Below are 115343 nucleotides of genomic sequence, written 5' to 3'. Positions count from 1 at the left end.
CCTCCTCGTCCACGGCTTCGCCGAATCCCAAAACCCCTTCCGAGATCGTATCGACTTCCTCTCCGCGGCCGGCTGGAACGTCGCACGCCTCGACATGCGCGGCTACGGACTCAGCGGCGGGACGCGAGCCTCGTTCGGAGGCCGAGAAGCGGCCGACCTCCGGGCCTGGATCGACGCACTCGCCGACCGGACCGGACCCTCGCCGACCTTCGCCGTCTGGGGCCGATCGATGGGCGCCGCCATCGCCGCCCGAACCGCCTCCGAGGACCCTCGCGTCGCCGCATTGGTCCTCGAGTCGCCTTTCACCGACCTTGAAGTCATCGTCTCCGGTCGGCTGACGAAGCTCCGTCTCCCCCTGCCCCACCTCCTCGCTCGGCTCATCGCCTTCCGGGCCCGTTCCCTGGCCGGCGTCTCGCTCTCCAGGCCTCGACCGATCGATCTTGCCCCCCGCATCGCCGCCCCGACCCTGATCCTCCACGGGGCCAGCGACACGCTCGTCCCCACCGACGACGCCCGACGACTGGCCGACGCCTTCCCGGTCCCTGCCCCGCGGATCGAAGTCACAGGCGCCGGCCACGGCGACGTCGTCGAGGTCGGAGGCCCCGAACTCTTCGCTCGCATCGCCGCATTCCTGAACGAAGTCCCACCTCACCGCGACTCATGAGACCCAGGCATGCGTCGCCAAGGTGACCATGATCTCGGGCCGCCCTCTTCCCCGGCCGCTCGATCGCGGCCGTGTCGATCGAATTAGCTCACGTCGGAATGGATTGCGTCGACGTCAATCGCCCGATGACAGCTCCCCGGACAACCCGTCAGCAATGACAGAGGCCTCGTTGTTTCTATTCAAGAGCGAGCCGGCCGGCCGGATTGAGCAGCGAGGCGATCTTCCCGGTAAAGCCGCGGATCCGTGACTCCGGAATGAGGACCGGGGACAACCGAGGTGACGCGGGCCTACCGGTACGAGACGTCTGGCTGTGACGCCGCGACGAGGAAACCCCGTTGCGTGGGATCGCGATCCGCCTCGGCCTGTCCCGACCCGGTCGTGTTTTCCACGCTCACGCGACGCGTCTATACGCTTTTGGTCCGGGACCCGACCCTGGCTTGCCGAGGTGGCGGACCTCTCATCCCACGCCTCGCCAATGACCCGTTCGTCGATCAATCAATTGTTTCTCAATTCAATATACAATAATCACAATAAGCGTTACGCAGTTGGGATTCCGGGGGCTTTACGGGTGGACAATCCCGCCGACTACGAACGACTCACGTCCAGTCTAAACCGCCCAAAACATCAACTGCGTCACTCCTATTTAATTTAAATTTGATTGTTTTCGCAACTGTTCGCTTCATTTTCCAATTTCTGCTCCCTCCCAGCCTCCGCTCCGCCTCGCGGGCGGCCCCGTCGCAGGCCGGGCACTCGCCGAGTTCGCCCTCGAGGCGATCCTCGGCATGACCCGGGCCCTGTATCCCGATCATGAGCCGGGCGACCTCGTCACCCGAGGCGCCGGCGGTCGCCTCTAACTCCGAGCGCTTGGTCCCACGCTGCAGGTCGTCGGAATAGACCTCTCGCCCCGATTCCCGAATCATCTGCCCCAACGGCGTCTGGAGTTCGTCCCGAATCGCCGTGACATCCTTCATCCATCTCCTTGAGCCTCATCGGGTTGTGCATCACACGGAGGGAAAGCCACGGGCCTTCGACGCAAGTCGAACAACAAACACCTCGGCCATGCAAGCCCTTTCGTGCGCCACGCGACCCTCGGCTTATTTATTTTAATTTGACATTTTTTAAAACGTTCCATACAATAATTTCAACACTTCAAATCATTTATTTGCCATCTTAGGAGACTCTTTGGATGTCTCTAATCCGTCGGAACCGGGGTCGAATTCGCCAGGTGGCGAGGGCGTTGGAGCAGTGTGAAGTTCGAATCCTGATGGCCACCATACCCCCGTTGGGTACGGCGGAAAATTTCACGGTTCTCGCCGGCACGACGGTCACCAACACCGGCGCGACCGCCATCGTCGGAAGTATCGGTGTCAGTCCGGGTAACGCGATTACCGGCTTCCCCCCGGGGGTCGTTACGGGGGGGACGGTCCATGCCGGGGATGCGGTCGCGGCCCAGGCTGAGAATGATCTCACCACGGCGTACAACGTCCTCGTGGGAGAGGCAGCCGATCAAGAATTGACGGGTCAAGACCTCGGCGGAAAAACCCTCACGCCGGGCGTCTATCACTTCGCATCGTCAGCTCAGTTGACGGGGCCTTTGACGCTCGACGCTCAAGGAAACCCCGACGCGGTTTTCGTTTTCCAGATCGGGAGCAGCCTGACGACAGCGACGGACTCGTCCGTTCTCCTGGTCAATGGCGCCGACGCTTGCAACCTATTCTGGCAGGTTGGTAGCTCTGCGACACTCGGAACACGCACCGCCTTCCAGGGGAGTATCCTAGCGAGCACCAGCATTACCCTCGATACCGGGGCCACGATCGCCTCGGGCAGAATCTTGGCGGAAACCGGTGCGGTCACTATGGATACCAACGCCCTCTCCAACGTGTGCTTGACTCCGACGCCCACTCCGACTCCCACTCCGACTCCGACTCCGACTCCGACTCCGACTCCGACTCCGACGCCCACTCCGACTCCGACTCCGACGCCCACTCCGACTCCGACTCCGACGCCCACTCCGACTCCGACTCCGACTCCGACTCCGACTCCGACGCCCACTCCGACTCCGACTCCGACTCCGACTCCGACTCCGACTCCGACTCCGACTCCGACTCCGACTCCGACTCCGACGCCCACGCCGACTCCGACGCCGACGCCGACGCCGACGCCGACTCCGACGCCCACGCCGACTCCGACGCCGACGCCGACTCCGACGCCCACTCCGACGCCGACGCCCACTCCGACGCCGACGCCCACTCCGACGCCCACTCCGACGCCGACGCCGACGCCCACTCCGACGCCGACGCCCACTCCGACGCCGACGCCCACTCCGACGCCCACTCCGACGCCGACGCCCACTCCGACGCCGACGCCGACGCCCACTCCGACGCCCACTCCGACGCCCACTCCGACGCCGACGCCCACTCCGACGCCCACTCCGACGCCCACTCCGACGCCGACGCCCACTCCGACTCCGACTCCAACTCCAACTCCAACTCCAACTCCAACTCCGACACCAGCTCCCGTGGTGCAGCGGTTCGGCTACCATGCCCAGCCCACGGTTCTCGTACTCTCCTTTCGTTCTCAACTCGGCCAGGCACAAGCCGAGAACGTGAAGAACTATCGGATCACAACGCTTGGAGGGCTAGGACGGGGTGGATTGCTCCACAACCATTCGATTGCCATTAGTGCAGCGAAATATGACCCGTCTACGAACACGGTTACGCTCCATACATCCCATCGGCTCAACTTTCACTACCGATACATCTTGACCGTCAACATGGCCGGCTTAGGCAGCCAGACCGTTGTAGCAGGCGAGACTCTCGGTGGAAGTTTCTCGGCGGTGATTTCGCCAAATTCGTTGGCCGGATCGGCATCGAATACGTTCAACATCCGCCCCTTCCAACGGGCGAACCTTCACCGATAGCGTCCTGATCTCGCCGCACGTCGTCGGGAAAAACACGGGTGGACTTCCGAATCTTATCACCTATAGGCATTCAAAAATCCTCCTCTGTTTTCTCCCTTCGGCCTCGCACTTTCCCCGCCCCTGTCCGCTTCGCTCCTCGCCCTCGCGACGAGGGGACGCGGACACCACCGGAGGCACGACCACCGTGCGGCCTCGCAAGAGGCCGGTGAGGCTCGAGGCCCTCCGCAACGCCACCCAGCCGACGGCCACCGGCCGACCGTCGCGAGCGACGAATCCGGATCGCCTGCGCGTCGGACACGAAGGATTAGGGCCTTCGCGACCCTTCTTCATCTTGACGTCGAAGCCGGTGATCGTCGACCGCCGGGTCATCTTCGGCGTGAAGGCCTCGGCCTCCTGATACCCTGGCGCCTGCAGGCCCAGGTGATATTCGGCGGGCGTGTCATACGCGAAACGGAATCGGCCCGGTTCGAGCTGCTCAAGCCTCGGGATCTGATCACCCTTGAACTTCACCGCCGGGGATACGGTCGACTTGGCACAGTACGACCCGATCCGGACGAATCGGCTCGCCTGTATCGTCGACGACGGAGTGACCATCAATCCAGGTCGATGGCTCCATGACGACGAGTTCCTTCCCGGCCTCGAAGCCCGATCGGTCACGTCCGCGATAATCATTCCAGCGAAAACCACCGACGACCCGTTGCCCGTGCGAATAGAGGCCCACGTAACAACACGCGACGCATCGAGGAAGGCATAGAGGTCGGGCCCTTGGCCGTAGAGCGTGAACCTGCCCGCGATATCCGGGGACTCGGCATATCGGGAATTGGGCCTCGGCGTAACCCCGGAAATCGGCCGGCCCTGCTCGTCGCGGACGACCCCAGGGATGGGCACCTCGTGCTCGAGGCGGAGCGTCTTCACCGCCCGTACGACTCCCGGCTCGACGGGTTGCTGCCAGGATCCTTCGCGTCGACCGGGGCGTGGACGAAGACGTCGCCATCGGCGACCGGCAGTGGCGGAGTCCGGAACTGTCCCGCCGCGTCCGTTGACAGCGAGAGGAAAGCCGGGCCGTCTCAGGAGACAGGTTCTCCTCGGATGTTCCGCGAGAGCTCGCGGGTGATCGGCGAGTGGTGAGAAGGGGTAGCGTCCGCGTCCAGGAGGCGGTCCAGGAGGATCCCGCCCCGCTCGACCTGGATGCTGCCGAGGTCGCTATCGATCCCCGAATAGACCGAGTAACTCCCCTTCGCGCCATACCGGCGAGCGAATCCCGGGGCGTCGACGAGCAGATCGAAAGGGTTGCGATAGACCGGCCGGAGAGGCTCCAGCCGGAATGGCCCTGCCCGGTCCGTATGAGCCTCCGCCATCGCGTCCCGGTCGGTCGTGTTCACCCAGACCCGGGCCCCTTGGATCGGCGCACGATCGGGGGGAAGGACCGTCCCCCAGAGCAATCCCCTCGCGGGCGGCCGGGCGATCACGGCCGGCACGGCGATGAGGAAGCGTGCCGACCGAGAAAGGCCTGCTCTCATCCAAAAAGCAAGATCGCTAAACGTGTTCCGAGCCATGGCCCTGGCTCCGATCGCACCAGCGAAGGAGAGAACGATGCGAAAGCAATGGACGAAATCGGCGTCAATCGGCACATTCTCGGCCGAAGAATCGGAGCTGCGACATCGATACGCGGAGATCCTTGGCACGCAATGTCAATGACCATTGGCATGGATTCTCGGTCAGAACCTTGACCCGAAGTCCAAATCGCGGTCATCCCGTCCCCGAGATTACCGGGATACGAGGATCGTCGACCTCCCCGATCGGACGGCCATGGATCTTAACGACCCCGAAGGCTCGCCCTCCTTGAGGGATTGATCGCATTTCTTCCCGATCCCTACTTGACCACCACGGACACTTCTATTTTAATCTCGGTTGTAGATACTCGCCGAAGGCCGTGCCGGGTTAACGGGGCGCCCAGCCCTAATCCCAGCGTTTTTGAAACGAAGCGCCAAGAGTTCGTACGCAGAATCGTTCGCGAAGGCGAACGCCCGCCCCCATTCCGACCGTGGTTCACGGGCATTCCGAGGCTCCCGCCGATCCGCGTGGCCGACCCACGGGAAGACGAGGCTTCGATGCCGGTCGGGAGTGGAAGCCGTCGACGTTGCGCATGCAGCGAATAGCCATAACCGATTTTCATCAAATAATTTGACACAATAACCGTGCGCCTCGGTTCATGATTTCGGCCGCGTGCGTCGCCTGTGACGATGCCAATCGCTCCGTGACGTGATTGGTCTCCCGACATTCCTCCGACCTGGGCGAAGGCGCCCTTCCCGCATCGCCCGGACAGAGTCCCTACCCCCAGCGCCGCGAAGTACAGGTTCGCGGCCGACGGCTCCCCAATGGAGACCCCCCCCTTGACTCGTCACTGTTCGAATCGACCGATGCAACCGGCTCGCGGCTTCACGCTCATCGAGCTGCTGGTCGTGATCGCGATCATCGCCGTCCTGATCGCCCTGCTGCTCCCCGCCGTGCAGGCGGCCCGCGAGGCGGCGCGACGCGTCCAGTGCGTCAACAACATGAAGCAGCTCGGGCTGGCGTTGCACAACTACCAGGACGCCAACAACCAGTTCCCGATCGGGGTCTACCGAGACCCAGCAACGGGGCTCAACCCCCTCGCCAAGAGTTACCGCCAGCCGTTCGTGGTGGGGATCTTGCCCTTCGTCGAACAGGGCAACGTGTTCAACAGCTATAATATGAGTCTCATTTTCAACACGGCGGACAACGCGACGACGCGGCTCGTCAAGATCACGGTCTTCCAGTGCCCGTCGGACGAGTCGCAGATCTTCAACCAGCTCACGGCGGGCGTGTACGTGCCGATGGACACGAAGGGGAGCTACGGCCTGAATTGGGGCTCGAACACCTACTGGGACCAGGGGGCGGGGAACGGCCGGGTGTATGCCCCTTTCTACATGGGCTCGGGTGCGAAGTTCGCGGCGATCACGGACGGCACGAGCAACACCCTCGCGATGATGGAGCTCCGCCAGGCCCCGTCGCCCAACGGGACCCCGCAGGCGGTCGACCGTCGCGCCCGGCTTTGGAACGACGATAGCGCCACCTATCAGGTGTCGACGCACCTCGCCCCGAATAGCCGGCTCCCCGACTACGGCCTCTGCGTCAACGACCCGGCGAAGGGCCTGCCTTGCCTCAACGACACCAATTCGGGCAATGGCCGCGACTTCTCGATCGGCGCCCGCGGTCGGCACCCCGGCGGCGTCAACGGCCTCTTCTGCGACGGCTCGGTCCACTTCTTCAAGGACAGCATCGGCCTGCCCGTCTGGCAGGCCCTGAGCACGATGAGCGGCGGCGAGGTGATCTCCAGTGACCAGTACTGAGTCTCCCTGGGCTCCCGTCCGAGGGCTGGCATTCGCCCTCGGACTGCTCGCATTCGCAGGGTGCGGCGGCCCGACCGACGGCTTCGAACGGTTCCCGGTCAAAGGGACCATCACGCTCGACGGCAAGCCCCTGAAGTCCGGGACCGTGATGTTCATCGCCCAGCAGCAAGGGGCCTCGGGATCCGTCGACGTCGCGGACGGTGCCTTCCTGCTCGCCGGGGCCGACGGCCTCAGCCCTGGCTCATACCGTGTCGAGGTCTACAGTATCCAGCCGACGGGCAAGAAGGTCCCCAGCTCGGACGACCCCGCCACCCTCATCGACGAGACCGCCAACCTCGTCCCGAAGCAGTACAACACCCAGTCGACCCTCAAGGCTGTAGTCCCCCCGGGAGGTCCGAAGGAGCCCTTGTCCTTCGCGTTGGCAAGCGTCGTCGCGAAGCCCACGAGGCGATAGGTGAGGGAACCCGAGCCCTTCTCCCCGACCTCCACCGAGTGCTCACCGCCATCCCACTCGCGATGGTCATGGCCGACGGTCGCGTCCTACTTGATCGGGTTACCTGATCCCTGAAAGATACGGCCTGGAGACATCACCGACGAGGGAGACGGAAAGAGTATGGATTCGTATCTCCAGATCTCGGGCTCTGCCTGACCCACCGATCGGCTTGGGAGAGAAGGGTTACGTGAAGGCGATGAATGCCTGATTTCCAGCTCAGGTAGGGCTTCTTTGAGTCGGCTCACGCCTTCGTCGCTCACCTTGGTATCGGTCAGGTCGAGCCGCTTCAGGCGGGTGTAACGCTCAAGCGAGATCGTCCCGACGTCGCTTACGTTCGTGTGAGATAGGTCCAGGGCTTCGAGCGACGGTAGGGGCGGTAGGCAGGAGAGGCCATCATCGTCGATCTGCGCAGTTGCCAGGTTCAGGTCCTTCAGTCGTCCCATGGCCTTGAGGTGGATCAACCCCGAGCCATTGATGCGCCGACTCATGAGCGTCAATTCTTTGACAGCGACGAGATTCTCCAGATGGAGCAACCCGGCATCGGTCACCTGGTCGGACCAGATCGAGACCGTTTCGAGGTTGATCAAACGCCGCAGATGAGCCATCCCGACATCATCGAACGTTTTGTCGACGGCGTTGAAGCATGTCTTGTCGAAAAGCTCTCCGACATTCGAATCGGGAAAGCGAAACTCCAAACCATTAAGATATTCTAAATCCGCTTCAGTCGGCATCATGTCCGGATTGGCCATCACCTCGGCGGATCGAAGGGCTTGACCTGGCAGGTCGTCGTAACGCTCAAGAGCCTCCTTCGTGCCAGGCTTGTTCGCATCCTCAACTCCCTTCTGGATCTCCACCGCGCGTTTCAGGAGTGGCTCCGCCTCTCGATACTTTCGCTCCTCCATGGAGGACATTGCGATGAGAACCAGCATCTCGGCCACATCAGCATGGTCGGGGCCGAGCGTCTTCTCCCGAAGACTCAGCGCACGCCTTAATAGAGGACTGGCGTTGGCGATGTCGCCCTCCAAGAGATAGCAACTCGCCAGTTCGGTCAGGGCCTCGAGCGTCGCCTTATCCTCGGCACCCAAAGCCGTTTCTCGAATCGCCAATGCCCGAACGAGCCGGAATTCGGCCTCATGAAAGCAAACCTTCGCACGCTTCTCGCCCGAAGTCACCGTGCTCGAAGGTTTCGAGGAAGTCTCGAGCAGGGAGAATTGGCCTCGAATCATGTCGAGTAGGGCGAGTTCGCAAAGATTCGTCGCCACGTCGAGATGATCGGCCCCAAGGGCTTTCTCGCGTATCGACAGGGCACGCGTCAGCAACGTCTCGGCCTTGGAATACTCTTTGGTAGTGAGGCAGACCCGCCCCAGGACGCTTAATCCCTCGGCCACATTCGGATGCTCGGCACCTGATCGTTTCTCTCGAATCTCCAAGGCTCGACTCGCGAGGGAATAGGCCTCCGTGCCCTGGTCGCGACTTGCCAGGAAGGTCGAGAGACCGCCGAGTGCTTCCGCCAGGTCCAGCGTCTCGGGGCCGAGTCGCTGGGCTTCGGCCACGGCTTGCCTCAGGAACACCTCCGCTTCGGGGAGACGGCCTTCGGCCCAAGCCGTCCCACCGTTGATGGAAGCGACGCGCCAATTCTTGCTCGCCGAGGCTGCGCCAACGCCATTGACACTCGCGTCCTTGGTCGCGTCGGCTGCAGAAGCCGACAAGGGCGACCATGCGAGAGCCACGACCGCAAGCACCCAATAACGAGCCGGGATGGACTTCAACATCGGAGTTCCTTCTCGTTGAACAGGGAGATCCTTCCCATCCGATTTGAGACAAGCCCCGTCCTATTAATTAACCCTCGCGGAAGAGCGATCGCCATCAGGAATCAAGTGGTAGCCCCTCACAACATCATCTCGACGTCCCTGCGTCGAAGTGCGGAATTTCGCGGCAAATTACACTCTTCGGATCGACTGAGCAAGAACGTTTTCATCAAAACCAAAATACAAATCACGAACATAATGTTTCACATCTAATCGTCAGAGCAATTCGAAAGCCTTACGATCAGGCAAGGATTTTTTCGACCACACGCCCCTGGACGTCGGTGAGGCGGAAGTCTCGACCTTGGTAGCGATAAGTCAGCCGTTTGTGGTCGACGCCGAGTTGGTGGAGGATCGTGGCGTGGAGGTCGTTGACGTGGACGGGGTTCTCGACGGCGTGGTAGCCGAGCTCATCGGTGGCGCCCCAGGTGATCCCCCCCTTGATGCCGCCGCCGGCCATCCACATCGAGAAGGCGCGCATGTGGTGGTCGCGGCCGGGGTCCTTGCCCTTGCCCTGGAACATCGGGGTGCGGCCGAACTCGCCGCTCCAGACGACCAGGGTCTCGTCGAGCATCCCGCGACGCTTCAGGTCGGTCAGCAGGGCGCTCGAGGCGCGGTCGGTCTGGCCGCAGCAGAGCTCCATGTAGTGCGCGAGGTCGCCGTGGTGGTCCCAGTCGCGGTGGTAGAGCTGGATGAACCGGACGCCCCGCTCGGCCAGTCGACGTGCGAGCAGGCAGTTCGCGGCGAACGAACCGTCGGCGTGCTCGACCCCGTACAGGGCCCGCGTCTCGGCCGACTCGCCCGAGATGTCCATCAACTCGGGGACGCTCGACTGCATCCGGAACGCGAGCTCGTATTGCCGGATCCTCGCCTCGATCTCGGGGTGGTGGACCGAGCGGTCGCGGAGCCGGTTGAGCGCGACGACCGAGTCGAGCACGTCGCGTTGGCGTCCCTCGCTGACGCCCGGCGGGCGCGTGAGGTAGGAGACGGGGTCTCCCCCCGCGCGGAACTCGATGCCCTGGTACTGCCCGGGGAGGAACCCGCTGTGCCACTGCCGCGTCGAGATCGGCTGAGGACTGCGGCCTCCGGGCGTGTCCGAGGTCATGACCACGAACCCGGGGAGGTCGGCACACTCGCTGCCCAGGCCATAGGTCAGCCACGAGCCCATGCTCGGACGCCCCTGGATGGCCGTCCCGGTGTTCATGACCGTGTGCGCGGGGTCGTGGTTGATCTGGTCGGTGTGCATCGAACGGATGATGCACAGGTCGTCGGCATGCCGCGCGATGTGCGGCAGGAAATCGCTGATCTCCTGCCCCGACTCCCCGTGCTTGCGGAACGCGGCGAGCGGCCGCAAAGCCTTGAGCTCCTGCCCCTGGAGCTGCGCGATCGGCTGGCCCTTCGTGAACGACTCGGGCATCGCCTTCCCGTCGAGCTCGGCGAGCTTCGGCTTGTAGTCGAAGGTTTCGAACTGCGAAGGGCCCCCCGCCATATACAAGAAGATCACCCGCTTCGCCCGAGCCGGGATCCGAAACTCCTCCGGCGACGCCGCCATCACATCACGATCCAGCAACGCACCAAGCGCCATCGAACCGAGCCCGACCGACGCCCGCCCCAGGAACGTGCGGCGGTGAATCGTCCGAATTCCTGGCTCGGGATGGCTCATCGATAGGCCTCGATCTGCATTTCGAATCAGTCACGGATGGAACGCGGATCAGAGAGAGAAGGCAGGAGAAACAATCAACAGATGACACAAATTAACACAGATTAAATTTAATTTTCAAATTCTCAATCTGCGTTAATCTGCGTCATCTGTTGATTGTCTCGCTTTTTATCCGTATTTCATCCGTGTTCAATCCGTGGCTAAAGGATTTTCAGTCTCTCGTGATCGTCTCGTCGAGGTTCAAGACCGTCCGCGCCACCGAGGTCCACGCCGCGAGCAATGCGGTGTCGAGATCGTTGGCCATGGGGAGTTCGCCAACGCCAAGGAGTTTGCGGGCGGCCTGGCGATCGGCGACGAACTCGGCCTGGTGCTTGGACAGGAGCGCCGAGAGGACTGCTCGTTCGTCCGGAGAAGGCGCCCGGGAGAGGACACAACACCAGATCCAGGCGAGGCGGTGGGCGTCGTCGGGTCCACCTTCCACGAGAGTGCGCGTCGCCAGGGCACGGGCGGCCTCGACGTCGGTCGGGTCGTTCAGGAGGGCGAGGGCGGCCTGGGGCGTGTTGGAGACCGGCCGGCTGGCCGTGCACATTTCTCGGCTCGGGGCGTCGAAGGCGAGGAGACCGGGGTGGAGCAGCGTGCGCTGCCAGTGGGTGTACAGGCCCCGGCGATATTGATCGGGGCCCCGGCTGGCGACGTAGTCACGCTTCGGGAAGTTGAGGAACCGCCAGTAGCCGTCGGGTTGATACGGGCGGACGCTCTCTCCGCCGACGCGCTGGACGAGCAGGCCCGAGGCGGCCAGGGCTCCGTCGCGGATGAACTCGGCCGCGAGCCGGGACGAGGTTTGCCGCGCGTAGAGTCGGTTCAATGGGTCGACGTTGGCGAGGTCCTCACGTGACGTCGAGGACTGGCGATAGGCCGTGCTCGTGACCATCTGGCGGACCATCGCCTTGATCGACCAGCCTCCTTCACGGAACTCTACGGCCAGCCAGTCGAGGAGCTCGAGGTTCGTGGGCCACTCCCCTTGGGAGCCGAAATCCTCGAGCGACTCTGAGAGCCCCGTGCCGAAACATTGCTTCCAGAGCCGGTTCACGACGACGCGCGCGGTCTGAGGGTGCTCGCGCGAGACCAGCCAACGGGCGAGGTCGAGCCGAGTCCGACGTCGCCCTTCGGAGACGTCCGCAGTCTTCATGGCGTGCGGCACGGCGGGCTCGACGACCTCGCCCGACTCGTCCATCCAGTCGCCCCGGTGGAGGACGCGGGTGACCCGAGGCGGCCCCGAGACGGCGATGATGGTCTGGCGGATCATCCGGTCGAAACGAGTACGGGCGTCCTTGGCCGCCTTCAACTCCTTGGAGAGCGAGGCCTTCGCCTCTTTCTCAGCGGTCGACGAGACCGCTCGCTCGAGCTCCGCGACCTTCGCGTCGAGGCGGGCCTGTTCGGCGGCCTGGCTTGGGGTCGGCATGGCGAGGGTCGGCTTGGGGGTGCCGACGCCGGGCTGCTGGAGGTCGGCAAAGAAGGCGGCGAAGGCGTAGAAATCGCGGGTCGAGTACGGGTCGTATTTGTGGTCGTGGCACTCGGCGCAGGCGAGGGTCGCCCCCATCCAGACCGACCCCGCATTCCGGACCCGGTCGGCCGCGTGCCTGGCGATGTACTCCTTCGCCTGCGCCCCCCCTTCCTCGGTCGTCATCCCCAGCATGTTGTACGCCGACGCGACCCGCTGCCAGTCGGTCGGGTCCGGGAGCAGGTCCCCGGCCAGTTGCTCGGTCGTGAACCGGTCGAACGGGAGGTCGTCATTGAACGACCGGATCACATAATCACGGTAGAGCGCAATCGAGCGATTCACGTCACTGTGGTAACCGACCGTGTCGGCGAACCTCACGAGGTCGAGCCAGCCCACGGCCATCCGCTCGCCGTAATGGGGAGAGGCCAGCAGGCGGTCGACCAGACGTTCGTAGGAGTCGGGCCGGGCGTCGTTCAGGAACGCGTCGACCTCGGCCGCGGTCGGGGGCAAGCCGAGGAGGTCGAGCGAGAGCCGGCGGATCAGGGTCGTCTTGTCGGCCTCGGGCGACGGGGCGATTCCTTTGGTTTCCAGCCGGGCGAGCAGGAATCGGTCGATCTCGTTCCTTGCCCGACCGGAGTTGCGGACATCGGGGACCGCGGGCCGCCTCGGCGGGATCAACGACCAGTGTTCGTCCCAAGGAGCCCCCTGCGCAATCCAGGTCCGGAGGACTTCACGTTGGGCTTTGGTAAGAGCCTGGCCCGTCTCGGGCGGGGGCATCGTCTCCCCGGGGTCGTCCGAGGTGACGCGGGCGTAGAGCTCGCTCCCGTCCAAATCACCCGGGACGACGGCGGCGGACCCACTCTCGAGGACGGCAACCACCCCATCCTTGCGGTCCACCCGCAGCCCCGCCTTGCGGGCGTTGGCGTCGGGCCCGTGGCACCGGAAGCAATGCTCGGAGAGGATGGGCCGAACATCACGGTTGAACGAGACCCCGGCTCCCCCTTCTCCTCCACAGGCCTGGGAACCGCCGAGGGCCATCCCAAAGACGGCTGGGAGCCACGTCATAGCCGGAGTTCGGATCATTCGACCGACGTTCATCCGCTCGTCCTCAACCCATGGACGTTCCCGAAACCCTCGGTGCCACATGCCAGCATAATCCGACCGCGATCGGAGGGGAACCAAGCCTGTTCCCTCGAAGCTTTCACCGCGCGATTAGCGAAGGTTCTCGTGAAATCGCGAAACCCGAAAACGACCTTTCCGGTCACGCAAGGTCCACGGGTTAGATCCGGGACGAGGACGCAGGGAACCTGGGCGAACTCGCCTTGCAGCGACCAGGCAATTTGCGCATAACTATCCGACCTCACATCCACGACTTCTCGCGCAGACTTCACCTGACCCCTCTCTTCCGGACGATACGGAAACACGGAGTTTCCGCGCGCCTTTGGCGGCGAGCCCGGCGTCTCGCGTTGCCGCGACGGAAAGATTCGTTCGACGGCATTCGCCCATCCTCCTCAAGGACGAGAGGACGACCTCATGCTTCGCGCGTCATGGCAACGAATCGTCGAGCGCATGACGCGGACGTTCGCACAGAGCGGCCCGAAGGCCCGTCGTACGGCCCGGTCGAAGGCCCTCCGCATCGTCATGGAAGGGCTCGAGGATCGGCTCACCCCGTCGACCTTGTTGGTGACGAACAGCGTCGACAACCGAGGGGTTCCGGCGCCAGGTTCGTTGCGTGCCGCGATCCTTGATGCGAATCGGCCGGGGAATCAGAACGCGACGATCGTGATCTCCCCTTCGGTGACGAGCTCGGTCATCAACCTGACGGCCGGCGAGCTCCCGATCAAGGCGAGCATGACGGTCGAGAACGCCTCAGGACACCCGCTGACGATCCAGCAGACGACGGGAGGGGCGGGCGGGTCGGGCAACGGGCGGATCTTCCACGTCCCTTCGGTCTCGCGGGCGCCCGTCGTGAACATCGTCGGGGCCGACGCGGCGAACACCCTGACGCTCTCCGGGGGCTCGGTGCGAGGGAGCGGCGGCGCGATCCTCGTGAACAACTCGGGGACGAAGCTGACCCTCTCGCACGTCAACATCACGGGCAACTCCGCGCTCGCGAGCACGGCCTCGGGCAGCACCGGGGCCGGGGCCAACGGCGGCGGGATCTACTCGCTCGGGAGCGTGCGGCTCGCGGACAGTGTGGTGACCTCGAACCGGGCCTCGGGGGTCGGCGGTGGGATCCTGGCGATGGGGGGCGTGACCCTCGACAACACGGCCGTTGGGGGCAACCGGGCCCAGATCGGTGCCGGAGTCGTCTCGTCGTTCGGGAACGTCACGCTCGACGGCGGGAGTTCGGTGAGCGGGAACCAGGCCCTCAGCGGGTCGGTCGGCGGCATCGGCGTGAGCTCGGGGTCGGTCGTCGTCCAGAACGGCAGTCATGTCGACGCGAACACGGCCGGGACGATCGGCGGTATCCTCGTCGACAACGGCGCCGTGACCGTGACCGGCGGCAGCACGGTGAACGGGAACGTCGCCACCGGCGGGAAGGCCGCGAACCGGCGATCCTTCGGCGGCGGCGGGATCGTCAACGGCTTCGGCGACGTCACGGTGTCGGGTAGCCAGGTCAACAGCAACCGCGTCGCCGGCGTCAAGAGCGGCGGGATCACCGCGGTCCTCGGCAACGTGACGGTCAACAACGGCAGCCAGGTCAACAGCAACACCAGCGACGGCCCGGGCGGAGGCATCGCCGTCGACTACGGCGGGGCCGTCTCCGTGACCGGCGGGAGCCAGGTCAACGGGAACGTCGGTGCGGCGATCGGCGGGGGCGTCGTCAACTTCTCCAACGCGGGGAGCGTGACGATCGGGGGCGCCAGTCAGGTCGACAGCAACACACTGACGAACCGGCAGTCGCTCCAACAGGCGTTGGTCACCTACTCGCAAGTCAACGCCGCGAGCCGACCGCTCGTGAGGTTCGCCGCCGCGGTCGGGGGCCAGGGACGCACGTCGACCATCGGGGCACTCCGCCAGGTCTCCCGGACGGCCCAGCAGTCGATCCGGCTCGTCCCGAAGGCCACGAGGCAGCTCCCGAGGGCCATCAGCATCCTCCAAGCCGGCGGCGGCGTCGCGACGCTCCTGGGGTCGCCCACGACGATCAGCGGCGGCAGCCAGGTCGTCGGCAACCGTTCCGGCAAGATCGCGCCGAAAAGCCCTGCGAGTGCGATCGGGATCGCCGGCGGCATCTTCTCTCCCAACGGCCAGCTCACCGTCGACGGGAGCTTCGTCAACAACAACCGCAGCTCTGGGGCCGGTGGCGGGATCTGGAACGGCGGCGGGCTCTCGCTCGTCAACACCATGGTGAGCAGCAACGCCGTCGCCCCCAGCACGTCCGCCGGATTGTCGAACTCCACCAACGGCGGCGGGCTCTTCAACGCCCCCAAGGCCGGCGCCACCGTCGTGGGCAGCACCTTCCTCGCCAACCAGGCCTCCTACGGCGGCGGCATCGCCAACCAGGGGACCCTCTCCATCTCCAACAGCACCGTCGCCCAGAACAAGGCCGGGGTCCAGGGCGGCGGCATCGACAGCCGAGGCACGTTCTCTCAGAACAACGTCGTTTATCTGAATAACACACCCAACGACATCTACCCGACGCAGTAAACATCCCCAGCAGGGCCCTTCTCCATGGCTCGGGCCGGGGATCATCGCTCGAGTCGACGGCAGTCGCGACCAACTCCGCGAGGTCGAGGAGGCCGTCGTTCCGACCGACGGCCTCGCTCCGCGATTCCTTGTCGAGCCCAGGGGCTGGCATCGCGCCGGGACCATCGGAGGTCGCGGCGCGTTCGCTTGAGGCTTGCCTTCCTCCGATCAGTTCAGGAAGTCCGTCGACTTCCTGTTCGTGGTCGTCTTCGCATAATTATAGAAGAACCAGTTTCTCCCAGTGCCCGACTGCAGCGTGCTGGGATAGCTGGTATTGTACGTCACCTTGATCCGCTGCTTGACGGCGGTCGCGGCGTTGGTGCTCCAGTCGTGGAGCACCTGACGGAGCGAGTCGCCCGGCTGTGTCAGGGTGACCGATCCGTCGATCAGGATGTTATTGCCGTTGCCGAGCCTGACCGTGCGGTTGCCCAATCCGCCCACGACCAGATTGTTGCCGTTTCCGGCCTGGACCGTGTCGTTTCCATTGCCCGAGTCGACGACGTTCTCCCCGTTTCCAAGTCGGATGGTGTCGTTCCCATCCCCGGTGGTGACGGTATTGTTGCCGTCGCCGGCCTGGACGACGTCATTCCCGTTGCCGGTGGTGATGGTATTCGTACCAGTGCCGAGCTGGATGGTATTGTTGCCGTTCCCGCCATTGACGACATAGTCTCCGTTGCCGGCCTGGATGGTGTCGTTCCCACTGCCGGCCGTAACGCTGCCCGAGCCATTCCCGAGCTGGACCGTGTTATTGCCGTCCCCCGCGTCGATCACATCGTTACCGTTGCCGGCCTGGATGGTGTCGTTCCCGCTGCCGGTCGTCACACGGCTCGAGCCATTCCCGAGCTGGATGGTGTTGCTACCGTCACCTCCGTTGATCACCTGGTTACCATTGCCGACCCGCACGGTATCGTTACCGTTGCCAACGGTCACACTGCTGGAGCCATCGCCGAGTTGGACGGTGTTGCTACCGGCTCCGCCGTTGATCACGAAATTGCCGTTTCCGGCCTGGATGGTGTCGTTCCCGCTGCCGGCCGTCACGCCGCTCGAGCCATTGCCGAGCTGAACGACATTGTTGCCGTCCCCGGCGTTGATCGTCTGGTTACCGTTGCCGGCCCGCACGGTGTCGTTTCCGCTGCCGACCGTCACGCTGCTGGAACCATCGCCGAGTTGGACGGTGTTGTTGCCGCCCCCGCCGTTGATGGTGTCATCCCCGTTTCCGGCCTGGATGGTGTCGTTCCCGCTGCCGGTCGTCACGCTGCTGGAGCCGCTGCCGAGCTGAACGACATTGTTACCGTCACCGGTGTCGATCAGGTAATTGCCGTTTCCGGCCCGGATGGTGTCGTTCCCGCTGCCGGTCGTCACGCCGCTGGAGCCGCTGCCGAGCTGGACTGTGTTGTTGCCGTTGCCGAGGCTGACGGAATGGTTGCCGTCGCCGAGTTGGATGGTGTCGTTGCCGTTGCCCAAGACCACCGTCGTCGGCAGGCCCACCCCCGAACCGACCGTGAGCCTGTCGTTACCCTGATAGCCGTAGAAGACGATCGAGGCGAGCGTCTGGGTGAACGTCTTGGTGGTGTGGACTCCGTTCAAGGTTGCATCGACGCTCAGGCTGGAGCTCGAGCCCTGGCCAGTGCGCGAGACGGTCACGGTGTCCGACGTATTGGCCCCGACCAGGTAGAGCGTGCTCCCGTCGACGAAGACTCCCGCCCCCAGGACCGTCAGATTCAGCGAGGCGGTGCTGGCCTTGTGATTGCCGTCGGAACTGGCGTAGCTCGCCGAGATGGCGAGGTTGCTTGCGGTCGAGAACACGGTCGTCAGGCTCGCCACGAGCTGATTTCCCACGACCACGAGGGGCGCGGTGCCCAGCAAGGTGGAACCGTTCTTGAACGTCACGCTACCGCTCGGAGTGCCGCCACCGGGCGACACCGGCGCGACGATCGCCGTGAACGTCACGGACTGGCCGGGGACCGCCGAACTGGCCGAGGACGAGAGGATCGTCGTCGTGTCCGCGGGGTTAATCGCGACCTGCACGGCCCCCTCGCCCGCCTGGAAGTTACCCGTCGGCGTGTAGACCGCCCGGATCGAGTGGGTTCCCACCGCCAAACTGGCGGTGGTGAAGGTGTAGGTGGCTGTGCTCCCGCTCCCGGTGAGCAGGGAGCCGGTCCCGAGATCGGTCGAGCCATCGAAGAACTCGACCGTCCCGGTGGGCACACCGACTGCGGCGGACGTGTTCGTCACGGTCGCCGTGAAGGTCACCGACTGGCCGAACGCGGGGATCGAGACCGGGCCGGCCACCGCGACCGTGGTGGACGCGAGGACGGTCTGCGTCACCGTGTCGGAGCTCGGCGAGAACGCCCCGGTGGTCGGCAGGTAGGTGGCGACGATCGTGTGGCCCGCGATCGCCGTACTCATGGTGAACGGCAGGGCCGCCGTAAGATCGGTCCCCAGCGGGACGGTCCCGAGTAGCGTGCCAGCGGTCGAGTCGATGAACTCGACCGAGCCCTCGCCCGCGGGCGCCCCGGTCACGGTGGCCGTGTAGGTGACCGTCTGGCCGATCGACGCCGATGGCGCCGAGGATGTGATCTGGGTGACGGTCGCCCCGACCAACTGGGCCGACGTCCCGTCGCTGTTGTATTGAAGGTAGGTCGTCCCCCCCTCGTCGATCACCTTCCCGGTGCCCGTGACGTGGATGAAGGGCTGGTTCCCGAAGGTCCCCAGCACGTTCGACCCTCCCGGGGCAGGAGCGGCCAGGATCAACGTCCCTCCGCTGACCTCGATCACCGGGCGGGTCCCAAGTGGGCTGCCGATGATCATGTCGTGCTTGAGGATCAGCGTCCCCCCTTTGACGACGATCAAGGGCGAGTCGGTCGCCGTGACGAAGGCTGTGTCGGACCAGGTCACCGTCCCCTGCTCGACAACCAGCCCGGGCGACCACGAGGGGAGGGGCACCCCCGATGGGATGTAAGCCGCACCCACCTCGGCGCCGACGACGCCGCCGACCAGGACGGCGGCGACGATGACGGAAATGGTCGCAATCACCTGTGCGGACTCACCCCCATTGGGATTGGAGACGTCCAGGGCCGCGCCAATCCCCAAGGCCGAGAACCTCGGTGAGCTGGGCGCCGAGACGTTGACCTTGGCGTTCGGGCTGGTGGTGTGGATGACCTGGTCCGAGATGACTCCCGCCGACACGATGATGTTGACCGGGTTCGCCTGCTGCCACGTCGTGAGCGGGATGCCGTTGACGGCATCGATGGCGGCCTGAGTCTGAATTTGGCTCGTCACCTGGAGCGAGACGCTCTGGATCGTCGAGATCGCTTGGTTGAGGCTCGCGGTCGTGAGCGCGGCGACGACGACCGGCTGCGCCGAGGCCGAGGGGCCGCCGCTCCGGTGATGCTGGTCGACCACGGTCACGACCGGCGTGTACGAGCCCGCAACGGCATAGGCGTGCGTGACCTGCATCGAGGCCGGGCCCGTGAAGATCTGAACGTCAGTACCGTCGCCGTTCCAGTCGACGGTGTAGGTGAACGTGACGTCCTGGTCGCCGGGTGTGGAATCCGTGGCGGTGAGTGTGTAATTGCCGAGGACCTGGGCAATCCCCGTGGCCGGTGCGGAAATCGTCACGGTCGGCGGGGTGCCCTGGAACTGGAAGGCGCCGAGGTCGGGGGACAGGTCGAGCGAGAAACCACGCTGGTCGGTCGCAACTCCGAGCCCGACCCCCACGCCGATCGCCGGGCTGCCGGCGAGCAGGGCCATGGTCTGGGTCGGGCCGCCGTTCCATGCGAGCGGCCCGAGCTTCGGATCGCCCGCGATCGTGCCCGGGAGGACTCCGCTGCCGTCCCCGATCAGGTTGTGGCCGCCGGAGACCGGGCCGAACAGGTCACCCTTCGACCCGTTCAGGGCCACGATCGTGTTGGTCAGCGCCACCGAGCCGCTATTGTTGAGGATCCCGCCGGCGTTGAGGCCGGCCGAATTGCCCGCGATCGTGCTGCTGGAGATCGTCACCGTACCGCCGGCATTGAAGAGGCCGCCGCCAAAGGTAGCGAGGTTGCCCGCCAGGGTACTATTGACCAGCGTGAGCGTCCCGTGATTGGCGATGCCACCGCCGAAGCCACTGCCGTTGCCCGACACGGTGCTTCGGGTCAACGTCAGGATGGCACCCGTGTTGTTGTAGATAGCTCCGCCGGTGCTACCGGCCGAACTGCCCGTGATGCTGCAATCGGTCAGGTCCAGACTGCCCTGGTTGAGAACCGCCCCGCCGGTCGATGCACTACCTCGGGTGAGGGTCAGGCCGGAGAGAGTAACGTGACTGCCTTGGGCGATGGTGAGAATACGGGAGTCGGCGGCCAACTGTTCGTCGATCGTCAGCATGCGGGCCCCGGGGCCGACAATCGTCATGTCCGCCACGATCGTCGGCAGGGCGCCACCGGCCAGGGCAATCGTGCCCGTCAAGTCGGGAGCGAAAGTGATCGTGTCCCCGCCCGCCGGGTCGGAGTTGGCGAAGGCGATCGCCTCGCGGAGCGACGTGCCGGAACCGAGCGTGGGATCGACCCCGCCGTTGTCCTCATCGGCGAGGGTGGTGACGACGAGGGTGTTCAACCCGCTCTCGAACGCACCGATGTCGACCTGGCCGTTGGTCCTACGCGCGATGCCTCGCTGGTCTGTGGAGACTCCCGCGGGCAAGAGCGTCTTGTCGCCCGCGTTCAAGGCCGGATTCACGCCGCCTGAAGCGAGAGGCATGACCGTCTGGGTCGGCCCCCCGAAATTGCCCAGCGGTGAGACGAGGATGGATGTCCCAACCTTGTTTCCATTGACGCCATCGGCCAGTCCGCCGGCGGTGGCCGCGTCGTCGACCAGGTTGTTCCGCCCCGTGACCGTACCGTAGATGTCCTTGTTGGCGTTCTGGGCGACGAGGGTGTTGTTGAGGGTGACGGGTCCACCCCGGTTATAGATGCCGGCCCCGCTGCCGGAGGGGGCCGTGTTGAGCACCACGGTGGAGTTGGTCAGAGTCAGCGTACCGCCGTCGTTGTAGATCGCGCCGCCGCCGTCGGGAAAGGTGCCCGTGTTGCCGGCGAAGGTGGTGTTGGTGAGGGTTGCTGTCCCGACGTTGTACAGACCACCGCCGCCGAACGCGGTGTTGCCGGAGAACGTCGAGGCGGAGACGGTGAGCGTCGCCCCCGCGTCGTTGTAGATGCCGCCGCCGGCGAGGGCGAAACTGCCGACGATGGCGGAGCGTAAGACGGCCAGATTCCCCCGGTTGTTGATGGCCCCGCCGTCCTGCGCGCCGCCGCCGGAGAGCGTCACGTCGCTGATCGAGACGGTCGCGCCGGACGCGATGGAGAAGATCCCCTCGGCGGATCCGGCCGTCGCCGAGCCGTCGATCGTCAGCGCCCGGGCGCCCGGGCCGCCGATCGTCACGGATCCAGAGATGGTCGGGAGCGCACCGCTCAGGATTATCGTGCCGGCCAGGCCCGTCGCGAAGACGATCGTGTCGTGGCCGAATGGGTCGATGTTGTTGACGTAGTCGATCGCCGAGCGCAGGGAGAGGCCGGCCCCGGCTGTGTCCGCCAGCGTGGTGACGACGAGGGTCTGGTCGCCGCTCTCGAAGGCGCCGATGTCCGGCGTGCCATGCTTGGTCCTCGGGGCGCCCCGCTGGTCGGTGACCGTCCCCGAGGCGACATGTGTCGGGTCACCCGCGTCGATGGCCGAGCTGCCGGCGAGCAGGGCCATGGTCTGGGTCGGGCCACCGTTCCAGGTGAGCGGTCCGAGCTTCGGGGCCCCCTTGATCGTGTCCGGGAGGCTCCCACTTCCGTCGCCGATCAGGTTGTGGCCCCCGGCGATCGTCCCAGTGACGTCCCTGCCCGTGAGATTCGACGCCACGATGGTGTTCCACAAGATGACCGGCGCGGAGCCGAAGCTGCCGATGCCGGCCCCCATGTCGGCGGAGTTGCCGGCGACCGTGCAGTTCGTCAGCGTCATCGAGCGACCAGCGTTCAGGAGCCCACCACCGCCACCGCCATTGCCGCCGTAGCTCGCAACCGTATTGCCGGCGACTGTGGAGTTGGTCAGGGTCATCGCCCCGATGCCGTAATTCATGATTCCCGCGGCCCTGAGGTCGGCCGAGTTGCCCGAGACCGTGCAGCCGGTCAGCGACATGTTGCCGTAATTGGCGATACCGCCGCCGGTGAAGGCCGAGTTGCCCGAAACCGTGGAGTCGATCAGGCCCAGCGAGCCACCGACCTCGTTGCGAATGCCACCGCCGCCGAAATCGAAGTCGGTGGCGGTGTTCCCCGCGATGGTGGAGCGAGTCAGGGTCAGGCTGCCGCGATTGCGAATGCCGCCGCCGCTGGCTGCACGGCCGTGGGCCACCGTCAACCCGGAGATGGCGACATTGGCCCCCGCCGCGATCGAGAGAATTCCCGAGTTCCCGGCCCCCTGGCCATCAATGGTGAGCACGCCGGCGCCGGGACCGGCGATCGTCACGGTCGCGGTGATCGTCGGCAGTGCGAGGCCGGCCAGGGCGATCGTGCCGGTCAGGCCGGGCGCGAAGGTGATCGTGTCCCCGCCCGCCGGGTCGGAGTTGGCGAAGGCGATCGCCTCGCGGAGCGACGTGCCTGCACCGACGGCCGGGTTGGGTCCCCCGTTGTCCTCGTCGACGAGCGTCGTGACCACGATGGTGCTCGGCCCACGCTCGTAGGCGCCGATATCCACGGTACCGCCGCTGATCCGCGGAGCGCCCCGCTGGTCCGTGGCACCGGCCGGGATCACCACATTGGTGCCCGCATTGACGGCGGGGCTGGTGCTGAGAAGGGCCATGGTCTGGGTTGGCCCCCCGTAGTTCCCGAGCGCAGCGATCTGCGGCACGACGCCCACGAGGTTGCCATTCACCTGGTTCGTCAGACCGCCGGCGGTCGCGGCATCGTCAATCAGGTTGTTGTTGCCGGAGACCAAACCCGAGATGTCACCGCCCTGGCTGTAGGCCACGATGGAGTTGTCCATCGTCAACGAGGTAAACGGACTGTAGATACCGCCGGCGGTGGGTGCCCTGTTGCCCGTGATGGTGCAGTTGATCAGGAGGCTTCCCGCAACGTTCGAGTTCGCGAGATTGGCGATGCCGCCGCCGTTGAGACCGCTCGAGTTGTTGGTCAAAGTGCAGTTCGTCAGCGTCATGGCGCCGAGACTGGCGATGCCACCGCCGCGTGATAAAGAAGAGGTCGCCGAGTTGCCCGCGATGGTGACGCGGGTCATCGTCAGTATGCCGGTGTAGACGTTGAAGATGCCGGCGCCGCCGTCCGTGGCCGAGTTGTTGGATACGGTGCAGTCGGTCAGCGACATCGTGCCGCCGTTGAGAATGCCCCCACCGTGTTGATTAGCCGAGGTGACCGAGTTCCCCGTGATGGTGCATCCGATCAGGTCCAACGTTGCCGAATTGGAGATGCCGCCACCGCCCTGGGTGGTACTCATCCCCTTGGTGATCGTCAGGCCGGACAGGGTGGATGCGGTTGATCCGAACACGAAGAAGACCTGCGAGGCCGAGTTGCCGCTGACCGTCAGCTCCCCGGCTCCAGGCCCCTGGATGTTCACGCCGTCTGAAATCTGCAAGGGACCGGACGTCAGCGTGATCGTCCGAGGGCCGCCGTTGAACAGCGTGGCGTCGAATGCGATCGAGTCTCCGCCGGGATTGGAATTCGCCTGGACGATGGCGTCGCGGAGCGACCCGCTCCCGCTGTCTTGGAGGTTGGTCACGACGAACGACGTGAGGAGCGTACGGTCCTCCAGCACCGTCAGGGTCGGCCGGAGTCGGCGGCGGGCGAGTGCTCGTGAGCGTGCGATCCTCGAGGGCTGTTTCGTGCGGACGGCCATGGGTGGGAGGGCTCCGGATGGGGGATGAGAGAGTCGTACCTTGATGACAACCTCGAGCGTCGGCTCAGGCCGGCCTCGCCCGCACCGATTCCGCGACGTCGGGCAACGACCGCGTCGGGACGACGAACGAACTGGCCAGGACGGCCTCGTCGTCGTTGATGAGCTCGGGGAAGCGGCGAGGGAGGACCGTCACGGCGAAGATCTCCTGGACCGCATCCTCGAATCGGAGCAGGGCGACGACCTGTCCGGTGGAGACGTCGACGACGGCGACCCCGCAGGTCCGCTCATGCTCCGCCAGCCGCTCGGTGATCGGGATGCCGCTGAAGACGGCACTCTCGCGCACCTGCGAGAGGCCCACGAAGGCGAAGCGGCCGGCGAAGTCGAGCCCCCGGGTGAACCCGGGCACCGAGGCGACGGCGTCGTACCTCCCGGCGGCGAGGTCGACGACGCCGAGCGTCCCGGCGCCCGACTCGCAGGCCCAGGTCCGCCCGGCATGGAGCCGGGGCGAGTGCGGCATCGACAGTCCCCGCACGACGACCTCTCCGGACGGGACGTCGATCATGACGCCGCCGCGGGCCTTGTTCGCCCGCCAGCCGGCCTGCTCGTCCGAGTGGCCCAGGGCCGTGACGAACCGGGGTGTTCCCTCCTCCATCGCCAGGCCGTTCAAATGGCAGCGATCCGACGGCTCAAGCTCCGAGACGAACGGCGGCCGCCACCTCGGTGTGAAGCTGGCATCGGGGTCGATCGTCGACAGGCAGGAGAAGCGGGTGTTCACGAACCAGAGCCCATTCCCCAGCCCGTAGGCCATCTCATGAATCGCGACGTCGCCGGTGACGTGGCTGGAGCGGGGCAGGAAGCAAGCGTCGTGGGTGCCCGCGGGTTCAACCCCGGCGGCAACCTCGGGCACGTCGCGGAATTCCCAGACCTGGAGCTTCGTGCCGACGGCCAGGCGGTCGGCCCACGGGCTCAGGGCCAGGCCCATCGGCGCCGGGAAGTTCCGGAAGTGGGTGTTCAGCCGCCCGTCCTGCTCGCGAACGACGACGAGCTTGCCGGCCTGATAGGTCGTGACCAGGAGCGAAACTCCGAGGGCTCGGAGTAGCTCGGGGAAGCCATCGGTGTGGCCGGCCCGCAGCGGTTCGAGATCTGCGGGCGCAGGCTGGCCGAGGCCCGGCGCAATGCCGGGGCTACAGGGTAGCGACGTCATGTTGCTGTCTCACAGAGCCTCATCGCCCGTAAACGCGGAGGAGCGGCCTCATCCGGTTCCCTGGGCCATCGGACGCCACTCGACAGTGCGTGGAAAACGATCGCCCCCCCTCACGGGTCCGGCGGATTTTCGTCATCGGGTGTTGATGTCGTCCCGATGACCCGGCGATAAGCCTGCCGGTGCGCAAGAAACGGACGGTCCCCCAGGGGGTCGGCCGCGAATATCGACGGTCTCCGCGTGTCTCCGCCGAGAACGGTCGTCCTCATCGCCAGGCTCGAGATGGAAACGCGCGACCCGCCGTCCGTAGCCTCGCGCAAGCCGACCCCTCCCCCGCTACCGGGAGCCGGACGACTCGCCGGCGACCGATTTCCAGAACTCGGCGGCCGGCTTGTCGTTGATGATTTCCAGCCCCGGGAACGAACGCACCAGCGACTCGCGATCGGGCCGGTACGTGAGCCGAAATCCCTTCAGCGGCATCTTCCGGATCGGGGTCAGGTCGAGGGCGCGGGTTCTCTCGATGCTGAGATTGTTCAAGCTCAGCCCCTGGATCGGCGTCAGGTCGGAGAATGGCATGTCGTCCAAGATCAACTGCTGGAGCGTTGTTCGAGCGGAGAGTGGGGCGAGGTCCGAAATCGGCAACATTCCTAAGTTCAAATACTTGAGCGGCATCCCGTCGAGCGGGCCCAGGTCCGTGATTCCGTTCGAGCCGAACAGATCCAGCCACTGGAGGGGCATCCCGCGCAGCGGGTTCAGGTCCGTGACCCGGGTGCACTGCAGCATAAGCGTATGCAGCTTCATGCCCTTGAGGGAGGACAGGTCGGTGATCCGAGTCTCTCCGCAAATCAGGGCCGTCAGAGGCATGCCCCGGAGGGGTTCGAGGTCGGACACCGGGTTGCCGGAACACCTCAGGTACTCCAGTCGCAGCCCCCGCAGCGGTGTCAGGTCGCTGAGCTTTCCCTTAAGAGGAAAGGTGCCCTCGAGCTCGAGGTTGCGGATCACCCGGAGTGCCCGCACCGGCGAGATGTCGTCCACCTCGTCCGTCGACAATTGCAGCCCATCCACCTTGCCATAGGCAAGAGTGGTGCGGACTTTGCCGTCGAAGCGGGGATTTAACTCCTGGAGCCGTCGCACCACGGCCTCGGCTTGCTCCGTGGGCGGCAGGGAGGCGACGGTCTGTTCCCAGTTTCCGGGGTCGATCGATGAACCGGACTCCTTGGTGATTCGAACGACCCTCCGCCCGTCGCGGGCCACCGTGACCAGCTCTCGCTGCACGACCTTCCCACCCTTGCTGGCCCGGACGTGGTACGCGCCCGGCTTCAAGCGGATTTCCCGAGGGCCCGTCCCGGTGATGATCAGGTCGGTGCCGTCGATCGCGACGCTGACGGCGGGGTCGTCGACTTCCACGACCAGCGTGCCGTCGGGAAAGAACAAGCGAACGACCGTGCTACGGACGTTGGTGACCCCGATGGCCTCGCTCGCCCCCAACCCCGCGGCCAGCAGCACGGCCGCGGCGATCGCGGCGATGGCACGCAGCCGGTGAAGTGACTTCGCCGGCTCCCGCACTTCGCTCGCCAGTTCCGAGGGAGGTCCGAGTTGGGGCTGCGGCCACTCGGCGAGGCACCGGTTCAACTGCTCGGCCGCCTCGGCCGCCGACTGGACTCGACCGGCCGGGTCCTTGGCGTGCAATCCGGCGATAAGGGATTCCAGTCGGACCGGTAAGGTGGGATCGACCTCGCGGAGCGGACGGGGATGGTCGTCGCAAACCCGTTTGAGGACCGCGATCGTGCTGGTCGCCCGGAACGGGGCATATCCCGTGCAGAGGGCATAGAGCACGCTCGCGAGGCTGAACAGGTCGCTGCGGTGGTCGACGTGTTCGCCGTTGGCCTGCTCGGGTGACATGTACAACGGCGTACCGGCGATGAATCCCGACAGCGTCAAGCTGGGGTCATTCACGGTCTGGGCCAGGCCAAAGTCGGAGATCTTGACCCGATCGACACCGTTCTCCAGCAGGATGTTTGAGGGCTTGATGTCGCGGTGGACCAGCCCTTGACGATGGGCAGCGACCAGCCCTTCGGCGACCTGCACGCCGATACGAAGGACATCCCGCACCGGCAGGGCCCCCTCACGATCGAGCCTTTGCTGGAGCGTGCAGCCGTCGACGAACGGCATCACCAGGTAGGGGAGCAGGCCGTCGTCCTCGACGGTGTGGATGGCGATCACGTTATCATGGTTGATGGCGGCTGCGGCTCGGGCCTCGCGCACGAAGCGCAGGCGGGACGAGTTGTGGACCGCCAGGGCCGGGGCCAGCGCCTTGATCGCAACGTGGCGGTGCAGCTTCTCGTCGAAGGCCCGCAGCACGATCCCCATGCCTCCCCGGCCGACGACTTCCAGGACCTCGTAATGCCCTAGCCGGCCGAGGGAATCGGGCCTCGACGAGGGGGTTAGAAAGCCGAGCGAAAGGTCGTCTCCCGGCGTCGATTCCTGGCCGAGCGGCTCGGCCGACGGGGCGAACGCGGCCATGTCCGCCGCCGCGATCGGCCGTTCGAGGAAACGTCCGGCACGCAGGTGGGCGGCGAGGAGGCGTTCGCAGCGGCGACGTAGTGCCTCGTCTTCCCCGCAAACATCGACCAAGTACGCGGCGCGTTCCTCGGGCGTGGGTTTCGCCAGGGCGGCCTGAAAGATCTGGTCCTTGGAAGGTCGCTCGGTCATACCTGGGCTCCGGGGCAGAGTCTCCGCCGGAATACAGTGCGCGGGAGACGGCCAAGTCCCCTCACGGGTCGGTCGAGATTCCCTCGCTTCCCTCGAGCTCGCTGTACAGCCAGGCTTTTGCGTAGCTCCACCAGCGTTCGGCCGTGGCCACCGAAATCTCGAGGATCGCGGCGGCCTCGCGGGTCGACAGTCCGGCGAAGAATCGGAGTTGGACCAGCTCCGCCTTGGCCGGCTCCTCGGCCGCGAGCCGGGTCAGGGCGTCGTCCAGGTCGAGCATGTCCTGCGGCGACTCCTCAAGGCGGTGGAATTCCTCGAGCGGTATCCGGTGCTTCCCGTCGCCGCGCTTCGAGGCCTGCTTTCGCCGTGCGTTCTCGACCAGGATGCGCCGCATGGCCAGCGCGGCCGCGCCGAAGAAATGCCCCCGGCCGTTCCACTGCATCTCCCCTTCCTCACCGGTCAGCCGCAGGTACGCCTCGTGGACCAGGGCCGTCGGTTGGAGTGTCTGGCCGGCGCGTTCACGCGTCAACTGCCGAGACGCGAGCTTGCGGAGCTCGTCGTAGACCAGGGGCAAGAGCTCCTCCGCCGACATCGGAGTATCGTTCTGGACGGCCCTGAGGATGCGCGTGACGTCGTTCATCGACCCGGTCCAGATCGCTCTGAGCCTGCGACTTCGCGGAATCCGCGATCGTTCCGGCGTGCGTTTCCTGCAGCGTTCACTCGATTATTTCCGGAGTCCCGCAAACACAATCGAGTCGAGGGGGACGTCGGTGTTCGTCTGTGTTGTTTTGTGTCATCTGCAATCACAGTCTTTGTCTTCCAATGCGATCTGCGAATCCCGCTCGCTCGTGGAAGACACACCGTAGTATCCATGCTCAATCGTCGCCGTGCCACCTCCCGATCGGGAATTCCCCAACGCGATTGCCGGAACTTTTAGTTGACTGTCCACTCACTCTTTGTATGATTCTGGCATGGCCAGGCCAAGGGACGAGGACAAGCGGAACGCCATCATGGCGGCGGCGACTCGCGTGATCGTGACGCGAGGGCTGAGCGCACCGACGGCGGTGATCGCCCAGGAGGCCGGCGTCGCGAACGGATCGCTGTTCACCTACTTCGAGACCAAGGCCGACCTGTTCAACCAGCTCTATCTCGAGCTGAAGGCCGGGATGGCCTCGGCCGCCCTCGAGGGGTTGCCGGCGAAGGCCGGGCTTCGCGAGCAGCTTTTCCACATCTGGTCGAATTGGATGCGGTGGGCAACGGCTCATCCCGAGAAGCGACGAGCCCTCGCGCAGCTCGCCGTCTCCGACGAGATCTCGCCCGAAAGCCGCGCCGAGGGGCACCAGTCCATGGCAGCCATCGGCGCGTTGCTGGAACGGATCCGCGCCAAGGGCTCGATGCAGAACACCCCGATGGCCTTCGTCGTCGCGATCATGAACTCCGTCGCCGACGCCACGATGGACTTCATGATCCAGGATCCCGCCCACGCCGACGAGCACACCAAGGTCGGGTTCGACGCCCTCTGGCGCATGTTGGCATGAGGCTCCGATTGCGCGATCGGCGGTGAGTGGAAACTCGGTGCCAGGCGCTCCGTTCCATGACCAGATTCCCAGCAGGGGCCACGAGTCTTCAACGTTCCAAACACAAAATGACTGGCCAGTCAGTCATTAAAGGAGGTCGATCATGTCGAAGATTCGTTCCGCGAGCAATGCCACGGATCGCAAGGCCTACATCATCACCGGCCCGACTTCCGGTATTGGTCGCTGCGCGGCATTCGAGTTGGCCAAGCACGGCACGGTCGTCCTGGTGGGCCGCGACCGCGGAAGGCTCGACGAGGTGCAAAAGACCATCGAGCGAAAGGGCGGACATGCGGCATCGGTCGTGTGCGACCTGTCCGATCTCTCGAGCGTGCGCCGTGCGGCCGCGGAGATCGTCGCGCTCGATCTTCCGATCGCCGGGCTGCTCAACAACGCGGGTATCATGGCGATGCGCGCCTCGAGGAACGCACAAGGCTGGGACATGACGTTCGCCACGAACCACCTCGGCCCGTTCGCGCTGACCGAGGCGCTCGTGCCGCATCTCCCCGACGGGGCGAACGTCGTCTTCGTCGCGTCTGCCGTGGAAGATCCCGAGCGCAAGCCCGCCAAGGCCGTGGGCTTTCGCGGTTCTCGCTATCTATCCGCGGAGGCGAGCGCACATGGCGAGTGGAAACCCGGCGGCTCCAAAATCCCGGGCGCGGACGCTTACGCCACCTCGAAGCAGTGCAACCTCGCCACGGCGCTGGCGTTCGCCCGAGAGACGCCTCGGCTGCACTTCAACGCGGTCGAGCCGGGCGTCACTCCGGCCACGAGCCTCGGACGCGATGCCAACGCCCTCGTACGTCTCCTCTCGAAAACGCTCGTTCCGGTGCTTGTACCGCTGCTCATGCCTTTCATGACGTATTTGAGCACCCCGAAGCGAGCCGGAAGGGTGATCTCCAAGGTCCTGCTCAATCCCTCGGGTGAGACCGGCATCTACTACGACGAAGGCGGCCGGCCGATGCTCGGCTCCACGCTCGTGCGTGACCCGAAGTTTGCCGAGCGTGTCGTTGCCGAAACTCGCGCCCTGCTGGCGAATGCCCGGTGATCGATCCTGTCCTTGCGGCCAGCGACCTCGGTCCTCTTTCCGAGGAGCACTTGGGCAGCACGGATCGATGGGGGTCGAGGCCGTTTTCGTCGGGCGGAAGCGGCGATTGCGAAAGGATGCCACGCTTGACGCCAGGGGGTCGAGCCTTGAGAATCGAGTCCGATTCCGGCGTCTCTTGGCGAGGGGCGAGTGCCCCGTTGGTCCCGCCTCGATGCGACGTCGGGGGGCGTGATGTCCCAGACAACCGGGTGGGCCACACGATCGCCTCGCGCCGGCGAGCCCTCGAGGATCGGACGGGCAGGCGTTGAGGTATCCGGGTTTCCCCTTCTGAGGATTGATTCAACATGGATTCACGCGTTCGACTTCGAGGGCTGTTCGCGGCCCTGGCGGGTTCGGGGCTGGTGCTGGCCGGGATCGGACGCGTGGGGCTCGGGGAGGAGCACGTCGCGAACCCGGCGGAGCTCCGGATCAAGGCCGACCTCTCCTACCTGGCGGACGACGCGAGGGAAGGGCGAGCCCCAGGCACGGCGGGAATCGAGGCGGCGGCCGACTACATCGCGTCGGCGTTCAAAGACGCGGGGCTGAAGCACGCGCAAGGGGCGGACAGTTATTTTCAATCGTTCGGCCTGGGCGGAAACCCGACCTTGGGCCAGTCGCCGGAGCTCTCGTTGACCGGGCCGGGGGACAAGGTCCTGAGCGCCGACCCCAAGGCCGACTTCATGCCGATGGCGATCGGCACGGGGGGGACGCTCGACGGGCTGCCGCTGGTGTTCGCCGGGTACGGGATCACGGCCAAGGACCCGGCGAAGTCGCTCGACTACGACGACTACGCGGGGATCGACGTCAAGGGGAAGGTCGTGCTGATCCTGCGCCGGGAACCCCGGCAGGACCAGGACGACAGCCCGTTCGACGGGAAGCGGAACTCCGACTTCGCGACCTTCCGGCACAAGGCAACGAACGCGTTCCAGCACGGCGCGGCCGCGGTCCTGTTCGCCAACGACCACTTCGGGCTCAAGGGGGTGAACGACCAACTGCTCAAGTTCGGCGACGCCGGGGTCGAGCTGAACTCGACGCTCCCGTTCATCGCCGTGACGCGAGCCTTTGCCGACAAACTCCTCGCCGACGCCGGGCAACCGACGCTCGAGGCCCTCGAAACCCAAATCGATTCCGACCTCAAGCCGAGGTCCCGTGAGCTGTCGGGCTGGAAGGCGAAGCTCAAGGTCGAGATCGACCGGAAGGCGATCACGACCAAGAATGTCGTCGGGGTCCTGGAAGGGTCGGGCCCGCTCGCCGACGAGACGATCGTGGTCGGGGCCCACTACGACCACCTCGGCCACGGCGGGCTCTTCTCGGGCTCGCTCGCGATCCTGTCGAAGGACATCCACAACGGGGCCGACGACAACGCCTCGGGCACGTCGATGCTCCTCGAGATGGCCCGGAGGCTCGCCAGGAGGCCCGACCCCCTGCCCCGTCGCGTCGTCTTCATCGCCTTCTCGGGCGAGGAGCGCGGACTGCTAGGGTCGAAGCACTACGTCGACCACCCGCTCTACCCGCTGGCGTCGACGGTCATGATGATCAACTTCGACATGGTCGGCCGGCTCAGCGACAAGAGCGAGCTGACCCTCTACGGCACGGGGACCACCCCGGGGGCCGAGGAGTTGGTCGATGCGCTCGGGAAGTCGTCGGGCTTCACGATCAAGAAGATCGCCGACGGGATGGGCCCGAGCGACCAGCAGTCATTCTACATCAAAGGCATCCCCGTCTTGTTCGCCTTCACGGGCACGCACCGCGACTACCACCGGCCGAGCGACGACTCCGAGCGGATCAACTTCGCGGGGATGTCCCGGATCGCCGACTTCGCCGAGATCCTCCTGCTCGACCTGGCGCGTCGACCCCAGCGGCCCGAGTTCACCAAGGTCGTCCGCAAGGGGGGGAACCACGGCGGCGGCGACCCCGGCCGCGTCTCGATCTCGGCCTACCTCGGCTCGATCCCCGACTATGACGAGGGGACCCAGGGGGTCAAGCTCTCCGGCGTCCGCGAGGGGAGCCCCGCCGAAAAGGGGGGCCTCAAGGGGGGCGACATCATCGTCGGCTTCGGCGGCAAGCCGGTCGCGACCATCTACGACTACACCGAGAGCCTCGGGCGTTATAAGCCCGGCGACACCGTGGACGTCGTCGTCAAGCGGGACGGCAAGGAAACGACCCTGAAGGTCACGCTCGGCTCGAGGCCTTCGGAGTGAGAGCCCGACCTGAATCTCGGTTATCGATTTGTCCCGAAGCCCGTTTTCTCGGAAGAGGACGGGTTTCGGGATTGATTCCAAGAGGTTTGTTCATCCTCTTACCCGTGCTCTCCGGCTGCATCCCGTTCACAAGCGGAGGCGAGCCCCTGACGATCGCCACACCCTGGACGGAGCCGGAGCGCAAGGCGATCGAGACGGAGTTTGGGCAATGGCGGGCAAAGTCCGAGGGCCGCAAGCATCCCCTCGCATCGGACAGGATCGAGTGGGTCCCCCTGGCACCCGGCGACCTGGCCCGCGCGGCCCGGCAAAAGGCGAGCCCCAGGCTACTCCGGGGGAAGGTCGACGTCGTCCTCGGCGGCCCGGCCTCGTCCTACGCTCGGATGGCCCAAGAGGGCCTGCTCCAATCAATTTCCGAGCCCGAGATCCCGGCCTGGCGCATCGCCCGACGCTCGCCGATCGGGAAGGCCCTGGCTGCAAACCCAACGACGTCCGCCCCCAAGGCGTCCCCAATAGCACCCGCCCCTTTGACGTTCGACGACCCGAGGCATGACCCGATCGCGCTGGCCTGGGCGAAGGGCCGGCTCCACGAGAGGTCTTGGGCGGAGGGCTACGCGAAGCTCGTCCGCGAGGCCGGCGGCCCTCGGAGGATCGGCCGGCAAACGGGATCGGCGCTGGCGGCCGTGGAACGAGGAGAGGCCACCGCGACCCCGGTGCCCGCCGCGAGCGTCGAAGGGCGGCCCAAGGCGTTGTCGTTCGTCTCGGTCGCCGATTCTCCCGAGTGGGTCGAGGGGGTCGCCATCCTCCGGTCAGGGCCTCGCATCGACCTGTCAGGGGCGTTCCTCCGGTTCCTCGCCGAGCGAGGCCAGGCGGAGATCCCGTCGGCCAAGGAGTCGGGAGAAACCAACGCCGACGCCCTGCTGGCCGACCTGCTGGGGGCGACGCTGGTCGACGCCCAGGACGAGCTCTGGGAGGCGTGGACGGCCCTCGACCGGTCCGGACCTCGCGTGCGATTGGAGATGTGGATGACCGAAGCGCCTCCCTGGCCCCCCGCGTCGATCGCCAAGCTCATGGATCGCGACGAGTCGGGGGATCTGGTCCGGACGCTGGCGGACGAGCTCGCCCCCGATGCGGACGTGAGGAACTGGCTATTGCGGGGGTGGCTCGGGCCGGCGCGGATCATCGACGGTGCGTGGCTCGAAGACGCTTCGAAGGCCGCCGAGGGACGCCTGCTGCGCGAGCCCCGGTTCCGGGCCTGGCTCAAGGCCGAGTGGACGGCGTGGGCCCGTCAGCGTTATCGGCGGGTCGCGAGGCAGGCGAAGGGTTTGGCATCATGATCCGCGTGACCCTGGATGGGTTGGTGAAGCGACACGACCGGGTCGCGGTCGTCGACGGGGCCTCGCTCGAGCTCATGCCCCGCGAGCTCGTCTACGTGCTCGGCCCGTCGGGGTCGGGCAAGACGACGCTCGCACGCCTGGTCGCCGGCCTCGAGCCGCTCGACGCGGGCGAGATCTACTTCGATCAGCGGGTCGTCCACAACCTCGCCCCCCCGGCGCGTCGGGTGGGCCTGGTCTTCCAGGACGACGCCCTCTGGCCCCTCCTGACCGTCGCCGAGAACGTGGGATACGCGCTTCGAGTCCAGGGGCTGCCCCGAGCCGAACGTCGGGAACGGGTCTCCGAGGCGCTGGGGACTCTCCGGATCGACAGCCTGGCCGACAAACACCCCGACCAGCTCTCCGGCGTCCAGCGCCAGCGCGTCGCCCTGGCGAGGGCCCTGGTGGCCAAGCCGGATCTGCTGATCCTCGACGAGCCCCTGGGCCGGCTCGAGGCCCGCGTCCGCGACGAGTTCCGCGAGGAGATCCGTCGGGTCCATACCGAGGCCGAGGTCACGACCCTGGTCCTGAGCAACAACGCCTCCGAGGCGCTCGCGATGGCCGACCGCCTCGCGGTGATGGACCTCGGCCGGATCGTCCAGGTCGGGACGCCCCAGGAGGTCTACAACCGCCCCGTCGACGCCTTCGCCGCGCGATTCCTCGGCCCGACGAACCTATTCCAGGGGCACGTCGAGGCCGCCGACCCGCGCGGCGAGGTCGTGGTCCGCACCGCATTCGGCCGGATGATCGGCCAGTTCGCCGGGACGGCCGTCGCCCCGGGGACCCCGGTGACGGTCTCGATCCGTCCCGAGGCCATCTCGCTCGGCCCGACCGTCCCGCCGGACTCGAATCGATTCCCGGCGACCATCGAGCGACTGGTCTTCCTCGGCACCTGCCGGCAGGTCCACCTCCGAGGTCCTGGCGACTGGCCCGTCATCGCCCTGGCGCTCCAGAGCCAGTCCCAGGGGCTCCGCGAGGGGCAAAGCCTGACGATCTCGGTCGCCCCCGAGTTCGTCGTCGTGCTCGTCGGCAAGTACGCCGTCCCGAAGCCATGACAATGGGGCCGCCGGCTTGCCGACGGCCCCCCACGTCAAATCCTCGAGACGACGGACAGGCCAGGGCCTCACGCGGTCGTGGCCGTGATCGCCGACGAGATCGACATGATCTGCGACTGCGCCGTCACCTTGATCAGGTAGGCCACCCCCGGCTTGTTCAGGGTGAGGTTCGTAAAGATCGCCACGCCTTTGACGGCCTTCACGCTCAACGTCCCACTCAGCATCCCGTGGCCGGGATTCTCCGCAAGACCAATCGTCACGATCCCCGAATAGTTCGGGTCGATGAATCCGCCCGCATCCTTGGCCGACACGGTCAGCGAGAAGGCCACCCCGATCTTGACCGTGCTCGGCGGCTGAGTCGTGAAGGCCAACCGGTCCGAGGGCAGCACCATATCGATCGCCGTCGACGTCGCCGACGTCAGGCCCGGCGCCGTCGCCTTGATCAGATAGCTGTCCCCCAGCTTGTTCAGGGAGAGGTTGCCAAAGTTCGCCACGCCGTGCACCGCTTGAACGGTCAAAGTCCCGCCCAGCATCCCGTTGCCGGGGTTCGCCGCAAGGCTTAGCGTGACGGGGCCCGAGTAGGTCAAGTCCACCTTCCCATTCGCATCCAGCGCCGTCACAGCCAGCCCGAAGCCCCCATAGACGACATTCGGCTGGTACGTGAACACGAGTTGCGTCGCGACCGACGTCACCGTGATGGCCGACGACATCGCCGACGCCAGGCCCGACGCCGTCGCCTGGATCAAATATCCCCCCGCCACCTTGTTCAACGACAACCCCGTGAACGTCGCCACGCCGTTCACGGCCTGCACCGTCAACGTCCCGCTCAGCGTCCCGTTGCCAGGGTTCGTCGCCAGGGCCAACGTCACCAGTCCCGAATAGTTCGGGACCAGATTCCCATTGGCGTCCTTCACGGTGACGGTCATCGAGAAGCCCGTCGTCGCCACCACGCTGCTCGGCGGCTGCGTGGTGATCGCCAGGTAGGGCGCGGCGGGGGTCACCGTGATCACCGCCGACGTCGCCGGGAACACGGGGTCGGTCGTATCCACGCGGATCGTGTAGCCGGATCCCGGCTTGTTCAACGTCAGGCCCGTGAACGTCGCGATCCCGTTCACCGCCTGGACCGTCAACGTCCCGCCGAGCACACCTCCGCCGGGGTTCTCCAGGAGGCTCACCCTCACGAGGCCCGAATAGTTCGGGTCGAAGGCCCCGTTCGCGTCATACGCCTTCGCCGTCAGCGAGAAGTCCACGCCCGGCTTCACGCTGCTCGGCGGTTGCGCGGTGATCGCCAACTGGGGCGCGGCCGTCAACGCGTTGATTGCCGACGATGTCGCCGACGTCAGGCCGGGTACCGAGGCCGTGATCAAGTAACCCGACGCTGGCTTGTTCAACGTCAAGTCCCCGAACGCCGCCACGCCATTCACGGCCCGGGACGTCAGCGTCCCGCCCAGCATCCCGTTTCCGGGATTCGCGGCGAGGCTGATGGTCACCAGGCCCACGTAGTTCGGATCCGGATTTCCATGGACGTCCTTCGCCGTGACCGTCAGTGAGAAACTCGTCCCCGTCTTCACATAAGTCGGCGGCTGGGCCGTGATCGCCAACTGGGTCGAGGTCGTCAGCACCGTGAACGGCGTCGAAGACACCGTGGGGAGGCCGCCCCCGAACACCATGATCGTCAAACCGACCCCGGGCCTGGTCACCGCCAATCCCGTGAATGTCGCAACTCCATTCACCGCCATAACCCTCACCGTCCCATCGAACGTAAGACCCACCGCCGGCTGGTACAACTGCGCATTGCCGGGGTTTGCCGACAGCCTCGCCGCCACCAGACCGGAGAAGTTCGGGTCGATGTTCCCATTCGCGTCCAACGCCATCGCGACCAGCGTGAAGAGGTCCTCCTTCTGCGTCAGGCTGCTCGGCGGCTGCGTCGTGATCGCGAGATGCGTCGCGGCGGTGAGCACAGAGATGACCACGTCCTTCGGGGGCAGGCCCGTCGTCATCGCCTGGATCGAGTATTTTCCCGCCTTATTCAACGTCAGGCCCGTGAACGTCGCCACGCCGTTCACCAACTGGGCCGTCAACGTCCCGCCCAAAGTCCCATTGCTCGGATTCTTGGACAGGCTTAACGTCACCGTGCCCGAGTAGTTCGGGTCGAGGTTCCCATTCGCGTCCAACGCCTTCACCGTCACCGAGAAGGGGACCATCGTCCTCAAACTCGTCCCGGTGTTAGAACCATCCCACGAGGCCGTTGCAGCCAACTGGATCGCGGCGGGTTTCACCGTCAACGCCGACGACGTGGCGGCCGTCAACCCCGACGCCGTGGCCTTCAGCTGGTAGCCGGAGGCCGCCTTGTCCAGGGTTACGTAGAACGTCGCCACACCATTCACCGCCTGCACCGTCAACGTCCCGCCCAAGGTCGCGTTACCGGGGTTCGCCGCCAGGCTCAGCGTGACGGAGCCGGAGTAGTTCGAGTCCAGATTTCCCTTGGCATCCGTCGCCTTGACGGTGACCAGGAACCGCTGCAACGCCCTCGGACTGGTCGATGGGACCGTGATCGCCAACTGCGTCGCGGGGGCAGGGATCACCGCGATCGCCGACGACGTCGCGACCGTCAGGCCCGACGCCGACGCTTTGATCAAGTATCCCGACGCCGGCTTGTTCAACGTCAAGCCCGTGAACGTCGCCACGCCGTGGACGGCCTGGGCCGTCAGCGTCCCACCCAGCATCCCATTACCGGGATTCGCCGCAAGGCTCAGGGTCACCAGGCCCGCGTAGTTCGGGTCCAGGTTTCCATTGGCGTCCTTGGCCGTGACCGTCAGCGAGAAGCCCACCGCCGTCGTCACACTCGTCGGCTGAGACGTGATCGCCAACTGGGTCGCGGCGGGGGTCACCGTAATCGCCGTCGACGTCGCCGACGACAGTCCCGACGCTGTCGCCTTGATCAAATATCCCGACGCCGACTTGTTCAACGAAAGACCTGTGAACGTCGCCACGCCGTGGACGGCCTGGGCCGTCAGCGTCCCGCCCAGCATCCCATTGCCGGGATTCGCCGCCAGGCTGAGCGTGATGTGGCCGGAGTAGTTGGTGTCGACGCTCCCGTTCGCGCCCTTGGCGGTGACGGTCAACGAGAACCCGGTCGCCGACTTCACGCTGCTCGGCGGTTGCGTCGTGATCGCCAACTGCGTCGCGGCCGTGGTGGCCAGCGACTTGGAGTGGACCGTCGTGACGGCCGCGGAGGTGTTCCCCGCTCCGAAATTGGTCGAGATCGCCGCCTGCTCCACACTCGTCAGCGCGGCCATCCCTGACGCGAGGGGCCCCGTGTGGTCATTGGTAGCGCCGATCGGGATTGCGCCCGACAGCACGACCCGAGATTCGAGTGTTTCGAATTCACCCGAAAACGACCGGGGGCGGCGGGACGATCCTCGCGAATTCTGTTGCGGGCGCATGGCTCGGGTCTCTCGCATCGAGGGGGCAATCTCTATGGGCTCACGACTCGGAAGGGAGCGAGCTTCGAGCCACCGCTCCTCCGAATTCGATCGGATATTCTACCGAGCCACTACATTTTCTCACCACAAGAATTGTGACAAAAATCAAAACTTTCCGATCCAACTCCTTCGATTTGTGTGCTTACCCCTTCATTTCCACTACAATATTTATCTCTTCGATCACACTTCGCAGTACTCCACGTGTGAGCTTGAGAACAAAATCAAGCATCGGCAGTTTTCATGTCCTTTCCTCGTCCCCGCTTTTCTCCTATCCGACGAAGTGCAACCATTTCTCCCGGTTTCCCATAGAATTCTTATCTCCACGAATCGGACCAACGCCGTGGAATGCCGCTTTATCATAGACGATTCAGAATACGTACCTTGCGAGAGCCTGTTCGACCCACCCGACTCGAAGTCGCTTCGCCGCCACCATCGAGCGCCTCGTCCACCTCGGCGCCTGCCGGCAAGTTTAGCTCCGAGGACCGACGACTGGCCCGTCGTCGCGTTGGCGCTCCGGAGCCAGTCCCACGGGCTCCGTGAGTGTAGAACCTGACGATCTCGGTCTCCCCCGAATTCGTCGTCGTGCTCGTCGGCAAGTACGCCGTCCCGAAGCCATGACAAAGGGGCCGCCGGCAAACCGGCGGCCCCCCTTGTCAAATCCTCGAGACACCGGCCCTACCAGGCCGTCACGAAGTCGTGGCCGTGATCGACGACGACGTCGCCATCGTCAAGCCCGACGCCGTCGCCTTGATCAGATACCCGACCGCCGGCTTGTTGAGGACGAGGTTGGTGAAGGTCGCCACCCCGTGTACGGCCTGGACGCTCAACGTCCCGCTCACCATCCCGTTGCCGGGGTTCGCCGCAAGGCCCACCGTGATGAGCCCGTTGTAATTCGGGTCGAGATTCCCGTTGGCATCCTTCGCCGACACCGTCAGCGAGAAGGCCACCCCGATCTTCACCGAGCTCGGCGGTTGCGTCGTGAAGGCCAACTGGGTCGCGGCGGGCGTCACCGTGATTGCCGACGACGTCGCCGTGGTCAGGCTCGACGACGACGCCTTGATCAGATAACCAGACGCAGACCGGTTCAATGTCAGGTTCGTGAAGGTCGCGACCCCGTGCACGGCGTTGACCGTCAGCGTGCCGCTCAACATCCCGTTGCCGGGGTTCGTCGCAAGGCTCAGGGTGATCGGTCCGTTGTAGTTCGGGTCGAGGTTCCCGTTCGCGTCCTTCGCCGACACCGTCAACGAGAAGCCCTGGGCCGTCATCACGCTGCTCGGCGGCTGCGTCGTGAAGGCCAACTGGGTCGCGGCGGGCGTCACGGTGATCGCCGTCGACGTCGCCGTCGCCAGGCTCGACGACGAGGCCTTGATCAAGTAACCCGACGCCGACCGGTTCAATGTCAGGTTCGTGAAGGTCGCGACCCCGTGAACCGCGTTGACCGTGAGAGTCCCACCCAGCATCCCGTTGCCGGGGTTGGTCGCCAAACTCAGGGTGATCGGTCCGTTGTAATTGGGGTCGAGATTCCCGTTCGCGTCCTTCGCCGACACCGTCAACGAGAAGGTGACCGCCGTCTTCACGCTGCTCGGCGGCTGCGTCGTGAAGGCCAACTGGGTCGCCGCGGGCGTCACCGTGATTGCCGTCGATGTCGACGTCGTCAGGCTCGACGACGAGGCCTTGATCAAGTAGCCCGACGCCGACCGGTTCAATGTCAGGTTGGTGAAAGTCGCCACCCCGTGCACGGCGTTGACCGTGAGCGTCCCGCCCAGCATCCCGTTGCCGGGGTTGGTCGCCAAACTCAGGGTGATCGGTCCGTTGTAGTTCGGGTCGAGATTCCCGTTCGCGTCCTTCGCCGACACCGTCAGCGAGAAGGTGACCGCCGTCTTCACGCTGCTCGGCGGCTGGGTCGTGATCGCCAACTGGGTCGCCGCGGGGGTCACCGTGATCGCCGACGACGTCGCGGCCGTCAGGCCGGTCGCCGAGGCCTTGATCAGATAGCCGGAGGCGGCCCTGTTCAAGGTCAGGCCCGCAAACGTCGCCACGCCGTTCACGGCGTTGACCGTGAGCGTCCCGCCCAGGGCACCGTTACCGGGGTTCGTCGCCAGGCTCAGAGTGATGGGGCCGGAGTAGTTGGTGGCGTCATTTCCGTTCGAATCCTTGGCGGTGACGGTGAGCGAGAAGGTGACCGCCGTCTTCACGCTGCTGGGCGGCTGGGTTGTGATCGCCAACTGGGTCGCGGCCGTGGTGGTTGCCGACGACGTGAAGGGGACCGTGGTGACGACCGCGGAGAGGAGCGAGCTCGTGGCGAGGAGTGTCACGCCGGTGCCGCTCTTGTTCAGGGTCAGGCCGGAGAAGGTCGCGACCCCGCCCACGGCGTTGACCGTGAGGGTCCCGCCCAGCGTCGCGCCGTTCGGGTTCGCCCCGAGGCTCAGGGTGACGGGGCCGTTGAACGAGGAATCCTTGTTCCCGTTGGGGTCGATCACCGTGACGGCCGTGCCGAAGGGGGTGCCGACGGTCACGTTCGCCGGGGGCTGGGTCGTGACCGCGAACGAGTCGGTCATCCAACCGATGTCGGCGAGGCCAGCCCAGTCGAGCGAGCTCATCCCGCGACGCTGGCCGGCGGCGAAGCCGCCGTCCATCAACGGCTCCTGGCCGTTCGAGGTGAGGCCCGAAGCCCACAAGCCGTTGTTGTTCGTCGCCAAGGGGACGGGGCCCCCGTTGCTCGCCGAGGCGTGGGGGCCCACGAAGGTGTGGTTCGCCGTGTTGACGTCGTTATTCCAGGGCGTCGACCACCCGAACCCGAGCATGCTCACGAGCAACTGTTCGGCGACCGAGAGGAAGTCGAACTGGCTCGCCCCGGGCGTCCCGCCCGTCCCCGCGAAGCTCCAATTCGAGTTCGCGCTGAAGGCGAGCATCCCACCCCAGGGGGCGATGTCCGTCGGGTTCGCCCCTTGGGCCCCCGCCTGGCCTCGCGTGTTGATGTTCGTGATCCAGTCGCTCGAGCCGCTATACGAATACCCGGCGCCGCTGTAATACGAGTAGCCGCCGGTCGACGAGGCGAAACCGCCCACATACACGAGGAGCGTGTTGGCGGCCACCGTCGGGTTGTTGACCGTGACCAACGTGCCCGAGCTCGGGTTCCCCGGGCTGGCGAAGGAGACCGACCAGTTGTTCCCTCCCGCCGAGTTCGGCACGATCGCCGACAGGGAGTCGTGCAGGCCGTTGCCGATGATCGCCGCGGCCTGCTCGAGCGCCGCCTTCGCCGCGGGGTTGTTCGCGAAGAAGCCCGTGGTGTCGTACGTGTAGTCGAACTGGATCTTGATCGTCGGGGCCTGGCCGTACGAGGTGGTGATCGGGGCGCTCGCCACCGTGCCCAGGCCCGAGGCCGAGGCGCTGATGACCGTGCCCGAGGCGGGCCGGTCGATCGTCAGGTACGAGAACGTCGCGACCCCGTTCACGGCGTTGACGGAGAGGGTGCCGCCGAGCACCGCGAGCCCGGGGTTCGACGAGAGCGCCAGCGTGACGACCCCCGAGAAGCCCGTGGCGACGTTGCCGAACGCATCCCGGGCGGTGACGGTCATCGAGAACGGGTTGCCGGCCAACAGGCTCGTCGGCGGGGCCGTCGCGATCGAGAGGCTGGTCGCGGCCGCCGCGGAGACGTTGAAGGCGTTGGTCGTCGCCGTGCTCAGGCCCGACGCCGTCGCCGAGAGGGTGTATCCGTTCCCGGACTTGTTCAGCGAAAGGTTCGAGAAGACGGCGACGCCGTTCACGGCGTTGACCGTGAGCGTCCCGCCCAGCGTCGCCCCGCCGGGGTTACTCGAGAAGCCCAGCGTGATCGGGCCGTTGTAGCTGGTGACCACGGAACCGAGGCCGTCCTTGGCCGACACCGAGAGGCTGAACGTGGAACCCGCGGCCACGTTCGCCGGGGGCTGGGCAGAGACGGCGAGCACCGTGGCCTGCCCGGCGGGGTTCACGTTCACCCCCGAGGTGACGACCGAAGGCGCGTCGGTCGCCGAGGCGCGGATCGTGTAGCCCGTCCCGACCTGGCTCAGCGTGAGCCCCGAGAACGTCGCGACGCCCTGCACGGCCTGCGCGGTGACGGTCCCGCCGAGGGTCGCGCCCCCGGGGTTGTTCGCGAGGCTCAGGGTGATCGTGCCGTTATAGGCCTTGTCGACGCGCCCGTTCGGGTCGACGGCCGAGACCGAGAGCCCGAAGCCCGCGCCAACCGTGATGTTCGACGGCGGCGCCGTGCTGATCGAGAGTGCGTCCGTCTCCCAACCGGTGTCCTCGAGAGCGGCCCAATCCAGCGAGGTGTACGTGGCCCCCTGCGGATAGGTGCTCACCGAGGGGTCCATGATCGCGTCGGAGCCGAACGACTGGGTGCCGGGGGCCCAGTGGGCGTCGGAGGAGTCGAGCGGCACGGGGCCGCCGTACGAGGCCACGGAGTGGGCCCCGAGGAACGTGTTCGTCGCGGTATCCACGAGGCCGTAGTCGGACGTGCCCGGGACCAGTCCCAGGACGTGCCCCAGCTCATGAAACGCGACGGCGAGGAAGTCGACCCCGCTGCCCGACGGCGTCCCCATCGGGGTGAAGCTGAACTGCGACAGGGTCGAGAACGTGACCGCCCCGCCCCAGGTCCCTGTGTCGGTCCGCGGGGTCGTCAGCGCACCGGCCTCGCCCCTCGAGATGACCAGTTGGTTCCAGGACGTGGAGCCCGAAACCGATAACCCCGAGCCGCCGAATCCCGCCACGCCCGTCGGCAAGGCCGACGCCCCGGCGTACACGATGATCGTGTCGGTCGGGACCGCGAGGTTCGTGAGGTTCAGCGTCGAGTTGATGTTCCGAGGGTCGAACGGCCGGGCCGACCAGGTGTTCCCCGCGCCGGGGTTGGCCGGGATCGCCGAGAGGTGGTCGTTCAGGTGGCTACCGACATAGCTCCCCACCTGCTCCAGGATCGTCCGCGCGGCCGTCCCGGGCGCGAAGAACCCCGTGTTGTCATAGGTGTAGTCGAACTGGATCGTGACCGACAGGACGACCCGAGGTTCGAGTGTTTCCAGCCCGCCCAAAAACGGCCGGGCGCGGCGGGACGATCCTCGCGGATTCTTTTGCGGACTCATGACTCGGGTCCCCAGCATCGAGGGTGCAAGCTCAATCGGCGCACGACACGGAGGGGGCACACGCTTCGGGCCACCACTCCTTCGAGATTTGGTGGGTTATCTTACGGAGTCCCTGACCGTCCTGACCATATAAAAATTGTGACAAAATCTAGATTTTCCGATCCATTTCCTTCGATTTGCGTGCTTTCCCCTTCGTTCGCAACACAATCTTCATCCTTTTAACGACATTTTCAATACACCATGCATGAGAGGTTGCCAACAACATCAGGCGATGCCATATGAATCCGTCTGCTCCTCGCCCTCCGTTACTGCCGACAACCGCACTCTAGCCATTCTCCCCAGATCCTCAGGAGTCTCGGATCCGGAGAAAGCAGGCGAACGAGGCGACCTGGGCAATCTGGCAGAATTTCTGTTTGCCTCGGAAACCTCACGAGCGGCATCGGGAGAGGGACCGAAGGCGAGGCTCGCCGGCCGTGGCGGGTCGGTGACACAGGGCCGGCTATTGCTATGATACGATGCGTTTCGGCCGTGTGACATCGCTTTACGAGGACGATTCGGCATGGGGATCTTCCGAGGGGTCGGACGACTGGCGGGCCTCCTGCTCTGGCTGATCACGCTCGCCCCGGTGCTGGCGATCTGGCCGGCGACCGTGCTCGACCGCGGCCCTCGGGGTGACGTGAGGCTGACCGGCTTTCCCTTCGCGCTGACGACCCTCGACCCGTTCCTCTGGGCCTGTGCCAGAAACAGCCTGGCGATGGCGGCGGGCGTGGCGGCCGGGTCGCTCGTGCTCGGGGTGGGCCTGGCCCGGGTCTTCGTCGGGCGACGGTTCTGGGGTCGCCGGCCCCTGACGGCGCTGGCGATCGCGCCCCTCGTGATCCCCCCGATGGTCGGGGCCCTCGGGCTGAGGATGCTCCTGGGGAGCCGGCTCGACGCGGGCGGCCCCAACGCCTGGATGGGTTGGGCGTGCTGGGCCTGGGCCGAGCTGATGGGAGGGGTCCCGCTCGTCGCGCTCGCGACGGCCTCGGCCCTGTCCCGGGTCGAGCCGGGTTGGGTCGACGCCGCGAGACTCGCGGGCATCGGCCGGCTCCGAACCTGGAGGCGTCTGGTCTGGCCGGTGATCCGCCCGGACGCGGCCAGGGCCGTTGCCGCCGTGTTCACGATCACGCTCGCCGAGCCGGGCGCCCCGCTCGTGCTCGGGATGCGCCGGAGCTTGCCGTTCCAGATCGTCGAGGCGGCCCTGGCGCCGGCGCCTTTCCCGCGCGCGGCCCTGCTCGGGCTCGTGGCCTTCGGGCTCGCGACGGTCGGACGCGTGCTGATCCGATGGTGGGGCGGCCCTCCCCTCGGGATCCTGGCGGAGGCCCCGGACGCGCGGCCCGCCACCGTCCCCGCTCCACGCGCCTCGGCCCTCGTCCTGGCCCTGGCGATCTCGGCCGCAGTCCTCTGGCTGCCGGCGGCGGCCGTGATCGCCTCGGTCTTGCCCGCAACCCCCATGGCTCGAGGGTCCACGGCCCTGCCCCTGGCCCGTTGGTTCGACGGTGCGGAGATGGGCCGCCTGATCGCGAATTCGTTCGTCCTCGGCGTGGTCGTTGTGGCGATCGACCTCCTGATCGCGCGGTCGCTCGCCTCGGGTTCCGGGCGTCGCCAGCGCCTATCCCGGGCGTTGGGACAAGGCGCCGAGGCCTTCCCGTCGTTGGCGATCGGCGTGGGGGCAATGGCCATCCCCTGGCTCTTGCTGTCGGCGGCCGCCACCTTCGAGTCGACCGGGCGGCCCCCCGCCCTGGCGCGGGCCTTCCGGGCCGTCGCCTCCGTCCTCGACCCGGACACGGCACCCGGCCTCCTCCTGATCGTGGCGGTGGCCGCGGTCGGACAATCCTCTCTGATCCGGATCGCGGCGGGGGGAATCGACGACCGCTCGCGACATCGGCTCTTCGAAGCGGCGATCGGCCTGGGTGCGACGGCCGCCCAGGCGAGGCGACGGTCGACGTCGGACTGGTTCGGTACCTCGCCGAGCGTACTCCTGCTGTTACTTGTCCTCGCGGCGACGAACCTCTCCCCGAGCCTCTTGCTCGCCCCCACGATCACCAGCCGCCCCGCGGCCCCCGGACTCCTGATCCTCGCGGATGAGCCCGTTGACGGCCCATCGAAGGCTGCCAGGCTCGCGACCTGCATCATCGCCGCGAACGTCCTCGCCCTGGCCCTCGCCGCTCGAGGACGCCCTCGCGCCATCGGTGATTGGTTCCGAGGAGGGACGTAACTCCCATGAGGGAGATCTCTTCACCACAAAGGCACAAAGACACCAAGGAAAGGATCCCAAGAGGACGAGTTCCCAACGGGCTTCCTCCCAGATCTCTTTGGGTCCTTGTGGTGAGTCTCCCCTTTTCTGCAAAGCCGACTTTCGGGGCGATGTCGTCGAGGATTTCGAGGGAAAAATGATCGTCGTCTCTCCGCCGGGCCCTCTTTAGTGGTCAAGTCGAGAGCCTGCCCTCTCGAGCATGTCCCCAGCCTCAAACCATCGGAGGGTCGGCGAGATGGCCAGCAGCGTTTCCCTCGGTGCCGCGTTGCGGCAGATCCACAGGCTGTTTCTCGACGGGAACCTCTCGGCGGTCCACGACTCCCAGCTCCTCGAGCGATTCTTCAACCGGGGCGAAGCCGAGGCCTTCGAGGCCATCGTCGCGCGACACGGCCCGATGGTGATGGCCGTCTGCCGGGCCCTCCTCGACGACCCGGGCGACGTCGAAGACGCCTTCCAGGCCACGTTCCTCGTCCTGGTCCGGAAGGCCCGGACGATCCGGGGCCACGACGCCCTCGGCGCCTGGCTCCATCGGGTCTCCCACCGAGTCGCCGCCCAGGCCAACGCCGACGGATACCGACGCCAAGCGTTGCGACTCTCCCTCCCGGGCCGGGCGACGTCCGAGCCCCCCGAAACCCGCGACGACGGCTCGATCGCGGCGCTCCACGAGGAGGTCGGCCGACTGGCGGACCGATACCGGATCCCGATCGTCCTCTGCCACCTCGAGGGGCTCTCCCACCTCCAGGCCGCGGCCCGGCTCCGCTGCGGCGAGGCGACGCTCCGGCGGAGGCTCGCGCGAGGCCGCGACCTCCTCAAGACCCGCCTGACCCGGCGTGGGATCGCACCTATTGGAACCTTGCTGGTAGCCCTCGAAGCGACCCAGGCCGAGGCCGTCGTCTCGGAAGCCTCGGCCCGCGCGACCGCCTCGGCCGCGGTGCTCCTGGCCTCCGGAAGTCCGGTCGGCCGCACGGCCGCCGTCACCCTCGCGACCCGAGTCTCGCGGGCGATGTTCGCGGCGAAGGTCACCCGCGCGGCGATCGCCCTGGCCTCGCTCGCGATCGCCTCGGCCGCCTGCGCCTCTGTCGGGATCGAAGAGGACCATGGCGAACAACCACGTCCTGCGGGAGCGATGGCCTCCCCCGAACACAAGCCGAAATCCCAGACGAAGCCGGTCGAGAACGCCGAGGCAGAGATGATCGAGGTCCACGGCCGAGTCGTCGGGCCGGATGGGACGCCAAGGGCTGGGGCGCGGCTCTACCTCGTGGTGTCGGTCCACAGCGTCGACGAGCAGTACTTCCCCCCTCCCCTGCCGGTCCGGGCCACGACCGGACCTGACGGTCGGTTCCGGTTCCGCGCCTCCCGCAACGAGTTGGACGAGGACGGGTCGTACGCCTTCGGCGTCTGCCTCGGAGCCCTCGCCGAAGGTTTCGCGCCGGGCTGGCAGCACATCGACCCCGAGGTCGGCAAGAAGGAGCTCGAGTTGCGGCTCAAGGTCGACGAGGTCCCGGTCGTCGGCCGAATCCTCGACCTCGAAGGCCGTCCCGTCGTCGACGCCAAGGTGGCGGTCATCAGCCTCATCGCGGTGCCGAACGGGGACGTCAAAGCCTGGCTAGAGCTCATCCGGGCCAATCAAGGCCGGGAGAACCCAGACCTCTGGCAACCCCTGTTCCGGCGGTTCGCCCCGGGCGACACGGGGGTCCTCCCGAAAACCCGAACCGACGCCAACGGCCAATTCCGACTCTCGGGGATCGGCCGCGACCGGATTGCGGTCATCGACGTGGGGGCCTCGAACATCCTGGAGGAGTCTCATATGATCCTCACCACTTCCGATCCGGGCTTCTCAAAGATCCTCTTGCCCGACGACGGCTCGGGGACGGGACGAGTGATCCCACTGCTCGGGCCGCGCCCGGCCATCGTCGCCACCCCGGGACGGGCGGTCTCGGGAATCGTCCGCGACCGCGACTCGGGGAAGCCGCTGTCGAAGTTGAGGGTCCAGTCGTTCTCCTACCCCTACAACTCGGCCTTGACCGACGAACGAGGGCGCTATCGCCTGATCGGAGCAGTCACCGATGAGGCCGTCTCTCTCTCGGTCATGCCCGAGGGTGAGCCCTACCCGAGGACCTCGCGGAAGCTCGACACACCCGGCCATCCCGCGTCGATCACCGCCGACCTCACGCTGACGCGAGGTGTCGAAGTGAACGGCAAGGTCACCGACGGCCTGTCCGGCCGACCCGTCTCCTCCTGGGTCCGTTACCACCCGTTCCGCGAGGCTCCTGACGGGGCAATCGGCTCAGAAACGCCCGAGCAAAGCGACGTCCTGACCGACGCGAACGGTCGGTTCCGCCTGGTGGTGACGCATGCCGGAGGCGTATTGTCGGTCGATGCGAGGGATTCGGGATATCTCACGGCCCCGAAGCCGTCCCCCGATATCGATGCCAAGATCCTCGAGCCCTTCCGCCTCATGTCCGCATCCGAAGGTCATAAATACATCGTGATCAACCCACCAGCGGACACGAGGCCCATCGCTCTCGACGTCTCCCTCGATCGAGGCCGAGAGCAGAAGGGGAGCCTCGTCGGACCGGACGGACAACCCGTCGCCGGCTCGCTCGAAGTCGGCGTCGATGGCTGCTGCGGGTTCGAGGAGAAGAACGTTCTGAAAACCTCGGAGTTCACCTATCGGAGCCCGAAGCCGGGCATGCACGAAACCCTGTTCTTCATCCACGAGGCCAAGCACCTCGGGGGATCCCTTGAGGTGACAGGCCTCGAGCCCGGCCCTCTCCGCGTCGAGCTCCGGCCGACCGGCGCCGTCGTCGCCCGCCTCGTCGACGCCAACGGCCACCCCCGCCCCAACGTCGGCCTCCACGTCCATTACGATCGCAAGTCGAACGGCGAGGAGTCGTCGGAAGAACACCTGAATGGCCGGATCATCACCGGCCGCGACGGCCGATTCCGCATCGAGTGGTTGGTGCCCGGAATGCCATACTACATCGAGGTCATCCCCAGTAACGGACAGCATGCGGACAGCCTGATCACCCCCGCGCCCGAGCCCACAGAATTCCACTGGACGATCGGCCCCGGAGAGACCAAAGACTGGGGCGACGTGGTGGAGACGAAGGTGCCGTCCGAATAGAATCCTGGATCACTTACAAGAGCGCATTCCACCTTGGCTATTGCGCACTTCAGAAAGTCGCACAAACCGTGCGACAACCCATTGCCTCGTCGAAAACGCATCACGAACGCGACAACGCACAAAGAAAGCTCAAATAGGGGCTCGAAAAGGATTCGTACCCTTAGTATCCTCCCTTCGTGCCTTTGTGGTGAAGAGTTCTCCCCGCACACCACCCGTGGAGATCAACGAGGGGCATCCACTTTTTCCAAAAATCCCGCGCCAGAGCCATCCTCAGCCCCCCTCAGTACAATCGGGATCACGAACTCGGAGGAGGCGAGGTCATGGCGATGGCGCAGCTCGGGGCGGCACTTCAGCAGATCGAACGGCTCTTTCACGAGGGGACGCGCGTCGGCCTGTCCGACGCCCAGCTCCTCGACCGGTTCCTCACGAACCGCGACGAGGACGCGTTTGCCTCGCTCGTCGAGCGGCACGGGGCGATGGTCCTGGGGACGTGTCGCGCGATCCTCAAGGATCCGCACGACACCGACGACGCCTTCCAGGCCACGTTCCTCGTCCTCCTCAAGAAGGCGCACTCGATCCAGGGGCAGCACGCCCTCGGGGGGTGGCTCCATCGCGTCGCGTACCGCATCGCCCTCCATGCCAACGACGTCGCCAAACGGCGCCGGGGGCGAGAGCGGGAGGTCGGAGAGCTCGACACGGCCGTCCCGGATGCCGATCGAGGGCACGAGGATCTCCGCCCCCTGCTCCACGCCGAGATCGACCGGCTCCCCGAGAAATACCGCCTGCCGATGGTGCTCTGCGACCTCGAGGGGATGACCCGGCAGCAGGCCGCCCAACGACTGAGCTGGACCGAGTGGATGGTCCGAGGCCGGCTCGACCGGGCCCGGGAACTGCTCCGCTCGCGGTTGACCCGGCGCGGGGTCACGCTGTCGGCCGGCGTGCTCGCGACGATGCTCACGGGCGAAGCCTCGGCGGCGGTTCCCAAGGCCTGCGCCTCCGCCACGGTCAGGGCAGCGGCCGCGGTCGTCCTCGGGACGTCCGTGTCGGGAGCTGTCTCGGCCCCGACGCTCCTCCTGGTCCGGGGGACGCTCCGGGCGATGACCCTCGCGAGGTTGTCGGGGCTGACGGCGGTCGTCCTGGCCCTCGCCCTGGGCGGTGGTGCCGTCGTCGTGGGGGCCGACGCCCGGGATGACGCACCTCCGCCGCACCAGGCTTCGACGCCGGGAACCGCGAAGACGGATGCGGCCCCGGCCAAGGCGGAGGCGACCGACGAGGTGGTCTTCGAAGGCCAGGTCCTCGCCCCGGACGGGACTCCGTTTTCGGGAGCGGCCTTGAGATACTTCGGCCGGGAACCGGACCCGGGTGTGGTGCCGAAGCCGAACGCGGTCAGCGACCGCGAGGGACGGTTCCGTTTCACCGTCGCCAAGGCCGAGGCGGGCAACCTCTGGCGGCACCACACGGTCGTCGCGTCGGCCGAGGGGTACGGCCCCGACTGGGGCACCCTATCCGATCCCGGCCAGGGCCCCAAGCTGACCTTGCGACTCGCCCCCGACGAGGTCCCGATCGTCGGTCGAGTGCTCGACCTCCAGGGAAAGCCCGTCGCCGGCGCGGTCGTCCGCCTCGAACGGATCGAAACCAGCCGCGAAGGGACCCTGGACGCCTATCTCGACGCCTGGAAACGCGGCGATATCAACGCCGAGACCAGCTTGCGGAAGGTCCTGTTCACCCCCTCGCTGGCCGGCCTGCCGAACTCGTTGAAAGCCGGCCAGGACGGTCGATTCCGACTCGTCGGCGTCGGCCGAGAGCGGGCCGTCCGCCTGGCCATCTCGGGCCCGGGGATCGAACAGACGATGATCCGCGTCCTGACCCGACCCGGCCTGGATCCCAAGACGCTCAACGCCTCCGCCAAGACCGCGATGCTCGGCAAGGTGAACCGACAAGGCCAACCGCCGTACGGGCCCACGCTCGACCTCCTCGCCGGCCCAGCCCGCTCCCTCTCCGGGACGATCCGCGACAAGGCGACCGGCAAGCCCCTGGCCGGGATCCAGGTCCGAGGCTTCGGCGTGGGTGAAGGCCACAACCAGAACGTCGAGACGACCACCGACGACCAGGGCCGATACCACCTCGACGGCCTCGCCGTCGCCTCCGAGGTCCGCCTCCACGCCTTCGCCGGCGAGAAAAGCATCTACCTGCCCGCGGCCAAGTCCGCCCCCCGCGACAGCGGCCTGCGTACCCCCGACGTCGACTTCGAACTCGAGCGAGGGGTGAAGGTCCGAGGGCGGGTCTCCGAAATGGGGACGGGACGGCTCGCGGAGGAGCCCAGGCCGGGCCTCGTCTATCGCCCCCTCACCGGCAACACATTCTTCCGCGACACCCCCTCCGGCGAGATGTTCCGGCAAAGTATCAGCGGCCACTCGATCAATGAGGACGGCACCTTCGAGCTCGTCGTCGGCCCGGGGCCTGGGGTCATCCTCGTCTATCTCCACGATCGCTCCGGCGAGCTCTCCACGCGATATCTCCCCGCGCGGAAGCCCCGGGAGAACGGAGGCGCAGGATCGGAAAATAACGACATGCTGACGGACATGAACGGCCACGCCATCTTCTTGCCGATGTATTTTGCTTACGCCTTGATCAACCCCAAGGCCGACGACCCAGGCCCTCCTTCGGACCTTCGGCTCGAACCGGCCCTGTCCCGGTCCGGGTCGATCGTCGGGCCGGACGGAAAAACCCTGTCGGGGGCGACCATCGCGGGACTTCTGGGCCGGTTCGACACCCCCAAGGTCCTGCCGACGGCCGAATTTACGGTCGCCGGACTCGACCGGACCCAGCGACGTCCCCTGGTGGCCTTGCATCCGGGCCGCAAGCTCGCGGGCACCTGCGTCGTCTCGGGGGCCGACCAGGCGCCGGTGGCCCTCGCGCTCGAGCCCTGGAGCACGGCCTCGGGCCGGCTGCTTGACGCCGACGGCCAGCCGATTGAGGACGTCCCGATCCACGTCGGCCTCTGGGCGGGCCCGGACGACGCCGAGCGGCCCACCATGGAGCTTCCCGGTTTGTCTCGAGTCATGACCGGCCCCGATGGCCGCTTCCGGGTCGAAGGGCTGGTCCCGGGCCTGGCTGCGGGCTTGTTCCCCACCGCCAAGAATGGCGCTCCGCTCAAGCAGAACGACCGACTCAAGCGCCTGACCCTCCAGCCGGGAGAGTCGCGCGACCTGGGCGACATCACGATCCCACGTTGATGGGATCGGTGTCGCGGCCACTCGCCTCGGCCCCCACGATCTGAGAAAATTGATCGGAATGCCCGCGCCGAGCCCTCTTTAAGCGGTCGAGTCGAGAGGATCTTCATCGACTCGGGGCATTCGCACGATCAAACGAAGGAGGGCCGGCGAGATGGCCAGCGGAACCCTCGGCGCCGCGTTGCGGCAGATCCACACGCTCTTCGACCTCGGGAATCTCGCCGCCCTCACCGATCCCCAACTCCTTGAGCGTTTCCTCGCCCGAGGCGACGCCGACGCTTTCGAGGCCCTCGTCATTCGACACGGACCGATGGTCCAGGCGGTCTGCCGGGCCTCGTTGATCGACCCCGACGACGCCGAGGATGCGTTCCAGGCCACCTTCCTCGTCCTCGTCCAGAAGGCCCATTCGATCCGCAAGTGCGAGGTCCTCGGCGGCTGGCTCCATCGGATCGCCCGACGCGTGACCGCCCAGGCCAACGCGGACGCCGCCCGGCGACGCGAGCTCCAACGGATCGCCGCGTCCCGGGCCGAGCTCGAGACTCGCCCGCAGGTCGGCGAGGATCCCCAAACCGCCTTGCATGACGAGATCGACCGGCTCCCCGAGAAGCTCCGGCTACCCGTCGTCCTCTGCGAGCTCGAGGGCCTGACCCAACCCCAGGCCGCCACACGACTCCACTGCGGCGAGGCGACCGTCCGCAGGAGGTTGACCGACGCGAGGCATGTCTTGAAGCGACGGCTGACGCGGCGAGGCGTCGCTCCCCCTCTCGGACTTTTGGGAGGCCTCGCGGCCGGGGACGCCAAGGCGGTGACCGAGGCCTTGGTCCGCGAGACAAGCCGGGTCGCGCGGAGCGCCTCGTTGAACTCGTCGGTAGTCTCCGCGTCGGTCGCCTCGTTGGCAAAGGGGGCTCTCCGGAGCATGTGGTTGGCCCGGATCGTCGGCGTCGGAGCGTCGACCCTGTCACTCGCCGGAGTGCTCGCGATCCTGGGCGGACTGGCCTTGAGTGACGAGGCGAAAGACGTCACCCAGGGGGCATCACCCGTAACGGTGAAGCCTCGGGCCGGTCAAGAGGCCCCAAAGACGGCCGTCCCGGCGTCGGCCCCGTCGAGCGAAGTCAGCCTCGTCGGCCGGGTGCTCGACCCCGAGGGGAAACCCTTCGTTGGGGCGGCGATCACCGTCCTCCCCGACTTCTATTTTGGGAACGCCCCCGAGCCGGTCCCGGCCGCCAGGGCCGTGAGCGACGCCGAGGGCCGATTCAAAGTCACGTTCGTCAAGTCGAGCATCGATTCGATCACGCACAGCCCCGAGCCTTGGCGATCGGCCCAGATCATCGCGACGGCCGAGGGGTACGGGCCCGACTGGGAGCAGGTTGGATCCGTCGTACCCGGTGGTGAGTTGATCTTGAGGCTGGCCAAGGACGACGTCCCGATCCTTGGGCGAGTCGTCGACCTGGAAGGTCATCCGATCGCAGGCGTGGCCGTGAAGGCCACGACGGTCACGGGACCGAATCACCTGGAGCGCTGGATCAAGGAGTCCTTCGCGAACATCGCCGAGATGCCGAAGGACGTCACGGCGAAGCGCCTGATCCTCGTCCACTCGACGCTCACGCGGGCCGCAACGACCGGCGTCGACGGACGATTCCAACTCAAGGGATTCGGCAAGGACCGAGTCGTCGAGCTGGGTTTCCAGGGCCCATCGATCGAGAGGGGGGGCGTGAAGGTCGCGACCCGCCCGGGGCCAGCGACCGAGACGGGGCCCGAACTCAAGTTTCGGATCCATGGACCCTCATTCGATTATGCCGCCGCACCGGGGCGTCTGGTGGTCGGCACCGTCCGAGACAGGGTCACGCGCCGCCCCCTGCCGGGCATCCGAGTCTCTGCCACGTGTGATGAGCCACCGGGCCGCCATGGATCCGCCGGTACGGTGACGACCGACGACCAAGGCGCCTATCGCATCGAAGGAATGCCGCTGGGCAAGGCCTATCGCCTGAGCGCCGGGCCGGGCCCCGGCATGCCTTACCTCAACACGAACGAGTCGCCGATTGAGCTGCCCGGCTCGGCCCCCATCATCTCGGACATCGAGCTCGAGCATGGGGTCGCGATCCGGGGTCGCCTCATCGACAAGGCGACCGGCAAGCCCGTGCGAGGTACGGTTTCTTATATGCCCACCGGCGACAACCCAAGGCTTGCCGAACTCAACTACAACAGCTCGAGGTTCCTCCGACAACGACCGGCGACCGGAACCGACGGCGAATTCGAGGTTGTCGGCCTGCCAGGACGAGGCCTCCTCATCGCCTCGGCGTCGGATGCCGGCCGCTTCACGACGGCCGAGCCCGAGGCATTCGCCGAATCGGCCGAATCGCTCAAGTCTGCATTTGCGAATGCCGTCGCGACTCTCGACATCCCGGGAGGGATCGACTCGTTCTCTCGCGACGTCACGCTCGACCCCGGCCGGACGCTCTCGGGGACGGTGCTCGATCCCGACGGCCGCCCCCTCGCCGGGACGATCGCCTTCGGGCTGGGATCGATGATCGATAACAACTCAAGTCGTACCCTCGACACCGCCTCCTTCACGGTCACGGCACTGAAGCCAGGCCATGAGCGATTCGTCGTGATTCAGCATCCGGGTCGCCGACTTGGCACGTCCGTCATGCTTCGGGGAGACGAAACGGAGGCCGTGGCCGTCAAGCTCGTCCCTTGCGCCTCGATCGCCGGCCGACTCGTGGACGCCCGGGGGAATCCCCGACCAAAGTTCGTTGTCACGGCCCGATCTACCGAGAGGAACCCGTCGAGGATGTTGCTGGGCATTACTCCCACCTGGCCCTCGGCAACGACGGATGATGAGGGCCGGTTCCGTATCGAAGGGCTGGTTGCGGACATGTTCTACAACGTTTCGGCCTATTCCCGTACCTCCAGGGACTACGAAGTCCTCGTCGAGGAGTTCAAGCCGCGCCCCGGGCAAACCCGAGACCTCGGCGACGTCCACGGTTCGCCCGAATGAGCTGGGCGTCAAACGATCCGAGAAAGTTCATGTCGATCCCCCCCGGCCTCCCCTCAGTATGGTGAAATGACCTTGGAGGCCGGAGGAGGGACTGACGATGGCCAGCATGCAACTCGGGGCGACCCTGCCGCACATTCATCGGCTCTTCGGCGAAGGGGCCGTCGGGGGGCTGAGCGACGCCCAGTTGCTCGAGCGGTTCGTCGCCCGACGGGACGGGGACGCCTTCGCCTCGCTGGTCGAGCGGCACGGGGCGATGGTCCTGGGGACCTGCCGGGCCGTCCTCAAGGATCCCCACGACGCCGAGGACGCGTTCCAGGCCACCTTCCTCGTCCTGGTCAAGAAGGCCCCGTCGATTCGAGGAGAGGATGCGCTCGGGGGCTGGCTCCATCGCGTCGCGTACCGCATCGCCCTCCACGCCAACGCCGACTCCGCGCGTCAGCGTACACGAGAGCGGCAGGCGGGGAAGGACGTCCGCACAATCGACGACCGAAGCCAGCACGCGGACGACTGGCGGCCGATGCTCCACGAAGAGGTCGAGCAACTCCCCAGCAAGTATCGCCTCCCCGTCGTCCTCTGCGACCTCGAAGGACTCACCAAAGGCGAGGCCGCGGCCCGCTTGCGCTGGACCGAAGGGATGGTCCGAGGCCGCCTGGAGCGGGCTCGGGCCTTGCTCCGCAAACGCCTGACTCGTCGAGGCGCCACGCTCGCGGGGGGTATCCTGGCGACCATCCCGACCCGCCAGGCCTCGGCGGCCTTGCCCGAAGGCTGGATCAACGCAACAGTCCGTGCCGCGTTGGGGACGACCTCGGGAGCCGCCTCGCCGATCGCCGTCGCGTGGGCCGGGAGAGTGGCCACCAGCCTCGTTCTGGCCCAGGCCAAGACGTCGGCCGCGATCCTCCTGATCCTCGTCACGCTGGCCTGCACCTCGGTCGTCGTGCTCGCGGACAACCCGAGGCGAGACGACGAGCCTGGAACAACCAAAACGCCCACGGCCGTCGCCAACTCGCCGGCGATCCCCGAGGGCGAAAAGGCTCCCCTGGACGTCGTGGGGCGTGTCCTCGACCCCGAGGGCAAGCCGGTGGTCGGGGCGACGGTGCGATTCTTCCCCAAAGCCTGGGACATGATCTGGTCGCCCGACCACCCGAGCCGCCCCAGCACGAAGAGCGGCCCCGACGGCCGCTTCCGGATCCGCGTCGCCGACCCCGGATTGACCCAACTGCTCCCGCACACGAAATGGCTGCATCCGTCGGTCGCCGCAGTCGCCGACGGATATGGCCCGGGCTGGTTGAGGTTCCGCTCGTCGACCGAGGCCGGCGACCTCACCTTGAGGCTCGTGAAGGACGACGTCCCGATTACCGGGCGTGTCCTCGACCTCGAAGGACGCCCGATGGCAGGGGTCACCGTCAAAGGGGTCCGGGTCAACGCCTCGGCGGAGCTCGACCTTCCCTCCTGGCTCGAGAAGGTCGCGAAATCGAAGGACCGCGTGCGAGAGTTCAGGGAGGCCTTGCGTCCGGACCTGGACCTCGAAGCCCTCGGCGGGGGCAAGCCCGTGGTCACCGGCCCCGACGGCCGCTATCGACTGACCGGGTTCGGCCGAGACCGGGTCGTCATGCTTGCGTTCGAGGGCCCGACGATCGTCGCGTCTTCGGACGAATGCGTGGTCATGACCCGACCGGGGCCGACGACGAGGCTCCCGAAAGAGCGCGGGCAACCCGAGATCGTCATCCACGGCTCCCCCTTCGACTACGTCGCGGCGCCGACGCGACCGATCGTCGGGGTCGTCCGCGACAAGGCCACGGGACGCCCCATCCCGGGCCTCTCGGTCCGCAGCGAACTCTTCGCCACGGGCAAGATCCACGGCGACGACCGCGTCCGGACCACGACCGACGCCGAAGGCCGCTACCGACTCGTCGGCATGCCCCAGGGGGCGGGGAACCTGATCGCGGCCGTCCCGGGGACGGGCCAGCCCTATTTCGCCGAGGAGGCCAAGGTCCCCGGTGGCTTCGGCGCGGCACCCGCCGAAGTCAACTTCGCTCTCACTCGCGGGATCCCGATCCGAGGGAGGGTCACTGACAAAGTCACGGGGCGACCCATCCCGTCGAACGTCGAGTATGACGCCTTCGCCGACAACCTTCGGGCCTCGGACGTCCGATTCATCCACCATAACGTGGTGACGACGCGAGACGATGGGATCTTCGAGATCGTCGGCCTGCCCGGCCGCGGACTCCTCGCCGTCCAAACCGCCTTCGGGAATCTCTACCCGAGGGCCCAAGGCCTCGACAAGATCCCCGCGAAGGACCGCCAGGGCGACCCGAACTTCCCGTTCAACACCGCCTCCCGCTCCTTCGACGTCCACACCTATTCGGCCTTCGTCGCGGTGACGACCGCCGAGGACGCCGACTCCGCCCAATGCGACGTCGTGCTCGATCCCGGCCGGCAGGTCCGCGGCCAAATCCTCGGGCCCGACGGCCATCCCCTCTCGGGAACGAACGTCGCCGGGCTTCATCCCATAGGGGCTGACGCGAAGCTTCCGACGGCCGAGTTCGTCGCCGTCGGCCTCGAGCCTGGACACCTCCGCCCGCTCTTCTTCCGCCATGTCGAGAAACACCTCGCCGGAACCCTTGTCTTGCGAGGCGACGAGTCAGGCCCGCAGGTCGTCCGTCTCGGGCCGGCAAGTTCTCTCGTCGGCCGCTTGCTCGACCAGGACGGCCAGCCCCGCGCCGGTTACGCCGTCCACATCGGCCTCGACCCGAAATCGTATGGCTTGCCCTTCCTCTTCGCCGAGTACCTGCGCCCGACCATCGACGAGCAGGGGCGATTCCGCATCGAAAACCTCGTCCCCGGCGTTGCCTACAACCTCAGCGTCCTCGACGGGGATCTCATCGACGGTAAGCTCGTCGGCAAGATCGCCCGGAATCTGACCCTCCAACCCGGCGAAGCCAAGGATCTGGGCGAAGTCCGTGTGTCGCCCGAAAATCCGAGAATGGGCCCTTGACCCGAACTTCTTTTGATAAGAGAGGAGGATTCACCACAAAGGCACAAAGGACGGGAAGAAATTACAAATCCAAACACAATGTTTTGTTTTTCACTTTGCGTCCTTTGTGCCTTTGTGGTGAATCCTCCCCCCCCCCATTCCTCCCCGATTCGGCTACAGGTTGGGGGACGAAACGCCTTCGAGATCACCATCGAATCACATAAGTTCCCATGATTCCGACTCCGACGAGTTCCCCTCTGCGGGTGGAAAGGGGCATCTCTCGGGAACCTCCCTGCGTCGCAATTGGGCGACGTAGGCGTCATCCTTGCGTACGAATCGGATCACACCTCCGACGAAGACGCCGATCGCAACGATCACAGCCCCGGCGATCCCCTCGAGAATGAGGATAGGCAAGGCCAAGTCGTCTGCGGAGCCTACCGCCGCACGGATGTGCTCCTCCAAGGCCAGCACCAAGGCCACGACAGCCACCGTAATCATGAGCGTTCGCAACCGCAGTTGCACGACACGGGGCTCAGTTGCTGAATCCATTAATCCTCTAGGCGACGTCGGTCTTGATTACGGCATCAGAAAATGACGCCATGTGGCGATCGGAGTGCCATTGCCGCGACATTCACCCTGATTCGAGCTCACTCATGGATGAATCCTCAGCCACATCTCATCCCGTATCCAGGTCCGCACCGAGAGACGCAAGGCCTCACCCGGACCAACCGCTGGCCGGCTCCTCCGGCATCCGTCAGAATACCCCTGTCACTCGGCAAAGGGTGCGTGAGGATGGGGAAAGCTTGGGTGGCCGGGTCGGAGCGCAGCGACTCCCCGGGATCCTCGACGTCCCGCGGTCCGGGGCGTCGCTGCGCTCCGACCCGGCCACCCTTCTCTATGTACCCTGCTCCGACCTTGAGGGTATGGGCACACCGCCATCCGTAGGCGATGCCGAGCGCACTTCGAAAATCTTGATCGGGTCGACCGGTCGGATCCCCTCTCAAGGGTTAGGGGTGGATGAACCACCCGACACGCGTTCGAGTTCGGTCAGGAGGGGTCGAATGGCAAGCATCACGAGAGGGTCCGTCCTGCGGCGGATCGACACGCTCTTCCGGCAAGGGACGGCCTCGAGCATCCCCGACAGTTCGCTCCTCGAACGATTCCTCGTCAGGGGCGACGCCGAGGCTTTCGAGGCCCTCGTGCTGCGGCATGGGCCGATGGTCCTCAACACCTGCCGCGCCGTGCTCTCGGATCGAGATGACGCGGAGGACGCCTTCCAGGCCACCTTCATCGTCCTCGTGAAGAAGGCGGGGACCATCCGAGGCAAGGACGTCCTGGGAGGCTGGCTCCATCGCGTCGCCGTGCGCGTGTCTCTCCTCGCCAACGCCGAGGTCACTCGACGTCGCATGCACGAGCGTGTCGCGGCCGAGTCGAGGGACGAGTGCCTGGGCATCGGCAAATCCTCCCGCGACCGATCCCTGACCCTCCACGAGGAGGTGGACCGGCTCCCCGAGAAGTACCGACTCCCTGTCGTCCACTGCTACCTCGAGGGCAAGACCCACGCCCAGGCCGCCGCCGAGCTCCGATGGGGCGAGGCCACCGTCCGAAGGAGGCTCGCTGGCGCACGCGAACTCCTCCGCTCCCGACTCACCAGCCGGGGCCTCGCCCCTGCCCTCGCCGCCTTGACCGCTTCCACAGTCCACGACGCTGCGGCCGCCATCCCGGAACCCTGGCTCCGCTCCACCGTCAAGGCCGCCGTCGCGATGGCCTCGAACCGCGAGGTTGCCACCGGGGTCGCCGCAGCTCTCGCCGAGGCCGCCCTCAAGGGTATGGGGACCGCCCGGCTCACCTTTGCAGGGGTCGCGACGCTGGCCCTGGGCCTGGCCGCGACGATGGGCATGGGTCTCGTCGCCGCAATCGCCGAGGACGCGCCTCGACCGGAGATGGCCCAGCACGCACCGAAACGAGACAAAGGCCCACTCAAAGAAACTTCAGCTTCAGAGGTCGTCGCAACAACCTACGCCGGTCGAGTGCTCGACCCGAGCGGGAAGCCCGTCGCCGGCGCCACGCTCTTCTCCGCGTTCCCCTGGCGCAATTGGGAGTTCCGGCCGCCTCTCAAGGCCACGACCGACGCGAACGGTCGCTTTCGACTGGAGCTCGGCGCTCGCTCCAAGGATGAGTTTCCGACCGACCTTCCCATGCGATATTTCGTGGCGGCGAGTGCGCCGGGCTATGGGTTCGGTATGGTGGAGATCGGCGCCTCGGGAAGACCGGAGGTCATCCAACTTGTCGAAGACCTGCCGCTCACCGGCCGGATCATCGACCTCGAGGGTCGTCCCGTCGTCGGAGCGACGATCCGCCCCAGGTGGCTCTGGTCCCCGAACAATGGTGACCTGTCCACGCGGCTTCGGGCCTACTCCCGTGTCGAGTCACCCCAAGTCCACGAGATCCCATCGGTCAACGGCTGGGTTGAGGGAATGATCCCACCGGCGGTCACCGGAGCTGACGGACGGTTCCACATCGAGGGGCTCGGTCGCGAGAGGATCCTCACGGCGCTCGTCGAAGGGCCGACGATCGAGACGGCCGAGTTCTCGATCATGACGCGACGGACCGAGACCGTCCGACCGATGCCGCGACTCGAGGGGCCGGGAGGATCCTACTCGCCCTACATCATGCGAGTCGTCCCTTCCGACCTGCCCCAGATCCTCGGTTCCAACTCCGATCTCATCGCCGCCCGCACACAGCCGGTTACCGGTCTCGTTCGTGACCGCGAGACCGGCCGGCCTCTGGCTGGTGTCGAGGTTGGGACGAGCCACTACATCGCCTCGACTCACGTCAAGGCCACGACCGACCACGACGGCCGATACCGCCTCGTCGGCCTCCCCATCGGGCGCAAAATCGATTTCTCCGCCGTTGCACCCGACGACCAGCCCTACTTCCAGGGAAATCACTCACTCACGATTCGGCCCGGCGAATCGACCGACGTCTCCTTCGACCTGAGGCGAGGCCTCTGGATTCGCGGTCGGGCCATCGACCGCTCGACCGGTCGGCCAGTCTCAGGAGTCGCCACCTACTTCCCGTTCGAGGACAATCTCCACGCCAGCAAGGATGACGCCCTCGGCGACCTGAACCTTGACCGAAAGAGGGCAAACTGGAACAAGTCCGACGGCTCCTATCGCATCGTCGGGCTGCCAGGGCACGGCCTCGTCGCATTCCGAACCAATCGATGGGCCTATGCCATGGGGCTGGGAGCCAAGGAGATCCGCGGCGAGAAGATCTTTTCGGATTTCAAGACATTTCCAAGTTGCGATCCTGGATCTTACCACAACCTCGTCGAGGTCAACCCGCCCGATCACGTCTCGGAGATCACGCAGGACCTCGTCGCCGATCCCGGCCGGTCCGTCACGGTGAAAACGCTCGACGCGGAGGGGAACCCACTCTCAGGGATCGTCGTCATCGAGAATCCAAGAACACTGGGACAACACCAGATCGAAGCCTCCAAGTCCCCCGAATATGTGATCCACTGCCTCGGGCCTGGCGAGACGAGGACGTTGACCTTCTGGCAACAGCAACGTCACCTGATCGCGCGGCTCACGGTGCGCGACGATCAATCCGGGCCCATCACGATGAAACTCCAGCCCTGGGGAGTCGTCACCGGTCGGCTCGTGTCATCCCGAGGCGAACTGGGAGGAGGCGTGTCTGTCAGGGGGATGGATCGGGCGATCATCCAAGAGAATTCCAGGATCACTCTTTCCATAAACGAAGCCACCTTCCACGCCGACAAGGATGGTCGGTTCAAGGTCGAAGGGCTCGTGCCCGGGACCAAATATAACCTCCAGGCCTTGGAGAAGTACGGCACCGAGTCCTTCCTGGCCAAGGACGTCTCCCTCGCGCCGGGCGAAACCCGCGAATTGGGTGATGTCCACACGGAGCCGAAGCGCGAGGCCAATCGCTAACCACCTTGGCTCCACGGACATACAGCGTCCGAAGAACCGTAGGTTTCCGTTTCACTCGCGTCCATCCAATAATGCAGGCAAGGAATCATGATCGGATTGGCTGCTCCCGTGGATCTCTTTATGGTATGAGGACCAAACCCGGCCAATGGTCGGACTTGAGGAATCCACGGGAGGCCAGCGAAATGGCCGACGCGACGTTAGGGAGCGTGCTGCGGCAGATCGACTCGCTCTTCCGCGAGGGGGCGACGGCCGGGATCGGAGATGCACTCCTCCTCGAACGCTTCCTGAAGGACGGGGATGCCAAGGCGTTCGAGGCCCTCGTCGCGCGTCACGGCCCGATGGTCCTGAGCGTCTGTCGCGCCATCCTGAAGAATCCGCAGGACGTCGAGGATGCCTTCCAGGCCACGTTCCTCGTGCTGGCCGAGAAAGCCCGAGTCATCCGAGGGCAGCACTCCTTGGCAGGATGGCTCTATCGCGTCACGCAGAACGTCGCCCTGAGGGCCAACGCGAATGCCGAACGACGGCGGAAACACGAGCGGGCTGCCGGCAGCTTAAGACTCGAGTTAGAGCCTAAGGACGACCTTCATGCGGCCCTGCTGACCACCCTTCACGAAGAGATCGCCCGACTACCCGAAAAGTGCCGGCTCGCGATCGTCCACTGCTACCTCCAGGGTAAGACACATGCTCAGGCCGCCGCCGAGCTCCGCTGGGGCGAGGCCACCGTCCGCAGGAAGCTCGCCGACGCCCGCGAAACGCTCCGTTCCCGACTGACCCAACGCGGTGTCGCCCTCGCTTTCGGGCTCCTGGACACCTCCCTGGCAAAGGGTGCCTCGGCGGCCGTCCCCTATGCCCGGCTCCATTCGACGGTCCGGGCGGTGGTCGGGATGGTGGGAGGGCGGAGAGTCTCCTCGGGCGTGGCGGCGGCCCTGGCCGAGTCCACCCTGACGAGCATGATCGCCACGCGGCTCACCGCTGTGGGATCCGCAACTTTGGCTCTGGGTATGGTCGCGGCGATGACCTTGGGGCTCATCGACACGCTCGACCGCGACGATCCCAAGCCGGCGATGGTCCAGCCTCCTGCGGGATCCGCCTCGGCCCTTTCCAGGCCGACCGCGAACGAAAGCCTGGCGCCGGCGGCCCCCTCCGCTCTTTACACCGGTCGCGTGCTCGACCCTCAAGGGAAGCCCTTCGCCGGAGCCTCGCTCCACGCGGCCTTTTCTTTCCATGACGAGAAAGCCCGCCCACCTTTCACCGCCAAGACGAACGCCGCCGGTCGCTTCCAGGTGGGATTGCCCGCGATGCCGAAGACGGAGGAGCCTGTTTATTCCGAACCACAATACCTCGTCATGGCACAGGCACCGGGACACGGCCTAGGAATCGCCACGTTCCAGGCGGCCGGGAAGCCCGAGACCCTTCAACTCACCGAAGACGTGCCCCTCAACGGACGCATCATCGACCTCCAGGGCCGCCCCTTGGCCGGCGTGACGGTCCGGCCGGAACGGATCTGGTCCCCGAGAGACAACGACCTGACCGCCAGGCTTCAGGGTTGTGTCGATCCGAAGGTCAATCGGATGTCGCAAATCCCGGCGGACTCCGGGATGCTCGCAGGCATGATCCCGCCGGCTGTCACCGGAGCCGACGGACGGTTCCACATCAAAGGAATCGGCCGCGAGCGGATCCTCACCGCCGTCGTCGAGGGGCCGACGATCGAGACGGCCGAAGTCTCGATCATGACGCGACGAACCGACACCGTCCGACGCAAGCCAAAAACTTATGAGCCCGGCAACATCCCCAAGAGTGGCATTCACTTCGACGTTCCCGAGATCCTCGGAGCCGACTCCGACTTCGTTGCGGCACCCACACGGTTGGTGACCGGTCTCGTACGCGACGGCAGGACCGGACACCCCCTCGTCGGAGTCGAGGTTGAAATGCGTGAGAGGGTCAATACACCGCGGCTCAAGGCCGTGACCGACCATGACGGTCGATACCGCCTTGTCGGCCTCCCGGTCGGCCGCGAGGTCAGTCTCTCCGCCACCGTCCCCGACGACCAGCCTTACTTCGACGGGCACCGGTCGTTCACGATCCCGCCCGGCGAAGCGGCGGTTGACGTCTCCTTCAGCTTGAAACGCGGCATCTGGATCCGCGGTCGGGCCATCGACCGCTCCACCGGTCGCCCGGTCGCGGGAGTGGTTTCCTATCATCCCTTCGCGGACAACCCCTACGCCACCAAGGGCGATGCGTCCGAAGACCTGGTTCAGGCTCGCAAGAGAAGTGGGGAGACGAACCGCGACGGTGATTATCGCGTCCTCGGGTTGCCCGGACATGGCCTCATGACTCTCAAAGCCGCTCTCTTCTGGGAGTATGCGGTGGGAGTCGGGGCCGGAGACGTTCGAGGCCCCAAGAACCAATTTTTCATCGAAACTATATGCATGCTATCAAAAAATTCATATCATTATTTCTCAGAAACCAGTTTGCCAGGACACGTTAAAGGGTTCACACAGAACCTCACCGCCGATCCCGGCCGGTCGGTGACGGTCAAGATGACCGACCCCGAGGGGAAGCCCCTGACGGGGGTCGTCGCCATCGAGGATGTCTCCATACCGAATGCAGAGAGAATGCAACCGTCCGAATCCTCCGAGTACAAGGTCCACGCCCTGGCGCCCGGAGAGAATCGGACCATGACACTCTGGCACAATCGCCGCCGATTGATCGCCAGGATCACCGTGCATGCCGACCAGTCCGGCCCGATGATTGCGACGCTCGAGCCATGGGGCGTCGTCACCGGACGGCTCGTGGACACCCGAGGCGAGTTAGGAGGCAGCGTCAGGATCGATGGGATGACGTGCCCGGACTTCCAGGGAAACGTCGTGACCTCGGTGTCCGGCAATGCCGCCCGTTTCCCAGTCACCGAAGACGGCCGATTCCGAGTCGAAGGCCTCGTCCCCGGGACCAAGTACAACCTCCAGGCCTTCGAGAAAGACCGAACGAAAACAGTCTCGATCAACAACCTCTCCGTCGCCTCGGGCGAAATCCGCGATCTTGGTGATCTCACCTCGAAAGACGCCCTTCGATGAAACCTTCCAAGACCAGCACAGTCGATGGGGTTGGACCCGGACCTGAGGTTGAAGTGGCGAAATCGGTACTGCCATACGCATAAACTAGGCAACATAGCTTCCCCGATTCTTGGGTAGCACCGGTTGGAACAACCGGTGTCGCGCAGCGACAAGAGGTCACAGGCACGTCTTCGAGATCGAAAGCACTCACGAAACAAGGACTTGCGACCATCGTCGCTCGCCCGATCGTTCCGTCAATCGCGTTGCCGTGACACTTGACGTCATGGGCTTCGTGCCTCTTGTCGCTTCGCGACACCGGTTGTGCCAACCGGTGCTACCCTTGATCCGCGACTTCCAGACCCCGGCGGCTTTGTGCCTACATGGTGAGAGACTTGAGCTTGGATCTGCCGACCTTTCTTCGCTGGTCACTCCGCCCTCCCGTCGTCAAAATGTTGATCGGATCGACCGGGCTCGAACCCTCTCAATGATGAGGGGTGGATGATCCACCCGACACGCGTTCGAGTTCGGTCAGGAGGCGGGCGAATGGCGAGCATCATGAGGGGATCCGTCCTGCGGCGGATCGACACGCTCTTCCGGCAAGGGACGGCCGCGGGACTTCCCGACACCCACCTCGTCGAGCGGTTCATCACCCAAGGCGATACCGAAGCCTTTGAGGCCCTCGTGCTCAGGCACGGGCCGATGGTCTTGAATACGTGTCGGGCCGTGCTCAGCGACATCAACGACGCCGAGGACGCCTTCCAGGCGACCTTCCTCGTCCTCGTGAAGAAAGCCGGCAGCCTCCGAGGCCGAGACGCGCTGGGAGGCTGGCTCCATCGCGTCGCCTACCGCATCGCCATCGTCGCCAATGCCGACGCCGCCCGGCGTCGCCTCCACGAGCACGTCGCCGCCGAAGCCAGGCCCGAGGCTGAGGGCCTCGGCACGCCCCTGGAGTCTCGATCCGCGGCCCTCCACGACGAGCTCGACCGGCTCCCCGAGAAATACCGACTCCCCGTCATCCACTGCTACCTCGAGGGCAAGACCCACGCCCAGGCCGCCGCCGAGCTCCGATGGGGCGAGGCCACCGTACGAAGGAGGCTCGCCGACGCCCGCGAACTCCTCCGATCCCGACTCAACCGCCGAGGCCTCGCCCCCGCCCTCGCCGCACTGACCGCATCCTCAATTCACGAGGCCTCCGCCGCTGTCCCGGAGCCCTGGCTCCGAGCCACCGTCCACGCTGCCGCCACGTTGGCCACGAATCGCGGCGCCGTGACGGGAGTCGCCGCGGCCCTCGCCGACGCGGTTCTCAAGAGCATGACGACCGCCCGATTCACATTCGCCGGGGTCGCGACGCTGGCCCTGGGCGTCGCCGCGACGTTGGGCACCGGCCTTGTCGCCGCGCTCGCCAGGGACGAACCTCGACCGGTGCAGGTCCAGGTCACCTCGGAACGTCCCAAGTACCTCCCCAAAAAGGTCCCGGCGGCGGAAGCGGCCGCCTCTCCCTACAACGGCCGCGTGCTCGACCCCCGCGGGAAACCGGTCGCCGGAGCCACGCTCTACTCGGCGTTCCTCTGGGGGCAGAAGACAGAACATCCACCGCTCACGTCCACGAGCGATGCCGACGGCCGGTTCCAACTGCTCCTCCCCGGGCTTCCGAAAGAGGAGTTCCCGAGTTCACTCCCTCAGCCCCACGTCGTCGTGGCGAAAGCACCCGGCTTCGGGCTCGGGATCACCAAGGTCGGAGCGTCGGAACGCCCCGACGTCCTCAACCTCGTGGACGACGAACCGATCACCGTCCGCGTCCTCGACCTCGAGGGACGGCCCGTCGTCGGCGCGACGATCCGGCCCGAATGGCTCTGGTGTCCGAAGGACGGAGACCTGACCGCTCGGCTCCAGGCCTATGCCCATCCGGAACTCCCCCAGCCATCAGAGCTCCCGGGCCTCAGCAGCAGAGTCGTGGGTATGATCGCACCCGCCATTACCGGGACCGACGGCCGCGTCCGCATCGAAGGCGTCGGGCGAGAGCGGTTGCTCACCGCCGTCGTCGAAGGGCCGACGATCGAAACGACCGAGATCACGATCATGACCCGGCGAGGCGATACGGTCCGGCCCGGGACGTCGAGCCCCGAGAACGTCTCCTTCGAACCACCCTCGACCCCAACCGCAGGGGCGGCATCCAAGCCTTTCTCCCCGGTCCAAGTGACCGGCACGCTGACCGGCACGCTGACCGGCAGCATCATTGCCCCGGGATCGAAGGGAACCCTTCAATTCGCAGGCAGCGCCTTCACCATGAAGCCCGGTACAAGAACAACGGTCCAGCAGTTCTATGAACGCGAGATCCTCGGGCCCTCTTCCGACGTCATCCTGGCGCCGAGCCAGCCGATCTCGGGGACCGTGCGTGATCGTTCGACCGGGCAACCCTTGGCTGGCGTCGAGATCCGGACGGACCAGGCGGTCCGAGTCCCCGTGCTCCAGGCCACGACCGACCGCGAAGGCCACTACCGGCTCACAGGCCTGCCGATCGGCCGCGAGGTCCAGCTCTCGGCCGTCGTCGAGGACGATCGGCCCTACATCCCGGGATACCGCTCGGTCAGCCTCCGGCCCGGCGAAACGACGAAGGATGTCTCCTTCGACCTTCAACGGGGCCTGTGGATCCGCGGCCGGGTTATCGACCGCACGAACGAGCAACCCGTCGATGGCCAGGTGAGTTACTTCGCATTCGAGGACAACCCGCAGGCCCGGAAGGACGACTTCCCCGAAGTTCTGAAGAGGATGGTCTCAACCTCACGCGACGGGTCGTTCCGCATCGTCGGTCTACCCGGCCGTGGCATCATCGCATTCCGGGCCTCGCATTGGGACTACTGCGAGAGCCTCGGGGCCGACGCAATCCGCGGGGAGCGAAAACACGACGCATTCCTGACCTATCCGCCGTGCCACTCCGCCTTGTATCACAGCCTTGCCGAGATCAACCCAACCGAAAGCGCCGAGAGTCAGACCCGGAATCTCGTCGTCGATCCCGGTCGAACGGTCACGGTGAAGTTCGTCGATTCCAACGAAACGCCGATATCCGGGGTCGTCGTCCTCGAGCGTGGATTGAGACTGGGGAACGGGCTCCAAGCGTCCAAAACCTCCGAGTACAAGGTCCGTTCCCTCGCGCCCGGGGAAAATCGGACCATGACCTTCTGGCAGAATCAACAGCACCTGATCGCCCAACTCACGGTTCGCGACCACCAGGCAAGCCCCATCACCTTGCGACTCCAGCCCTGGGGAGTCGTCACCGGCCGGCTCGTCAACACCCCGGGTGAAAACGGGGGCGGTGGTATCTCGGTCAGGGGGATGGACAGCCCGCGTTTCGAGGGGGATAAGGTCATCGGCACATCCCAAGGCGAGTCCTCTTTCCTGACCGATGAGCGTGGTCAATTCCGGATTGAAGGACTTGTCCCCGGGATCCAATACGACCTTCAAGCCCTGGGGAAACTGGGCACGCCGACATTCCTGGCCAAAGAGCTCTCCGTCGCATCGGGCGAGACCCGTGATCTCGGCGATCTCCGCTCAAAGGCCGCCCCTCGCTGACCACCCACCTGCGGTAGGCGAGGCAAATCCCGCGGGGCAGGAGTGCCTCGCCTACCGGGAAGGGGATCCGTCACTCCTTGCCGATTCTCTTCGAGCTCTCAACCCAGCATTCTTTCACCACAAAAACACAAGAACACAAAGGACAGATTCCCGAGGGAGCAGATCACTTTCCGATGTTTTCTTGGTATCCTTTGTGTCTTTGTGGTGAGTCTCCCACCGCGTCAACAGCAAGTGACTCGGTGGGCTTCAGCGAGCAGACTCCCAATTCCTCTGCCCCATCGTTTGCACCAACGACCACAACCAGTGCCCTCGACCTCGGTCGAGGGCCAGGCCTCCTGAGACGAGGTCACACGATGCTCGGCCCTGACCGAAGTTTCACACTCAGGCGCAGCATGACGCTCATGGCGATCCTGTGCGTCATCATGGCGGTTGTGAGCCGGGCCCTGAACTACTGGGGGCCGAGAGAATTCACAACCCTCGCCGTGACCATTCTGGTCGCCACGAACATCCTGGCCTGGTTCCAGTCGGCCCGTTGGCAGGTGTTCTGGGTGGGCTTCGGCCTCTTCGGATGGGCGTACCTGTCGATCTCCCTGGCATCCTCGACGGCCGAGTACCTCCCCACGACCCCGCTGATCGACGGGTTTCATGATCAGTGGTACGGGCCCGCGACCGTCCCGGAAGCCTTCGAGGACAGCGAAGCCCCCTTCACCGGGCCGACACATCGCCACCGCTTCATGGCCGCGGGTCATGCGGCCATCAGCCTCTTCTTCGCTCTCCTCGGCGGCATCGGGGCACGCCTCCTGTTCCCTCCCAAGGGCCTGGACTCGGGAGAATCCCCACCACCCGACGGCTCGCTCTTGAAGCCAGGATAGAGGATCAAATAACGGACCCAGGCCAGAGCCTCGCGAGGATCAACACCCCCGTCTCGCTCGGAACAAGAGCGATGCATACCCCAATCACCATACTAGCATCAACAAAACAGCGAAATGCATACCTATATCGAACATTAACCATATAAATTAACGTGTTAAATTATTTTCAAACAATCCCACCTTCGACAAGTTCAATCGCCCAACATTGAGTTTCCAACAACCCTACGAACGGCCTCGACAATGGCAACTAATTGTCGTGGCGGAGTCTCCCCCATCTCCTGAATGATCTTTGATCGGTGGACATTCACGATCCAGTCGCACTTGGCAACATTGTCTCGATTGAGTCCGGTGACAGGATGTCGCGGGAGTTGCCAGGGGAGCTTGACGTGGTGGTCGGGAATCGGCCGTGTTACCTGCGTCGAAACGGCGACCGCCAAGAGCGGCTTGTCGTATTCATATTCGACGGGCACTTGAATGACCACGACGGGTCGATTCTTGACGTTCCCGTGACCGTCCGGAACCGGGACCAAGACGATGCTCCCGACCTTAAGGGGCATCGTCCCACCCGGGCTCCTCGGCCCATTCCTGGGGTACCGGGTGTCGTGAGGCAAACTGCTCGAGTGCAAGCCTCGGCGGCATCAATCGCTCGACGAGAAGTTCAATCGTCTCGATAAGACCGGGCTTCAACTCGTCCGTGCCCGAAGGCTGGGGTTCCTGCCCAATGTGCTCGAGCAGGAACCTCGCGGTCGCCAGAAGGATTTCGTCGGCATTCTCGTGGATGAAAGCCGGCTCAATGGTCCCCACAGCCCCGGCAGCTTCCACGGTAATGGCACCCGAATCAGCCCGACCGACGACGAGCGTCAATGGGAAATCCATGTGGGCCTCCTCTCCATGACGCGGGGGAATATTCGAAGACCGGACGGATTCTCGCTTCGATGCGACCGGATCGATCTTGCCGTGTTCGAGACGCGAGGAGGCTTCCAGGCAGCCTGGCCATCACTCGCCTCAACGTGGCCAGAGCGGTCATTGCGACACGAACAAGAAGGCGGCTCATGGAATTGTATCGCCGACGCCCAGCATGGTCGAGTCGTTCCGGAAGGCCGGACTCGGATCGGATTCTCGCCGACTTTACAACGGTTGCCCGCGGTCCGCACAATGATATCTCGCAATTCACTATGGGTGGCTAACGACACGTACCGATGCCAGTGTCGGCGATTGTCACTGGTCTTCGTCGGGAGCCGACCTCTACGCGGGTCTTTCGTCATTTTCCCAGAAAGTTGATCGGGGTCTCACCGAGTGGCCCTCTCTCCTGGTCGAGTCGAGAACGGGATCTCGATCGACAGGGACCGAAGCATCTCCAAGATGAACGCGAAGGGGGGCCGGCGACATGGCCAGCGGGACGCTCGGAGCCGCGTTGCGGCAGATTCACGGGCTCTTTCAGCACGGTACGCACGCGGCGCTGCATGATTCGCAGCTTCTCGAACGCTTCCACGCCCGGGGGGAGGCGGAGGCCTTCGAGGCCCTCGTGGCGAGGCACGGGCCGATGGTCATGGCCGTCTGCCGGGCAACGCTGGTCGACCCCGAAGACCTCGAGGACGCGTTTCAGGCCACGTTCGTGATCCTGGTCAAGAAGGCCCGGTCGATCCGCGAGGGGAACGCGCTCGCAGGGTGGCTACATCGGGTTGCTTGCCGGGTCGCCGCCCGGGCCAATGTCGAGGCGGCCAGGCGACGGGCCCTGCGACGTCGGATCGAGATGACGGCCGTCAGTCCTTCGGAGTCGACGACGGACAATGCCGGAGTCCACGCGACGCTGCATGAGGAACTCGATCGGCTGCCGGAGAAATTCCGGCTCCCGGTCGTGCTCTGCGAGCTCGAGGGACTGTCCCAGCCCCAGGTCGCGACGCTCCTCCGCTGCGGCGAGGCCACCGTCCGACGTCGCCTGGCGGACGCCAGGGACCTCCTGAAATCCCGCCTGACCCGGCGAGGGATCACGCCCGCCGTCGCCGCGCCGCTGGTCGCACGACCGTGGCCGGCAACGCCCAACGTGCCGGAGGCCTGGATCCGAACGGCGGTCGAGACGGCGATCGGAGGGGGAGTCGTCGCCCCCGGGGTCTCGAACGCAGTCGCCGAGCTCGCGGCCAAGGCGTTGAGGCCAAGCGCCACGGTCCGCGTTGGGATCGGCCTGGCCTCGTCGCTCGCACTGGCGGCGACCGTCGTGCTGGCCGGTGGGACGCCCCCTCGCGACGACGTCGGGCAGGCTCCCAGTCCTGCAACGCCGCCTCCGGCGCGGGCTCCGAAGCCCACACCTGAGCCGTCCAGGGAGCGGACGGTCCGGGGGCGAGTGCTGGGGCCTTCGGGGACTCCGATCGCGGGGGCCAAGCTGCTCCTCTGGAAGCTCGACCGACTCCGGGAGCCTGCCAATGATCCGGGCCCCAGCGCCCAGTCGGGTCCCGACGGTCGATTCGAGCTCGTCGTGGGACGCGACCTGGTCGCGTCGCAGGCCCCGACCGACTCGTTCACCCAGCTCGTCGCCACGGCCGAGGGGTTCGGGGCGGCCTGGTACTGGATCGTCGGCGGGCGCGTGCCCGACGACCTGACACTCCGACTGGCGGACGACTTCCCGGTCGAAGGACGGATCCTCGACCTGGAGGGCAGGCCGGCGGCGGGGGCCCGGGTCGGCCTGCTCTGGCTGGTGAGCCCGAAGCGAGGGATCGAGAGCCTGCTATCCGCGGCGCGTGAGGAGCCGGAATTCTCGAGGTCCTTCCCCGGTGACAACCCCGCCTGGATCGGCCGACTGCCGGGCCATCCCTCGTTCGTCGCGTGCGACTCCCAGGGGCGTTTCAAGCTCATCGGACTCGGCCGCGACCGGATCGCAACCCTGACTCTCCAAGGTAGCGCAATTGCCGACGGAACGTTGATGATTGCCACTCGCCCCATGAAGCCGGTCGTCGGTCGGGCGACGCAGCGTCCGCAGCCCGATCCACCCCCGCCGTTGACGGTCTATGGCGCCTCGTTCGAGCACACGGCCCCCCCGTCTCGACCTATCGTCGGAGTCGTCCGTGACAAAGCTTCCGGGTTGCCGATCGCCGGGATCCGGGTGCAGTCGAAACGAATGCCGGGCAAGTCACTCGCCGAGGACGAGGCCCCCGGGACCGTCACCGACGGTTCGGGTCGCTACGAACTGCTCGGCCACCCGAAGGCCGGATCCTATGCCGTGGCGGCCGTCCCAGAGCCCGGCCAGCCCTACCTCGTCGGCCACACCGAGGCGCCCGACACGCCGGGTGCCGGGGCGATCCGCGCGGACATCGAGCTCGTTCGGGGTATCCCGTACCGGCTCCGCGTGATCGACAAGGACACGGGGCGACCGGCCGACGCAACGGTCTCCTATTTCCCGCTCCACCCAAACCCGAGCGTCCGCGACGGCGTCGGCTTCGGATCCGCCATGGGCCCCTTCGGTCGCGCCAAGGCCGACCCCGACGGCTCCTACTCGGGCGTGGCACTTCCGGGCCCGGGCGCGATTTGCGTCAGGAGCCGCGACAACCGATATCTCTCCTCGAAGATCAACCCGAGGGCCTTCTTCAAACCCGACGCTCCTCGGGCGAGCCAGGGCGATTCCGACTATGGCAACGAACAACTCCTGACGATCGAGTTGGGCCGAGGGAGTCTCTGGTATTATCCCTCGGAGGAGTTCCACGCCATCGCCCTGATCGATCCCGCCGAGGGATCGGGACGGATCGAGCGTGAGGCGACGTTGATCACGGCGGCGAAAATCGAAGGGACGATCCTCGGCCCCGACGGTCAACCCCTCGCCGGAGCGGAAGTCTGGCAGGCCGACGGCTTCAGGAACTGGACGCCTCCCCTACCGAACTCCCGCTTCTCACTGACGCGGGTCGAGCCCGAGCGCCCTCGCAAGATCCTCTTCCGACACGTCGGGCGCAAGCTCGCCGGAAGCTTCGTCGCCCCTACGACAACCCCCGGCTCGCCGACGGTCACCCTCAAACCCTGGGCCACACTCTCGGGCCGACTCGTCGACGCCAAGGACCGACCGAGACCGGGCCTCCGGCTGGCGTCCTTCTTGAACCGATCGGGGACCGACCCGGCCCTGGGCGTGATTCCGGAGTGGGTCCACACGGACGAGGCCGGCCGATTCTTCGTCGACGGCCTGATCCCGGACCTCCGCTACGGGCTCGACGTCATCGTCGACAACGGCAGTTCCGAGGGGAGCAACCTCTTCAAGGACCTAATCCTCCAGCCCGGGGAGGTGAAAGACCTCGGGGATGTCCGTGTCGAATCCGACAGGTCGATGCCGGCCCGCTGAGCTTCGAGCAAGGATGGTGATGTCGCGGCTCGGGTGGCCGGGTCGCGGCTTCGCACACGCCAGCGTCCTCGAAAAAGTTGATCGGCCCGGGTTCCGCCGACCCTCTCTCAATGGTAGAGGCGAGTATACGAGGTTGGTCGCACGCGAAGGGTCGAAGGGGGCCGCGGGCATGGCGAGCATCACGTTGGGGACCACCTTGCGGCAGATCCACAGGCTCTTCCGCGAGGGGGCCGACGCCGCACAATCGGACGCGGAACTGTTCGAGCGATTCGTCGCCGCGGAGGATGTCGAGGCCTTCCAGGTTCTCGTCGCGCGGCACGGGCCGATGGTCCTGGCCGTCTGCCGCGCCATCCTCAAGGACCCGCACGACGTGGAGGATGCGTTCCAGGCCACGTTCCTCGTCCTCGTGAAGAAAGGGGCGGCCATCCGAGGGTGCGACGCTCTGGCGGGCTGGCTCCATCGGGTGGCACACCGCGTCGCGGTCCAGGCGAACGTGGACGCCGCCAGGCGTCGCGGGCACGAGCGGGCCGCGGTCGTGCCCGGGGCCGATGTCGAAGTCTCCCGCGACGTCGACACACCGCAGGCCCTCCACGCAGCGATCCACGAGGAAGTCGCCCGCCTGCCGGAGAAATGCCGGCTCGCGATCGTCCACTGCTACCTCGAGGGCAAGACCCACGCCCAGGCCGCCGCCGAACTGCACTGGGGCGAGGCCACCGTCCGAAGGAGGCTCGCCGACGCCCGCGACCTCCTGAAATCGAGACTGACCCGGAGAGGGCTCGCGCCCGCCGTCGGGCTGCTGGCCGCTCTCGAGGCCGGGAAGGCCTCCGCAGCCATCTCGGAAGCCTGGATCCACTCCACCGCACGGACGGCGCTCGACCTCATGACGGGGCCGGCCGCTTCGGCAAGCATGGGATCAACCTCGGCGTTGGCGTTGGCCGAAGGAGTGCTCAAGGGTTTGGCCGCAGCCCGCATCAAACTCGCGGGGACGGCCGTGCTGGCGCTGGGCATACTCGCCGTGGCGTCGGCGGTCGTTCCTCGCGCCGCCGGCGGCGATGACCTCCCCGAGATGAAGGCCCAACCCAAACCGACACCCAAACCGCAAGTCGCACCTGCATTGGCTCGCAAGGACAACATTGACGAGCCGAGGCGCTACGCGGGACGCGTCATCGACTCGAAGGGCAAGCCCGTCTCCAACGCCAAGCTCGTCCTCTGGATCAACCGACGCGAGGCACCGACCGGCCCCCCGACCAGGGCGACGAGCTCCGCCGAAGGGCGATTCCGGTTCGATGTTCCCATTTCCGAATTCGACACATCTTACGAAGAGAGCACGTGGGAAGGCTCCCACGTCCTGGCCTTCGCCCAGGGATACGGCCTCGGGGTCGGGAAACGGGGAGGATCGGAGGGCGAGGCGGACATCACGCTCGTCGAGGACCTTCCGGTCTCGGGACGGGTCATCGACCTCCAGGGGCGTCCCGTCCCGGGCGTCACGATCCGGCCGGTCAGCTTGAGGGGGACGGAAGGCGAGGATCTCACCCCCTGCCTGGCTCCCTACCTCGACCGCAAATCGGTCGTCGAGAGCCACGCGAAGGAACCGTACTCTGCGATGATCCCGGACGGGACCGTCGCGCCGGCCGTGACGGACGCCGAGGGCCGATTCCGGCTGACGGGCCTGGGCCGCGAACGCCTCGTCTATGCGATGGCCGAAGGGCCGACGATCGAGTCGGCCGCGTTCTTCATCATGACCCGCCACACCCCGACGATCCGGGCCAAGGAGCCGGGGGGCCGCACCACGATCCTCTATGGCGCCGAGTTCGAGCACGTCGCGGGCCCTTCTCAGCCGGTCGTCGGCGTGGTCCGCGACCTGGACACCGGGGCCCCCATCGCCGGGGTCGAGGTCCAGGGGAATCACCCGCCCGGCAGCGTGAACCACATCCGCGCCCTGACCGACCGCGAAGGCCGCTATCGCCTCGAAGGGCTTCCCGCGGGCCCCGAGGTCAGGATCTCGGCCGTCGCCCCCAAGGATGAGCCCTACCTCCGCACCTCTCGGACGGCCAAGAACCCGCCCGCCGAGTCGCCGACGGATGTCTCCTTCACCATGGCCCGCGGGATCTGGATCAAGGGTCGCGTCACCGACCGAGCGACGAGCCGCCCGGTCCGGGGACACATCTCGTACTTCGCCTTCCGGGAGAACCCGGACTCGGCCCGGCTCCGAGGGTCGACTTCCGACGGGCAGCAGGAATTGCGCTGGACGGCCGCCGACGGCTCCTACCGGGTCATCGGCGTTCCGGGACGGGGGATCGTCGGCTTCCGGGCCCACGCGGATGACGACTACGGCTTCGGCGTCGGGGCCAAGAGCATCTCGGGCAGCAATCCGATCGGTTACTTCGAGACCCGTCCCCAGATCTGCTTCCCTTCCAACTTCCACGTCCTCGCCGAGATCAATCCGTCCCCGACGGGGGAAGCGACGTGCGACCTCGTGGCCGACCCCGGCCGCACCGTGAAGGTCACGGCGGTCGACCCCGAGGGCGCACCGTTGCCGGGGACGATCGTCCTCGGGATCCGCAACGCCTCGACCCTCCTCCCGCTCGAGCCGGAGAAGGCTGCCGAATTCAAGGTCATCCGGCTCGGAGAAGGCGAGGAGCGTACGCTGACGGTCCTCCATGACGGCCGAAAGCTGTCCGCCGGGCTCGTCGTACGCGGCGACGACGAGACCACTCCTCTCCGCGTCACGCTCAAGCCCTGGGGCGTGGTCACGGGTCGATTGCTCGACGCCCGAGGCGAGCCCCTCGGGAACGTCGAAGTCAATGGAATGGACATCCCGCGTTACAACCCGGAAACGGGCGGCGTCGGCCCCGGAGTCCTGGTCGGAGAAGACGGCCGGTTCCGCATCGAAGGATTGGTGGCCGGCCGGAAATACACGTTCCGTGCGAGCAAGAATCGATACGGCCTCGGCCTGCTCGTCAGGGATCTCACGCTCCAACTCGGCGAGTCTCGCGACCTGGGCGACGTCCAGGTCAAGGCGGAGCCGTGACCTTGGGTTGGTGAATCCTCAACTCGGCCGACCGCACAAGCCCCGTCAGACCCTCTGCGAAGGATCTCTTTTTTCCAGAATAGTTGTGCCAAGAGGCCTCGATCGCCCCTCAGTATGTGTGGGAGCACGAATTCGGAGGAGACGAGGTCATGGCGATCACGCAACTCGGCGCGGCGTTGCATCAGCTCCAGAACCTCTTCGGCGAGGGGACGCTCGGCGGACTGACCGATGCGCAGCTCCTCGAGCGGTTCGTCGGGCGTCGCGATGAGACCGCCTTCGCCGTCCTCGTCGAACGGCACGGCCCGATGGTCCTGGGGACCTGCCACGCTGTCTTGAAAGACCCGCACGACGCCGAGGACGCCTTCCAGGCGGTCTTCCTCGTCCTGGTGAAGAAGGCCGACTCGATCCGGGGACTCGACGCGTTGGGGGGCTGGCTCCATCGCGTCGCCTACCGCATCGCCCTCCACGCCAACGCCGACGCCGCGCGTCGGCGAGACCTTGAACGAGAGGCCGGGGAGATGGCCGCCACGATCCTCGATCCCGACCGGCTCGGCGACGACCTTTGCCCCTTGCTCCACGCCGAGCTCGACCGCCTGCCGGAGCGTTTCCGCCTCCCGCTCGTGCTCTGCGACCTCGAAGGCCTGAGCCGCGAACAGGCCGCCACCCAGTTGCGCTGGACCCTGGGGACGCTCCGAGGACGACTGGCCAAGGCCCGCACCCTGCTCCGCTCTCGCCTCACCCGTCGAGGCGTCACGCTCCCGGCCGCAGCGATCAGCGTGATGCTCGCCCGAGAGGCCGTCGCCGAGGTGCCATTCGACCTGGTGCTCGCCACGACCCGCGCCGCCCTCTCTGCCACCGCCGGAGGGGCCGCCTCCACGACGGCCGCCCTCCTCGCCGACCGCGTCCTGAAAGCCTCGTCACTGGCAAGGTGGAAGCTAACCGGGACGGCCATGCTGATGGTCGCCGTCACCGCCTCGGCGCTCGCCGTCGCCGGCTTCGTCAATGCGGGATCCGGCATAGACGGGCCCCCGAAGCTACCCCCCAAGCCGGCCGAAGCCCCGAAGATCACGCCGGCTCCCATGGCCACCCCAACGAATGACGGCAAGACGCCTCAGGCCAAGGGCGAAATGGTTACCGTCCGCGGCCGAGTCCTCGATCCGAAAGGCCGGCCCGTCGATGGGGCGACCTTGCGGGTCGACCAGTTCATGTTCAGGACGTCCCCCGATCCCGCCGAGATCCCTCCGCAGTCCAAGAGCCAGGTCGACGGAACATTCACCCTCGACCTGCCGAAGGAGATCCTCGACAAGTTCGCGAGAGGGGAAAACCGCAGGCCGGTCCGGGTCGTGGCCACCGCCCCCGGCTTCGGATTCGGCTGGGACGAGCCCGGTTCTCGATCCGATGCACTCAAAGACATGACCATTCGTATCGTCGACGACGACCATCCGCTCGAAGGCCGCGTCGTCGACCTCGAAGGCCGGCCCGTCGCCGGCGCCGTGATCAAGTCCGAGAGGGTCTTCGTCCCTACCTCCAGCGACCTCTCATCCTGGATTGAAGACCTGAAGAGGAACCCGGGCAAAGGTCCCTACGACGGCAACGATGAAATGCCGTTCTATGAGGTTACCCGGACCACGGGGCCTGACGGTCGTTTCCGCATCGAAGGGGTCGGGCGAGAACGGATTGTCCAGTTTACGGTCTCGGGACCGACGGTCGAAGTCACTCGGGGATTCGCGATGACCAAGGACACCCCGGCCGTCGCCGCCCCGAACACGAATATCATCGCCCCCGACACCATTCGCTATCACGGCTCCCGATTCGACTACGCCTCGGCCCCATGTAAGCCGGTCGAGGGTGTCGTCCGCGACCAGGACACCGATAGGCCGCTGGCCGGTATGCGGGTCAACGGAATGGCCTACAACCCGAACAGCTCGGCCTACTACCACGAGGTTGTGTCGGTGACGGACGACCAGGGCCGATACCGCCTGACCGGCATGGCCCGATCCGACCGCTATCGGCTGTTCCTGACCCCGGGCAAGGGCCAGCCCTACCCATCGGTAAACTTCGACGAACGAGCTGATAGCCCCGGGCTCGAACCCGCGACCATCAACCTGAAGCTCAAGCGAGGGGTCTTGATCCGGGGCCGGCTCACCGACAAAGCCACGGGCAAACCCGTCCGGGGGATGGTCGCTTCCTTCGTGCTCCGGGAGAACCCCTACGCCAAGGATTACGCCGGCCTCGCCAACGGCTATGATCCCATCGGCTATACCGACGCCGAAGGTCGATTCGAGGTTTCGACCTTGCCCGGACCCGGGTTCATCGCCGCCCGGTCCGAGTCGCCCCGTTACCTCCCAGGAGTCGGTGCGGAAGCCATCCCCGGGCTGAAATCCGAGAATTTGCTGTCGACCTTGCGATCGTTCGTCTCCCGAGACTTCTACCACGTCTTCGCGCCGACGAATCCCGAGCTCGGTTCGGAAACCACGACGTGCGATATCCAGGTCGACCCCGGGCGGACACTCTCGCTGACGGTGGTCGACCCGGAAGGGAAACAACTCTCGGGCATCGTTGTCAAAGGTAGGTATTCGGCCCTCGAGAGATTGTCCCTCCCGTTGGAATCCGCCACACTCGAATTGACCGGGATCGACCCGCGTTACCCCCGTCGCGTGTATGCCTTTCATCAAGGACGCAAACTTGGTGGGTTGCTTTTCCTCAAGGGCGTTGAAGACTCACCGCTGGAGCTGACCCTCGAACCGCTCGGCGTCATCTCGGGGAGGTTGGTCGACGACGAGGGAGCACAACGGAAGGGTCTCAAGCTGGTCGGCTACCGGGACACTAAGCTTAATTCAACGCACGGCGAACTGATGAGAGACGAACCCGTGGACCCGGACGGTCGGTTCCGGATCGAAGTTATTGCCGGATTGACGTACGAAGCCACGGTCCTATCCGAAGACCGGAAAACGCTCGGGCAAGCCTTCAAAGACGTGACGACCGGGCCGGGCGAGACCAAGGATCTCGGCGACGTGAAGCTCACACAGCCTGCCAAGTAACGAGGACGATTCGACATGAAAGCCGAAACCGATCCATCTCAACTCGGCGGGCCCTGGGCCCCCTACATCCCTAGCCCGGACGCCCCCTGGGACCGTCGTCGCGTCGTCCACCTGCACCGTCGCTCGGGATTCGCGGCGCCCTGGGATAGGGTTGAGCGCGACATCAAGGACGGCCCCGAGGCGAGCGTCGGGCGGATCCTCGACGGCAAGGCGGAGGTCCAGCCCGTCCCCGAAGGCTTCGAGGCGACCTCCACGCTGCTCGCCGACGCCGCGGTCGCCTCCGACGACCCGGCAAGGCTCAAGGCCTGGTGGATCTATCGGATGACCTTCGGGCCCGACCCGCTCGGCGAGCGGCTCACGCTGATGTGGCACGACCACTTCGCCACCAGCAACCTCAAGGTCGCCAGCCTCGCCGCCATGCGGGCGCAGAACGACCTCTTCCGGAAGAATGCCCGGGCCCCCTTCGGCACGCTCCTGGCCGACGCGGTCCACGACCCGGCCCTGCTCGCCTGGCTCGACGCCCCGGCCAACCGCAAGGGGCATCCGAATGAGAATTTCGGGCGAGAGCTGATGGAGCTCTTCACCTTGGGGATCGGCCACTACACCGAGGCCGACGTCAAGGAATCGGCGCGGGCCTTGACCGGCTGGACGACCGAGGAAGGGGCGTTTCGCAACGTCCCCAGTCGGCACGACGACGGCCCCAAGACGATCCTCGGCCGGTCCGGATCATGGACTGGCGACGACCTCGTGCGGATCCTCCTGGAAAACCCCGCCACGTCCATCCGCCTGGCCAAGCGGCTCTGCGGGACGTTCCTGGGCGAAGGAGTCGTCGACACCTCGGCCATCGACGCCCTCGCCGCAGGCCTGCGCGAGCATCACCTCGACATCGGCTGGGGCGTCGCCACCGTGCTCCGCTCCCGGGCGTTCTTCGCCGACGCGAACCTTCGGACCCGGATGCTCGGGCCCGTCGAATACGTCCTCGGTCCGGTCCGTGCCCTCGAGCTGCTCGAGCCCCCGCCGAGCACGCTCGTCCTGGCCGACTGGGCGGCCCGACTCGGACAGGACCTCTTCTACCCCCCGAACGTCGGCGGCTGGCCCGGCGGCCGCACCTGGCTCTCGACCCGCGCCGTGATCGGCCGCGCCAACTTCGCCGCCGCGTTGGTCGACGGCCGAGGCGTCGGCCGCCCCGCCCCCTTCGACCCGCTCACCTTGGCCGAACGCCACGGCCAGGGGCATACCCAGGACGCCACGATCACGTTCCTCGCCGAGCTCCTGCTCGGATCCGTCCCCAGCCCCGCCTGGCGCGACCGGATCACCGCCAACCTCGGCCCCGAAACCTCCTGGGGCCCCGACCCCGCCCGCCGCGCAGTCGCAATCATCCTCGCCTGCCCGGAGGCCCAGCTTGGATAAGGGGAAAGGATCGTTTTAGCCACGGATGAAACACGGATTGAACACGAATAAAACGAAAACAACAATCAACAGATGACGCAGATGAACGCAGATTGTTAAATCAAAAATTAAAACTCTTTTTTATCTGCGATCATCTGCGTCATCTGTTGATAGATTCTTTCTTATTCGTGTTTCATCCGTGTTCAATCCGTGGCTGAAAAATCCCCGACCCCATCCGTGGCCAATTCCATCATCACGATCACTCCAAGGACACCCACATGCCCTCGCGACGCGACTTCTTCAAGACGGCCTTGCGTGGCTCATCGCTGATCGCCCTGGCGCCGACGGTGCCGGGGTTCCTCGCCCGGACGGCCCGGGCGGCGGGGCCGGAGAAGGATGGGCGGGTGCTCGTCGTGATCCAGCTCGACGGAGGCAATGACGGGATCAACACCGTCGTCCCGTTCGCGGATGAGGGGTACGCCAAGAACCGCAAGGCGTTGTATCTGCCCACGGATCGTTTGATCAAGGTCGACGACAACGTCGGGTTCCACCCCGCGATGCGCGAAGCCGGGGCGCTGCTCGAGTCGGGGCGTTTGGCGGTCGTGCCGGGCGTCGGGTATCCGAACCCGAACCGTTCGCACTTCGAGAGCATGGCGATCTGGCAATCCGCCCGCCTCGACCCCGAAGAACACAATGGCGCCGGGTGGCTCGGCCGAGGCCTCGACGGCGGCCCTCGCTCGACCGACGGCCAGCCCTCAGCCCTGTTCGTCGGCTCGGGGACACCCCCGCTCGCCCTCCGGGGCCGCTTCGCGGTCGCCTCGGCCCTCGAGCGGATCGAGGACGTGATCCTCGACGGCCCTCCCGGCCCGGCCGAACCGGTCGCTTCCACCGCAGACGGCGATGACCTCGCCGCGTTCGTCAGGCGCAGCACGCTCGACGCCTACGCCACGGCCGATCGACTCGCCGAGCTCGCCCATGGCAAGGACTCGAGTGCCAAGTATCCTTCGACTCCCCTCGCCGACCGCCTCCGCCTCGCCGCCCGATTGCTCAAAGGGGGATACTCGGCCCGGGTCCTGTACACCTCGCAAGGAGGCTACGACACGCACGCCGGCCAGCTCCCGAGCCATTTCACTCTGCTGTCCGAGCTGTGCGGCGCCGTGAAAGCGTTCCTCGACGACCTGGCCGCCTCGGGGATGGCCGAGCGGGTCGTGGTCCTCACCTTCAGCGAGTTCGGCCGCCGCGTCGCCGAGAACGCCTCGGCCGGCACCGACCACGGCACCTCCGGCCCGATCTTCCTCGCCGGCCCCCACCTCAAAGCCGGCCTCGCCTCGCCGATGCCCAACCTGACCGACCTCGAAGACGGCGACCTCAAGACGACCGTCGACTTCCGACGCGTTTATGCCACCGTCCTCGAAGACTGGCTCGGCCTGCCCAGCCGTGTTGCCTTGAACGGGACCTTCGAGCCGCTGCCACTGTTCAACTCTTGAGGGTCAACTGGCCACAGATTTTCTAGCCACGGATGGAACACGGATGGAACACGGATGGAACACGGATAAGAAAAGGCAGATTTATCAACAGATGGCGCAGATGGACGCAGATGAAGATCAATTTTTTAGTTGATTTTTATCTGCGTCCATCTGCGCCATCTGTTGATAGTTATTTTTTCTTCTTATCCGTGTTCCATCCGTGTTCCATCCGTGGCTAGAAAATCTGTGGCTTCCTGGATCATTTGCCCGCGACGGGCTTTGCGACGGTGAGCCAGGCATGGGTGGGCATCCGGTCGGCATCGTCGGCGGAGAGTTGGGCGGGGCGTTCGAGGGAGGGCCCGTCGACGGCCTTGGCGATGACGCGGATTGGTGCGGAAGCTGGGCTGGCGCCTTTGGAGGTGAGGGTGAGAGAGACCTTGCGGGAAGAATCGCCGGTCGGCTCGGAGCGGACGGAGGTGGCTTCGACGCCGGCGGGGAAGCCTTCGAGACGGACCTCGATCGGGCGGTTGAAGCCGTCTCGGCGCTGGATGTTGACGCGGAGGGAGAGGGATTTGCCAGGCTCGAGGGTGAACCGGTCCTCGGCCAGGCTCAGATGGAAATCCGGACTCGGGGCGGTCAGGTCGAGCCGGTAGACGAAGTCGTCGCCGCCTTCGTCGTTCAGGTCGCGGACGAGGACGCGGTAGGTGCCGTCCGCCGGGGGGGAGAAGGTCAACTCGGGGTCGGCGTCCTTGCGGCGATCGTCGACCTCGTTCAAGGTCTTCCCCGCCGCGTCGGTGAGCCGGAGGATGGGGTCGAGCGGGGAGCCGAGCCCTCGGGACTCGACGCGGATGGAGACGGGCTGGCCCTTCTTCGCGACGAACTCGAAGATGTCGCGATCCCCCTTGGGGCTGATCCGGCCGGAGACGGTCAGGGGCCATTCGACGGCTTGCGGATGGCTCGAGTCGTTGGGCTCGCGCTCCACGACCGAGGCGTGGGAGACGAGCCCGACGTCGACCGTGTTGGCCAGCGAAGGGTGGGCCACGGCCACGGTTTCCGAGTGGCCTTCGCCGCCGTCAGGGGTGATGGCGAGTTGCCGTGCCTCTTCGGGCAGGTTCCAGCCGTGGGCCTCGACGGTCGCCGGGTTGGCGCGGGTGACGGCAAGGGGGTAGGGGTAGCGGAGGAAGCCCCCGGTCGTGAGGGTCAATCGATAAACATACGACTTGTCCCCGGCGAAGGCGATGGTGCTATTCGGGGTCGCCGGGAAGGCGAAGAGGCGGACGAGATACTTGCCATCCGCGGGTGCTTCAAACGCGAGCTCGGGGTCGAAGCCCCGGTCGTCGTCGTTCTGCGCGAGGACGAAGCCCTCGGGGGCGGCGACCTGGAGCACCCCGTCCATCGGCGAGGCCAGTCGCCGGTTCGCCTCCACCGAGGCGAGGAGGGTCTGGCCCCGCTTGAGCAGGACCGAGAACTCGTCGACCTCACCCGCCTTCGCGAGGCGTCCGTTGACCGTCACTCGGGTCGTGTCGAGGACCTGGGGCCCTTTACGCGAGGCGTCCTCGGTGACTTCCGGCAAGGTCCCGACGACGAAGGGCTTGAGGGCCGAGGCGCCTTCGTCGTCGTAGAGACGCAGCCAATGGACGCCCGGCCGGGCGTCGGCCGCGACGACGACATTAAGGGCCCCCTTCTCCTTCTCGGGGGTGACCTTGAGGCCGAGGTCCTCGGTCCAGGCCCGGACGGGCCAGCGCTCGAATGTCCCCTCGGCGGTGACGGCCAAGGTCTGACCGACCCGGGCACCGGCGGGGAATAGACGGTCGAGGGTCGGAGGCTTCGCCGATGCCGACGCCCCCGGGGCCGCAAACAGAGCGGCCAGGACGATTGCAGTTCGAGGGGTCATGTTCGTTGGTCGACCGCGGGTTGGGTGGGAGTCGTCAAACGATTTCGGCGGAGGAGGATTTCACCACAAAACAAAGGCGCAGAGGATTCACCACAAAGGCACAAAGGACACAAAGACCAATCAAAACAAAAATTCAAATTGTTTTAAATGAATCTTTTTCTATTCCTTTGTCTCGTTTGTGCCTTTGTGGTGAAATCCTCCCCCTCTTTCGACCCCGAAAACGATCGATCACCCCATGAGCTCGGCGATCGGGGTGGCGTCGCTCACCAGGTGGGTTGGGCGGCCTTGCGGTGTGTAATAGATCTTGGCCGGGTCGATGCCGAGCTTGGTGTACACGGTCGACGCGAAGTTCTCGGGGGAGAGGATCCGCTCGACGGCCGTGTATCCGCGCGTGTCGGTGGCCCCGACGACGGCACCTCTCGGCGTGCCGCAGCCGGCGAAGAGGACCGACATCGCATTCGACCAGTGGTCGCGGCCCCCGTCCTTGTTGATCTTCGGGGTCCGGCCGAACTCGCCGAGGGCGATGACGAGGGTCGTGTCGAGCAATCCGCGCTGGTCGAGGTCTTCGATCAGCGCCGCCACGGCGGCTTCGAACGTCTGGAGCTTCTTCCCGATGGTGGAGAACAGATTGACGTGGTGGTCCCAGCCCCCCTCGTAGAGGGTGACGAACGGGACCCCCGCCTCGACCAGTCGCCTGGCGAGCAGGCAGCGCTGGCCGACGGGCGAACGGCCGTAGGCGTCGCGGGTCCGGTCGGACTCGTCCTTGATCTCGAACGCCTTGCGGGCCTCGGGCGAGGCGACGAGGTCGTAGCCTTGCTCGTAGTACTCGTCGAGCGCAACGACTGGGTCGCCGGCGACCTTGTCGGTGATCCTGCGGAACCGGTCGATCCGGGCGCGGAGGTCGCGCCTCGAGTCGAACCGATCGCCGAGGAGGTCGCGCGGGGGGACGACGTCGCGGACGCGGAAGTCGGCGGCGTTGGGGTTATCCGAGACGACGAACGGGGCGTACTTGGCCCCGAGGAAGTTCGGGCCTCCCGACCGCGACATCTTGGGGATCGAGAAGTACGGCGGCAGGCCCCCTTTGACCCCACGCTCATAAGCCGTGACCGAGCCGAGGCTCGGGTGGAAGCTGACGTACGCGCCGCAGCCGACGGGGATCCGGGGCGGTGCCCCGGTCATCATATAATGATTCCCCGCGCCGTGGTTCCCCTGCTCGTGCCGGATCGAGCGGACGATCGTGAGTTTGTCCGAGATCGCCGCGAGCCGGGTCATGTGCTCGGAGAAATGGACGCCGGGGATCTTGGTGGCGATCGGCTTGAAGTCGCCCCGGATCTCGGACGGGGCGTTCGGCTTCGGGTCGAACGTCTCGTAGTGGCTGGGCCCGCCGTCCATCCAGATCAGGATGCAGCTCGTCGCGCTCGCCGGAATCCCTTCAATCGCGGCCTCGCCCCGGATCCGCAACGCATCGATCAGCCCGCCCCCGAACAGGGCGCCGAGGCCGAGGCGGAGGCAGTCGCGACGCGTCATCGACTCGCAATTCGTGAAAACGCCCATCAAATGCCCTCGCTGGTCGGTCGTCTGTTTTTTTGGAGGGGGTCGGCCCGTCTCAGTCTTTGAACAGGAACTCGGCCGAGTTGAACAGGGCCCAGAGGAGGTCTTCGGTCGACTCGCGCACCGAAGTCTTCGGCCGGGCGTAGACCTCGCGTCCGATCGCCTTCTCTTCGTCGATGGGATAGCGCCCATAGACGAGGAGATAAAGCTCCTCAAGGATCGCTTCGGGGGTCTTCCCGCTCGAGGCGAGCCGGGCGACACGCCCCTCGCCGCTCTTGACCTTCAGGTGCAGCTCCGGCGAGTTCATCATGTGGAGGACCTGGACGACCGTGGTGTCCGTCGTCCGCTCGCAAGGGGGGTCCTGGTTCGGGTCCGGCCGGCCGAAGGTGTCGAGGAACAGCGAAGGGGCCCGGTGGGTCCAGATCGCCGTCGACCGCGTCTTCGGCGGGGCGGCGTCGAAGGTCTCGGCGACTTCGGTGACGTCGGATACCGCGTCGAGCAGCACCTCCGCCCGCAGGCGCTGGCGGTAGTGGCGGGAGTAGTTGCGGGTGTCGGGGAGGTTCCCTTCGGTCGGCTCCGAGCTCAGGCCATAAACGTACGAGTTCATGATCGTACGGAGCAGATGTTTCTGATCATACCGATGGGCCCGGAAGTCGTCCGCCAGGGCTTCCAGGAGCGCCCGGTTGCTCGGAGGGTTGGTCGCGCGGAGGTCGTCCACGGGGTCGACGATCCCCCGGGCCATCAGCTCGGCCCAGACGCGGTTGGCGATCACCTCGGCGAAGTACGGGTTGTCGGGCCCGGTCATCCACCGCGCGAGGGCTTCGCGAGGGTCGGCCTCGGGGTCATCCGCCGAGGGTGCCGTGCCGAAGAGGGGCTTGGGGGGGAGGACCTTGCCCGTCAGGGGGTGCGTCACCTGGCCCGACTTGGCGGTGAACATGATCTCCTCGCTGCCGGAGATCGGCGGCGAGAGGCCGGTCCCCTTCCGCCCGATCCGGGAGAAGTACGCCGCGAAGCCGTAGAAATCCTCCTGGCTCCAGACCTCGAACGGATGGTGGTGGCACTTGGCGCACTCGAGGCGGATGCCGAGGAAGAGCTGGCTGACCATCGGCGCGATCTCGTCCGGGTCGCGACGGTCGCGGAAGACCGTGACGATCCCGTTGCGGAACGTGCTCCCCTTCGCCGTGACGATCTCGCGGACGAACTCGTCGTAGGGCATGTTCCGGCGGAAGGCGTCGCGGACCCAGGCGTCGAGGTTCAGGACCGCCTTGATGCCGACGCGGTAAGGATTCGGCCGGAGGAGGTCGAGCCACTTGTTCGCCCAGAAGTCGGCGTACTCGGGCCGCTCGAGGAGCCGGTCGACGGCCTTCGCCCGTTTGTCGGGCGACGTGTCGGCGAGGAAGGCCCGGACCTCGTCGGCGGTCGGGAGTCGGCCGATCGCGTCGAGCGAGGCCCTCCGCAGGAACGTCGCGTCACTGCAAGGGGCCGAGGGGGTGAGGCCGAGCCGCTGGAGCTTCGTCCAGACGTGCCCGTCGATGAAGTTGACGCGAGGCAACGCGGCGTAGAGCCCGGGAGAGACCTCGCCGGGCATCGGGATCGTGACCTCGCACCGCGCGAACTTGTCGTCGTACCGGACGGTGATCGCGGCCTCTCCGGGGATCGGCCCCGCCTTGATCAGCCCCTCGGGCGTCACCGCGACGATCGCGCTCTCGTTCGACTGGTACGCGGCCAGGTGGGTCACGTCGCGGGTCGAGCCGTCCGTGTAGTAGGCGGTCACGGCGGACTGCTGGTCGGTCTTATTCGCCATGATCCGCTCGGTCGGCTCGATGGCGATCCGTTCCAACTTCGGGGCTTCGGCCGAGGTGCGGGGCATCCCGTTCGCGATCCAGCGTCTGAGGACCTCGTAGAGCTCCCCGCGAGGCTCGAGCTTGCGTCCCCCGCCGTGGGCGACGAGCGCCCCGCCTTTTTTGAGCAGGAGACTCTCCTCGGGGGCCGCGGGGAAGACGCGACGACCTCGCGCTTCTCGGATGATCGCGGCGTGGTCGAAGTCGGCGTCGAACCCCAGGAGCGAGAGCTGGAACCCGTTCTGCCCGCGGGCCTTACCGTGGCAGGCCCCGGCATTGCACCCGGCCCGCGTCAGGATCGGGAGGACGTCACGTTCGAAGGTCGGTCGGTAGGGCACACTCGTCCCCGAGACGTGGACGACCACATGCGAGGTGCGATCGCCATGTGTCACAACGACCGTCCCTTCGCCGTCTCCTTTCGCCCGGACGACACCGGTCGGGGAAACCTCCACGACGCCGGGCGTCTCGGAACGGAAGCCGGCCTGCCGCGTCAGGTCGCCCGGTCGACCATCGACCTCGCCGGCCACGAGGAGTTGCCGACGCGCCGAAAACCCTTGGAGCTTCAGGTCACTCGGGGAGACCGTCAGTCCTCCCGAATGCGTGATCTCCAGAGCCTTTGCGCCGTCGGCCCCGGCATGTCCGAGGAGGACCGACATCGCCACGAGGAGAGCTAGGGACCCAGATCGCATGACAGGGACTCGAAAATGTCACGGACCTCAAGGATTCCGCCACACGCCGAAGTGTACCCGAAACGGTTCGGCCTTGTCCAACAATCGTGCAACAGGAAATTCGGCGAACCTGTGGACGCTCCTCGGAAGTCTCGAACGGGGGCTCGCTGTTGGAGATTCGCCACAAGGGCACGAAGGTACAAAGGGTCATCAGGAGGAAGGACGCCCCAGGCCCTCTTACCGGATGCCTTCGTGCCTTTGCGGCGAATCTCCAACAGCGTCGACCCGACAGGCTTTCATTACCATCGACGAGAACAGATTATGACCAAGTCACGTTCCACCAAGTCTTCGCTCATCAACAGTTCTTTCTTCACGGCGGCCGACGGCCGACGGCCGCCGCACGCCCCACGACGTCACTGGAGCGCCGGCTACGCATCAGGTTCACGGGTGTGACAATGTCGCGACGTCGAGGCAAAACCTCATGATCCCGTAAAATCCAGAAATGTCCGATTGACCGGCCCAAGCTTTCTTTGTTAGTATCAATTCGGGACTTGCTAAAAACGGGACGTTGCTTCTCTTCCAGACAGGCCACGCCCGAGTCATGCCAGTCCTGGATCGCCGGCCCCGGATTGCCCCCGCCCCTGCACTCGTCCGGCAAACGGACGCCCGGGCCCACGGGTTCGGACCGGACTATCATTCGCGGTGATGACTGCCGCGGCGAAGATCCGTGACATCGCCGGATGCACGGGCCCAACGAAGAGACGGCACCCTCTAGGAGCATGACAACCCTGCACACCCGCCGGCTTGCCAGGGCAAGCCCGCTTCGTCCGTGGGACGTCCACGCGTCGGAATTGATCCGTCGCGCGAAAATGCGTCCTAGACTGCTACCGACGGCGGCGGCCGTCGGACTCGACGATGTTGTCGAGGCGAGGCAACGCCCAAGACGCCGGAACTTCCGGCGAACAAATCGATGCCATCGAGCGAATCGAAATGCATCGAGGATGTGATGTCGACCCAACGACGGTGGGAGGGTGGTCTGCCCTCTCCGGCTTTCTAGGAAGGGAGTCTGAGACGATGTTGGTCTTGAGCCGAAAGCTGAACGAGAAAATCATCATCGACGGCAACATCACGGTCACCGTGCTCGGGATCCGGGGCAACCAGATCCGGCTCGGGATCGAGGCCCCGAGCTCCGTCGGGATCGTCCGCGAGGAGCTTCGACTGTCGATGTCGGCCGCGGCGAAAGAGGGCGAGCCCGGCCAGGGCCCGGCCTCGAACCGCCAGGAGACCGACCTGATGGTCGTCGACTGACGGGCCTCCTCTCCTTGAGAGAAGAACGCCACCGATGATGAGGATGCAGGGACAACGGCAGGAAGCGTCGGGATCACTCCAAATCCGCGCCGGGACAATCCCCGGCGGACCGAGCCCCGGCGAGGACGTCCGGCCTTGTGTGACATCTTCGAAGACGCGATCGCCCCGGACGATGAAATGACCCGGGACGGTGTCCTCCGACGACGAGTTCAGGCCAATGGATGGCCTACTCGCCGCTTTCCATCCGCTGGAGCTCGACCATGTCTCGGTAGCGACTGCTGCCGGACATGAGATCGGCGTGGCTCCCCGCCTCGACGATCGCCCCAGCCTCGAGGACGAGGATTCGGTCGGCACTCCGGATCGTGCTCAACCGATGCGCGATCACGAACGAGGTCCGCCCGCGCATCAGGGCCGCCAGGCCCTCCTGGATCAGGCGCTCGCTCTGGCTGTCGAGGTTGCTCGTCGCCTCGTCGAGAATAAAGATCGTCGGGTCGGCAAGGATCGCCCGCGCGATCGCCAGGCGCTGGCGCTGACCTCCGCTGAGGCGAACACCCCGTTCGCCGATCCGGGTGTCGTAGCCTTCGGGGAGCTCGAGGATGAAGTCGTGGGCGTTCGCGGTCCGCGCCGCGAGCTCGACCTGCGACCGGGACGCGCGTCGGTCGGCATACGCGATGTTCTCGGCAACCGTGCCGTCGAACAGGAAGACATCCTGCTCGACGATGCCGAAGAGCCGGCGATAGCTCTCGACCTCGATGTCGCGGAGGTCGACGCCGTCGAACCGGACGACTCCGACCGTCGGGTCATGAAACCGCGCGATCAGGTTGCAGAGCGTGGTCTTCCCCGCGCCGCTGCGCCCGACCAGCGCGATCACCTCGCCGGGCTCGACCTCGAGGTCGATGTCGCGGAGGACCTCGGCGTCGGTGTTCGCATACGCGAAGCTCACCCCCTCGAGCGAGACGCGCCCCTCGGCCCGCGGCTTCGAGACGCTCTTCGCCCCCGGGAGCGCCGGCATCTCGCGAGGCTCGGCGAGGAGGTCGAGCACCCGGTCGAAGCCCGAGAGGTTGCTCTGGAGTTGGGTCACGCTCGTCGCGAGCACCACCAGCGGCTCCAAAAGCATCGCGAGGTAGACGAGGAACATCATGAGGTCACCAAGCGAGAGCCGACCGTCGAGGACGCGAAGGCCCCCGTAAAGCATCAAGGCACTCGAGGAGACGGGCAGCAGCAGGTCCCAGAGGACCTCGACCACCCGCGACCACTGCCAGGCGAACATCTCCTGGCGGGTCATGAAGTGGTTCTCGCTCACAAACCGGGCGCTCTCCGTCCGCTGCCGACCGAACGCCCTGACGACCCTCATCCCGCCGAACGCCTCGGTCGCCAGCGAGTCGATCTCCTGCCGCTGCTTCCTGACGTCCCGAAAGAGGGGACGCAACCTGCGATTCCAGAGTCGATTGAGGTACAACCCCGGCAAGAAGACCGCCGCCCCGAGCAAGAGTCGCCAATCGACCCAGAGCAGGACGACCAACCCCCCGACGAGCTGGACGACCGCCCGCCAGGGGTTGTAGATCATGCTGAAGACCAGCTCGCCGACACCCCCGGCATCCTCCCGGAGCAGGCTGGCCACGCCCCCCGACTTGAGCTGATAGACCCGATGCAAGGGCAGCCGGACGGCGTGCTCGAAGACGCGCCTCCTGACATCGACCTGCACCCGCTTCGACGCCAACGTCGCCCGCCACCGCCCCCAGAGCCCCAGCGCGGTGCCGACGAACGACACGACCAGCACCGAGCCGACCAGGAAGAGGAGCCTCCCCTTCGGCGACTCGGGCAGCGGGAGATGCCCCAAAAAACTGCTCGGCGAAGGCCGTCCGAGCAGCACGTCGTCGATCACCAGCTTCGTCGCCGCCGGAGGGGCCAGCTTCAACAGCGTCGCGATCGAGAGCGTCACCAACGCCCCGACGATCGAAAGACGATGCCCCTCAAGGACCTGGTACAACTCGCGGTACAGCCTCGGGAGCGACCGATTCTTCGTCGCTGACTCCGTCGGAGCGACCTGGGCCGCGTCACCCCATTCCCGCCGATACTCCGCGAATCGGAGTCGGCTCGTGATCCGATGGCGCAATGACAAGGGTGGGGGGTCCTTCCTTGATCGAGTCTTCGAGCTCATGCCTCCGTCGGGCCCCGAGCGCCTGACTGACGTCCCGGTCCCTACACTTGCATCTTAGACACCAGCCCCGGAAAACCCTAGCGCCAGGGACGCGACGTGAGTTGCGGAACGTTTCTAAGCGGGGCCTATCGGCGCCAAGACTCGGAAGGCACGCCGAAAGACTCCTGGGCCGTCTCCTTAGCATCCTCGATGGTCTCGTGCCAGGTGTCCGCAGTGAAGCAGCCCTCCGGGCTCATGACGAGGTGGTAGCCATCCTTGCCATCGCCCTGGATTTCCAGTTCCACCACCCGCCGCCGCACGAGGGCGCCCGTATCGGACGGCTTAGCCACCCTCCAAGCGTTGCCATAGCCGCGGATCAGGAGTTCGACAGAGACTTTCATCGCGTAGCCTGCCATCGTAGTCGGATAGGCGGGGAGTACCGGCAGGTCAGCCGGGGTGGAAGCGGATGATTCCTCGATAGGCCATCCCCGAGGCGGGCCGAATCTAGCCCCGCCGCCCTCCAAGTAGGAATCCGAGGATGCCGCAGACGATCGCACCGAGCGGCCCCGTCACGAAGGCACCGGTCATCGCCGCCTCGACCGGCTTATCGTGCGTGTTCGAGGAGGCTTGAGTCACAAGGAAGTACCCGGCCACGGCCCCGAGGAGATAGCCGCCAACCGTTCCCAGGAGGCTGAAGGCAAGTCGTCGCATGAGAAATCCAAGTGATGATGGGGCGACTTCAACGGTTTTCGATTCGGGTAAACTGGGACTTCCCAACGAACCATCGCACTCCACGTGAGAATCCTTCCCAATGCCTCGCAAGCCCGGACGCCCCAGACCTCCCGTACGAAAGGCGAAGCGTGTTCGGCCGTCCGCGCGATCGAGGTTCCATGAGGAGCCGGCCGTCACTCGGGCTCGGCTGGAGACGGCCAGGGAGTCGCTCACCATCCTGTCAGCCCCGCCGACGTCTCTCAATACCAAGGAACTGGCCCGACGTCTCCATGAGCTCACCGACCAATCCATCGAGCAGGTCCACGCGGCCTGCCATGACGGACACCGGGTCGCCTGCCGGAGCGGCTGCACCTATTGCTGCATGTTCCCCGTCGCGGCCTCGGCTCCGGAGGTCTTGGCCATCGCCACCTTCGTTCGCGATCGGTTGGACGAGGAGCAGCGAGCCGCGCTCGATCGTCGCGTCGAGGCCAACATCTCGGCGACCGAAGGCATGGACATGACCCAGCGGGATCGCGTCCGGTTGGATTGCCCCTTCCTGGATGCGGGCGAGTGCACGGTCTACGAAGTCAGGCCCGTCGCCTGCCGAGGATACTCATCCTATAGCGTCGACGATTGCCGAGACGACTACGAGCACCCGGGAACCGGCGTCGACGTGCATACCAACGGCCTCAGAGAGCTCGTCTACGGGGCGATTCGCGAGGGTCTGGCCATCGCATGCAAATCGTCCTCTGTCGAGCATCGCCTCCTCGAATTGGTCAGGGCCTACAAGATCGCCTCGAAGGATCCGACGCTGGCAGAGACCTGGCGCAACCGTCCTGAAGCCTTCGCGACCGCCACGGGGGAGAGCGTCTTCCCTGGCCCGTGGTCGGACGAGCTCGACCAGGAGTTCGAGGAGATGTACCGGGAGACCGTCGATAGGCTCGAAAGGGGGAGGGTAGGCCGATTCCTGGTCGCTCGCCGAAACCTGTGACTCACTCTAGTTCCGGCGGATCGTCCGTCTCAGAATCCGACGAACTCGGTATCCAGAACCGCGGGCGTCGAGGCGGATCCAATCGCCTTTTCCTGTTGATGAGCTTCCAGCGCGACCCGGTATAAGGAGATCGCTTTACGAATAACATCATTCGATGCGTCATTCGTCATGTTCAAAATCTGATTGAAGACATTCAGTGCTTCGGGAGAGAGTTCAATACTTAGCGAACACCTGGGGTTGTGGAGCACACGAGGATCTACGCGACAGCGTACCTGTTTCGATGAGGGTGCAGCTTCTTCGACCAGCGAATGCGCTGTCACTTCATTTGACTCATTGACCCCATGTTCGTCGGGCATCTTGGCCCACCCTTCCTAGCTCTCGAAACCGTTGGCAAGTCTGCCGCGATGGGCGATCCCGTCACATACCCCGTTACGACATCCAAACAATAGCCTGGTTTATGAGGTCTTCAAGTCCCTCAACAACCGCACCTTGTACCCGGCCAGAGACCCGACAGAAACGGGTGAGATTCGATATCGGGCCTCAAGAACCGGACAGTAAACGGACAGATACCTACCCTCATGCTGCCTTTCAGAACGACCACGTCGCCAAAAGGAGGGCGGTCACCCGGTCGTCCCCCACCCTCAAACGTCCAGCTTATCTCTCAACCCGCCATAGATAATCGCCTTGGGAAACTCCTTGGCGTAGAAGTCATGCGGGAAGCCGAGTTCGATGCGGCTCGCCGAGTCGAGGCGTTCGACTTGCGAGGTCTCGAGCTTGAGGTCGAGGCAGGCGAGGTTGTCCTTGAACTGGTCGAGGCGCCGGGCCCCGATGATGGGGATGACGGGGGTCGGGCGTTGGCGGAGCCAGGCGAGGGCGACTTGGGCCGGGGAACGGTCGACCTCGGCCGCGACGGCCTTGACCGCGGCGACGATCGCAGCGGTCTGGTCGACAGGGCGAGCGATCTCCTTCATCATCGGGCTGTTCAACCGGGCGTCGGCGTCGGCCTTGCCCTCGGAGTATTTGCCGGTGAGGACGCCGCCACCGAGGGGGGACCAGGCGGTGACGCCGATGCCGAGGGACTGGGCCATCGGGAGGAGTTCGCGCTCGACGGTCCGCTCGGCCAAGCTGTATTCGATCTGGAGGCCGATGAAGGGGGACCAACCGCGCAGCTCGGCGAGCGTGTTGGCGCGGGCGACGGCCCAGGCGGCCATGTCGGAGACGCCGGCGTGGAGGATCTTGCCCTGGCGTACGAGGTCGTCGAAGGCCCGCATCACCTCGTCGAGGGGGGTGATCTGGTCCCAGATGTGGAGCCAGTAGAGGTCGAGGTAGTCGGTCTGGAGGCGTTTGAGGCTGGCCTCGACGGCGCGCATCATGTTCTTGCGCTGGTTGCCGCCGGCGTTGGGGTCGGTGCCGGGCATGGCGTTGGTGTACTTGGTCGCCAGGACGGCCTTGTCTCGGTCACCCTTGAGGAACTCGCCGAGGAGCGTCTCGCTGGTGCCGTTGGTGTAGATGTTGGCGGTGTCGATGAAGTTGCCGCCCGCCTCGAAGAAGGCGTCGAGGACCTGGCGGCTCTGGTCCTTCGACGAGCCCCAACCCCAGTCGTCGCCGAAGGTCATGGTCCCCAGGCAGAGCTCCGAAACGCGCAGGCCGGACCGGCCGAGTAGTCGGTATCGCATCGCCCAATCTCCTTCGGGATCGTTCGGGACGCGGCGAGTGTCGCCGCGTCCGATCACGCGTCGCCGTCGACCGGTCTCGCCAGGAGGCTCACGATGCGGTCGAACGTCGCCACATCGTCGGCGGTGAGGCGGCGCAGGCGGCCGTCGAAGAGCGCCGCGAGGGCCGCCCCGCCGTGTTTCAAGGCCTCCTCGCCGCGGGGCGTGCGCACCAGGCGGAACTTCCGCAGGTCGCCCGCCTCGGCCTGACGCTCCAGGAACCCGCCCGATTCCAACTGCTTGACGAGGTACGTCACCGTCGGCGGCGGCAAGAGCAGCCGACGAGCGAGCTGGGCCGGGAACGGGTGCGTGTCGACGGTTTCCAGGAGGAAGAACGCCTTGGGCGACATCCCCAGGGCTTCGATTGCCGGCCCGGAGTCGTCGATGACGGCCTGCATCAGCCGCCAAAGGTTCGCCAAGGTGCCGTAGGCGTCCCTCCGTCCCTCCTTCTTTCCGCTCGGCATGGTAGGCCCGTCAGCTTCCAAAGTCAAATAGTTCAATTTTCGAAATAAAATGGTACCCTGTCGTCCGCGTCGGGAGTTGCCGCCCCTTCGGCGAGCTCGGGGAGCGGACACGGCCATTCCATCACCATCATACAACCGCCCTTCGAGGCCCGCCCCTCCGAGCGACGGTCCGCACCGTAACAACGAAGTCTTCGAGGCCCGAACCGCACCGTCGCCTTCGTGTCTCCCAAAAGCGTGTGCCGCCTGGTATCGTCCTCGGGGCTCTGCTCCAATAGGGTCATGAGCATGGATCCATCGCCCCCCCTCGACCTCGAATCGTACCTCGCCCGGATCGGGTACGCCGGGGACCTCGCGCCGACGCTCGGGGTCTTCGAGGACCTCCACCTGGCGCATGTCAGCCACATCCCGTTCGAGAATCTCGATATCCTCCTGGGCAGGCCGATTTGCCTCGACCTCGAGAGCCTCCAGGCCAAGCTCGTGAGGGGGAAGCGCGGGGGATACTGCTTCGAGCATAACCTCCTCTTCGCGGCCGTCCTGGAGACCCTGGGGTTCCCGGTGACACGCCTGGCGGCCCGCGTGCGATACGGCACGCTCCAGCTCCTGCCCCGGACCCACATGCTGCTCCGAGTCGAGGTGGACGGCAGCGAATGGCTCGCCGACGTCGGCTTCGGCGCCGAGGGGTTGTTGAAGCCGATCGCCCTGGCCACCCGGCAGACCCTCCGCCGCCACGACCGTTGTTATCGCCTCGTCGTGGCCGAAGGGCCGTGGATCCTCCAATCCTCGAAGGCGGACGACTGGCAGGACCTCTACGAGTTCTCCTGGGAGCCCCAGTATCTCGTCGACTACGAGGTGGCCAATTACTTCGTCTCGACGCACCCGACCTCGGTCTTCCGGCGCAACCTCGTCGTCCAGCTCTCGACGCCCGAAGGACGCTACCTGCTGAAGAACCGCGAGCTCTCGAGCGAGCGGGCCGGCGCCACGTGCCACCGCACGATCGAGTCCGACGACGAATTGCTCGACGTCCTCTCCTCGACCTTCGGCCTCGACTTCCCCAGCGGGACCCAATTCAAAGTCGAGCCCTCCGACCAGGGCCCCTGTCTCTGAACCTGGAAGTCGGTCGGCTCGGGCCGGGCACCTCGTTTGCTGAGAAGGTTCTATCGGCTCCGGAGGGGCCCGAGTCCTTGACAATTCGCCACACGTGGCTCGTCATGGGTATTCGGTCTCTCCCTCGGGATCAGACACCTCTCTCCTTCCAGGAATCGCCATGCGAGCGCTCCAGATCTCCTTGGTCACGATCGTCCTCGGGGTCCTCTTTGTGTTCGCCGTGCAGAACACGCAGGTAGTCACGGTCCACTTTCTGAACTGGGGAGTGAACTCGCCGATCGCGCTGATCATCGTGGTCGTCTACCTGCTGGGGATGATCAGCGGCTGGAAGATCGTTCCTGCCCTCGTACGGCTCGTACGGCGGACGCAATAATCGTAGCGCGATCGTCGGGACAATGATCGTAGGGCTACCCGGAGGGGGAAACTAAGAGCGCGGCAGGAGTGCCCCGACTACCGGGGGATTTGAACGCGGGGTCGAATTTCGAGGGCCACGCACTTGTAAATGGCTCAGGAGATCATCGCCTCCTCACGTCTTTCGAGAAAGCTGTATAAGAGCCCGGCCTCCGGACCACTAAGGGATAGAGATCGAGAGCGAATGGACCGGAGGGAGGGATTCCGGGAATGGCAGGACTGTCTTCCGACGCGATGTCGCGGCAGATCGAGACGCTCTTTCGTTCGGGGACGCTCGCGAGTCTGGGCGATGCCCAATTGCTCGAGCGGTTCCTGAAATCCGAGGAGTCGGCCGAGGCGGCGTTCGGCGTGCTCGTCGATCGTCACGGGCCGATGGTACACGCCGTCTGCCGACGGATCCTCCGCGACGACCACGCGGCCGACGACGCCTTCCAGGCCACGATCCTCATCCTGGTTCGGCGTGCGGGCGCGATCCGGAGGGCGGAGTCATTGGGCCCTTGGCTCCACGGCGTCGCCCGACGGGTTGCCTTGCAGGCCAGGGCGGCGGCAGCTCGACGTCGGGAACGTGAGGGGAAGGCCGCCATCGACCCCGAGGCCGCCGAAGCATTCCAGACTGTCGACGACCTCGGCCCCCTGCTCCACGATGAGATCGACCGCCTCCCGGAGAAATACCGGGCGCCGGTGGTCCTCTGCTGCCTCGAGGGGCGGACGATCGACGAGGCCTCGCGCCTTTTGGGGTGGCCCGTCGGCACCGTCGGAGGCCGCCTGGCCCGTGCCCGCGACCAGCTCCGCGGCCGCTTCGTGCGGCGAGGGGTCGCCGTCCCTTCGATCCTCATGGCATTGGCCTGGGACAAAGCAAGCGCGTCAGCCTTGCCCCAGGGCCTCGCCCGTTCCACCCTCCGGTCCGCGCTCGATCTCGCGGCAGGAGTCGCGGCGACCGACGTGGTCTCCGCGACCGTGGCGGACCTTCTCGGGGAGGCCTTCGGGAACCTCATGCGAACTCGCTTGATCATCGGATCATGCACCCTCACGGCCACCTTGGCCCTCGGCGCAGCCGGGATGGCGCTCCAGCCGTCTCCGGACACACTGCCGCCCCCTCGCCCCGCTCCGGCCCCCGCGCCGGCAGGCGGCTCGACCGCCGAGGCACTCCGGCGGGCATCCGAGCCCGACGACCCCGCGTTCACTCCGCAGGAGCGCGTCGACTTCGAGGTCTCGCTCGCTCGTGCTCAAATCAAGACGGGAGACCTGGCAGGAGCCAAGTCGCGTCTCGAACGTGCCGAGCAAGCCGCCAGAGCCCTCAAGCCCGACCCTCGAGCCAGGGCCCGAGTCTTGATCGCCTGGGCCTGGGGACGAGCCGGAGACCGCGGGCGAGGCCTGACCCTGCTGAAGTGGGCCGTCAAGGACGCCGAAGAGACGAAGCACTTCGGGAACAAGACCTCCGCCTTCAAGTGGATCGCCCAGATCCGGGTCGAGCTCGGCGACATGCCGGCCGCCAGGCAGGCGTTGGAAGCCCAGGAGCAGGCCCGCCGCGAGAAAGAGGGAGAGACACCGGGCGCGGAGTCGATTCCCTTGATCGAAACCCAGCTTGCGCTCGGTGACGTCGAGGCGGCTTTCCGGACAGCCGAGGCTGCCTCGAAGACCATCAAGAGTCGAAAGCACGCGACCAAATGGCATGCCCGAGTCATGACCGACATCGCCACCGCAACCTCGGACGGAAATCGCTGGTCCGAGACTCCCCCCGAGCCAATGACCCCCGAGACGCGTGCGGCCGGCCTCGAGGTGGTGCGGCGGGCGTGGGGGGTCGTCGAAACCCTACCCGACGTCAACGACCACCTCACCTTGTTCGCCGCGGCCTTCAGCGAGCTCGGCGACGACGCAAAAGCCCTGGAGCTCGCCCGACGGATCGACCAGGGTCGGATACTCGACAAGGATGAGATCGACGCGACATGGGCCTTGTGGCGGATCAGCCTGGCCCAGGCGAAGTCGGGGCGGCTCGATGCGGCCCGTTCGACGGTGCGAGAAGCCTCGCGGGTCGCACCCCCGCCGAACGCCAATCGCAACAACCTCCGCAACCTCGTCGCCGGAGGCTACCTCGTGACCGGGGACATTGCGGAGGCCTTGAGTAAGGCCGAGGATCTCGAGGCCCTGGAACGCGCGGCGGTCCGATCTCAGGCCGCGATGAGGCGGCGCCGAGTTGGCGACCGTGCCGAGGCGGATCGATTGTTACGCCAGGCCCTCGCAGACGTCGAGCGATGGAGGGCCGAACCACCGCCGGCTGAGCCACCACCCGAGCGTCGACACCGTGTGGACGACGAGGGCAAGGTCGTTGTGGTCCCACCCGAAGCCGTGGACCCGAAGCCGCGACACGAGTCACGTGCCCTGGCCGCAATCGCGCTGATCCATGCTCGTGCGGGCGACGCCGAGTCCGCCGCGCGGGCCTTCGCCGCGATCCCGCTCGACAACGACGAACGACGATATACCGCAACCATGATCGCCGCCATCCGCGCCCATGCCGGCGACGTCGACGGGGCCCTGGCCTGGTCCCGTTCGCTGACGACGCCGGCGCAACGGGCCGCAGCCCTTCTCGGAGTGGGCTACGGGATCTATGGGGAAATGGCCGACCTCCTCTGACGCCGGCGCAACAACAAGGCCCCTGGAGCATCCCCGACAGAGGTCGTGCGGATGAGCCACGGGGCCTTGAGATTCATCGAGGCTTGATTACTTCTTGGCCGAGGCCTTGCTCTTCACCTTCGCGGCAGGCTTGGCCGCCGGGAGGGCCGGGGCGACGCCACCGGCCGAGACCGCCGCGCCGAGAGGCGCCGCGGCGACCGGCTCGCCGACGCCCAGGATCGGGGCCGAAGGCTTGGGCGTGGACCGCTTCGCGGGCGACTTCTTCGCGACCGGGGCGGACACGGGAGCGACTTCGGGAGCCGGGGTCGTCTTGGCGGCGACCTTCTTCGCCGGGGCCTTCTTGGCAGGGGCGGTGACCGGCTCGGGAGCCGGAGCCGGGGCCGGGGCCGGGGCCGCCTTGGCGGTGACCTTCTTCGCCATGGCCTTCTTCGAGGGAGCCGCGGCAACGACGGGGACCGGCTCGGGGGTCACGACGGGGGCGGGGGCGGGCGTCGCCTTGGCGGCAACCTTCTTCGCCGGCTTCGCGGCGGGCGCTTTGGCAGCCTCGATCTTGGGTGCGGGGGCAGGAGCCGGAGTGGTGGTCTTCGCGGGCTTGGTCGTCTTCTTCTCAGGCATCGGAGGTCCTCGCTTCCACGGTGGCCGTGGGGTCGTGGTGGGAAAGCAACGGGGTCGAATAAGGGGGTGAAATCAGGTCAGGCCGGTACGGACACGCCGCAGCCCAGCACAGGTCGTTTTCGGTGACGCCATTCCGTCGCCGCCCAGCTCGCCTGCTCCTCGATCCCTCCCAAGACTCTCCGCGAGTCCCTCCGTCGGCCCGGGGTTCTTGTGCCGCGTCCGCGTCAGCCTCTCGGCGTGCCGAGGCGTCCGCGTCAGATCGCAAACCTCAGGGCCGTCCCGCGTCTCTGCTCGTCGTTGATTCTCAAACAGTATTGCCGCGCCGGTACTCAGCGGGCGGCTTTCGGGCTCGACTTCTTCGGAGTCGTCTTCTTGGGAGTCGGGGCGGAAGCCTTCGCGGACGCCTTCTTGGGAGTCGGAGCGGCAGCTTTCGCGGCCGTCGCCTTCTTCGGGGCAGCGGCCGGAGCTTTCGGGGCCACCGTCTTCTTCGGGGCAGCGGCCGAGGCTTTCGGGGCCACCGTCTTCTTCGGGGCCACCGCCTTCTTGGGAGCCGGAGCCTTGGCCGTCGAAGCGTCGGCGGGAGTGGCGGTCGACTTGGCCGGTGCCTTCTTCAGCTTGGGCTTGGGCGTGGCCTTGACCTTCGTTTCGGGTTCGGACGAGGCACCCGGGATAACGGCCTCGACCACGGGCGCCACGACGGCTCCCACCTTCTTGGCGGCTTTCTTGGCCGCCTTCTTGACGACCTTCGCCTCGGCGGCGACGGCCTCGGCGACCGGTTCGAGGACCGCCTCGACCTTCTCCACGACCGTTTGGGCGGCGTGCTTCACAGCCTTCGCCGCACCCTTCACCTTTTTGCCAACAGCCACGGGTGGACCTCACTCAAAGGATGGATGTCGATATCTTTCGCCCAGCGAATGTCGATACCAAGGCGCCCGACCGACCCCGAACGTCGCGCACCAACGCGAGTTTAGAGAGCAAGTTTTATGCCACGCTCATGCATAGGTACAAATGCCGTGCGACCTGGGTGGGTCCGATCGCGACTCATGGCCGACATGTCCGAAGCGAGTCCCCGGCGGATGGATGAAAGCGGGAACACATTAAATTTATGGTGGGCTCGAAAACAGAGCAAGAGGAGGAATGCAGGCAAAAACGCGATTTTCCGGGGTGAGTTCCGTGTGTAACGGCGTCGGCGCCCGCATCTCGCCGCGAAAACTCCCCCGGAAGCCCGTCGAGACGGACCAAAGAGGTGTTCAAGGCCTCAAACAGCCTTCGTAATCCGCAGGGTTCCTCGCCCGCGGAGGCTCGTTCGTAGGGTGGGCACCACTGAGTGCCAGAGACCCTGTCCCGAAACCTGTTTTCTTCCGAGAAAACGGGTTTCTGTCGGAGTCGACGATGACGTCGCGGGAGAGGTCGGCAATGTCGTCCACTCGCGGGAACGCCGACGCCTTCCCCTCCCAGAAACCCGTCTTCTCGGAAGAAAACAGGTTTCAAGATAGGGTCAACCTCGCCTCCAGGGCGGCGGCTTCGGGTCGGCGAGGTCGCCGACCCGAGAATGGGGTTCGCTCAGGAGACCTTCTCGAGCACGGTCGCTCGCGCGAAATGCGCCTTCGCCCTCGCCAGGGCGATCGTCGGGAAGTAGTGGCGGTACATATTGTAGTTGATCATGAAAGCGCGCTGGAGGTCGGTGTCCTGGTCGATCGAGCCGGCCGCCCGGTCCAGGTCGATTCGACGGCCGACGCCGTAGCCGGGGAACCCGGTGCCGGTGTACTCGGGCTCGTCCCAGGTGCCGTCGACCTGCCGGTTGAGCAGGAACGCGACGCCTCGGCGGATGGCGTCGTCGTAGTCTCGCGTGGCGACGGCCAGCAGCGACATGAGCCCCCAACCCGTCTGCGAGGCCGTGCTGGTGCCGACGCCCCTGAGGGAGTCGTCCATGTACGAAGCGCACGACTCGCCCCAGCCTCCGTCGGGGTTCTGGTGGGCGACGACCCAGTCGGCCGCCTTGCGGACCCAGGGGGCATTCGTGTCGATGCCGACCTCGCGGAGTGCCGGGAGTACGGCGGCCGTGCCGTAGAGGTGGTTCACGCCCCAGCGGCCGAACCAGCTCCCGTCGTCTTCCTGCTCGCTCCGGATGAAGCGGACCGCCCTGGCGACGACCGGGTCGTCGAGCCGGCGACCCTGGACGGCCAAGGCCTCGACGACGTGCGCGGTGACGTCGACGCTGGGCGGGTCGAGCAGCTCGCCGAAGTCGGAGAACGGGATTTTGGTGAGCCAGGAGTGGGTGTTGTCGCGGTCGAAGGCGCCCCAGCCGCCGTTGGCGCACTGCATCCCGAGCAGCCACTCGGTCGCACGGCCGATGGCGTCGTCGACGGCGGTCGGGTCGGCGACCTGGTCCCGGAGCCGCTCGAGGACGAGCAGGATGACGGCCGTGTCATCGACGTCGGGGTAGAAGCGGTTGGCACGCTGGAACGACCAGCCCCCGGACGGGACCCCCTTGGCGTGGACCTGCCAGTCGCCCGGCGTGGTGACCTGCATCCCGAGCAGCCAGTCGAGCGCCCGACGCGCCGCGGGGTGCTCGTCGAGGCGGCAATCGCTGTCGACCATCGCCAGGAGCGATAGCGCGGTATCCCAGACCGGCGACTCGCTCGCCTGGAGGAACGTCGCCCCTCGGCGCTGGTACGACCAGTGGGCGTCGAACGCCTCGAGGCCCGCCTTCAAGACCGGGTGGTCGAGCGGATACCCCTCCTGCTTGAGCGCCATCAGCGAGTAGATCCAAGGGGGCTGGATCCCGCTCCAGGCCCCGTCGGCCTCCTGGTGCTTGATGATCCACTCGAGGCAGAGCTTGATCGCCGACTCCCGGCCGGGCCGGATCGGCGAGGCCGCGTAGTACTTCAAGGCGCGGTCGATCGCGTAGAACGGGCCTTCCCAGGACAGCCACGAATGCCTGCGCGTCAGGCGGCAGTCGTGCGAATCGCGCCCCTGGGGAAAGAGCTCGTCGAGCCGCTTCTCGGGAGGCAGCGGGCTCGAGGCGCGTCGGGCGGAGAGGATCGTCAGGGGGAGGATCGTCCCCCTCGCCCACGAGGCGAACTGGTAGATGTTGAAGGGCATCCAGCTCGGGAGGTAGATCAGCTCCGGGGGGAGCGTCGGGGTCTGCTCCCAGGGCCACTCGCCGATCAGCGCGAGCCAGTACTTGGTGAAGTTCCGGAGGTGTCGCAGCCCTCCGCGTTCGAGGATCCAGCCCCTCGCCTTACGTAAGGGGAGCGACTCGGGATCTTGGCCGGCGACCCGGAGTGCAGCATAGCACTCGACGGTCGTGTTGATGTCGCCGCCGGCGGACCCGTGGTAGACCTCCCACGCCCCATCGTCGCGCTGCTTGTCGAGGATCGCTCGGACCACGCCGGGGAGCTTGGGATCGTCCTGCACGCCGAGGACGTGCATCGCCAGGATCCACTCGGCCTCCATGCAGCAGTTCGACTCGAGCATCCCGACCCAGTAGCCCTCGTCGTGCTGCTCGTCGGCGAGCCAGGTCAGGGCCTGGGCGACCCCATCTTCGACCCGACCGGCGAGCGCCTGGTTCGGGTTCTGGGAGGGGGACCGGTGCAGCTTGGCCACGTGGGAAGCCGTCGGCATCATCCTGATGTCTCCGGTGAGATTCCATTCATCGACAGAGACGCGAACTTTGGAGACGGCTCAACGTCTTGGACCGAGGCCGGGCCGATTCGTCCGGGACCGGGCGTCGAATGTGATCGGTCGGCACGCAAGTTACAGCGAAGGCCATCGCCGTCAACCCCAACTTACTGCCGGGCGAGGGTATCGGTCGTCAACGCGGCCCGGCGTGGGGAGCGAAAAGGGCCGGCGGAGGAGGGCTCGTCGCGTCCGTTTGCTCGACGGCGATCGGCCTGAAGCCGGGGGGCCAGTCAGCCTTCGAGGTCTCGAAGACCGGCTCGAGCGCCGGGCTCGACCAGAGGCCCAGCCGATCGTTGCCGATCACGAACGCGTCGTGATTGAACCGGATCGTCGAGAAGTTGCGCACCAGCCAGGTAATCTTCGGATACTCGTGGAAGCGAGGCAGCGTGTCGATCCTGATCGGCTCCGTGAGTGCGAGCCCGGCCGTCCGGTAGGCGTTCTCGGTCATCTCGACGCAGTACAACCGGTCGGCACCGAGCTCGAATTTGGGGTCGAAGGGGACCTCTCGACTGTAGACGTCGCGGACGTACGCGACCGCCGAGGGGACGTATCCCTGGTATTCGGCGCGGGGTCTCCTGACGGCGAGGCTGCCGGCGGTGTCGAGGACCCAGATCCCGAACGGCTGGCGCCGAGGGCCGCCCTTGGCCGTGTCATACACGAAGGGCTCGCCCTCTTCCCAGGCGACGATCCCGGTGTGCGAGTATTGGCTGTCGGCCATCGTGGCGGAGATCTTCGAGAAGCAGAAGAGCCCGAAGAACGCCCGGGCGGCCCCCATGCGGAAGAGGATGTCGCCGGCGCGGAGATTCGCCCGGCCCCAGTCCTGCCAGGCTGCAACCCTCGGGTCGTAAGGCACGGGGGGGAGCACGCCCTGCAACCTGGCCCGCTCGGCCCTCGGGCCCCACGGGTTCCCCAACCACCATCGCGGCACCAACAGGCCGGAGACATCCCCGTGGGCACGGCACCCCACCTGGCTCAGGAGCACGGCAGCGACCAACAACCACCCGAAGCGCCCCGGGCGTCGCGCACCTCGCCAAGTTCGAGTGTCACCAGGCCCGGCGTCCATGCCGTCGTCCCTCAAGGCCGAATCGATTCGGCAACGACGCCGTCGCGTCACCCCGGGAACAATCGACACAACCGGACATCACGCTTGAGACTATGATTCACCCGATGACACGAGCGGCCCCGCCGATCACTCCGCTCCGGCCTCGCCGACCCGGCGATCCGGCGACGGTGCCTGGAGCGACATGAGGAAGGCCTCGAGCTGTTGCTTGCGCCGCGGCGAGAGCTTCGCGTACCGTTCCGCAGAAGGTGCCCCTTGACCTCCGTGGAGCAAGATCGCCTGGCTGACGGTCGAGGCGCGGCCGTCGTGGAGGTACGGCGACGAGTCGCGAAGGCCCCAAAGGGGAGGCGTCCGCCACTCCTGCACCGCCGCGCCGATCGCCCCGCTACGAGCGTCGCCCCCCTCCGCCCGATTCGCCACGGCGGCCGGCGTGACGAAGACGCCATACCGACCGGTATCCCCGAGCTTCGGGCTCATCTCATGAAGCAAGAGGTCGCTGTAGATCCCCTCGACTTCCCCCAGCTTCGGGAGGTGGCAGCCCGCGCACCCGATCGTCCTGAACGTCGACGCACCCGCCTTGACCGCCGTCGCGTCCTTCTCGTCCGAGGGCGAACGGATCACCGGCGGCGGGAGCGACCGCACGTAGGCGACCAGAGCATCGCACTCCGCCCCATCCATATCGAGCCCGAGCGCACCGGCTCCAGGGAGCCGAGGGTCGGCGGCCTGGGGACGCTTCGAGACCTCCAGGCCCATCTCCCCCGACGCGGCGGCGAGGACGAACTCCTCGAGCGTCGCCGTCTGCGCCTTCCAACCGAACTTGCCGACCCGGCCCCCTTCCAACCGGCTGACACGCCCCCGGGTCTGCGCCGAGCTGGAGGGCTTCTTCGAGGCCGCCACGATCACCTCGTCGGGGATTCGGTCGATTAGGCCCATGCCGAAGAGGGGCGTCGGGTTCCTTTCCGACGTCGAGACCACGACCAACCCGTGCGGACCCGGGACCGCCTCGCGCCAGGCCTGGTAGGTTCGATCGGTCCCGAACCGGTGGAGCACCAGGCTCCTCGACTGGCGAAATCCCGGATGGATCGCCGCCAGCACGGCCGGGTCGGGCGAAGTTCGCCGGGCCCCGGTCGGAGCGTTGTTCGAGAACTGGTACGAGAACCCCCCACCGCCGACGTCCATCCCGAACGAGTACGAGAAGCCGAAGCCCGAGCCCGCCGATCCAACGTCGGCCGTGGCGATCTCGATATTCTTCGAGGCCGCCCCGGCTCCCCCGGGTCCTCCTCGATCATGGCAGTCGACGCACGACCGGGCGTTGAATACCGGCCCGAGGCCATCTCCTCCGTGGCTCCTCGGGTCATCCGGCAGCCAGACCCTCTCGAAGAGCTCCCGCCCCGGCGAGACTTCGACCCCCGCCGGATCTCCCGGCCCCTCTCCGACCGGGACCTTGGGGACCAGACGCCCGCGATCGACCACCAGATAGCGCGAAGGCGAGTCGAGGGCCGCCTTCGCATCAGGGGGTATCTCGGTCGGAGCGACGGGGTCGCGATCCGCCGAACCCTCGACGATGACCGCGGGAGCAGCGGCCTTCGGCGCCGGGTCCGGCCGAGCCCGCGCGACTTGGCCTCCGGGAACGCGGCCGGAGCCCGAGGCGGGTTCGACCCTCGCCGAGCCCCCCTTCGCCGTCGTCCCTCCACTCTCGCCGACAATCGCCGGTCGGATCCCCAGGGACGAAACGCAGACCAGCAATAACCCGACGAGCGCTCCGGCCTTCAGCGACTCCCGGCGGATCGCCCGGAGGCTCGAGCCGGCGAGTCGCATCACCGAGGGCGAGACGTCTCCCCCGACCCCACGTCCGGCCGCGAACCGCACCGCAGCGCGGGCCGTCGCCTCGGCCCAATCCGGCGAGTTGGCCAGGGCCGACGTCTCGAAGAGAGGAAAGAGGGAGCCCGTCCCGACGACGCCGATCACGCCAACACCCCGACGCGTGAGCCGGTCGCGCAACCGCTTCCGCCCCCGAAAGAGGCGGGTCTGGACCGTCCCATAAGGCCAACCCAATTCCCGAGCGGCCTGCTCCTGCGTCCAGCCTTGCAAGTCACAAAGGATGATCGGCGCCCGATACGTCTCGGGCAGCCGATCGATCTCCTCGTGCAGTTCGGAGTCGAGCGACATGTCCTTGATCTGCTCGAGATCGCCGCGTCGAGCCGACGCTTCGGCCGCCCGCCGCTCCGCCTCTTTTCGACGCATGACTTCGACCCTCGCTCGGCGAGCCACCCGGAGCGCGACCCCGTGCAACCAAGGGCCGAGCGACCCGGGCTTCCGGATCGATCGGGCCCGACGCGACAGGACGAGGAAGACCGCCTGCGCGGCGTCCTGGGCCTCGTGATGATCGCCGAGGACGGCGACGCAGACCCGCTGCACGGCCGCCCCATGCCTCTCGACCAGCGAAGCGAAGGCCCGTTCGGCCGTCGCCTCGCCCCTCGATAGGAATCGCTCGAGCAGTTCGGCGTCGCCCAGCCGACCGGACGTCCCCCGATCTCGAACGGTCGACGCCCTCACGGTGGGAGAACTCGCTCCGTCTCGCAACATCGTTCGGTGCCCCTCGCGGCCTGGATGATCTCCGCGTCATCGTGGACACTCCTCGCCGAACTCCACCGGGAGAGCTCTTCACCACAAAGGCACGACGGCACAAAGGAAGAGGATTCCAAAAGGACAAATCCCTCGCGGGCTTCCTCATGTCATTCCTTCGTGTCTTTGTGCCTTCGTGGTGGATCCCCAACAGGTCGATCGGGCAAGACCCGGTGTCCTATCGCGATGAGTCTCTACCATAGTGCCGGCCGAGACCTCCCACCATTTCAAGATTCCTTTCCCTCACCCCCCTGGCCCGACCTCGAGATCTCGAGCTCGCGAGGGAGCTCGCCGAGCCAACCCACCTCGAGCACTCCCCAGAGCCCGATCAGGATCGCCTCGGCGGCGTCGTGTCGGAGCGAAGTCGGACGGTCGGCACCCGACCAGGCGATGACCCGACGGGCGATGACATCGGCCGCCCCCTTCGCCCGGTCGGTCCCCCGGCGATCACTCGGCTTCAGGAGGCGGGCCCGCCAATCCTCGGCCGCGATCTCCAAGACCGGGATCCCGCGCCTCTCGCCCTCGCGTTTCCAGACCTCGGCGATCGGCCCACCCCCCTCGATCACCACCCGCGCAACGTCCGGGATCTCCGCGAGCCATCCATAAACCCCACGCTTGAGCTGGGCCCGCGTCCCGAAGTGCCGCGAGCGATACCAGCGGAGCCGCCCGTCCCTCCCATAAAGGGCGAGCCCCGTCCGCAGACCAAGGTCGACAGCGAGCAGCGCACACATTCCAATGATTATGGCCGCGGCGCGCGAGGAAGTCCTCGCCATCCCGGCCGACGGACCGATCCGAGACCGGTCCGCAATCTCAAGGAAACGCCCCCGCGTCCAGGCGCGAGACGGTCACCAGGGCTGGAGACGAGCATGCCGGAGACGACGCAATGCTGAAACCGTGGCGGGTCCTCGAGAGCACCGTGACCTATGAAGACCGCTGGCTGAAGGTCCGCTCCGACTGCTGCGAGGCGCACTCGGGCCGGATCATCACCCCGTTCCACATCCTCGAGTACCCCACCTGGGTCAACGTCGTGGCGCTGACGCCGTCGATGGAAATCATCCTCGTCCGCGAATACCGCCACGGCGTCGCGACGATCCTGACCGGCCTCCCCACCGGCTCGATGGAACCCGGCGAGACCGACTCCGAGGGTGCCGCCCGCCGCGAGCTCCGCGAGGAGACCGGATACACCGGCGAATCATTCGTCGAGATCGCCTGCCACTACGCCAACCCGGCGAACCAGACCAACCTCGTCCGCTCCTACCTCGCCCTCGACGTCCTCGAGACCGACCTCCCAAGCCTCGACCCCAACGAGGAGATCGAGGTCGTCAAACACGACCTCCTCCCCTTCCTCCGCCGCTTCTGGGATCGCGACATCCCCCTTCAGGGCACCCACGCCTCCGCCATCCACACCGCCGCCCACCTCCTGATGACCGGCCAGGCCCCCTCCCCTCCCCCCTTCCGCGACGCCTTGATCTCCGAGTTCTTCCGCAGTTGATCAGATCAAATCAATGCCAAGAAACTCAGCATACCGAGCTGCGTGTTTGCGATAGATGTCCGAGTCGACGACGATCGACCCGCACCCAGATAGGCCGTAGTACTCGCCGAATTCAACGATCAGGCCAACCCAGTCGGCGAGCCGAGGATGGCAGGACCGGAGGACCAAATCCTCCATCGTATCCATCCGGTCAAAGATCCCGACCGGGAGCAACCTCCCCTCGCAACGCGGCATCTCGATCGTTTCGAGGATAACCTGCATCCGCAGAGAGATACCCCCGAGGTCGGCATCGGTTAACCGGTCCGGCAATAACTCTTCAAGGACAACGCCATCACAGGTTAAAGGGCGAGCCACCCACTGCATTTTTTCACCTAAGATTTACCATGACGAATCACAACCACTGCGCGAAGCCCTCGAAGGGCAGTTCAATCGGGGAAATCAACCAGGACGTGCCATCTTCGACCTGCTTATCGCGGCTAGCGTGCGGCTGGCACAGGGCACGACGTGTCGCTTGACCTATGAGCGGAGGCGGAAACGGGGACTGGCTCCGCAGCGAAGCGCAGGTGCCTGTCCCCGTTTCCGCCGTAGCGGACGGCGACGGCCCGGAAAATGGGGACAGCTACCCGGCCTCGGAGTTGATCCGTGAGGGGCCCAGCCTGCCCCGGCCGAGAGCCAGTCCCCGTTTTCCTCCGACGTGCGCAACGCGTGCGTGAACCGCTCTAACGTGCCAGAGGACGACGCCGACCCAAGACGGCCAGGACTTCATCGGAAACACGAACGTCGGTAGCCACAGCAGGCCGATCTCTCCTGTGCCTTCCCATCCGGCCTGCAGGAACGCCACCCGTGCCGCCTCGAAATGGGCCGAGGGGTCGGGAAGATACCGATCGGGAGACTGGATGAAATGGAGGTTGTCGATCCACTCGAACGCATAGATCGGGAACGAGGCCGTCGCCTTTTATTACTTACTTTTTCATGTCAACATCAAAACGTATCAACAAACCCAACATCCCACAGCTAAGCCGGCTTGCCGCCCTCGACTCGGCGGAGTACCGAGCCATCACGACCGCAGGTACGACATCGCCAATCAACCCGACGAACAACCACTCGAGTTGTCCCGGACGAAGCCTCGCCCAGACGTGGAGGACGACCGATATCCCGGATGCTGATCACCTCCAGATCATCACCGTGGCACTCGTCGCAGAGTCCGCCTTCAGGATTCGCCGACGACATGGCGACCTCCGTGGCCACACTCGAGTTCAACTCGACTCAGCAGAAGAGGGATGAACTACCAATACTCACCGTTCACGCGGTTCTCGCCGCGTCCGGAAGGGTTCCAGAGATCTTCGGCTCCGAGTTCGAAAAGCCTTGACCGCTTGCTCGTGTGAGGGCCGCGGCGACCGCGACAGGAATCGCGAGCAGGATAGTCGCGACGACGATTTCGGAGGGATACCACGCGGGATGTTCGAAGCCCTTGTGTCGAACGGGCGTGAGTTCCATCGCTTTCACGACATTCAGGATGACAAACCAGAGGGGTAGCGTCGCCCCGACGATGATTGCAAGGGTTCGTGCAAAGCGACGGGGCTCGCGAGGGGCGAGAGACGCCCAGCCGCCACAGCCGAAGAAAGTTCCGACGACGACGGCATAGGTGCAGAGTTCCGACAAGACGGCGTAGAGGTCGTAGGCCCGGCCGAGATCCGACGTCCCCCGGGCATGCCGCCAGCACGTCGCCACACCGAATACGACCGCCGCGGAGCCGACTGCACCGAACACCGCACCCGAGGACGCACCAAGGAGGCCGCGGTAAAAAGTCGGCCACCTCTGCCATCTTCGCATGACGACATCCCCCATGACTCGCCCGTTCCGACGTCTCCGAGATGGACTCCACCCCACCCTACGATGGTTTGGGTTGGCCGCTCGGGCAGGAATCCGTCGAGTCTCGACCCCCCGCGAACCTCTCGAAGCCGCCAACGCCCTCGACCCGCTCGCACGCGGCACGCCCCACTTCGGCCTGGAACCTGGAACGCTCGGCCATTTCGATGATCGCGGTGGGCACAGGCTTCAACAATATATCCTCAGTCCGATACATGTCCTTGGTCAAGACTTCGACCACGATCCCACGGCGACCAGCGCGGTTTTTCGGATCGAGCCGGGACAGCACCAGTCTGGTCGTGACGTCGAGCTTGTTTGGCGGATACCGCCGCCGTACAGTGCAGCCGAGGCGGCCCGAAGCACTCCGTCTGTGATCTGGTGAAGAAGCAAGGCCCACGACATAGGAGGATTTGTGGATCGAATTACCGTGAAGGATGGGACGGAGATCTATTACAAGGACTGGGGATCGGGCCAACCGATCGTGTTCAGCCACGGCTGGCCACTTTCGGCCGACGACTGGGACGCGCAGTTGCTATTCTTCCTCCAACATGGCTATCGCGTGATCGCCCACGACCGTCGTGGGCACGGACGGTCAACCCAGTGCGCCGACGGCCATGACATGGACCATTACGCCGACGACCTGGCGGCCGTCGTCGAGCATCTCGACCTGAAGGAAGCCATCCATGTCGGCCATTCCACGGGCGGCGGGGAAGTCGTCCATTATTTGGCCCGGCATGGCGAGGGCCGGGCGGCGAAGGCGGCGCTGCTCTGCGCGGTCCCGCCCCTGATGGTGAAGACCTCGGCCAATCCGCTCGGCCTTCCCAAGGCGGTCTTCGACGACTTCCAGGCCAAGCTCGCCGCGAATCGGTCCCAGTTCTATCGCGACGTGGCGAGCGGGCCGTTCTACGGCTACAACCTCCCGGGCGCGAGTGCCTCCGAGGCCGTGATCCAGAATTGGTGGCGTCAGGGCATGATGGGGGGCGCCAAGGCCCACTACGACGGGATCGTGGCCTTTTCGCAGACCGATTTCACCGAAGACTTGAAGTCGATCACCATCCCGGTCATCGTCATGCACAGCGAGGACGACCAGATCGTCCCCTACGCCGCATCCGGGCCGCGGTCCGCCGGGCTCCTGAAGAACGGCACCCTCAAGACCTACAAGGGCCTCCCGCACGGGATGCCAACCACCCACGCCGATCAGATCAACGCCGACCTGCTGGCGTTCCTCAAGTCGTGACTGGCGAGAGCAAGTCCGTGAAGGCCGACTCGGCCATGTAGTGGCTGGCCACAGCGCAATGTCCCAAGGACGGATGGAGCAGGCGGGCGAAAAGCAAGATTGATCCGCAGATGACGCAGATTGACACAGATAAAATTCTTAAAGCTTTTATTTTATCTGTGTCAATCTGCGTCATCTGCGGATCGTCTTCAGACCCCTTTACCTAGCCCGATGTCTTGGCGCGGCTCAATCGGCCCGAGAGGAGAGGGCCACGCCCGCTGACGCTCCGACGTACTCGGCAGGATCGTCGGAGTGGGCGTCGTCGTCATCATCGAAGTGGGAGATCGACGGGACGGCCAAGGCCTCGAGCTCCTTCGACTTCCGGACCATCGGGCGAGCGGGGACGCCGACCATGATGGCCCCCGGCGGGACGTCCTTGGTCACGACGGCACCAGCTCCGATCACCGCGCCATCGCCCACCGTGATCTGCCCGAAGACGATCGCGCCGGCGAAGATCGTGACTCCGTCGCCGATGACCGGCCCGCCGGCGCCCCGGTGCGTCTGGAGGTTGGGCTCGTTGCCGATCGTCACGTGCTGATAGATGGTGCAATCCTTGCCGATCCTGGTCGGCGAGACGATCGTCGCGGTCCCGTGCTGGATCAACAACCCGGCGCCGATCGGCTCGCTCAACGCCAGGCCCGAGGGCCCGGGCAAGACGAGACTCGCAACCCGGAGGAGGACCCGGCCGAACAGGCCGACGCCCTTGCAGCGAAAGTAGAACGACCCACGGAATCCCTCGTCATACAAGGCTTGCGAGAGCGTGGCACCCTCACCTCGGCGCGCCAAGTCGGCACGGATGTCGGCCCTTTGCCGCTCCGGGAGCGTCCGTTCGGCCCACTGGCAGGCGGTGACGGCGAGTTTGTCGATCATCAAGGCACCTGGTTGCGAATGATTGGGAACGGCTGAATTGAGGGTAGCGCGTTGACACTCGGGTTGTCCTTAAAGAGCGCCAAATCCATCCTCCATGGCCCAGCCCCGGCCACGGCACGCCCCGCCTTAAAACATCACCGGAGAGGGTCTTCTTGTCGTCCACTAAATTTTAGGTGACGATTCGTCTCTTGAATTCATGAAAACCTCGGCCAAATAAAAGATTCACGACCTTATATTAAGTATATCATCTCGAATGCCTCTACCAGGGGCAAAACTCGCATTTGCGTAGCCAATGGCATCCAAGATCGGGACAAGATCCCCAGGGTTCTCCGCACTGCGTCCCGAATATTGCCCCTGCCAGAAGATGTTTTCGCCCACACGCCCTCACAGTGCAAGATCGGAGTGTCTTCACGTTGCCTTTTGGCCACATCACCTTGTCTCTGCAAGGTGATAGCTTCACGACTCTATTGCATGTTCAGCGCAAGAGCGATATCACTCCAAATTGCCTGATGCGACTACCACATGCAAGATGCAAGACCGAACACAAAATCGCGATTTTTGACGAAACCTTCTCATTCACAACTGTTTTCCTATCGGCTCAAGGACCGCTTGAGGCCGATCCCCGCGCCGCGATTCGATTAATGGAGTGATCGCTCTCTCCGCTTGGCCTCCAAGGGGCCTCGCTCCCCTTGAGGGAGGACTTCCGATCGCGAATGATCTCGAGCTTGTAGCTTGCGCAAGCCTCGCGAGATTGCCATGATGCTGCATTCCACGCCGAGCTGCCGGCGCAATTCCTCGAGCGTGGCGGCGGGCTGTTCCCGGCTGAGCTGGCGGAGACGCTCGAGCTCGGCAGAGCCTAGCGCCGGTCGGCGGCCTCCGCCGTGTGGCTTGGGTTCCACGGATCCCGTCTCGCGGTGATGGCGCAGCAACCGCGTGACGAACGACGGGCTGACGCAGAATCGGTGCGCGATCTGGCGTGTGGATCCCTCGCCGTTCCGTACGGTCTCGATCACCCGCCTTCGCAGATCTTGCGAATACGTGGGCATGGATCACCTCCTCACTTGCCCACCTCTTCCTTTCAAATCGCGCGCCAACCGATCGTCAATCGATCGCGAGACATTGGCCTGGAGCGATTTACGTCCAGGCGGCGCATGGGATACCGCGTCCAAGAGCCGGGGGCGGATTCACCACTGGGGCACGAGGGGCACAAAGACTTTCCAGGAGTCAATTGAAGGTGTGATCTTATTTTTCAAGGCAATGACGTGGTGATTGCCGAGGCGGGAGGGGACCGAAGTCTCATTGTCTCTGTACGAGCAGCCGGGGAGGCACCGGCGAGAGGCGGGGT

The 115343-nt window shown here is 66.0% G+C and carries 65 protein-coding genes and 1 pseudogene (1 of these 66 only partly in view); 32 read left to right on the top strand and 34 right to left on the bottom strand.

The genetic code is table 11. The annotated features are described in order from the left end of the window. A protein-coding gene (locus tag ACYOEI_RS22825) for a DNA internalization-related competence protein ComEC/Rec2 (RefSeq protein WP_462851893.1) crosses the window boundary here: on the top strand, positions 1–664 show its final stretch. Its footprint begins 2819 nt before the window's first position; 664 of the gene's 3483 nt are visible here — the last part of the coding sequence; the start codon falls outside the window, past its left edge; it ends in the stop codon at positions 662–664. Between the two features lie 596 nt (positions 665–1260). On the opposite strand, the gene ACYOEI_RS22820 is transcribed toward ACYOEI_RS22825, so the two are convergent. Continuing rightward, entirely contained in the window at positions 1261–1635 is a 375-nt protein-coding gene (locus ACYOEI_RS22820; protein ID WP_462851892.1) for a hypothetical protein, read from the bottom strand. Positions 1636–1850: 215 nt separating this feature from the next. On the opposite strand from ACYOEI_RS22820, the pseudogene ACYOEI_RS22815 reads away from it, so the two are divergent. After that, positions 1851–2474: pseudogene (locus ACYOEI_RS22815) on the top strand (ice-binding family protein); the annotation flags it as partial. A 71-nt stretch (positions 2475–2545) separates the two neighbouring features. After that, the gene (locus ACYOEI_RS22810) at positions 2546–3346 is read left to right on the top strand and encodes a hypothetical protein (RefSeq protein ID WP_462851937.1); all 801 of its coding nucleotides are present in this window, start codon (positions 2546–2548) and stop codon (positions 3344–3346) included. Between the two features lie 298 nt (positions 3347–3644). Here ACYOEI_RS22810 and ACYOEI_RS22805 read toward each other — a convergent pair whose 3' ends face one another. Then, positions 3645–4499, bottom strand: a complete 855-nt coding sequence (locus ACYOEI_RS22805; protein ID WP_462851891.1) for a hypothetical protein — start codon at positions 4497–4499, stop codon at positions 3645–3647. 152 nt (positions 4500–4651) lie between these two features. Beyond that, positions 4652–5104 (bottom strand): carboxypeptidase-like regulatory domain-containing protein, encoded by a 453-nt coding sequence (locus ACYOEI_RS22800; RefSeq protein ID WP_462851890.1) that lies wholly within the window; start codon positions 5102–5104, stop codon positions 4652–4654. Between the two features lie 900 nt (positions 5105–6004). On the opposite strand from ACYOEI_RS22800, the gene ACYOEI_RS22795 reads away from it, so the two are divergent. Both ACYOEI_RS22795 and ACYOEI_RS22790 read left to right on the top strand, forming a co-directional pair. After that, positions 6005–6955 carry a DUF1559 family PulG-like putative transporter gene (locus ACYOEI_RS22795; RefSeq protein ID WP_462851889.1) on the top strand — a complete coding sequence of 317 codons (951 nt, stop codon included), beginning with the start codon at positions 6005–6007 and terminating at the stop codon, positions 6953–6955. Beyond that, the gene (locus tag ACYOEI_RS22790) at positions 6942–7409 is read left to right on the top strand and encodes a hypothetical protein (protein ID WP_462851888.1); all 468 of its coding nucleotides are present in this window, start codon (positions 6942–6944) and stop codon (positions 7407–7409) included. Before ACYOEI_RS22795 ends, ACYOEI_RS22790 begins: the two co-directional genes overlap by 14 nt. An 86-nt stretch (positions 7410–7495) precedes the next feature. On the opposite strand, the gene ACYOEI_RS22785 is transcribed toward ACYOEI_RS22790, so the two are convergent. The 3 genes from ACYOEI_RS22785 to ACYOEI_RS22775 form a co-directional block, all read right to left on the bottom strand. After that, positions 7496–9220, bottom strand: a complete 1725-nt coding sequence (locus ACYOEI_RS22785) for a tetratricopeptide repeat protein (RefSeq protein WP_462851887.1) — start codon at positions 9218–9220, stop codon at positions 7496–7498. Positions 9221–9497: 277 nt separating this feature from the next. Then, entirely contained in the window at positions 9498–10916 is a 1419-nt protein-coding gene (locus ACYOEI_RS22780) for a DUF1501 domain-containing protein (RefSeq protein ID WP_462851886.1), read from the bottom strand. Positions 10917–11124: 208 nt separating this feature from the next. Further along, positions 11125–13512 carry a PSD1 and planctomycete cytochrome C domain-containing protein gene (locus ACYOEI_RS22775; RefSeq protein ID WP_462851885.1) on the bottom strand — a complete coding sequence of 796 codons (2388 nt, stop codon included), beginning with the start codon at positions 13510–13512 and terminating at the stop codon, positions 11125–11127. 435 nt (positions 13513–13947) lie between these two features. On the opposite strand from ACYOEI_RS22775, the gene ACYOEI_RS22770 reads away from it, so the two are divergent. Continuing rightward, complete coding sequence (locus ACYOEI_RS22770; protein ID WP_462851884.1) at positions 13948–16065, top strand: beta strand repeat-containing protein; 2118 nt, start codon at positions 13948–13950, stop codon at positions 16063–16065. A 207-nt stretch (positions 16066–16272) separates the two neighbouring features. Here the strand turns inward: ACYOEI_RS22770 and ACYOEI_RS22765 are convergent, their stop codons facing one another. The 4 genes from ACYOEI_RS22765 to ACYOEI_RS22750 all read right to left on the bottom strand — a co-directional run bounded on the left by ACYOEI_RS22765 (position 16273) and on the right by ACYOEI_RS22750 (position 28514). Further along, on the bottom strand, positions 16273–23964 hold the full coding sequence (locus tag ACYOEI_RS22765) for a beta strand repeat-containing protein (protein WP_462851883.1): 7692 nt from the start codon (positions 23962–23964) through the stop codon (positions 16273–16275). A 64-nt stretch (positions 23965–24028) separates the two neighbouring features. After that, the gene (locus ACYOEI_RS22760) at positions 24029–25168 is read right to left on the bottom strand and encodes a TIGR03032 family protein (protein ID WP_462851882.1); all 1140 of its coding nucleotides are present in this window, start codon (positions 25166–25168) and stop codon (positions 24029–24031) included. Between the two features lie 333 nt (positions 25169–25501). Beyond that, positions 25502–27877, bottom strand: coding sequence for a protein kinase domain-containing protein (locus ACYOEI_RS22755; RefSeq protein ID WP_462851881.1), 2376 nt, complete (start codon positions 27875–27877; stop codon positions 25502–25504). A 61-nt stretch (positions 27878–27938) separates the two neighbouring features. Continuing rightward, entirely contained in the window at positions 27939–28514 is a 576-nt protein-coding gene (locus ACYOEI_RS22750) for a sigma-70 family RNA polymerase sigma factor (RefSeq protein WP_462851880.1), read from the bottom strand. A 331-nt stretch (positions 28515–28845) separates the two neighbouring features. On the opposite strand from ACYOEI_RS22750, the gene ACYOEI_RS22745 reads away from it, so the two are divergent. The 5 genes from ACYOEI_RS22745 to ACYOEI_RS22725 all read left to right on the top strand — a co-directional run bounded on the left by ACYOEI_RS22745 (position 28846) and on the right by ACYOEI_RS22725 (position 35161). After that, positions 28846–29412: a TetR/AcrR family transcriptional regulator gene (locus ACYOEI_RS22745; RefSeq protein WP_462851879.1), complete on the top strand. Its 567-nt coding sequence runs from the start codon at positions 28846–28848 to the stop codon at positions 29410–29412. 142 nt (positions 29413–29554) lie between these two features. Continuing rightward, positions 29555–30496, top strand: coding sequence for an SDR family NAD(P)-dependent oxidoreductase (locus tag ACYOEI_RS22740; RefSeq protein ID WP_462851878.1), 942 nt, complete (start codon positions 29555–29557; stop codon positions 30494–30496). A 344-nt stretch (positions 30497–30840) separates the two neighbouring features. Then, positions 30841–32736: a M28 family peptidase gene (locus ACYOEI_RS22735; protein WP_462851877.1), complete on the top strand. Its 1896-nt coding sequence runs from the start codon at positions 30841–30843 to the stop codon at positions 32734–32736. A gap of 86 nt (positions 32737–32822) precedes the next feature. Beyond that, entirely contained in the window at positions 32823–34070 is a 1248-nt protein-coding gene (locus ACYOEI_RS22730; RefSeq protein WP_462851876.1) for a hypothetical protein, read from the top strand. Next, entirely contained in the window at positions 34067–35161 is a 1095-nt protein-coding gene (locus ACYOEI_RS22725) for an ABC transporter ATP-binding protein (protein ID WP_462851875.1), read from the top strand. Before ACYOEI_RS22730 ends, ACYOEI_RS22725 begins: the two co-directional genes overlap by 4 nt. Before the next feature lie 68 nt (positions 35162–35229). Here ACYOEI_RS22725 and ACYOEI_RS22720 read toward each other — a convergent pair whose 3' ends face one another. Next, on the bottom strand, positions 35230–38460 hold the full coding sequence (locus ACYOEI_RS22720; RefSeq protein ID WP_462851874.1) for a beta strand repeat-containing protein: 3231 nt from the start codon (positions 38458–38460) through the stop codon (positions 35230–35232). Positions 38461–39332: 872 nt separating this feature from the next. Beyond that, the gene (locus tag ACYOEI_RS22715) at positions 39333–43760 is read right to left on the bottom strand and encodes a beta strand repeat-containing protein (RefSeq protein WP_462851873.1); all 4428 of its coding nucleotides are present in this window, start codon (positions 43758–43760) and stop codon (positions 39333–39335) included. A 559-nt stretch (positions 43761–44319) separates the two neighbouring features. Between ACYOEI_RS22715 and ACYOEI_RS22710 the strand changes: the two genes are divergently transcribed. The 5 genes from ACYOEI_RS22710 to ACYOEI_RS22690 all read left to right on the top strand — a co-directional run bounded on the left by ACYOEI_RS22710 (position 44320) and on the right by ACYOEI_RS22690 (position 58406). After that, on the top strand, positions 44320–46014 hold the full coding sequence (locus tag ACYOEI_RS22710) for an ABC transporter permease (protein ID WP_462851872.1): 1695 nt from the start codon (positions 44320–44322) through the stop codon (positions 46012–46014). 274 nt (positions 46015–46288) lie between these two features. After that, positions 46289–49180, top strand: a complete 2892-nt coding sequence (locus ACYOEI_RS22705) for a sigma-70 family RNA polymerase sigma factor (RefSeq protein ID WP_462851871.1) — start codon at positions 46289–46291, stop codon at positions 49178–49180. 320 nt (positions 49181–49500) lie between these two features. Next, complete coding sequence (locus ACYOEI_RS22700) at positions 49501–52416, top strand: sigma-70 family RNA polymerase sigma factor (protein WP_462851870.1); 2916 nt, start codon at positions 49501–49503, stop codon at positions 52414–52416. Between the two features lie 151 nt (positions 52417–52567). Continuing rightward, positions 52568–55411 carry a sigma-70 family RNA polymerase sigma factor gene (locus ACYOEI_RS22695; RefSeq protein ID WP_462851869.1) on the top strand — a complete coding sequence of 948 codons (2844 nt, stop codon included), beginning with the start codon at positions 52568–52570 and terminating at the stop codon, positions 55409–55411. Between the two features lie 97 nt (positions 55412–55508). Further along, on the top strand, positions 55509–58406 hold the full coding sequence (locus ACYOEI_RS22690) for a sigma-70 family RNA polymerase sigma factor (protein WP_462851868.1): 2898 nt from the start codon (positions 55509–55511) through the stop codon (positions 58404–58406). Between the two features lie 195 nt (positions 58407–58601). On the opposite strand, the gene ACYOEI_RS22685 is transcribed toward ACYOEI_RS22690, so the two are convergent. Further along, positions 58602–58934 (bottom strand): hypothetical protein, encoded by a 333-nt coding sequence (locus ACYOEI_RS22685; protein WP_462851867.1) that lies wholly within the window; start codon positions 58932–58934, stop codon positions 58602–58604. Positions 58935–59446: 512 nt separating this feature from the next. On the opposite strand from ACYOEI_RS22685, the gene ACYOEI_RS22680 reads away from it, so the two are divergent. The 4 genes from ACYOEI_RS22680 to ACYOEI_RS22665 all read left to right on the top strand — a co-directional run bounded on the left by ACYOEI_RS22680 (position 59447) and on the right by ACYOEI_RS22665 (position 69836). Then, positions 59447–62341: a sigma-70 family RNA polymerase sigma factor gene (locus ACYOEI_RS22680; protein WP_462851866.1), complete on the top strand. Its 2895-nt coding sequence runs from the start codon at positions 59447–59449 to the stop codon at positions 62339–62341. 182 nt (positions 62342–62523) lie between these two features. Further along, positions 62524–65415 carry a sigma-70 family RNA polymerase sigma factor gene (locus ACYOEI_RS22675; RefSeq protein WP_462851865.1) on the top strand — a complete coding sequence of 964 codons (2892 nt, stop codon included), beginning with the start codon at positions 62524–62526 and terminating at the stop codon, positions 65413–65415. 522 nt (positions 65416–65937) lie between these two features. Continuing rightward, positions 65938–68964 (top strand): sigma-70 family RNA polymerase sigma factor, encoded by a 3027-nt coding sequence (locus tag ACYOEI_RS22670; protein ID WP_462851864.1) that lies wholly within the window; start codon positions 65938–65940, stop codon positions 68962–68964. 353 nt (positions 68965–69317) lie between these two features. After that, a complete protein-coding gene (locus ACYOEI_RS22665; RefSeq protein WP_462851863.1) occupies positions 69318–69836 on the top strand; it encodes a hypothetical protein in 519 nt (172 codons plus the stop codon). A gap of 191 nt (positions 69837–70027) precedes the next feature. Here the strand turns inward: ACYOEI_RS22665 and ACYOEI_RS22660 are convergent, their stop codons facing one another. Then, complete coding sequence (locus ACYOEI_RS22660; RefSeq protein ID WP_462851861.1) at positions 70028–70393, bottom strand: type II toxin-antitoxin system PemK/MazF family toxin; 366 nt, start codon at positions 70391–70393, stop codon at positions 70028–70030. Then, complete coding sequence (locus tag ACYOEI_RS22655; protein WP_462851859.1) at positions 70383–70700, bottom strand: hypothetical protein; 318 nt, start codon at positions 70698–70700, stop codon at positions 70383–70385. The genes ACYOEI_RS22660 and ACYOEI_RS22655 overlap by 11 nt, the downstream gene beginning before the upstream one ends. 523 nt (positions 70701–71223) lie before the next feature. On the opposite strand from ACYOEI_RS22655, the gene ACYOEI_RS22650 reads away from it, so the two are divergent. The 5 genes from ACYOEI_RS22650 (at position 71224) to ACYOEI_RS22630 (ending at position 83102) form a co-directional block, all read left to right on the top strand. After that, positions 71224–74154 carry a sigma-70 family RNA polymerase sigma factor gene (locus ACYOEI_RS22650; RefSeq protein WP_462851858.1) on the top strand — a complete coding sequence of 977 codons (2931 nt, stop codon included), beginning with the start codon at positions 71224–71226 and terminating at the stop codon, positions 74152–74154. A 133-nt stretch (positions 74155–74287) separates the two neighbouring features. Next, a complete protein-coding gene (locus tag ACYOEI_RS22645) occupies positions 74288–77185 on the top strand; it encodes a sigma-70 family RNA polymerase sigma factor (RefSeq protein WP_462851857.1) in 2898 nt (965 codons plus the stop codon). A 149-nt stretch (positions 77186–77334) separates the two neighbouring features. After that, the gene (locus ACYOEI_RS22640; RefSeq protein WP_462851856.1) at positions 77335–80226 is read left to right on the top strand and encodes a sigma-70 family RNA polymerase sigma factor; all 2892 of its coding nucleotides are present in this window, start codon (positions 77335–77337) and stop codon (positions 80224–80226) included. Between the two features lie 15 nt (positions 80227–80241). Then, a complete protein-coding gene (locus ACYOEI_RS22635; protein WP_462851855.1) occupies positions 80242–81636 on the top strand; it encodes a DUF1800 domain-containing protein in 1395 nt (464 codons plus the stop codon). Positions 81637–81893: 257 nt separating this feature from the next. Further along, complete coding sequence (locus tag ACYOEI_RS22630) at positions 81894–83102, top strand: DUF1501 domain-containing protein (RefSeq protein WP_462851854.1); 1209 nt, start codon at positions 81894–81896, stop codon at positions 83100–83102. A 238-nt stretch (positions 83103–83340) separates the two neighbouring features. On the opposite strand, the gene ACYOEI_RS22625 is transcribed toward ACYOEI_RS22630, so the two are convergent. The 3 genes from ACYOEI_RS22625 to ACYOEI_RS22615 all read right to left on the bottom strand — a co-directional run bounded on the left by ACYOEI_RS22625 (position 83341) and on the right by ACYOEI_RS22615 (position 89056). Next, positions 83341–84975, bottom strand: a complete 1635-nt coding sequence (locus ACYOEI_RS22625; RefSeq protein ID WP_462851853.1) for a PPC domain-containing protein — start codon at positions 84973–84975, stop codon at positions 83341–83343. Between the two features lie 228 nt (positions 84976–85203). Next, the gene (locus ACYOEI_RS22620) at positions 85204–86529 is read right to left on the bottom strand and encodes a DUF1501 domain-containing protein (RefSeq protein ID WP_462851852.1); all 1326 of its coding nucleotides are present in this window, start codon (positions 86527–86529) and stop codon (positions 85204–85206) included. Between the two features lie 52 nt (positions 86530–86581). Continuing rightward, positions 86582–89056 (bottom strand): DUF1549 domain-containing protein, encoded by a 2475-nt coding sequence (locus ACYOEI_RS22615; RefSeq protein ID WP_462851851.1) that lies wholly within the window; start codon positions 89054–89056, stop codon positions 86582–86584. 1053 nt (positions 89057–90109) lie between these two features. On the opposite strand from ACYOEI_RS22615, the gene csrA reads away from it, so the two are divergent. Next, entirely contained in the window at positions 90110–90343 is a 234-nt protein-coding gene (gene csrA / locus ACYOEI_RS22610; RefSeq protein ID WP_462851850.1) for a carbon storage regulator CsrA, read from the top strand. Between the two features lie 226 nt (positions 90344–90569). Here the strand turns inward: csrA and ACYOEI_RS22605 are convergent, their stop codons facing one another. The 3 genes from ACYOEI_RS22605 to ACYOEI_RS22595 form a co-directional block, all read right to left on the bottom strand. Then, entirely contained in the window at positions 90570–92465 is a 1896-nt protein-coding gene (locus ACYOEI_RS22605) for an ABC transporter ATP-binding protein (RefSeq protein WP_462851849.1), read from the bottom strand. A gap of 164 nt (positions 92466–92629) precedes the next feature. Further along, on the bottom strand, positions 92630–92899 hold the full coding sequence (locus tag ACYOEI_RS22600) for a hypothetical protein (RefSeq protein WP_462851848.1): 270 nt from the start codon (positions 92897–92899) through the stop codon (positions 92630–92632). An 88-nt stretch (positions 92900–92987) separates the two neighbouring features. Next, positions 92988–93194: a hypothetical protein gene (locus ACYOEI_RS22595; RefSeq protein WP_462851847.1), complete on the bottom strand. Its 207-nt coding sequence runs from the start codon at positions 93192–93194 to the stop codon at positions 92988–92990. A gap of 100 nt (positions 93195–93294) precedes the next feature. On the opposite strand from ACYOEI_RS22595, the gene ACYOEI_RS22590 reads away from it, so the two are divergent. After that, positions 93295–94185, top strand: coding sequence for a YkgJ family cysteine cluster protein (locus ACYOEI_RS22590; protein WP_462851846.1), 891 nt, complete (start codon positions 93295–93297; stop codon positions 94183–94185). A gap of 29 nt (positions 94186–94214) precedes the next feature. Here ACYOEI_RS22590 and ACYOEI_RS22585 read toward each other — a convergent pair whose 3' ends face one another. From ACYOEI_RS22585 to ACYOEI_RS22575, 3 genes are all read right to left on the bottom strand, one after another. Further along, entirely contained in the window at positions 94215–94541 is a 327-nt protein-coding gene (locus ACYOEI_RS22585; protein WP_462851845.1) for a hypothetical protein, read from the bottom strand. Positions 94542–94826: 285 nt separating this feature from the next. Next, positions 94827–95861, bottom strand: coding sequence for an aldo/keto reductase (locus ACYOEI_RS22580; protein WP_462851844.1), 1035 nt, complete (start codon positions 95859–95861; stop codon positions 94827–94829). 53 nt (positions 95862–95914) lie between these two features. Next, positions 95915–96361 (bottom strand): MarR family winged helix-turn-helix transcriptional regulator, encoded by a 447-nt coding sequence (locus tag ACYOEI_RS22575; RefSeq protein WP_462851843.1) that lies wholly within the window; start codon positions 96359–96361, stop codon positions 95915–95917. 285 nt (positions 96362–96646) lie between these two features. Between ACYOEI_RS22575 and ACYOEI_RS22570 the strand changes: the two genes are divergently transcribed. The 3 genes from ACYOEI_RS22570 (at position 96647) to ACYOEI_RS22560 (ending at position 100507) form a co-directional block, all read left to right on the top strand. Further along, on the top strand, positions 96647–97465 hold the full coding sequence (locus ACYOEI_RS22570; RefSeq protein WP_462851842.1) for an arylamine N-acetyltransferase family protein: 819 nt from the start codon (positions 96647–96649) through the stop codon (positions 97463–97465). Between the two features lie 160 nt (positions 97466–97625). Then, a complete protein-coding gene (locus tag ACYOEI_RS22565; protein WP_462851841.1) occupies positions 97626–97838 on the top strand; it encodes a lipopolysaccharide assembly protein LapA domain-containing protein in 213 nt (70 codons plus the stop codon). 248 nt (positions 97839–98086) lie between these two features. Further along, the gene (locus ACYOEI_RS22560; RefSeq protein WP_462851839.1) at positions 98087–100507 is read left to right on the top strand and encodes a sigma-70 family RNA polymerase sigma factor; all 2421 of its coding nucleotides are present in this window, start codon (positions 98087–98089) and stop codon (positions 100505–100507) included. 87 nt (positions 100508–100594) lie between these two features. Here ACYOEI_RS22560 and ACYOEI_RS22555 read toward each other — a convergent pair whose 3' ends face one another. The 6 genes from ACYOEI_RS22555 to ACYOEI_RS22530 all read right to left on the bottom strand — a co-directional run bounded on the left by ACYOEI_RS22555 (position 100595) and on the right by ACYOEI_RS22530 (position 109222). Beyond that, a complete protein-coding gene (locus tag ACYOEI_RS22555; protein WP_462851838.1) occupies positions 100595–101122 on the bottom strand; it encodes a hypothetical protein in 528 nt (175 codons plus the stop codon). 329 nt (positions 101123–101451) lie between these two features. Further along, positions 101452–101988, bottom strand: coding sequence for a hypothetical protein (locus ACYOEI_RS22550; protein ID WP_462851837.1), 537 nt, complete (start codon positions 101986–101988; stop codon positions 101452–101454). Positions 101989–102685: 697 nt separating this feature from the next. Next, positions 102686–104752 carry a squalene--hopene cyclase gene (gene shc, locus ACYOEI_RS22545; protein WP_462851836.1) on the bottom strand — a complete coding sequence of 689 codons (2067 nt, stop codon included), beginning with the start codon at positions 104750–104752 and terminating at the stop codon, positions 102686–102688. 187 nt (positions 104753–104939) lie between these two features. Next, positions 104940–105803 (bottom strand): YiiX/YebB-like N1pC/P60 family cysteine hydrolase, encoded by an 864-nt coding sequence (locus ACYOEI_RS22540; protein ID WP_462851835.1) that lies wholly within the window; start codon positions 105801–105803, stop codon positions 104940–104942. Between the two features lie 192 nt (positions 105804–105995). Next, positions 105996–108452 carry a sigma-70 family RNA polymerase sigma factor gene (locus ACYOEI_RS22535; RefSeq protein WP_462851834.1) on the bottom strand — a complete coding sequence of 819 codons (2457 nt, stop codon included), beginning with the start codon at positions 108450–108452 and terminating at the stop codon, positions 105996–105998. Between the two features lie 266 nt (positions 108453–108718). Then, the gene (locus ACYOEI_RS22530; RefSeq protein WP_462851833.1) at positions 108719–109222 is read right to left on the bottom strand and encodes a hypothetical protein; all 504 of its coding nucleotides are present in this window, start codon (positions 109220–109222) and stop codon (positions 108719–108721) included. Between the two features lie 152 nt (positions 109223–109374). Between ACYOEI_RS22530 and ACYOEI_RS22525 the strand changes: the two genes are divergently transcribed. Continuing rightward, positions 109375–109983: an NUDIX hydrolase gene (locus ACYOEI_RS22525; protein ID WP_462851832.1), complete on the top strand. Its 609-nt coding sequence runs from the start codon at positions 109375–109377 to the stop codon at positions 109981–109983. On the opposite strand, the gene ACYOEI_RS22520 is transcribed toward ACYOEI_RS22525, so the two are convergent. Further along, positions 109984–110346 carry a hypothetical protein gene (locus tag ACYOEI_RS22520; RefSeq protein ID WP_462851831.1) on the bottom strand — a complete coding sequence of 121 codons (363 nt, stop codon included), beginning with the start codon at positions 110344–110346 and terminating at the stop codon, positions 109984–109986. A 939-nt stretch (positions 110347–111285) separates the two neighbouring features. Further along, positions 111286–111816, bottom strand: a complete 531-nt coding sequence (locus ACYOEI_RS22515) for a hypothetical protein (RefSeq protein WP_462851830.1) — start codon at positions 111814–111816, stop codon at positions 111286–111288. 448 nt (positions 111817–112264) lie between these two features. Between ACYOEI_RS22515 and ACYOEI_RS22510 the strand changes: the two genes are divergently transcribed. Beyond that, positions 112265–113089 (top strand): alpha/beta fold hydrolase, encoded by an 825-nt coding sequence (locus ACYOEI_RS22510; RefSeq protein WP_462851829.1) that lies wholly within the window; start codon positions 112265–112267, stop codon positions 113087–113089. A gap of 225 nt (positions 113090–113314) precedes the next feature. On the opposite strand, the gene ACYOEI_RS22505 is transcribed toward ACYOEI_RS22510, so the two are convergent. Next, complete coding sequence (locus ACYOEI_RS22505; RefSeq protein ID WP_462851828.1) at positions 113315–113998, bottom strand: serine O-acetyltransferase; 684 nt, start codon at positions 113996–113998, stop codon at positions 113315–113317. 638 nt (positions 113999–114636) lie between these two features. Next, positions 114637–115044: a helix-turn-helix domain-containing protein gene (locus ACYOEI_RS22500; RefSeq protein ID WP_462851827.1), complete on the bottom strand. Its 408-nt coding sequence runs from the start codon at positions 115042–115044 to the stop codon at positions 114637–114639. Between the last annotated feature and the right edge of the window lie 299 nt (positions 115045–115343).

It is taken from the genome of Singulisphaera rosea (assembly GCF_054877945.1).
This window is presented reverse-complemented; position numbering and strand designations above follow the sequence as displayed.

Excerpts from the sequence above, each read along its gene's own strand:
- ACYOEI_RS22820 (WP_462851892.1), bottom strand. The coding sequence starts at position 1,635 with ATGAAGGATGTCACGGCGATTCGGGACGAACTCCAGACGCCGTTGGGG.
- ACYOEI_RS22800 (WP_462851890.1), bottom strand. The coding sequence starts at position 5,104 with ATGAGAGCAGGCCTTTCTCGGTCGGCACGCTTCCTCATCGCCGTGCCG.
- ACYOEI_RS22795 (WP_462851889.1), top strand. The coding sequence starts at position 6,005 with ATGCAACCGGCTCGCGGCTTCACGCTCATCGAGCTGCTGGTCGTGATC.
- ACYOEI_RS22785 (WP_462851887.1), bottom strand. The coding sequence starts at position 9,220 with ATGTTGAAGTCCATCCCGGCTCGTTATTGGGTGCTTGCGGTCGTGGCT.
- ACYOEI_RS22780 (WP_462851886.1), bottom strand. The coding sequence starts at position 10,916 with ATGAGCCATCCCGAGCCAGGAATTCGGACGATTCACCGCCGCACGTTC.
- ACYOEI_RS22775 (WP_462851885.1), bottom strand. The coding sequence starts at position 13,512 with ATGAACGTCGGTCGAATGATCCGAACTCCGGCTATGACGTGGCTCCCA.
- ACYOEI_RS22770 (WP_462851884.1), top strand. The coding sequence starts at position 13,948 with ATGCTTCGCGCGTCATGGCAACGAATCGTCGAGCGCATGACGCGGACG.
- ACYOEI_RS22765 (WP_462851883.1), bottom strand. The coding sequence starts at position 23,964 with ATGGCCGTCCGCACGAAACAGCCCTCGAGGATCGCACGCTCACGAGCA.
- ACYOEI_RS22760 (WP_462851882.1), bottom strand. The coding sequence starts at position 25,168 with ATGACGTCGCTACCCTGTAGCCCCGGCATTGCGCCGGGCCTCGGCCAG.
- ACYOEI_RS22755 (WP_462851881.1), bottom strand. The coding sequence starts at position 27,877 with ATGACCGAGCGACCTTCCAAGGACCAGATCTTTCAGGCCGCCCTGGCG.
- ACYOEI_RS22750 (WP_462851880.1), bottom strand. The coding sequence starts at position 28,514 with ATGAACGACGTCACGCGCATCCTCAGGGCCGTCCAGAACGATACTCCG.
- ACYOEI_RS22745 (WP_462851879.1), top strand. The coding sequence starts at position 28,846 with ATGGCCAGGCCAAGGGACGAGGACAAGCGGAACGCCATCATGGCGGCG.
- ACYOEI_RS22740 (WP_462851878.1), top strand. The coding sequence starts at position 29,555 with ATGTCGAAGATTCGTTCCGCGAGCAATGCCACGGATCGCAAGGCCTAC.
- ACYOEI_RS22735 (WP_462851877.1), top strand. The coding sequence starts at position 30,841 with ATGGATTCACGCGTTCGACTTCGAGGGCTGTTCGCGGCCCTGGCGGGT.
- ACYOEI_RS22725 (WP_462851875.1), top strand. The coding sequence starts at position 34,067 with ATGATCCGCGTGACCCTGGATGGGTTGGTGAAGCGACACGACCGGGTC.
- ACYOEI_RS22720 (WP_462851874.1), bottom strand. The coding sequence starts at position 38,460 with ATGGCCGCGCTGACGAGTGTGGAGCAGGCGGCGATCTCGACCAATTTC.
- ACYOEI_RS22715 (WP_462851873.1), bottom strand. The coding sequence starts at position 43,760 with ATGAGTCCGCAAAAGAATCCGCGAGGATCGTCCCGCCGCGCCCGGCCG.
- ACYOEI_RS22710 (WP_462851872.1), top strand. The coding sequence starts at position 44,320 with ATGGGGATCTTCCGAGGGGTCGGACGACTGGCGGGCCTCCTGCTCTGG.
- ACYOEI_RS22705 (WP_462851871.1), top strand. The coding sequence starts at position 46,289 with ATGGCCAGCAGCGTTTCCCTCGGTGCCGCGTTGCGGCAGATCCACAGG.
- ACYOEI_RS22700 (WP_462851870.1), top strand. The coding sequence starts at position 49,501 with ATGGCGATGGCGCAGCTCGGGGCGGCACTTCAGCAGATCGAACGGCTC.
- ACYOEI_RS22695 (WP_462851869.1), top strand. The coding sequence starts at position 52,568 with ATGGCCAGCGGAACCCTCGGCGCCGCGTTGCGGCAGATCCACACGCTC.
- ACYOEI_RS22690 (WP_462851868.1), top strand. The coding sequence starts at position 55,509 with ATGGCCAGCATGCAACTCGGGGCGACCCTGCCGCACATTCATCGGCTC.
- ACYOEI_RS22685 (WP_462851867.1), bottom strand. The coding sequence starts at position 58,934 with ATGGATTCAGCAACTGAGCCCCGTGTCGTGCAACTGCGGTTGCGAACG.
- ACYOEI_RS22680 (WP_462851866.1), top strand. The coding sequence starts at position 59,447 with ATGGCAAGCATCACGAGAGGGTCCGTCCTGCGGCGGATCGACACGCTC.
- ACYOEI_RS22675 (WP_462851865.1), top strand. The coding sequence starts at position 62,524 with ATGGCCGACGCGACGTTAGGGAGCGTGCTGCGGCAGATCGACTCGCTC.
- ACYOEI_RS22670 (WP_462851864.1), top strand. The coding sequence starts at position 65,938 with ATGGCGAGCATCATGAGGGGATCCGTCCTGCGGCGGATCGACACGCTC.
- ACYOEI_RS22665 (WP_462851863.1), top strand. The coding sequence starts at position 69,318 with ATGCTCGGCCCTGACCGAAGTTTCACACTCAGGCGCAGCATGACGCTC.
- ACYOEI_RS22660 (WP_462851861.1), bottom strand. The coding sequence starts at position 70,393 with ATGCCCCTTAAGGTCGGGAGCATCGTCTTGGTCCCGGTTCCGGACGGT.
- ACYOEI_RS22650 (WP_462851858.1), top strand. The coding sequence starts at position 71,224 with ATGGCCAGCGGGACGCTCGGAGCCGCGTTGCGGCAGATTCACGGGCTC.
- ACYOEI_RS22640 (WP_462851856.1), top strand. The coding sequence starts at position 77,335 with ATGGCGATCACGCAACTCGGCGCGGCGTTGCATCAGCTCCAGAACCTC.
- ACYOEI_RS22635 (WP_462851855.1), top strand. The coding sequence starts at position 80,242 with ATGAAAGCCGAAACCGATCCATCTCAACTCGGCGGGCCCTGGGCCCCC.
- ACYOEI_RS22630 (WP_462851854.1), top strand. The coding sequence starts at position 81,894 with ATGCCCTCGCGACGCGACTTCTTCAAGACGGCCTTGCGTGGCTCATCG.
- ACYOEI_RS22625 (WP_462851853.1), bottom strand. The coding sequence starts at position 84,975 with ATGACCCCTCGAACTGCAATCGTCCTGGCCGCTCTGTTTGCGGCCCCG.
- ACYOEI_RS22620 (WP_462851852.1), bottom strand. The coding sequence starts at position 86,529 with ATGGGCGTTTTCACGAATTGCGAGTCGATGACGCGTCGCGACTGCCTC.
- ACYOEI_RS22615 (WP_462851851.1), bottom strand. The coding sequence starts at position 89,056 with ATGCGATCTGGGTCCCTAGCTCTCCTCGTGGCGATGTCGGTCCTCCTC.
- csrA (WP_462851850.1), top strand. The coding sequence starts at position 90,110 with ATGTTGGTCTTGAGCCGAAAGCTGAACGAGAAAATCATCATCGACGGC.
- ACYOEI_RS22600 (WP_462851848.1), bottom strand. The coding sequence starts at position 92,899 with ATGGCAGGCTACGCGATGAAAGTCTCTGTCGAACTCCTGATCCGCGGC.
- ACYOEI_RS22595 (WP_462851847.1), bottom strand. The coding sequence starts at position 93,194 with ATGCGACGACTTGCCTTCAGCCTCCTGGGAACGGTTGGCGGCTATCTC.
- ACYOEI_RS22590 (WP_462851846.1), top strand. The coding sequence starts at position 93,295 with ATGCCTCGCAAGCCCGGACGCCCCAGACCTCCCGTACGAAAGGCGAAG.
- ACYOEI_RS22585 (WP_462851845.1), bottom strand. The coding sequence starts at position 94,541 with ATGCCCGACGAACATGGGGTCAATGAGTCAAATGAAGTGACAGCGCAT.
- ACYOEI_RS22580 (WP_462851844.1), bottom strand. The coding sequence starts at position 95,861 with ATGCGATACCGACTACTCGGCCGGTCCGGCCTGCGCGTTTCGGAGCTC.
- ACYOEI_RS22575 (WP_462851843.1), bottom strand. The coding sequence starts at position 96,361 with ATGCCGAGCGGAAAGAAGGAGGGACGGAGGGACGCCTACGGCACCTTG.
- ACYOEI_RS22570 (WP_462851842.1), top strand. The coding sequence starts at position 96,647 with ATGGATCCATCGCCCCCCCTCGACCTCGAATCGTACCTCGCCCGGATC.
- ACYOEI_RS22565 (WP_462851841.1), top strand. The coding sequence starts at position 97,626 with ATGCGAGCGCTCCAGATCTCCTTGGTCACGATCGTCCTCGGGGTCCTC.
- ACYOEI_RS22560 (WP_462851839.1), top strand. The coding sequence starts at position 98,087 with ATGGCAGGACTGTCTTCCGACGCGATGTCGCGGCAGATCGAGACGCTC.
- ACYOEI_RS22555 (WP_462851838.1), bottom strand. The coding sequence starts at position 101,122 with ATGCCTGAGAAGAAGACGACCAAGCCCGCGAAGACCACCACTCCGGCT.
- shc (WP_462851836.1), bottom strand. The coding sequence starts at position 104,752 with ATGATGCCGACGGCTTCCCACGTGGCCAAGCTGCACCGGTCCCCCTCC.
- ACYOEI_RS22535 (WP_462851834.1), bottom strand. The coding sequence starts at position 108,452 with ATGTTGCGAGACGGAGCGAGTTCTCCCACCGTGAGGGCGTCGACCGTT.
- ACYOEI_RS22530 (WP_462851833.1), bottom strand. The coding sequence starts at position 109,222 with ATGTGTGCGCTGCTCGCTGTCGACCTTGGTCTGCGGACGGGGCTCGCC.
- ACYOEI_RS22525 (WP_462851832.1), top strand. The coding sequence starts at position 109,375 with ATGCTGAAACCGTGGCGGGTCCTCGAGAGCACCGTGACCTATGAAGAC.
- ACYOEI_RS22520 (WP_462851831.1), bottom strand. The coding sequence starts at position 110,346 with ATGCAGTGGGTGGCTCGCCCTTTAACCTGTGATGGCGTTGTCCTTGAA.
- ACYOEI_RS22515 (WP_462851830.1), bottom strand. The coding sequence starts at position 111,816 with ATGCGAAGATGGCAGAGGTGGCCGACTTTTTACCGCGGCCTCCTTGGT.
- ACYOEI_RS22505 (WP_462851828.1), bottom strand. The coding sequence starts at position 113,998 with ATGATCGACAAACTCGCCGTCACCGCCTGCCAGTGGGCCGAACGGACG.
- ACYOEI_RS22500 (WP_462851827.1), bottom strand. The coding sequence starts at position 115,044 with ATGCCCACGTATTCGCAAGATCTGCGAAGGCGGGTGATCGAGACCGTA.